We start from the raw sequence: 111730 nt of genomic DNA, 5'->3' as shown, positions 1-111730 counted from the left end.
CGGCCGGGCGACGAGGCGCTGGCCGGGGCCGAGCCGCGGGTGCGGCTGAGTTATGCCGGCCTGCTTTCGTCACCGGGCGTGAACCTCGATGTTGCCGATCTCTCGAATTTCCTGTCGCTTCGGGCGTTTGAGCGCGAGCGCCGGCGCGTCGAGACACTGCAGGCCAACGTGCTTGAGAAGCAACGGCTGCGGCGCGAGGTGCAGCTTTACAAGGCAAAGGCGCAGCAGCGTGAAGTCGAGCGCCTGCGGGCGGTCGCCGAAGAGCGGCGGCGTGCAGCGGCGGCAGTTGAGGCGGAGCGGGTGAAGGCGGATCTGGCGGCCCGCGCAGAGGCGGAACGAAAGGCGGCGGAAGAGGCCGCGCGAAAGGCAGCGGAAGAAGCCGCGCGCATCGAACGCGAACGCCAGCAGCAACAGCAACTGGGCGCCCCGTCGCAGGTGCCGCCGGGAACTGTCGACGGGCCTCAGAAGCCGGGTGGGCAGGGGCTGAATTTCGACGTGCTGCCCGATGTCACGGTGCAATAGGGCGCTATAGCGCTTTGAATTGCCGCATGCTCATCGTTAAGCCAGGTACGATTTAAGGAAACATGCAGAAGGCGGGCCGGGGAAACGCGCGATCGCTTTGTTTTCACGTCTTTCCTGCTGGGCCACGCTTTGCATTTTTCCGGGACTGCGGCAGTGGAGCGGAATGCAGAGGCAGAGATGCTGTGCGTCTCTCCATGTCGCGGCAGCGGCTTGATCGCCGGCGCTTGGCTGACGCGTCCGGGGGCCTTGCGGGTGCCCCGTGTCAGATGTGGCGTGCCAAGGCTGCTGTCGAACGTCGGGCATTCTGCCGTCTCCCCTGGTCGCGTGCGACTTGAGGAGAAAATGAAGCAGAACACCAGCCGTCCCATAGATCGCTCGTCGCCGACCGCCGCAGCGCGTCGGATCAGAAGCGGATGGCGACCCCCAGGATCGGTCCGTGCTGCACCGTATCGTATTCGAAGCCGTCGTTGCTGTAGTTGACGCCGAGCGCGCGATAGCCGGCGACGGCCGAGATCGTGTCGGTAAACTTGTAGCCGAGGCCGAGTGCCGCATCCCAATCGAGATCCGCGCCGCCACCGCCGACCAGCCCCCAACCGGTCAGATAAAACTCGGGCGTGAAGTTATAGGTGCCGCGCAGGCCGGCGACCGCATCGACCCAGGTGGCACCGTCATCCCGGCTGACACCATCCAGCGGGCCGCCGGAGAACGAAAGTGTGGTGTCGACGGACCAGACTCTCAAGCCACCGACGATATCGAGATTGGATGACTGGTCTTCGTAAATGGCATAGCCGACGCCCAGCAGCGCGGCAAAAGACGTCGAGTCCACATCCACGCTATTGGCGAGGATACCGTTCGGCGTGCTGCCGTCGGCGGACAGCTTGGTGTACATGACGTCGCCGAAGATGCTGTAGGGTCCGTTGCGCGCCTCGCCCATCGCCATGAAGGCAAAATCGAGATTGTCCCAGATGTCGCTGAAACTGGAATCGATATGCACCTCGGGCAGCCCGAACTGGGCCGTATCGCCCCTCAGGCCCGCCATCCAGAAGTAGGGTGCGACGGTGAACTGCCAGCCGCTTTCCGTCTCCTGCGGCTGCGCCGTGGGCGCAAGGAGCGGCGCGATGTCGGCGGCGCTGGCGACCGCGGCCGATGACAGGGTCAAACACGTGGCCAGACCGATCCGAGCATAGAGCTGCATGCCTTCCTCCCTCTCATGTTGCATGAGCGCCAGAGGTTGCGGCCACTGGCAGCACCTCGATTGTTCGAAATTAGATGATGCTAAACAAGCATATTCGCGTCAAATTCCGTTTCGGCACGCGGGAATTGTGCGAGGTGTGGCGCAAGGCACACAGAAGGCGAGGGGCGGGTTCCCGTTGCAATCAAAAGTCTATGTTTCGGCGAGCTGGCGCGGCCTGCTTTGCCCGGTGTGCGGCTCTGGTGCAGCGATCGAATGCCAATCTGATTCGGCTGCCGGCGCCTGTCGTGGCAGCAGTGAAGCGCAAAACCCCTAAAATCCTAATGGATTGATTGAGCTGGAGTTAGCATTCTGCCTTCACAGTGTGGCTTGCAACGGGGGGTGGCATGACGTCGCTGGATGAGGGCCTTGATCGCCGCGCGATCATCTGGATCGTGAACTGGACGTTCTCGGGCGCCGTCGGTTGCACGACCGTTGCCGTTCTCGTCACCTATTACTACATCGCCCCCTTCGGAGCTGAGGTGATGGCGACGTCGATGCGCCTTGCCCTGTTCATCCCGCTGCTCTTGGCCATCCCGCTTTTCGCCGTCATCGGCATCAAGCTCCAGCAGCTAGCATGCGCCAACGATCTGCTGACACTGGCGAGCCGCTACGACGGCCTGACCGGCTGTCTCAATCGCGCTGCGTTCACGTCGGATGTCACGGCGTTCGTTGCCGAACAGGATCTCAAGCCATTTCCAGCCACCTCCGCGCTGATGGTGTTGGACGCCGACCACTTCAAGCGCATCAACGATCGCCATGGCCATCTCGCCGGTGACGATGCGTTGGTGGCGATAGCAACCGAGATGCGCTTGGCGGTTGGCGATGTCGGCCTGATCGGCCGTCTCGGCGGTGAGGAGTTCGGCGTGTTCGTTCACCATGCCCACCCCGCAACAATCGGGGCGATGGCCGAGCGCATTCGTCTGGCGGTGGCCGAGCATGGGCAGGCGATTGCTCCGGATGCCGATCCGGTGACGGTCAGCATCGGCGTGGCGCTGTTTACCTATCCGGTACAGTACGAGGACATCTTCAAGATCGCGGACGACCAGCTCTACCTCGCCAAGAACACGGGGCGCAACCGGGTGTGCCTGATCGAGTATTCACGGCTGCCGGGCGGGATCAGGGCGATGGCGACCCAGCTGCGCGAGGGCCTCGCCGGCGCCCTGACCGACGGGTTCGCAAGCCAAGGCGACGAGCCGTCACGTGTCGCCGGCCGCTGAGCGCGGCACGTTCGACTTGATCCAGTCGAGAACGTAGACCCGAAGTGCCGAGGAGAGGTTGCTGTCACTGCCGCGCGCGTCGTCAATCTCGACGATCAGCTGGGCGATCGGCATGGCGCGGGTCGCCGCGATCGTCTTCAGCTCCAGCCAGAACGGGTCCTCGAGCGAAAAACTGGTGCGGTGCCCGTGCAGGGTGGCGGAGTGTTTTCGGATCATCGCCGGAGCTCGCAAATTGATTCAAGTCGTTGGCGGTTTGATTCGGGACGCTGCTGCAAGTCATTGCGGCAGAATCGCTTTTGCCGAGCCGTGCGCCGGCTTTGATGCTCTAGCAACGCATTCACGCGTGAGACGTTCCGCACAATCTGTTTCGATGATGATTTGAAGAAGGTCGCAGCCGCTTACGCGCCCTGTGCTTCAGTCCTCGGCCTCATCGGGTCGATCGGCTGCGGGCTCGCGGCGCCCCTGGTCGAGGGCTTTTGCCGCTTTTGCGTTCAAGGCGTCGGTCAGCGATTTCTCGGCCTTGGTGCGGCCGAACGAGATACGGTTCTGTTCGGCCTGCTTCTCTTTTTCGGCGCGGGCATTGCGCTTGCGGAACTGGCGTAGATTGACGACGTCACCACTCATGCCGCGCCCTTTCAGCTGCCTCAGTTCTTCTTGCGGAAGGAATCGAGCGAAACGACCGAGCCGCCGCCATTCTTGGCATCGCCGGATTTCTCCGCGTCCTTGGGCGGTACTTCGCCGTCGGTTTCAGGCACGGGGTAGGCGGTGATCTCCGCCGATTCGAGTTCTTCCTCTTCAGCCACGGCCACGTCGAACTCGAGTTCGAAGTTGACCGAGGGGTCGTAGAAGCCGCGAATGGCATTGAACGGAATGACGAGCCGCTCCGGCGTATCGGAGAAGGAAAGGCCGATCTCGAAGCCGATATCGGAGACCTTGAGTTCCCAGAACTGGTGCTGGACGACGATGGTCATCTGCTCGGGATACTTGGATTTCAGGTGCTGCGAGATGCGAACACCCGGCGCTCCGGTCAGGAAGGTGATGAAGAAATGGTGTTCGCCGGGCAGGTGGCCGGTGGCGGCAACCTCGGTCAGCACCTTGCGGATGACGCCGCGAAGCGCATCCTGTGCCAGAATGTCGTAGCGAATGTGGTCCTGGCCCATGGGATTCCCGTCTTTCTCGAACTCAATTCTACTGTCGGCTTTCCATTGCCCGTCAGAATATGACGAGTCAATTATCCAAGCATCTATAGACCATTTCGAAGCGGGGGAGAAGGTGAAGGCTTCTGTTGCCAGGTGCCTTCGGACCCCGCCTTACGGTGCTACCCGGAAGGACTTGATTTGAAGTGTCGCACCGCCGTTAGGCAGCGAGACGTGCTTCAGCATAGTTGTCGTTTGCAACTATAAGTTTAGCCCGATAACGGTGGTACAATGCCGAGCAAAAAGTCGATCTTTACGCCCTTGTCGATCCTATTTCGCCCCCATCAAAAGCCGGTCATCGACGTGTCGACCGGTTTTTGGTGGAGGCGCCGGGTACCGCCCCCGGGTCCAATGGGTTTATTTCACCGCCCGTTTATTGCCATAGCCGCCCGAAGACGGCATCTGTCATATAGGTCTTTCCAGCGCCCAAGAAAAGGGGAGCAAGCGGATAAATCGCTGCTTTTCCAAAACGCTTGACATGATTGGCAGCCATGAAAAACTCCGGCTGCTGCAGGCGGGCCGCTGGGGCATGCGGGGTACGGCTGCGGTTTTTCGAGCAATCCCAACGTGGAGGCATCATGACCGACTATCTCGCAGATGTGCAGAAGTATGACAGCGGCGCCGATGAAGCCGTTGTGAACAAGATCGTGCGCCATCTCGGCATTGCGCTTCGCAACAAGGATTCCTCGCTCGTATCGGCCACCGACCCCAAGGAGCTCGATCGCGTCAGGGAAAAATGGTGCGAGAAGAAGCTCGGCGTCGCGGGTGCGGACGCGGACGCAGCCATCTCGGCCACGGCGAAGGCGATGTCTGCGGACCGCTCCAAGTCGCGCGTGACCTTTTATTATCTGGTGGCCAAGAACCTCGGCAAGCTGCAGACGCTGTAGGTCGCGGTGGGCTCGGGTCGGATCGCCCCGGGGTCATCAACCTAACCGATGCCTTGAGGGGGATGCCGGTGGAAAACGCGCAGGCTTTCTCAAGGTCCCGGCTCGAGCGCGGCTAAATTTGCGGGATAAACATCCCCAAGACATTGGTTTGCCGCCGGCTTCACCCTAAATTTGGGACAACACGAATCGGCGGCGCCAGACCATGCAGCAATATCTCGACTTCCTCGACCATGTGATGACCAGCGGAACCGACCGGGGCGACCGGACGGGAACGGGCACGCGCTCGGTCTTCGGCTACCAGATGCGCTTCGATCTGTCGGAAGGCTTCCCGGTCTTGACCACCAAGAAGCTGCACCTGCGCTCGATCATTCACGAACTGCTCTGGTTCCTGAAGGGCGAGACCAACATCGCCTATCTCAAGGAAAACGGCGTCAGCATCTGGGACGAGTGGGCGGACGAAAACGGCGATCTCGGTCCTGTTTACGGCTACCAGTGGCGCTCCTGGCCGGCGCCGGACGGACGGCATATCGACCAGATCGCCGGTCTCGTCGAAAGCCTGAAGACCAATCCAAATTCGCGCCGGCATATCGTTTCGGCCTGGAACCCGGCGCTGGTCGACGAGATGGCGCTGCCGCCGTGCCATTGCCTTTTCCAGTTCTATGTCGCCGACGGCAAGCTTTCCTGCCAACTCTACCAGCGCTCGGCCGACATCTTCCTCGGCGTGCCCTTCAACATCGCCTCCTACGCGTTGCTGACGATGATGGTTGCGCAGGTGACCGGGCTGAAGCCGGGCGATTTCGTCCATACCTTCGGCGACGCGCACATCTACCACAACCATTTCGACCAAGCGCGGCTGCAGCTTGCCCGCACGCCGAAGACATTGCCGACCATGCAGATCAATCCTGATGTCAAGGATCTGTTTGCGTTCCGTTTTGAAGACTTTACCCTTGTCGGTTACGAAGCTGATTCAACGATCAAGGCGCCGATCGCCGTCTGACTGCTCGCCGCTTCGGGCAGTGCGGGCGGCGTGATCGATACGGGCATTCGCGTGATGGCGGCAGACCGGGAGGTCTTCCGCCTCTGACGTAATTCAGGCGTTGCAGCGACCTTGGCGTGTTCTGCTTTACGCCGCGCTGTCGGGAGGTTTCGATGCTGACGCTCATCCACGCACCGCAGTCGCGCTCCTCGCGGATCGTCTGGCTGCTCGAGGAGATCGGCGCGGAATACGAGATCCGCTATGTCTCGATCCGCCGCTGGGATGGAACCGGTGCGCCCGACGAAAACAATCCGCATCCGCACAAGCAGGTGCCGGCGCTGTTGCACAAGGGCGCTCTGATCTGGGAATCGGCGGCCGTGGTGCAATACCTCACCGACCTTCATCCCGAATGCAGCCTCGGGCGGGCGCCCGGCCATCCCGAGCGCGGCGCCTATCTCTCCTGGCTCGCCTATTATGCCGGCGTGATCGAGCCGACGGCGCTGGCGCACGTCACCGGGGCGACGATCAACAATCCGGCGCAGGCGCGGCTCTACAGCGAAATGTGCGGGCATGTGATCGACGTGCTCAGCCGGCAGGCCTATCTGCTCGGCGCGACGATGAGTGCCGCCGATCTGCTTTTGGCCAGTGCGCTGCAATGGATGCGCAAGATCCTGCCCGAGAGCGAGGTCGTCGACCGCTACATAAGGGTGGTGACGGACCGTCCGGCCCTTGTCAGGGCAAGTGAAATCGACAGCAAACCGAATGGGTTCCATGACTGATACCAGCACCAACGAACCGAAAGTCTCCCTCATTGCAGCGGTTGCCGCCAACGGCGTGATCGGCCGCGAGGGTGATCTGCCCTGGCGGCTTCCGACCGACCTCAAGCGCTTCAAGGCGCTGACGATCGGCAAGCCCGTGATCATGGGGCGCAAGACCTGGGCCTCGATCGGGCGTCCGCTGCCGGGCCGGGCGAACATCGTCATCAGCCGCAGCGCTGATTACTCCGCCGAGGGCGCGATCGTCGTGCATTCGCTGGAAGAAGCGCTCGCCGCGGCGCGGCGAGAAGCCGAGGCAACCGGTGCGGACGAGGTCTGCGTCGTCGGCGGCGGCGAGATCTATCGCCAGGCGATCAGTGCGGCGGATATCCTTCATATCACCGAGGTTCCGGCGGAAGTCGAAGGCGATGCGCGCTTTCCCGAAATCGATCCCGCCGTCTTCGACAAGGTGTTTGAAGAGGATCTGCCGCAGAGCGAGAAGGACAGCCATGCCATGCATTTCGTGACATGGCGCCGGCGTCGCGCAGGTTGAACTGGGATCATTGATCGGCGCCGGCCGACGGCGAAAGTGCCGCTGCACGTTCGAGGTGTCACAGCGCTTTGGTGCGGCAGATGCAACGCGCGGCGCTGTAACGGCCTATTCGTCAACTATTTTGAACCATTTACGGTGAACTCTGGCCTATCGCGTTGAAAGCGATGCATGTCATACCTATAACGGGTTCACATCGTGGACGTCCGTGCATTCGCGCGGCAGTTCATCGTGAGCAGTATTCAAAAGAGAGGTTTTGATGCCCTGGAGCAATCAGAATGGCGGCGGCGGCCCTTGGGGCGGCGGCGGCGGCGGCGGAGGCAATCAGGGTCCATGGGGCCAGGGGCCGAACCGCCCGCGCGGTGGTGGTGGCAAAGGCGGCCCGCCGGATCTCGAAGAGATCATTCGCCGTGGCCAGGATCAGCTGAAGAACGTCGTTCCCGGCGGCTTTAACGGCGGCGTCTTCGCCATCGTCGGCCTGTTGATCGTCGGCTTCATCCTGATCAACTCGATCTATACCGTCCAGCCGGATGAACGGGGCGTCGAAATGCGCTTCGGCAAGCCGAAGGACGAGATCTCGATGCCGGGCCTGCACTACCATTTCTGGCCGCTCGAAACCGTCGAGTTCGTCAAGATTACCGAGCAGCAGCAGAACATCGGCGGTCGCAACAGCGGTCAGTCGAATGCCGGCCTGATGCTCACCGGCGACCAGAACATCGTCAACGTGCAGTTCTCGGTGCTGTATTCCGTCACGGACCCGAAGCACTACCTGTTCAACGTCGAAAATCCGTCCGACACGCTGCAGCAGGTTGCCGAAAGCGCCATGCGCGAAGTGGTCGGCCGTCGTCCGGCCCAGGACATTTTCCGTGATAACCGTCAGGCGATCGCCGCCGACGTGAAGAGCACGATCCAGGCGACGATGGACAGCTACGGTGCCGGCATCTCGGTCAACACCGTGGCGATCGAGGATGCGGCTCCGCCGCGCGAAGTCGCCGACGCGTTCGACGAAGTGCAGCGCGCCGAGCAGGACGAAGATCGCTTCGTCGAAGAAGCCAACCAGTATGCCAACCAGATCCTCGGCAAGGCCCGCGGTCAGGGCGCGCAGATCCGCGAAGAGGCAGCCGCCTACAAGGATCGCATCGTCAAGGAAGCGGACGGTGAAGCCCAGCGCTTCATCTCGGTCTATGACGAGTATTCCAAGGCGCCCGACGTGACCCGCAAGCGTCTCTATCTCGAAACGATGCAGGGCGTGCTCGGCAAGTCGAAGAAGGTCATCATCGACGAGAAGAACGGGCAGGGCGTCGTGCCCTATCTGCCGCTGAACGAAATCGGTCGGCCGGCACAGACGGGAGCCGCACAGTGATCAACAATCGTACTTCAATCATCCTGATCCTGCTCGCGGTCGTCTTCGTCGGTCTCTACTCGTCGGTCTTCGTGGTCAACGAGCGCCAGCAGGCGGTCGTCGTCCGCTTCGGTCAGATCCAGGACGTCAAGACCGAGCCGGGCCTCTACTTCAAGCTGCCCTTCGCCTTCATGGATGCCGATCGCGTGCAGTATGTCGAGGACCAGGCCCTGCGCTTCGATCTCGACAACATCCGCGTCCAGGTCTCGGGCGGCAAGTTCTATGAAGTCGACGCCTTCGTCGTCTACAAGATCGCCGACCCCCGCCGCTTCCGCGAAACCGTTTCGGGCGACCGTGACTCGGCCGAGGCCCGGTTGCGCACCCGTCTCGACGCATCGCTGCGTCGCGTCTACGGTCTGCGCGGTTTCGAGGCAGCACTCTCCGACGAGCGTGCATCGATGATGCGCGAAGTTCGTGCCGACCTCCAGGCCGATGCCGAAACGCTCGGCCTCAGGATTGAGGACGTTCGCATCCGTCGCACGGACCTGACACAGGAAGTCTCGCAGCAGACCTTCGACCGCATGAAGGCCGAGCGTCTGGCGGAAGCCGAGTTGATCCGCGCTCGTGGTAACGAAGCGGGCCAGCGTCGCCGCGCCATCGCCGACCGTCAGGTCGTCGAGATCGTCGCCGACGCCCAGCGCGAATCGGAAATCCTGCGTGGTGAAGGCGAAGCCGCACGGACGAAGACCTTTGCCGACGCATTTGCACGCGATCCGAAGTTCTTCGAATTCTACCGTTCGATGACCGCCTATACGGAGTCGATCGGCAGCTCGGACACGACGCTCGTGCTGTCGCCGCATTCGGAGTTCTTCCGTTATTTCAATGACTCGGAAGGCAACCCGCCGGCTGCGACAACGACGCAACCGGCGACCGGGAACTAAGCGGACTATGTCCGACTTTCTGACCGGGATCGCTTTCTTCCTGATCATCGAGGGGCTGGTGTACGCACTGGCCCCTTTGGTTTTAGTGGAATTGGCGAAGCGTTTGCCGTATGTCCCGGAGCATCAGCTTCGACTGGCCGGGGTATTTTCCGTTGCCGCCGGTGTCGGACTTGTCTGGTTGCTTCGAGGATAATGCGAAATGCCACATAAACTGCTGATCCGGCTGGTCGATGCCGAATATGCGATCACCCGTCTCAATGTCGGTTCCCAGATGCCGGAATGGCTGCCGGGGCCGGGTTTCTGGACCGTGTCCAGCTCGCGAGAGGAAATGACCCTCGTCTGCCGCGCCGCGCGCGTGCCTTCCAGCACTCAGAGCTCGCTCGGCTGGCGCTGCTTCCGCATCGAACAGCACTTCAGCGTTGACGTGCCGGGCGTGCTTTCTTCCGTGCTCAGGCCGCTTTCGGCCGCAGGCATCGGCGTCTTTGCCAATTCGACCTTCAGCACCGACTACATCTTCGTGCCCGGTTCCGATCTCGACAAGGCGGTGCAGGCGCTGAAAGAACATGGACACGAGATCACGATCTGATCGTCGGTCCCTATCCGCTCTTTTGGGTGGATCAGAAAATCGTGTCTGGACGCTTCTGAATTCCGCCGTATCTTCAAAGGAGGATCGGGCGGAACGGGATCCCCAGATCGCGTCGCTGTCACCAGCTGCATGACGCCTGCGACCGGCATCGGTCGGAGGATTAGGGTATGCTGAAAATCAAGGTCGCTGCAGCGATCCTTGCGTCTGTTGGGCGCGTGGGGCTGCAGAGCATCGCATGACGCGCTATCCTTTGAGGTATCGCACCGCCGAGACAATGTGAGGAGCTCCGCGAATTGTCCACTCGATCGAAATCCCTCGGCGCCCTGGCGCTGGCCGCCTCGCTGCTTCTGTCCAATGTCGCGATGGCGCAGACGGCCGCCGTTCGCCCGCCGAGCAATGGCCCCGCATCCGTCGCCGACCTTGCCGCCGGCCTGCTTGATGCGGTCGTGAACATTTCGACGTCCCAGCGCGTCAAGAACGACGACGATGCGCCGACGCCGCAGGTGCCCGAGGGCTCGCCCTACCAGGACTTCTTCGACGAATTCTTCAAGGGGCAGGCAGACAAGGGCGGCAACCGCCAGCGCACCGTCAATTCGCTAGGCTCCGGCTTCGTCATCGATCCCGCCGGCGTCATCGTCACCAACAATCACGTGATCGAAGGTGCCGACGATATCGAGGTGATCTTTGCCAACGGCAGCAAGCTGAAGGCCAAGCTCGTCGGCAAGGATACCAAGACCGATCTCGCGGTGCTGAAGGTCGAGCCGAAAGCGCCCCTGAAGGCGGTACCTTTCGGCGATTCCCGCAAGATGCGCATCGGCGACTGGGTCATGGCGATCGGCAACCCGTTCGGCTTCGGCGGCTCGGTGTCCGTCGGCATCATCTCGGCGCGCGGTCGCAACATCAATGCTGGCCCCTACGACAATTTCATCCAGACGGACGCCGCCATCAACCGCGGCAATTCCGGTGGCCCGCTGTTCAACATGCAGGGCGAGGTGATCGGCATCAACACCGCGATCATTTCGCCTTCAGGCGGCTCGATCGGCATCGGTTTCTCCGTTCCGACCGAGCTTGCCGCCAATGTGGTTCTGCAGCTCAAGGACTTCGGTGAGACACGGCGCGGCTGGCTCGGGGTGCGCATCCAGCCGGTGACGGACGATATCGCCGAAAGCCTGAAGCTGGCCTCGCCGCGCGGTGCGCTGGTCTCGGGTATCATCGAGGGCGGGCCGATCACCAAGGGTGAGATCAAGGCTGGAGACGTCATCATCAAGTTCGACGGCAAGGATGTCTCGGAGATGCGCGACCTGCAGCGGGCAGTCGCCGAGAGCGGCGTCGGCAAGGCCGTGGACGTCGCGATTATCCGCGACGGCAAGGAGCAGACCGTCAAGGTCACGCTCGGCCGGCTGGAGGATGGCGAAGACGTCGCCAATGCCTCGGCAACCACAAGCGACGAGGGCAGTGACGACAAGAAAACCGACCAGCCACCAGCCGCCGAGATGCCGGCCTCCGACACGGTGCTTGGCATGAAGCTGACCACGCTCAATGCCGAAAGCCGCAAGAAGTTCGGCATTGCCGACGATGTCGACGGCGTCGTGATCGCCGAGGTGCAGGCAGGCTCGGCCGCAGCCGAGCGTCGGGTCGAGCCGGGTGACGTCATCGTCGAGGTGGGGCAGGAGGCGATGGATACGCCTGACGACGTCTCCGAGCGTGTCGAGGAGCTGAAGTCCGACGGTCGGCGCAATGCGCTGCTGATGCTTTCCAACAAGACGGGCGAGCTGCGCTTCGTCACCGTTCGCATGGAATAGCGCGGCACGGCGCGATGGCATTTTCCTGAATCCTTTCAGGTTCATCGCGCCGCTTTTTCCAAGGCTGATTCCGGCTCTTCAGATTCCGATTCAGGATCACTTCTTCTGCCGAGCGCCGTCGGCTGGATCGATGAAGCCGCGAGCATTGTCGTGGGGTGCCGTTGCAGTGCCGCCCTCTCTGGTCCGTCCGTCGTTTCAACCAGACGCACTTGACGGCAGATCATGCCACCTGTCCATCCGGGCGCGCGTCGGTCGCGGTGGCGATCGCGTCGCTGCATGATGTTGCCCTCGGATCGGTGCGGACCTGAGGCTTCATGCATGAGCGGTGCTTTCTAATTGATCGTAGCAGCTGCGAATTGAAGTCGGCATGGATCAGCGGGCGTCGTGCTCCGGAGTGATCAGTCGCTGCTGCAGCCTCGGCATGCGCCCGATGCCGCGTGTGAACCGCTGCCGTGTTTCTGGCGCCCTGGCGGTTGAAAAGTCATCAGGCGAAGGGCGTCGATCAGGGTCTCGAGGATGGCGTACATGGCCGGATCCTCCTTTCTGTCCGTCATTTCAACGCACTTGCCGCCAGCGCTCAAACGAGTTTACAGTCTGCTTCGGATGACTTGAGGTTATGCATGAAGCGCGGCCGCCTACCCCTGACAGCGTTGCGGAGTTTCGAGGCGGCGGGCCGGCTCGAAAGCTTCACGCTGGCTGCCGGCGAGCTTTTCGTCTCGCAGGCGGCCATCAGCCGGCAGATCCGTGAGCTGGAGGACCTCGTCGGTCGGCCGCTGTTCGAGCGTCGGCATCGCAGCGTCAGCCTGACGGCGGAGGGGCGGTCGCTGCTGTCGGTGCTGACTTCGGCCTTCGACATGGTCGGAGACAGCCTGGAGGCGCTCTCAGGCCGCAAGGCAAGCCAGATATTGAAGGTCAGCGCCGAGCCATCCTTTGCCGGCTGCTGGCTGCTGCCGCATCTGGCTGAGTTCCAGGGCGAGCATCCCGAGATCGACCTGGTGATCGACGCCGATCCCCGGCTGGTGGGGTTTCGCAGCGGTGACGCCGATATCGCCATCCGCCACAGCTTGAACCTCTCGTCCTGGCCGCGCGTCGAGGCGCGGAGACTTGCTCAGGTGGAAATGATCCCGGTGATCGCGCCGGAGCTTTCGCGGTCCGGCCGGCCGTTGTCGCTGCCTGCCGATCTCCTGCAGCATGCTATCCTGCACGAAGACAACCGCGAAGCATGGCAGCAATGGTTCGCCGCTGCCGGGGCAGGGCCGGTTCGCATCGAGCGGGGCGCGATCTTTGCCGATGGCGCCATGGTGCTGCAGGCGGCGCTACGCGGCAACGGCGTCGGGCTGATCGACCGCGACCATGTGCGCGACGAGCTCAAGACTGGACGCCTGCTGCAACCGTTCGACATCTCGGTGCCCTACGGTGCCTTCTTTCTGGTGGCGCGGCGGTTTGATGCGCTGTCGCAGGCAGCGCAGTCGTTCGCTGCTTGGGTCGAGAAGAATTATCCGGGGGCAGGGCGCGAGCGCTGATGCCTCAGCGAGGGTGGTGGGTGAGGCTGCCCCTCATCCGCCTGCCGGCACCTTCTCCCCGCGCGCGGGGAGAAGGGCGATCGTCGTGACCGTCTCGCAGGCGCTATGGACTGGCTATTGTTCACGTCGAGTGGGTGGCAGTTGGAACTCTCCGCCGCCACACACAGTGGCGCACGGTGGTGGCAAGTGGCGCCTCCCCGCTTGCGGGGAGAGATGTCCGGCAGGACAGTGAGGGGCAAGCCCCAAGCGATGAGTGCAGGGCGGCATGCGGATGGAGCGTGTGCGAGAAACCTTACCGACGTTGTAACGCGATCACGTCCCGGCTTTTGCCGGCTGCGCCTGCCAGTCCGCCCGTGTCATCGCATAAAGAACGTGGCGAACGAGCTCAGGTTTGTCTGCGGGGATGCGTGGGTGGTTGAAGTCGCGGGTGGGGTCGCGGTGCATGCCGAGGCGGACCATCACCGCCGTCGAGCGGTTGTTCTCGGGAATGGCGAACGAGACGATCTCACGCAGGCCCTTTTCCTCGAAGCCGAAGCGCAGAAGGTCGAACGCCGCCTCGGTGATATAGCCCTTGCCCCAGAAGGGGACGGCAAGCCGCCAACCGATCTCCACCGTGCCTTTCGGCAGGAAAGGGTCGAGGTCAGTGTAAGCGAGGCCGCAGAAACCGATCGGCCGATCGTCCGCCTTGAGGGCAACTGCGAAGAAGCCGAGGCCGGTCTCGGTGATGCCACGGCCGACGCGGTCGAACAGTGCATCGGATTCCTCGCGGCTGCGGCGATGGGGGAAGAATTCCATCACCCTGGGATCGTTGTTGATCTCGAAGAAGAGATCGCGGTCGGTCTCCCTCCAGGCACGGATGCGCAGCCGCTCGGTTTCCGAGACGATCATCGGACGAAATCGGTCTTGCGATAGCCCTGCAGATAGAGGAGGGCCGTGAGGTCGCCATGGTCGATGCGCGCCTTCGCCTGTTCGGCAACCACGGGCTTGGCGTGCAGGGCAACGCCGGTGCCGGCCAGCTGCAGCATGCCGAGGTCGTTGGCGCCGTCGCCGACGGCAAGCGCCTCGTCGGTGGAGATGCCGAGGCGGCCTGCGATGTCGATGAGCGCGTCGACCTTGGCCTGCTTGCCGAGGATCGGCTCGGCGACTTCGCCGGTCAAGGTGCCGTCCTTCTCGATCAGCGTGTTGGCGCGGTTTTCCTGGAAGCCGAGCATATCGGCGACGGGGCCGGTAAAGACGGTGAAGCCGCCGGAGACGAGCGCGGTGTAGTAGCCCTTCGCCTTCATGGTGGCGATCAGCTCGGGGCCTCCCGGCGTCAGCGTGATGCGCCGGGCGATGACATCGCCGACGACGCTCGAGGGCAGGCCCTTCAGAAGCGCGACGCGCTCGATCAGTGCCGGCTCGAAGGCGATCTCGCCGTTCATGGCGCGGGCGGTGATGGCGGCGACCTTGTCCTTGAGGCCCACTTCGGCGGCAAGCTCGTCGATGCATTCCTGGCCGATCATGGTCGAATCCATGTCGGCGATCAGAAGCTTCTTGCGTCTGGTGTCGGCGTCCTGGACGGCGACGTCGACGGCCACGCCGTTGAGTGCGCCGCGTAGCGCCGCCTCGGCGGCGAAGGGGTCTGTGCCGTCCCTGAGCGCGAGGTCGCAGGCGATGCCGTCGGCGAGCCAATAGAGGCCGGATGCCTTGACGGCGTCAGCGGCGGCTTCTGCGAGCGCTGGCGTCAGAACAGGATTTGACGGATTGGCGATAAGCGTGGCAACGAGAGCCATGGACAACAACCTTGAAACCGATACGGACGCGATCCTGATAACCGGGCCGACCGCCAGCGGCAAGTCCGCGCTTGCGGTCGAATTGGCGCGCCGGCATGGTGGTGTGGTCATCAACGCAGACAGCATGCAGGTCTATGATACCTTGCGGGTGCTGACCGCCCGCCCTGACGAGGCCGACATGGGTGGTGTCGAGCACTGTCTTTACGGCCATGTGCCGGCGGGGAAGCCCTATTCGACCGGGGCCTGGCTGCGCGAGGCCGAAGCGCTGGTAGGCCAACTGCGCAAGGCCGGCCGGCTGCCCGTCTTCGTCGGCGGCACCGGGCTCTATTTCAAGGCGCTGACCGGCGGGCTTGCCGACATGCCGCAAATTCCACCAGCCATCCGCGAGCGGCTGCGGGAGCAGCTGAGGCTGGAGGGGCCGGAAGGGCTGCATGCCGAGCTTGCCGCGCGCGATCCTCAAACGGCAGAGGCGCTGAAGCCCGGCGACGGCCAGCGCATCGTGCGCGCGCTCGAAGTGATGGAGGCGACCGGCCAGTCGATCCGTGTCTACCAGCAGAGAAGCGGCCCTGAGATCATCGATCCAAAGCGCGCGCGAAAGCTGGTGGTTCTGCCGGATCGCCAGGTGCTGCACGAGCGCATCAACCGCCGCTTCGGCTTGATGCTGTCAGGTGGGGCTATCGACGAGGTGCGTGCGCTCATGGCGTTGAACCTCGGTCCGGATATGCCTGTCATGAAGGCGATCGGTGTCAGCCAGATTGCAGCTCTCTTGCGCGGCGAGATGGATGAGGCCGAGGTGATCGAGACCGGCTCTGCCGCGACCCGGCAATATGCGAAGCGCCAGATGACCTGGTTTCGCAACCAGCTCGACGACAGCTGGCAGCGCATCGCGAATGCTGCCGAGTTAATTTGAACTCGGGGCGGGCGATCGCGCCGTCAGATGACGATAAGCGTTTGAATTTGTTGGGAGGAGGTTCAGATTTGCAGCGTAAAGCCGCCGGTCTCGGCGGCTTTGTCGTTCTGTGCGGGGGACGTTTAGTCGTCAGCACAACGCCCCGTTCTCGCTCTTCCTCAGACCTCACCGGGAGGTGCGTTTAGTTGCCTGTCGGCATTGATAAGGTGAACCCTTCTTTAGACAACTGATCGCGCATCCACTGGAATTGCTCATATTTCGAGATTTCGATCGGACCGGCGTAGCTCTGGCTCTGCAGCTTGCGCGGCGGATACTTCACATAGGTTTGCATCAGCTGTTTGATCGCGTCGCTGATGGTTACCATCGTCCAGGTCCGCTCCGTATAATTGTTCATGAAGATATCGTAGCGCTCCTGCGGATCCTGCCAGAGATCGAAAACCTGCGGGACCGTTGCGACATATTTGGATGGACCTTTCCAGCCAAGGTTCGAATCGACCGCCAGTCCCCCTGTCGACTGACCGTCGTCGCCGCGCAGGTTGAAAACGGCCTTGTAGTTGCCGACACGGGCAGCGCCGGGCGAAAGTTCGTTCTCGGTGAAGTAGAACCAGGATGTGCGTTCCGACTTGCCCGTACCGAGCAGGATCGGTGACATGTCATAGCTATCGAAGATGGTCGGCTGACCCTCGCGGTCCTTGTCCGGCAGGGCGACGCCGGCGACGGAGGCGAATGTTGCCATCAGATCAAGGCCGCCGACGATATCGTGGTTCTTGCTGTTGGGCTTGACCTTGCCCGGCCAGACAGCGATGGCGGGAACACGATTGCCGCCTTCACGGACGGTACCCTTGGTGCCACGGAATGGCGTGTAACCGGCGTCAGGGTACACATCCTGCCAGGCGCCGTTATCGGTGGTGTAGAACACGAGGGTATTTCTGTCCAAGCCGGTCTCATGGAGCTTATCCATGATGCGGCCGATACGGGTGTCCAGTTCGACGATGCTGTCGGCATACTTCGATTTCGACATCGACTTATGCTCGAACTCGGGTGCAGGCATGTTCGGCTGATGCACCTTCATGAAGTTGACGCTGATGAAGAACGGCTTGTCGGATTTGGATGCGTCGTCAAGGAAGCCGACTGCGGCCTTCTCGACATAGCTATCGAAGAACGGGATGCCGACAACGCCCGGTGCACCGTTGATTGTCGGCGTATCGACGTACTGGCCGTTGATCTTGAACTCTTCCACGGCCTTTTCACCGGTTCTGCCCGACAATGCACCTTTGGTCACGCGCTGGAACATCGCTCGCAGCTTCGGATCCATGTCGGGGAACCAGGTTGGATCGGCGTAGGTATAGGCGTTCAGGTGATAGAGCCCGCAATACTTCATCACGTCGAAGCCCTGGGCGTTCGGTAGCGCGTAGTCGGCCTCCCCAAGGTGCCACTTGCCGGTGAAGTAGGTATCGTAACCGCCAAGTTTGAGAACGGACGCAAGTGTCCATTCGGCGGCAGGCAGGCCACCGCCTTCGCCTTGAAACGCGACCGTTGTCATGCCGCTGCGATTGGGAATTCGCCCCGTAATCATCGCTGCACGGCCGGGCGTGCAGCTCGGCTGGGCGTAGAAGTCAAAGAACGTCATTCCACTGGCCGCCATCTTGTCGATATTGGGTGTCGGCATGCCGCGCCCTTCTCCGCCGCCATAGGGTCCAAGGTCGCCGAACCCGGTGTCATCGGAGACAATCATGAGAATGTTCGGCTTGGCCGATGGCGCAGTCTGGGCTGTCGCCGATCCACAAGGGACGGCGAACGTCAGCACTGCAGCGGCTGTCGCGAGGAGGGCCCTTCGCGTTCCGGCGCCCAGTTCGAACCTTGGAAATGAGTGTGGTCTATCAGCGTGGTCTATCATGATCTGTGTCCTCATCTGTTGCATGGATGTGACCGTGAATTAGATAGGCGGGAATACGCGCAGCCCGGCTGGATGAGCCAGGCGGCGGGAAGCCCGATTGCTGTTCTGGCATTGTGCGCACCGTTGGTACGCGGCGCACCATCTCCTTTTTTAGAGTTTGCGCAAGTACGTTACGGTAACGAAGAAGATCACTCGTTGGTTAGCCCTCCGATGTGTCCCGTGTGCGGTAGCGCGAGAGCTTCCATGCCGACAACGTGCACCACAAAATCCGGCCGATGACCGATCCTGTCGTAACCGTTACAGAGTTGACATCTCGCCACATTAGATCACCCTGAATTGCAAGGGGACCGGGGCAGCGACGTTGTCGTCGGCATCAGCATCAGTGGAAATGTCTTTCAGGCGATCGTCGCAGGGATAACCGGCGTTCGTTTCTCGGGCGAGGTCCGATGAAGTCCAGACAAACGAGACTCTTCTTCTTCAAAGAGTTCTATCGCCAGCTTGGCGTTGTCTGGCCGATCTTGTCCGGTATTCTTTGTGTGATGGTCGGCTGCGGCGTGGTGATCGGGCGAATAGAAGACTGGCGGATAACCGACGCCCTGTATTTCACCTTCGTTACCGGTCTCACCATCGGATACGGAGATCTGGCACCGAGCCACACGTCTTCGCGCGCTTTGGCTCTCGTGATTGGCCTTGCAGGGATTGTTCTGACGGGTCTCGTTGCCGCCGTCAGCGTCCAGGCGCTGAGGGCCACAGCCGATAAAAACAACGAATGAGGGCCGTTACAACAGAGCCCTGTTTTCTTCATCTGTCTGCAGTCCGGTCGAGACGCCTCGGTGCTTTTTGGGGGGTATCATGAGCCAGCTTTGGCATGAAATTCGGCACACTCCGCTCCTTTGGCTGCTGGTTCTGGCGCCGCTGGTGCTGGTGGCCCATAGCGCAGCGCCCGAGGCGCACACGCTGCTGTTCCTGTTGTCGGTGTTGGCGATCATTCCATTGGCAACCTTGCTCAGCCACGCCACCGAAGCCGTTGCCGCGAGAACGGGCGACACGGTCGGCAGCCTTCTCAACGCGACGCTCGGCAATCTGACCGAACTCATCATCGCGCTCGCCGCATTGCGACTTGGTCAATACACGCTTGTAAAAGCTTCGCTGGCCGGCGCGATCGTCTGCAACACGCTCTTCATGCTGGGGGCGTCATTCCTGCTCGGCGGCCTGAAATACCATGTTCAGGACTACAACCGCGTCAGCGCTCGCCTGCAGACGAGCCTGCTTTTCCTGGCAACGATCGCGCTGATCGTACCCTCGGCAATGGCCGAAGCCGATAGTCTCGCGGCGGCGCCGGACTTCATGCAGGATCTGAGCTTCGGTCTGGCGATCCTGCTGATCATCACCTACGTGTTGGGGCTGTACTTCTCCCTGAAGAGCCATCGCGAATTGTTCGGCAGTGCGGAGCACGCTACCTCGGATGAGCCTCCCTGGCCGTTGAGTGTTGCGCTCGCTACGCTTGCCGTCGTGACGGTCACGGTCGCCCTGGTCAGCGAAGTGTTCGTGGAATCGGTGCAGCATGCGGCAGAGACGTTCGGAATGACGCCCGCATTCGTGGGCTTTATCGTCGTTGCGCTCGTCGGGGCAGCCGCAGAAATGACCTCGGCGTTTTCCGGCGCGCGCAAGAACCGGCTGGACCTGAGCGTCGGCATTGCGCTCGGCAGTGCGGCCCAGATCGCCCTCTTCGTTGCTCCTGTTCTCGTGCTTTTGAGTTACGTCATCGGCCCGGCGCCGATGGACCTGCAGTTCTGGCCGGGTGCAGTAATCATGGTGCTGGTGGCCGCAATGACGGCCATCATCGTCACGAACAGCGGTCGTGCCGCTTGGTTTGTGGGCGTGCTGATGCTGATGGTCTATCTGATCTTCGCCATGACGCTGTATCTGCTGCCGCCCAAACTGCTGTGAGTTCACGCGCAGGCACGCAACCCCGACGACGGCCGCGGCATTGCGGTACGCCCGATCTCGGGCATTACTTCGGAAACAGGAATGTCATCGTCAGGCGGACGCCGAGGCCCTCCGGGCCATTGTCAGGCGCTGCCGCCCAATAGCGCACGCCGGCGCCGAGGCTGATCGGCTGCTTGTCGATGGTGATCAGCTTGGAGATGTTGAAGTTGATCGGGACGCTCCATTCGTCCGCCTTCCAGTCGTAGGTGGATTCGGTGTTGAGCGTGAAAGTCCAGGCGTCCGGCGTGGTGTAGGACAGGAACGGCTGCAGGAAGGTGGAGCTGATGTCGTTGCGCTCGTCGCTGCCGGCAAACGACCAGATATGGTTGGCGAGCGCGCCGTAGGTCCATTCGCCCTCCTGCTTGAGGATAACAACGGTCGGGCCGATGCCCCATTTTTCGCCGCCGAGCAGGTCGTCGGTCGCCGTCGGGATCAGGAAAGCCGGGCCCACGCCCCAGATGATACCGCTTTCGGTGGGCTTGGCGGGCGAAAAAAACAAGCTCTGCAGGGTATCGCCAAGGCCGAACTGCGAGCCGCTCGGGCCGGCGATGTCGTTCTGAGACGTCACCGGCAGAATGGTTCGCGAAATGACGTTCCAGTCCGCGTTCAGCGAAAAGGGGATGACCGGCTGGATGTTGACGGTCGTCTTGTTGCCGTCATCAGGGCCGTAGCCGTGGTCGTAATTGAACTGGAAGGGAACGCTGATCAGCGAGGCAATCGGGTTTGAAAGCTTCTTGGCGAGATCCGCATTCGAATCCTGCGCCTGCGCCGTCGTCGCGAATATGGCGAACAAGGCTGTGGCGTACTTCAACCTGGCATATCGCATGATCGACCCCCTCAATCGACCGACATGCATCGATTCTTGTGCACCCCGGCCATGATTCTCAGATGCGTCCAGTGTGGCTGCGTCATCGTATTTTAGCAACGGCAAGAAAACGCGAGGCAGATCTTAGGTTGCATGACGGTGCCGCGCGCCCGTTTGGCCAGGCGGGATTGGTCCGCTGGCGATGTCAATACGCCCTTGGTCGCGGTGCCATGTCCCAGCCGCCGACGATCCGGCGGACAAGCCCGGAACCACCTTCAGGGCGACACCGGGACGAGGACCTGCCAAGGCACGCTCGGCCTCAGGGTTTGCGGATGATGCTGCCGAGCGGGCGCTTGAGAAGGCTGTCGCGCAGCGAGCCTTCGCGCCGCGGCTCCGCTGCGGGGCGGGCGGCATTGGGATCGGCGGGTGACAGCGGGCGATAACCGGTCGTCGGCTCGGGGGGCTCCGTCAGAAGCTGCTGGCGGATCTGATTGAAGCGTTCAAGCTGCGGATTGCCGGGCTCCGGTGCGCGGGGCAGCATATCGGGGCGGTAGGGCTCGATTTCGTCAGGGCTCTCTGCGAAGTCGGTCTCTGCCGGCTCGTCGCGGGCCTCCGGTCCCAGTTCCGTGGCCCAGAGCCGCTCTTCCTGTTCACCGGGGTCGGTGGCCGCCAGATAGCTTTGCTGGAAACTGGAGATGTTCGGGCCGGTGATCGCCCGCATGCGGTTGACGATCGAGCGAATGTCGACGGTGGGTGGCGCGTCCTCATCCACGCGGTCGGTGATCCCGTGGGCGCGCGGCAGCCGTTCTTCCTTGACGCGGTCGAAGCGCATGCGCATGGGCACCGCCACCGCCTCGCCGAATGCGATGGCTTCGCCGTTGCCGATCGACGAGATGAAGCTGGTGGTCGAGATCGACGAGTTGGGAATGGCCGAGCGGATGATGTCCTGGTCGCGGTCGTTGGCAAGCCGCATGGCAAAGACCGTCGAGCACTGCGACAGGATCGTCGGGTCGAGTTCGCCCGGGCGCTGGGTGATGATGCCGAGCGAGACGCCGTATTTACGGCCTTCCTTGGCGATGCGGGCGATCGCCTGGCGCGTCGGCAGGAAGCCAAGCGAGGGATCGGCGGGCACGTAGCGGTGGGCCTCTTCGCACACGACCAGCATGTGGATGCCGCCATTGCTCCAAAGGCCGATTTCGAACGCCATGCGGCAGAGGACCGAGGCGACGGAGTTGACGACTTCGGAAGGAATGCCGGCAAGCTGGAAGGTGGAGATCGGCCGGCCTTCGCCGGGAATGCGGAAAACCTTGGCGATCGTATCCTGGATCGTGTCGGAGATCGTGTTCGACGAGAACATGAAATGGTAGCGCGGGTCGTTGATCGCCGAGATAATCCGGACTTTGAGCGAGCGCAGATGCGGCTTGTCGTTTCGCCCTTCGAGCCGTCCGATGCGCTCCTCGATCAGCGCCAGCAGATCGGCGATGCGATAGGGCACTGGCGTGTCGGCGGTCACCGAGCTTTTTTCCGACTGGCGCCGCATCAGGCCGGATTCGGCGCTGCCCTTGAAGGCCTTCTTCGCGTCCGGGATGACGTCGCGCAGGATGTCGAGCTCTTCGGGAACGGCCGGTCGGCCACGGAAAATGACTTCGGCGAATTCTTCCAGCCGGAAGAACCAGAAGGGCAGGTCGAGCGTTTCGGGGTCGATGACGACCGAAAGCTCGGGGAAGGCGGCGGCGAACTCGTTGTGCGGATCGAGGATCAGCACGCGCAGCTTCGGATCGGCGGCAATCGCCTTGTTGAGCAGCAGCGTCACGGCGGTCGACTTGCCGACGCCCGTGGTGCCGACGATGGCGAAATGCTTGGCGAGCATCGACGGCACATGGATCGTCGCATCGAGGCTTTCGTCCTGTGTCAGCTTGCCGATGATGCAGCAATCGTCCTGGCCGGAATCGTAGATGCGGGCGAGATCTGCGGCGCGGATGCGGTGGGCAACCGCACCGAGATAGGGGTAAACGCTGATGCCGGCGGAAAACTCCTCGCGGCCGCTTGGGCCCGGATGGACTTCGCCCATCAACTCGACTTCGATGCGGAACGTGTTGTTGGTGTCTTCGCCCCATTCGGAGCCGACAGTCTGCATGGAATAGACGAGCGCGACGACGCGGTTCCTGCCCACGGTGATCGAAATCAGCCGGCCCACCGACCAGAGTTCGGTCAGCGACGTTTCGCCCTGTTCGGCGACGGCGGCGATGGTTGCGCGCGAACCGCTGCACGCAACGACGCGGCCGAGGAAGCGATTGCCGGGCTTCAAGCCGTCGCGGCGATCCTGCTCTCCGGCACGTATCGAGGAATGAAGATCATTGTTCAGCAACGCAAAACCCCGCACAACGGTCCTTCATGTTAGCGCTGGGGATTTAACAACTCGTTTCGACACAGGCTGCGAGCGACGCGGGCCTGATCTGGTGCATTGTTCGGATCGTTGTATGCGAGTAATCTAATGTAGCGAATTCAAAAATCTGCCTGCCACGGGAGATTTACATCATGAAAATTCGTGACAGCGTGCTTTGGGGCGCAGGTTTTCTCGCCATCAGTTGCATCTCGGGATTGGCGCAGGAAGTCAAAGGCGTCCCGGGCTCTCCGCAAGCCACAATCACGATTGACGGCAAACAGCTTCCCCAACCTGATCCAAGCTTCGGCGGCGTGATCAATCAAAAGGCCACGGAATCGCAGCCCTGGTGGGCCCCGCGCATCGTCCCGCCGCAGGGTGCTCCCAACGTGCTGCTCATCATGACCGATGATGTGGGATTTGGTGCGCCCGGCACCTTTGGTGGCGTCGTCCCGACGCCTGCTCTTGATCGCATCGCCCAAGAAGGCCTGCGTTTCACGAACTTTCACTCCACGTCGCTGTGCTCACCGTCACGCGCGGCGCTGATTACCGGCCGCAACCATCACGTCGCCGGCTTTGGTGTAGTTGGCGAGATGGCGACAGGATACCCAGGCTATGACTCGATCATCCGCAAGGAGAACGGCACCATAGGCACCATTCTCAGGGACCATGGCTATGCCACCTCGTGGTTCGGCAAGAACCACAACACGCCCTTCTATCAGTCAAGCCAGGCGGGCCCGTTCGACCAATGGCCAAGCGGGATGGGTTTCGATTATTTCTACGGCTTCGTCGGCGGCGACGCGAGCCAGTGGCAACCGAACCTGTTCCGCAACACCACGGCCATCTACCCGTTTGAAGGCAAGCCCGATTGGAACCTGACCACGGCAATGGCCGACGATGCCATACAATACATGAAGCAGCTGAAGGAGATTGCGCCAGACAAGCCATTCTTCGTCTACTACGTGCCCGGCGGCACCCACGCGCCGCACCATCCCACGCCGGAATGGATCAAGAAGATCGGCGATATGCATCTCTTCGACGAGGGGTGGAACAAGCTTCGCGAGACCATCTTTGCCAACCAGAAGCGGCTGGGCATCATGCCCGAGAATGCCAAACTGACACCTTGGCCAAAGCAACTGCCGGAATGGGATACCCTCAGTCTCGAGCAGAAGAAGCTCTTCATCAAGCAAGCGGACGTTTATGGAGCGTACCTCGCCTATACCGACAACGAGATCGGCAGGGTTATCCAGGCTGTCGAGGATCTGGGCGAACGCGATGACACGCTGATCATCTACATCAGCGGCGACAATGGCGCGAGTGCCGAAGGCACGCTCAACGGCACGCCGAACGAGTTCACCACATTCAACGGCGTTCCGGTGCCGGTGAAGGATCAGTATCTCTGGTACGAATTCTGGGGCTCGGACCGCACATTCCCGCATTTTTCCGCTGGTTGGGCGTGGGCGATGGGCACGCCGTTCAAGTGGGTGAAGCAGGTCCCGTCGCACTTCGGCGGGACGGCTCAAGGCATGGCGATGTCGTGGCCGGGCCACATTGCCGACGCCGGGGGCATCCGCCGGCAGTTCCACCATTTCATCGACATCGTCCCGACGATCCTTCAGGCGACCGGTATCCAGGCGCCGGACACGATCAACGGTGTCCTGCAACGCCCCTTCGATGGCGTGAGCATGACGTACACATGGGACAAGGCCAATGCCGAGGCGCCATCCGCACGCACGACCCAGTATTTCGAGATGCTCGGCAATCGCGCCATTTATCACGATGGCTGGGTGGCGGCGACGACGCCAGCGACCTTGCCGTGGGAGCTGAGCTCCAAGACGCCTCCTGATGTGATCTCAGGATACAAATGGGAGCTCTACAACGTCGAGGACGACCCCACCCAGTTCGACGATCTTTCTGCCAAGATGCCGGACAAGCTCAAGGAAATGCAGGCGCTGTTCTATTCGGAGGCAGCAAAGCATGATGTGCTGCCGCTGGATAACTCCACGCTCGCCCGCTGGAACGCGCCTCGTCCGAGCCTGACGGCGGGACGAGCGGAATTCACCTATTCGGGCGAACTCAGCGGCGTGCCACCCAGTGCCGCTCCGAGAATACTGGACAAGTCCTACACGATCACGGCCGAAGTCGAGATACCAGAAGGCGGGGCGGAAGGCATGATCGTTACCGAGGGTGGGCGGTTCGGCGGTTACGGGCTGTTCCTCAGCAAGGGAGAACTGGGGTTCGGCAGCGGAAAGGTCGTCTTCCTCTACAACCTTCTCGATCTCAAGCGGACCACATGGGAAGGGCCGGCACTGGGTGTCGGCAAGCACACCATCGTCTTCGACTTCAAGGCGGACGGGCCGGCATTGGGACAGGGTGGCACGGGTATCTTGACGGTGGATGGCAAGGAAGTGGCCAGGAATTCGATGGACCACACCACGCCAATTACGTTTCCTGAGGACGAATCGTTCGACGTCGGCCTGGATACGCGCTCCGGCGTCGCCCTGATCGAGTATCGCTACGATCCACCTTTCAGGTTCACTGGCAAGATCGACAGGCTGACGTTCAGATTGAACGAATGACCGACGATGAAGCCTTGGGTCTTCGTGCCGCTCCAACGCCCATGATCGCAATGAAAGGCAGATGCCGGAGAGCGCGATGAAATCGGTTCTGATGTTTTCGGCCGTCGGTGAGGCGGCCACGGGGATTGCGCTGCTCATTGTTCCGTCTGTTGTGGCGGAGCTATTGTTCGGTGAGCCCGTCGTCGGCGCAGGGGCGGCGGCGGCTCGCGTCGCCGGGATCGCCCTGATCGCATTGGGGCTCGCCTGCTGGCAGCGTTCGCCTCTGGTCGGCATGCTCGCCTACAATGTGGCCGTGACGCTGTATCTTGCTTATCTCGCTGTCGCCGGTGGGCTGACCGGTGTCCTCCTGTGGCCGGCCGTCGCGCTGCATGCCATCTTTTCCATCCTCCTGTTGCGCGCCTGGCTCGCTGCTCCGGAGCGTTGAACGCAGATCCTGGTTGATGACGCGGGATCTCGAGGCAACAGCCTAATTGATGACATCGGTGGCTAACCTGTTGTCAGTGCTAAGAAAACGGCAGCTGAAGAGGCGGTGATCGCCGGCCCGGCAGCTAAGCCGTTCGAGAACCATGCGCGCAGTTGCCAATGTAATTCAACCAATTGGTTGACTATTTGTTGGAGTGGGCGTACGTTCAACCAAATGGTTGAATTAAAGGTGCCCGAGATGCTGTTCGTCTTTCACCCCGACCACGAGCCGAATGCCCAGGAACGCTTCTGGATCGCCCGTCTCGACAGGCTCGAGACGGTGCTGCGCCAGCGCGTGCCTGCATCCGCAGAAGGCGATGGCCTTACCGGCCTTGGACAGGTCAACGCCCGTTCAACCAGACCTCACCCGACTGACGCCGGCCTGATCAATCCAGGCCCGGTGGACCCAAGCCAGAAAAACCGAAGCACGACAAACCCAAGAAGGAGACGGCAGATGAATGATCTTGCGACCCTCGACGCCTATGGCGTGCTGAGCCAACCGGACACTTTGAAGTTGGCGCGGCTTTTGCCGGGTCCGATCGAGCGGGTCTGGGCCTATCTGACCGACAGCGACCTGCGCAGGCAGTGGCTGGCGTCGGGTGAGATGGAGATGAAGGTCGGTGCGCCGGTCGAACTTGTCTGGCGCAACGACGAACTCACAAACCCTCCCGGCGAGCGCCCGGCCGGCTTTCCCGACGAGCACCGGATGGCAAGCCAGATCACCGAACTCGATCCGCCGCGAAAGCTCTCGATAAGCTGGACCGGCAGCGGCGACGTTTCCTTCGAGCTGGAGCCGGTGGGCAACAAGGTGCTCTTGACCGTAACCCATCGCAGCATTGCCGACCGCGCCACCATGCTGATGTTCGGTGCCGGCTGGCATATGCATCTCGACATCCTGGCGGCCCGTGCGACAGGGACCGAGCCGATGCCCTTCTGGGACGGCTGGAGCCGGCTGATGAAGGACTATGATCAGCGCCTCCCGGCCTGACCGGGCGCAGCCGGCCTGTGGCGCTGTGAGGGCGCCGCGTGCCGGCTGTCCTACCGAAATCCCTTCAGACAAAAAAATGTGGCAATGTGTCGGATCTCCGGACCCGGCAACGTCCTTGTGCCGAGGGGTGGCGCGTGTTGCGCGGAGATGCCGCCCGGCGGCGCATGTCGGGCCACTCGAAGCACAGGCGCCAAGGTGAGGTACGAGGAGATGCACATGCGTGAATCCCGATATCGCTGGGTGATCGTCGCTGCGGGCGGCCTTTTGGGCTGTGTCGCCATCGGCGCAATGTTCTCTCTACCCGTGTTTCTTCGGCCGATCTCTCAGGACACCGGCTGGTCGGTCACCGGCGTCTCCAGCGCAATGACGCTTGGATTCGTTTCCATGGCGGTAGCAAGCATCGCCTGGGGCAGCCTGTCGGACCGGCTGGGAGCGCGGTCGATCGTGCTGATCGGATCGGTCATTCTTGCCGGAAGTCTGTTTCTGGCGAGCCGGGCGACATCGCTTATCGAGTTTCAGATCGTCTTCGGCCTCCTCGTCGGCGCGGCGACGGCTGCGATCTTCGCGCCGATGATGGCTTGCGTCACAGGCTGGTTCGATACCCATCGCAGCCTGGCGGTATCCCTGGTTTCTGCCGGGATGGGCATGGCGCCGATGACGATGTCGCCGCTGGCGGCATGGCTCGTCTCCATCTACGACTGGAGAACGGCGCTGCAGATCATAGCCGCCATCGTTGCCGTCGTGATGATACCGACGACGCTGCTGGTGCGCCGCCCGCCGGCTCAGGACGATCAGGACACCGATGCGACAATGGATAGCGGACCGCAATCGGCATTATCGGTCGGTCAGGCGGTGCGGTCTCCGCAGTTCATTGTGCTTCTGTTGACGAACTTCTTTTGCTGCGCCACCCATTCGGGTCCGATCTTCCACACGGTGAGCTATGCAGTCACCTGCGGCATCCCGATGATAGCCGCCGTTTCGATCTACAGCGTAGAAGGGCTCGCGGGCATGGGCGGACGCGTCGTCTTCGGCCTGCTCGGGGATCGGTTCGGAGCCAAGCGCATCCTGGTATCGGGACTGCTGATCCAGGCATTCGGAGCGCTTGCCTATGTCTTTGTCAGCGCGCTGGGAGCGTTCTACGCGGTGGCGGCTCTGTTCGGATTCATCTATGCGGGTATCATGCCGCTTTATGCGGTGCTGGCGCGTGAGAATTTTCCGCAGCGGATGATGGGGACGGTGATTGGCGGTACGGCCATGGCAGGGAGCCTTGGGATGGCGACCGGACCCTTGGCCGGTGGTCTGATCTATGACGCTTTCGCCAGCTACGCCTGGCTCTATATCGGTGCCTGGGGCATCGGCATCGGCGCCTTCATGATCGCCTTGACCTTCAGGCCATTCCCCAAAGCCGTGCTGGTACCTGCGCCGGCGCAGTGACAGTGGCGCGACAGCCGGAGCGAGCGGCAGCGAACCATGGCCGAACGGGGCGAGGGTGCGAACGTCGCCAATCTTGTGCTGCCGCCTTCTCCGACCCGGATGCCGTCAGGCCCGTGGTCAGCGGGCAGCCATCTTGCGGGCTGCGCGGCCGTACCGCCCGCGGGTGACGCGATGGGAGATGGAGGCGACGATCAAGAGAGACGAACGGGTGGGCCGGCCTGGGTACATTCGCCCTATTCGTGCGAGTTCATGTCGAAGACGACCCAGCGGAAGAACAGGTAGATCGCGGCCGCGCTGATGACCAGCGGCGAGAGTACGGAAAGATCAAGCATATCATTGCCTTGTTTTTTAGCGCTGCATCATGCAGCAGGGGCATCTTTCCTCAGGCCCCTTAAATTTAAGTGGAACAATATGGTAAACGGAATTGATTGATGGCGGCGGCGCGCAGCGGCGTCACCAGTGCTGGCCGCGGCAGTGCCGGCCCGCTTCAGGACGATCGGATATCCTCCGGAAAAAGCGTTGACGCTTTAGCGCTTTGTGTTTATCAAATCGTCCCATGATAAATTTTGCGATTATTCTTGTGGTGGGACGGCGCATGGGCAGGATGGTGTAACCATCCGGCGGTAGCCACCCATGCGCTAAACGAGGCTCCTGACGGGGCCTTTTTTTATGCCTTCAAACAAGCTAAGCACCCAACTGGGAAAAGGGACGGAAGCAAGTCAATGAGCGGTACAGAAAACCAGATGACAGGCGCGGAGATCGTTCTCCAGGCACTGAAGGACAATGGCGTCGAGCATATCTTCGGCTATCCCGGTGGCGCCGTGCTTCCGATCTACGACGAAATCCACCAGCAGGAGGATATCCAGCACATCCTCGTTCGCCACGAGCAGGGCGCCGGCCACATGGCCGAAGGCTATGCCCGCTCCACCGGCAAGGTCGGCGTCATGCTGGTCACCTCGGGTCCGGGTGCTACCAATGCGGTCACGCCGCTGCAGGACGCGCTGATGGATTCCATCCCGCTCGTCTGCATCTCCGGCCAGGTTCCGACCTCGCTGATCGGTTCGGACGCCTTCCAGGAATGCGACACGATCGGCATCACCCGTCCGTGCACCAAGCACAACTGGCTGGTTCGTGACGTCAACGATCTCGCCCGTGTCATCCATGAGGCCTTCCGCATCGCGCAGTCCGGCCGTCCGGGTCCTGTCGTCGTCGACATCCCGAAGGACGTGCAGTTTGCGACCGGCACCTACACGCCGCCATCTGCCGTCCCGGCCCAGAAGAGCTATCAGCCGAAGACGCAGGGCGACCTGAAGAAGATCGAGGAAGCCGTCGAACTGATGCGGACGGCCCGCCGTCCGATCATCTATTCCGGCGGTGGCGTCGTCAATTCCGGCCCGCAGGCCTCGACGCTCCTGCGCGAACTGGTCGAGCTGACAAACTTCCCGATCACCTCGACGCTGATGGGCCTCGGCGCCTATCCGGCTTCGGGCAAGAACTGGCTCGGCATGCTGGGCATGCACGGCACCTACGAAGCCAACATGGCGATGCATGACTGCGACGTCATGGTCTGCATCGGCGCGCGCTTCGACGACCGCATCACCGGCCGCCTCAACGCGTTTTCGCCCAACTCCAAGAAGATCCATATCGACATCGACCCGTCGTCGATCAACAAGAACGTGCGCGTCGACGTGCCGATCCTCGGCGATGTCGGCTCGGTTCTGGAAGACATGGTTCGCCTGTGGCGCGCGGCCAAGAAGGCCGACGACAAGACGCGGCTCGCCGACTGGTGGGAAGGCATCGTCAAGTGGCGGGCACGCAACTCGCTGGCCTATGCGGCCAACGACGACGTCATCATGCCGCAATACGCGATCCAGCGCCTCTATGAGCTGAGCAAGGGCCGCGACACCTACATCACCACCGAGGTCGGCCAGCACCAGATGTGGGCCGCCCAGTTCTTCGGCTTCGAACAGCCGAACCGCTGGATGACCTCGGGCGGTCTCGGCACCATGGGCTACGGCTTCCCGGCCGCCATCGGCGTCCAGGTCGCGCATCCGAACAGCCTCGTCATCGATATCGCCGGCGATGCCTCGATCCAGATGTGCATCCAGGAAATGTCCTGCGCCGTCCAGTACGGCCTGCCGGTCAAGATCTTCATCCTCAACAACCAGTACATGGGCATGGTGCGCCAGTGGCAGCAGCTGCTGCACGGCAACCGCCTGTCGCACTCCTACACCGAGGCGATGCCTGATTTCGTCAAGCTGGCGGAAGCCTACGGCGGCGTCGGCATCCGCTGCGACAAGCCGGGCGAGCTCGACGCTGCGATCCGCAAGATGATCGACACGCCGGCACCGGTCATCTTCGATTGCCGCGTCGCCAACCTCGCCAACTGCTTCCCGATGATCCCATCGGGCAAGGCGCACAACGAGATGCTGCTGCCGGATGAGGCCACGGACGAAGCGGTCGCCAACGCGATCGACGCCAAGGGCCGCCAGCTGGTTTGAGATAGGGACAGGAAACAACAAAATGAGCGCACACCTTCAACCGACCGGTTCCGCCTATTTCATCGCCAAGGAAACCGAAGTCGCCGAAACGCACACGCTTTCGGTTCTCGTCGACAACGAGCCGGGCGTTCTCGCCCGGGTCATCGGCCTGTTCTCCGGCCGCGGCTACAACATCGAGAGCCTGACCGTTTCGGAAACGGAACACGAAGCGCATCTTTCGCGCATCACCATCGTCACCCGCGGAACGCCGCATGTGCTCGACCAGATCAAGAACCAGCTCGAGCGGCTGGTTCCGGTCCACCGCGTCGTCGATCTGACGGTGCGCGCCGGCACGCTCGGCCACGACCGCCCGGTCGAGCGCGAACTGGCGCTGGTCAAGGTGCATGGCTCGGGCGACCATCGCGTCGAGGCCCTGCGGCTGGCTGACGCCTTCCGCGCCTCGGTCATCGACGCCAACATCGATCACTTCGTGTTCGAGATCACCGGCAAGCCATCGAAGATCGAACAGTTCATCGCCATCATGAAGCCGCTCGGCCTCATCGAAGTCTGCCGCACCGGCATCGCCGCGATGAACCGCGGCCCGCAGGGCATGTGATTTGCGCGCGGTGAGGGTGGCTAGCCTCGCGCTGCGTGCGCGAGGTGCCGCTAGCGGGATCGTCGGCTTACGCTTTAGCGCCCGAGCTGCCCCTCACCCCAGCCCTCTCCCCGCAGGCGGGGAGAGGGGGCGATGGCTCTGAGCCAGCCTCATCTTCTCCCCTCTCGCGAAAAAATCTTCAAAATCTGTGACGCATGGTGCGTTGCGATCCATCGTCACGGCCCACGCGAACTCAGTCGCAAACGGTGCGTTTGCATCGCGGGCTAGCCACGCGTGTCCTTCTCCCCGCAGGCGGGGAGAAGGTGGCCGGCAGGCCGGATGAGGGGCAGGCGAAGCCCACGCACCGACCCGCTGTTGACTTCGCCGGCATTTCTCGCCGACTAATCGTGGACAGAAACCCCGGAGATATCAGGTGATGAGCTCCACGACGATGCAGGCGTTTGTTCTGACGCGATACGGTGGTCCCGAGGCTGCGCAGTTGCGCGCGGTGCCGCGTCCGCGACCTGCACGAGGCGAAGTGCTCGTCCGTGTGCATGCCGCCGGTCTCAATCCCGTCGACTACAAGACCCGCGAAGGCATGCTCAAGGTCGTCCAGCGCTATCCCTTGCCAACTGTCATGGGCAACGAGATTGCGGGCGTCGTCGAGGAGTTGGGAGACGACGTCACGTCCTTCAAGCCGGGAGACCGCGTTTTTGCGCGCATGCCCAAGGGTGCCATGGGGGGCCTTGCCGAATATGCGGTGGTGCCGGCGCAGTTCCTGGCGAAGATGCCGGCGTCGATCGATTTCACCACGGCGGCCGGTGTGCCGCTCGCCGGCCTCACCGCGTTGCAGGCGCTGCGCGACGAGCTTCATGTGGGCCCGGGCAGCAGGATCCTTATACCCGGCGGCGCCGGGGGCGTCGGTACCTTCGCCATCCAACTGGCGAAATGGCTGGGGGCGGAGGTCACGACCACGGCATCGCCGCGTGGCCGTGCGCTTGTCGAAGGGCTCGGCGCGGACGTGGTGATCGACTATACGACTGAAAGCTTCGAGGAGCAGGTGCGCGGCATGGATGGCGTATTCGATCTGCTTGGCGGCGAAACGCTTCTAAAGTCATTCAGCGTCGTCAAACGCGGTGGAAAAGTCGTCTCAATCGCGGGCATGCCCGAACCGGAAACGGCCCGCAAGGATCTCGGTCGCGGCGTGTTCTTGCGAACGCTCTTCTGGCTTGCGTCCTACCGGATACGCGCAGTCGCGAGGAAATACGGCGTCTCCTACCGTTACCTTTTCATGCATCCTGATGGTGTCGAGCTTGCCGAGCTTGCCGGTCTCATCGAGTCAAAATCGATCACGCCGGTCATCGATCGCGTGTTTCCGCTCAAGGACGTTGCCGAAGCCTTTGCCTACCTGGAATCCGGCCGTGCCAAGGGCAAGGTGGTGGTGGAGATAACAAGCGGCTCGCACTCGTAAACGTCTAGTGTATCGGCACCGTTTCGAGGGCCGCGAGCCGCAGGGCATGTGCTTTTCAGCCAGCGGACAGGGGCGGCCCTTGCCTGGTTGATCGGAGCCAGACAGGCGAGTTTGCCCTCACGCCAGCCCTCTCGTCGCAGGCGGGCTGAGGGGGCAGCCTCGAGTTTGTGCCATTCGGCTGCAACTGGGCCGGTCTCCCGATCCTTGTCCGACAGGCTTGCATCTTCGCTCGGTCTTGCTGCGCACGTCAAAAGGGATCAACATCCGCTTTTGATGCCTGTTCATCGGGGGAAATCGGACAGCCAGCGCCGGGAAGCCGGTAACCTTCCACTTGCCCGAGAACACAAATTGCCCGCTCCGTTGCCGGCAAACATCGATGGTGAATGAACTCTCGACAATTTTCAGGAGCGCACAAAATGCCAAGCACCAAGCGGCCTTACGATGAGTCCCTTTTGCGCAAGGCCTTCGATGTGGCGCGGCGTTCGCGCGAAGGCGGGGATCACCCGTTCGGTTCCATTCTCGCCGACAGTGATGGCAATGTCCTGCTGGAGCAGGGCAATGGCTACACTTCGGAAGGGGGCGACCGTACGGCGCACGCCGAGCGACTTTTAGCCACGCGCGCCGGCAAAGCCTATGATCTGTCGTTTCTTGCCGAATGCACGATGTACACATCCGCCGAGCCATGCGCCATGTGCTCGGGCGCGATCTATTGGGCAGGCATCGGGCGCGTCGTGTTTGGCCAGTCCGAGAAGGAGATGAAGCAACAGATTGGCGAGAGCGAGGAAAATCCGACGCTGGATCTCCCCTGCCACATCGTGTTTGCCGCGGGCCAGCGCCCGACGGAAGTCGTTGGCCCGATGCTTGCGGGCGAGGCGGCGCAACTGCACGAAGAATACTGGTCTGGCCGTTAGAGTTCCGTGCGTTCAGACGATCAAGCTGCCGTCCGACACCAGGCCACGCGCCCGCTTGAGGCGCATCGAGCCGGTCGCGGCGATGTTCCTGCCTGTCGATGGCGAAGGCGGGCGGCTATCGACGGATGCGGCCCGCACAGTGAGACCAAAACGCCGTTAGATCATCTCCAGCGACCTTTTGCGCTTCGGCGGCGGGAAGGCGGCGTCTAGGGCGACGAGGTTTTCGCCCGTCAGGTGAATGTCCATGGCGTCGCGGTTTTCGCCGGCGCGTGCCGGTGAGGCAGTCTTGGGGATAGAGATCACGCCGGGCTGTGTCTTGAGGAAGGCGAGTGCGATCTGTGCTGGCGTTGCCTGATGCGCCTTGGCGATGTGGACGAGATCGGCGTTGCGCAGGAGCCGGCCCTCGTCGAGCGGCGAATAGGCCATGACGGCGACACCGCGGCTCTGGCACCAGGGCAGGAGATCGTATTCAATGCCGCGGCGCGAGAGGTTGTAGAGCACCTGGTTGGCGGCGACGTGTCTGCCATCCGGGACTGCAAGCAACTCCTCCATGTCGTCAACATCGAAATTGGACACACCCCAGGCACCGATCTTGCCGGCCCTCTTCAGGGCTTCGAAGGCGGCAACCGTCTCGGCGAGCGGATAGCCGCCGCGCCAGTGTAGCAAGTAGAGATCGATATGGTCGATGCCGAGATGTCTCAGGCTGCGCTCGCAGGCGGCCTCGGTTCCATCACGGCTGGCGTTCGACGGCAGCACCTTGCTGACGATGAAGGCCTCGTCGCGCCGGCCCTTGACCGCTTGGCCAACGATCGCCTCGGAGGCGCCGTTGCCGTACATTTCGGCTGTGTCGATCAACTTCATGCCGAGGTCGAGGCCGGCCTGCAGGCTTCTCACTTCGTCTGCTGCGCGTGAGCGCTCGTCGCCCATGCGCCAGGTGCCCTGGCCGAGAACCGGGACGCTGCGGCCGTTGATGAGCGTGGTGGTCGGGATCGGATCGTGCATGCGGTTTCCTCTTTGGCGGATGTCGCGTCGGGTCTGGCTGCGCGCAGGGACGCGGCGTTTCTCGCGTGGCAATCTAGCGCAATCGGCTGGTCTTTCGAGATGTCATTCGACGGCAGCGGATCGGGCTCACGCAGCCGAGCGGCCGCGCTCCTTTTCCAGCTTCTGTAGGATATCGACAAAGGCGCGCACGCGGGCGGGGCGGTAATGCGACGGCGGGTAGACGACGTGAATGCCGCCTGATGGCAGTGTCCAGTCGGCGAGGATACGGACGAGACGGCCCTCGGCAAGGTCGCTGCGCACCTGATAATCCGGCAGCACGGCAAGGCCGATACCGGCAAGGACGCAGCAATAGGCGGCATCGGTGCTGTCGACGGCAACGACGCCGCTGCCCACGACGGGCGCCTGTTCGCCGCCGACATGGGAGAACGTCCAGTTCAGCGGCGCCTTCAGCGCGCCGTTGGCGATCCAGCTTGCCTGCGACAGCGCCTGCGGGTGCTCGACCGTGCCGAGGCGGGCGGCGTAGGCGGGCGATGCCACCAGATATTGCTCGAAGGTGCCGATGCGCCGCGCCCGTTCGCTGGAATCCACCAGCCAGCCGGCGCGGATGGCGATATCCAGCCGCTTCTCGATCATGTCGAAGACGATGTCGTTGAAGGACAGGTTCACCTGCATGGCCGGGTAACGCCCGACATAGAGGGCGACTGCGTCGACGACGACGCGCATGCCATAGTCGAGCGGTGCGGTCAGCGTCAGCGTGCCGCTTGGAATTTCCGCTTCCTCCGAGACTGCGCCGACCGCCTCATCGGCGTCGCGCAGGATCAGCACGCAGCGCTCGTAAAAACGCAGGCCGCTGTCCGTCGGCCGCAGCCGCCGCGTCGTTCGGATCAGAAGGGTGGTGCCGAGCTCCTTTTCCAGCTGCGCCACCTGATGGCTGACAGCGGCCTTTGCAAGCCCGAGTTTTTCCGCCGCCGCGGTAAACGACCCGGCCTCGACGACAGCAACAAAATGGGAAAGTCGGTTCAGATTGACGGTCATGCGACTTTTCTTGTGATTGTCTGAAATGATCAGACAATCTGTTCAAGCTGCCGGGCTTTTTCAAGAGGGTTTCGCCCGGCATTGTCGCGCCATCGACAATTGGCCTGGTGAAGGAGACCTCATGCACATCCTGATGACGCGGCGCGCCGCATTGAAGACGGCCGTTGCCGCTGGCGCAGTTGCCCTGTTGCAGCCGGCCGGCAGCCTTGTGGCCTTGGCCGCATCGGGGGCTGCATCGAAGCTCGAATGGACATACTTCCAGGCGAACGAAGTCGGCTTCAGCCGTACGCCAGTGCTTCTGACCGGCGAGAAGGAGGCAATCCTTATCGACGGCGGCTTCACGCTATCGGACGGCAAGGCGGTTGCAGACGCCATCAAGGCGGCGGGCAAGAGGCTGACGACAATCTATGTCAGCTGCAGCGACCCGGACTTCTATTTCAGCCTGCGCCCTGTCGTCGAGGCGTTCCCGGATGCCAAGGTCTTGGCGGCGCCGGCGACCGTTGCGGCGATCAACGCCAATGTCCAGACCAAACTCGATACCTGGAGCCCCCAGCTCGGCGACAACGGACCGAAGGTGCTTGCCGATGTCGTCATCCCCGAGGCGTCTGACCTTTCGTCGCTGTCGCTCGAAGGCAATCGGATCGACATCGTCACCATCGATGGCTTGAAAGATCGCCGCTACCTGCATGTGCCTTCGCTCAACGCCATCTTCGGCGGCGTGCTCGTCTATTCCGGTTCGCATGTCTGGGTTGCCGACGAGCCGACGGCGGAAGGCCGGCAGAAATGGATCGAGGCGCTCGAGGCGATGGCGGCGCGCAAGCCCGATATCGTCGTGCCGGCGCACAAGGGCGCGGGCGGGCCTGACGGCATCGAGGCAATCCTGTTTACCCGCGACTATCTCATCGCTTTCAACGCGGCGGAAGCCAAGGCCAAGGACAGCGCCGAACTGATAGCTGCCATGACCAAGCTCTATCCGGACTTTACCGACGTCTCATCGCTCGAGCTTGGCGCCAAGGTCGCCAAGGGCGAGATGAAGTGGGGCTGAACCCATCCGACACCATGGCGACCCGTGCGTCTTTTGAGGCGCGCGGATCGCTGCGGCACCTTGCGTTTCCGCATGTTTTCATCGTGGGGTCGGGCGGATAAGTCCCTGTTCGATCTAAGTCTGGTCCTCGAAGCGGCTGGTCTCGTCACGATCGCGCTCGTATCGCCTCATGAGCGGGAACGGTGGTAGCCAGGATTCGCGACGGATTGTCCAGAGTTCATAGGTCGGCGCCAGCTGGTCCGGTGCATCCAGGGATCCGAGGTTCACTTCGATTTCGTCCGCAGAGCGCGAGAAAACGGGCGAGCCGCAGCGGGGACAGAAAAACCGGCCGGCGTAATCGCGTGTTTCGCCATCGATCGCTACGGCATGCTCCGGAAAAATTGCGGAGGCGTGAAACAGGGCGCCATGATGCTTGCGGCAGTCGAGGCAGTGGCAAAGCCCCACCCGATAAGGGCGACCCGACGCCACGATCCGCACCTTGCCGCACCGGCAACCGCCCGTGAACCGGTCCATGCTGCACCTCCTCCAAAATCAAGCGGGCGGAATGTTTATAGCCAACGGCGCTGCCATTGCAATTTCCGGCCCAGGCAGGCTTGCATCGCAAAAGTTGCCCCTCGATCTTGTCACCGTGACAAATATCCGGCTTCGCGTCGGAATTAGGTCAACTATGTTGACCTAATTCAACTGGAGAAAGACCATGCAGGCCGATACGCTTCTGGCACTGTTTCTGTTCGCATTCACGACGTCGATCACGCCGGGTCCGAACAACATGATGCTGTTTGCCTCGGGCGTGAACTTCGGTTTCGTGCGCACCATCCCGCATATGCTGGGCATCGGCGCCGGGTTCTTCTCGCTGCTGATCGCCGTCGGCCTGGGGCTCGGCGCGCTCCTGCATTCGGTGCCATTGCTTTACACCGTCCTGAAATTTGCCGGCGGCGCCTACCTCGTGTGGATCGCCTGGAAGATCGGCACCTCGCGCTCCCTTGGCGAAGGCAAGGCCGGTGCCGCGCCGATGAGCTTCCTTTCTGCCGCCGCCTTCCAATGGGTCAACCCCAAGGCCTGGGTCATGGCCGTCTCGGCCATGGCGACCTACACGGGCGGCGCGAACTACCTCATGAGCGTGCTTGTCGTCGGCCTCGTCTTTGCACTGGTCAACGTGCCGAGCGTCTCCACCTGGGCCGGCTTCGGCTCAGCGCTGCGCCAGTGGCTGTCGGAACCGTCGCGGCTCAAATGGTTCAACATCACCATGGCGGTGCTGCTCGTCGTCAGCCTTTGGCCGATGCTAAAATAGCTGGAACTGCGGCTTTGCCAGCATCAGCCAGAAGATGCCGATGACGGCAAAGAAGGCAGGGAAGCCGCAGGCAAACCAGATGGCATAGAGGCGATCGAAGGCCGCCGGCAGCGGGGTATTTTCTGCCACGGCCAGCCGCGCCAGATTGCGTAGCCGGATCTGGATCCAGACCACGGGAAGCCAGAACAGGCCGGTGATGACATAGAGGATCAGCGACAGCGCGATCCAGCCTTCGCTGAGCGACCAGCCGACCCCTGTCGCCAGCAGATAGCCGGTGATCGGCTGAAACACCACGGCGGTGGCGGTGAAGACCGTATCAGCAACGACCACCGTGCCTGCAACATGGGCGATCAGCCGCGCATCGCGGGTCCGGCGTGCCATCACCATGAAAAAAGCAATGCCTGCACCGGTGCCGAAGAGCACGGTGGCGCCGACGACATGGGCAAGGCGCAGGAGATCGTCCGGCAGCATCAGCGTTCATCCAGGATGGCGAGAGTGGCGAGCGAAAGCAGGATCGACGGCAGCACCTTGACCAGCGGCCCGAGCGGATCGGCCCAGAGTTGAGGTTCCACGAGGGTTGCGGAGACGAGATAGGCTGCGGTCAGTGCAAGCATACCGACGAGAGCCCGTTTGGCGTAGGGGCGGACGAGCACTGCGATGCCGAGCACGATATCGGCAAGGCAGGTGAGGAGCGTCAGCGCTGTCGCCGGTCCTTCGCCCATGAACCGCAGGAAGTGCTGCCGGGCGGCATCGAGGTCGAGCAGCGGGATCAAGCCTGACAGCAGCCAGAACGCCGAAAGCCCTGTGATCATCAGCGGCTTCAGGAGATAGAGGCGGGCAAACCAGAGATCCTGCACCCCTGCCGGGTTGGCTGAAAGCGTCTGCCTGGCCGAGAGCAACGGGATCGCGGCACGGTTGCCTTGATCCGGTGCCGCACCGACGCCGCCGGCCATGACGGCAACGAAGCCGGCCGGCGCGGCAAAGGCAGCCGGCAGCGCCACGATGCGGGCGGCGGGCAGACCGAGCCAGCCACGATGGAGCGCCACAAGTTCGCCAAGCGTCAGTCGCTCGCTGTTGCCGAGCACGAGGTCGCTTCGATCGGGCAGGAGATCGGCGACCGCGGCGCTGACGGCTTCCGTGACATCGCTCAAGGCAACCGTCTCGACGCGGGCATCCGAATGGACGAGCGGGATCGCCAGGGGCAGGGCGGCAAACGCCCTGATGAGCGCCGAGCCGCCATGGGCGTTGCGGCCGAGCACGAGTGTCGGGCGCAGGATGACATGCGATATGCTGCTTGCGGCAAGTGCGTCATCGGCGCGAAACTTGGTGGCGAGAAAGGCTCGCTCCGCGCCGGCACCGCCGCGAGGGGCTGAAATCTGCACGATGCGCATCGACGGCTTGTTTTTGGCGGCGACATAGAGCGCCAGCATCGCCGCTTCCTGAGTTGCGGCTACATCGTCTGAAAGCCCGTCCTGAAGCGCGCCGGCGCAATTGACCACCACGTCGTGGCCTGCGACGAGGGGCTGCCAATCCTCAGGCGTGCGCATGGTCGCAAGATCGGTCGAAAGCCACTGTGCATCGGGCATCCTCAGACGGGCGCGGCCGACATTGCGGCCAAGGCCGGTCACCGCATGTCGGTCGCTTTTCAATCGATCGAGGATGGCCGAGCCGATGAAGCCGGTGGCGCCGAGAATCAGAATCTTCATGGCATCAGATTAGAGGGCCGCGGGTTACAATTGACAATCGAAGGTAGCCGGAACATTCGAAATGTGCAGCGTAGCTTCATGCGTTGAATGGGTTCCGTCTTGCTGAAGGACGCAAGGGAAGGCGTTCGCCGCGCCGAGCTGGCGCCATTCCATGGCCCATGCGGACATGGCTAGGTCTTCAGTCGCCGAAAACGTCGAGCCAGGGCGATATGATAAGGAGCAGAATCGCGACCGCAGCGGCCCCGCTAATGGCAAGCCGGTATGCCCATTTTGGCGACAATCGCGGTCCATCGAGGGGCTTGCGTCTCAACAAAGGCCGGATGAGCCTCTCCCGCACCGAAGCAGGGGTTACGATGTCTCCGTCGGACTGCCCGATGGTTTCGTCGATGGCCGCTCGAATGCGCTTGCGCTCCGGCTCGCTCAGATCGAGCCGGGTGAGCTTGTCGTCAAGCAGGATCGGCAGCGACACGCCTTCGGCAACAACGGCAAGGGCGGGGTAGTCGTGACCGGCAAAGGCGGTTGCCGGCAACGTTCCGCTGTCGCCGGTCGGCCGGAGGTACAGCGGGTGCTCGCCCGGTTTCATCCGGGTATAGGCTGTCTTGATCGCACCGCGCGCCAAGGGAAGGCTCGTCGTGTAGCGCAGCACCTGGCTGCCGCTGAGATCGACGATGACCGGTTTCAGCAGATACTGCCGGCCGGCCACGCGGCGAGCAAGGAAAATGGGCATAGCCTTGAGCAACATGACGAGACTGAACAGCGCAAGGCCGGCGCCGAGGATAAGTCGCTGCGCAGTCGACCGCATGATGGTGCGATAATCATGGGCGAGGCTGATATGCTCGGGATTGTCGCCGGCGATGGTAACGTTGCCCTGCCGGCAAGCGCCGGGTTGGCCGACCGAACGGGTGCTCAAGACATGCTCTTCGGGCCTGCCATCGTGCTGAAAGCGAACCTGCGTTTTGCAGAGCGGCGGCTCGCCGCTGCCACGCACGCAATCGACCGTGCAGATCTCCGCGCCGCTGACGAGAACGGGGTTCTGGCTGATGGCGTAATCGCGCCTGATCTCGTCGATCGGCAGCCGCAGCAGCCCGACTGCGAACGGCAACGGGAAAAGTGCCAGTAGCAAGAAAAAGAAGCCAAGGGAAAACGACGGCGCAACGATCCTGATCGCACGGGATGGGAAAGCACTTTCGATTGGTGTCGTCATCCGCTGTCCGTTCCCTCATGCCTCGTCCCGAATCCGCCGCCACTGGAGGGTCGTCGCGTCGAATCACCGGGCGTGCGAAGACCTTAACGCAACCTTGGACTTGTGACGGTCGCGGATTGCAATCATCTCGTCGTCGCTTGCTTGATGATGACTTGCGGTCGAGGTCGTCGGGTTGGCCTGGGTGGCAGGACCATGTCGAACCGGACTTGTTACGGTGACAATTCTGGCCCACGGCCGCTGGTAAAATCGATTTCGAAATCGGCGTTTATTCGCTACGACTGTTGCCTCAGGGAGGCAGCGGCGCCATCGGCGTGGCCGCGGGGCGCCGTGCTGCGAGGAGCCAGGCAATGTCCGAACACCATCATGGCCACGATCACCATGATCACGACCATCACCACGACAACCATTTCACCGACATGGAAGCGCGGGTAAAGGCGCTGGAAACGGTGCTGACGGAGAAGGGGCTGATCGACCCGGCGGCGATCGATGCCATCGTCGAGACCTACGAGACCAAGATCGGCCCGCGCAATGGCGCCCGTGTCGTCGCCAAGGCCTGGAGCGATGCCGAATTTGCCGACTGGCTGAAGCGTGACGCAACGGCGGCAATCGCCAGCCTCGGCTATACCGGCCGGCAGGGCGAGCACATGCGTGCCGTGTTCAACACTGCAGACACCCACAATCTTGTCGTCTGCACGCTCTGCTCCTGTTACCCTTGGTCGGTTCTCGGCCTGCCGCCGGTCTGGTACAAGGCGCCGCCCTATCGCTCGCGTGCGGTCATCGACCCGCGCGGGGTGCTGGCGGAATTCGGGCTGACGCTGTCAGACGAAACCCGCATCCGCGTCTGGGATTCGACGGCGGAGCTGCGTTATCTCGTGGTGCCGGTGCGGCCTGCAGGGACCGACGGCCTTGGCGAGGAGCAGCTTGCCGACCTCGTGACCCGTGACGCGATGATCGGCACCGGGCTTGCCCTTTCCCCGGAGGTGCTGCGATGAACGGGCCGCACGATCTGGGCGGGCAGCATGGCATGGGGCCGGTCGCGCCCGAGCCGAACGAACCCTATTTTCACGCCGAATGGGAAAAGCGGGCGCTTGGCGTGACGCTTTCCTGCGGCGCATTCGGCGCCTGGACGATCGACGAGAGCCGGCATGCGCGCGAAAACTTGGCCCCGGCGACCTATCTCTCGGCAAGCTATTACGAGATCTGGACTCGGGCGCTGGAAACGCTTTTGAAGCGCCACGGCTTCGTCACCCAGGCCGAGCTCGACGGCGGCCACATGCTCGAAAAAGGTGCGGCACCCAAGCGGGTGCTGAAGGCCGAGATGGTGCCGGGCGTGCTTGCCAAGGGCGGCCCCTGCGACCGCCCGGTCGATCAGCGCCCGGGCTTCGTCGTCGGCGAACGGGTGCGCACGAAGAATTTCAATCCGACGACCCATACGCGGCTGCCGCGCTATGCGCGTGCCAAGATCGGCACGATCGAGGCGGTGCAGGGCTCCTTCGTCTTTCCTGACGACAATGCCCATGGCCGCGGCGAGAGCGCGCAGTGGCTCTATACCGTGGTGTTCGACGGGGGTGAGATCTGGGGCGAGGGCGCCGACCCGACGCTGACGGTCTCGATCGATGCCTGGGAGAGCTATCTTGAACATGTGTAAGGTGGCGTCGCCACTGGTTGCTTCCGCAGAGCTGCCGAAATCGCCGGAGGGCGATCCTGTTTTCGCCGAGCCATGGCAGGCCTCTGCCTTCGCCATGACCGTGCGGCTGCACGAAAAGGGCGTGTTCTCCTGGCCGGAATGGGCCGAGGCGCTTTCGGCCGAACTCTACAAGCCCGGCCGCAAGGCGGATGCCAGCGACTATTTCGATTGTTGGGTGGCGGCGCTATCGCGGCTTGTCACCGAGCTTTCGATCGTATCCGGCGGCGAGTTGGAGCATCTGACGCAGCGCTGGCAGCGCGCGGCCGAAGCGACGCCGCACGGGCATCCGATCCTCATTGAGAACGATCCGCTGCGGTAGCGGCCGGGGTGCGCCCATGCTGGCGCAGCGTCCGACCCAAGCAGGCAGGCATAGCCGATGCAGGTCCAGTCAGCGCGGCCAGGCGTGGGCTGATCGGCGGGCTCACTCCGTGTGCCGGGCCGTTTTGGGAGCCGGATGGGTTGCCGAGGGCTCGACGCCGATAGCGCAACAGCAGTGCATTCATCGATGACCGTAACGCCAAGGGAGACTGCGCAGCCCTGGGCGTACGCCCGATAACCCGTGCCGATGGAAAAAAGAAACCAATGCAATCCGGCGCTTGAACGATGGCGCGGAAAAGATGTTGGCGAACGCGATTTTGTCAACGATGATCACTCGCGGGGATGAGGTTGCAGACTGTTCACATCCCATCGAATTGCGCGATCAGACGCCGGCCGTCCTGACATCGCTCCCGACCGGCAAGCTGCTCAAGACCATCCATGCAAAGTCCCAGCGATTGAGTCCATTCAGGCCGTTTCAATGGTGGAGGAAACCATGAGAGCCGAAAGTCGACTAGCAACAGGAATACTCGTCTTGGCACTGTTCGTGCCTGCTGCGCATGCGGAGGATAATGCCCGCGCCATTCTGAAATCCATGTCGGATTACCTGGCGAAACAGCAGGCCTTTACCGCAACCTTCAACTCCGACATCGAGGTTGTGACGCCCGAAATGCAGAAGGTTCAGTTCGCAAGTTCGGGTGAGGTGTCCGTCAGCCGCCCGGACAAGGTTTATGCTGCCCGCACAGGCGGTTTCGCCGATGTCGAGATGTTTTTCGACGGCAAGCAGATGACCGTTCACGCGAAGAACGCCAAAGTGTTCATGCAGGCCGACATGCCCGGTACGCTCGACGAGCTTGTTTCGAAGCTTGAAGCAGATGGCCAGGCGTTGCCTGGAGCCGACCTGCTTCTGTCCAACGTCTACGATGCGCTCAATGCCGGCATCATCGATGCCAAGCATATAGGCACCGGTGTGGTTGGCGGAATCGAGTGCGAGCACCTCGCCTTCCGTAACGCCGATACGGATTGGCAGTTGTGGGTGCGCACCGGGCCGGAACCAATCCCTTGCAAGTATGTCATCACCTCCAAGGCTGTGGGGCAGGCGCCGCAGTACACGCTCGTCATCAATTCCTGGAGTGGAGAGGCGAAGAATGACTTCAAGTTCGCACCGCCGGCCGACAGCAAACGGGTGGATGCGAAGGCGATGCCCCATATAGATGAAGTTCCCGAAGGAGGCAGCCAATGACCCGCTATGCAAGACTAGCCGCCCTGGCAATCGGTATTGCCGCGATGCTCCTGGGCGATATTCCGACGGATGGAACCGGCTCCTTCATCTCCGAAGCCCAGGCCATTGTCGGACGCCCGCTGACGCCGGTCAGCTACGCCGGAGTGGCGCGCCGCACGACACGCCGGACAATTGCAGCGGGAGCTGCGGTGGGCGCGACGGTCTACGCGCCCGGCTGCGTGCAGGTTGTCGATGCCTACGGGCGGATCTATACCCGGTGCCGCTGAAGGCTCAAGCCATTGACCGAACACGGCGTGCAGCGAACCTTAGTTCCGGGCGCTGCCGCCAATTGTGCGATCCTCCGGGACACCGGCGAACGAACTGCGTTCAGGACGCAGCCGGCTTCTCGAACTGGCGGTAGCATTCGTCGGCGACCTTCTGCAGAAGCGCGCGCGGCACTTCGCCGGTGACGGCGTAGCCGATCGGGCCATCGATCCAGTAGAAGGTCTCGACGCCACCGCTGCTGTCGATGCGGAAGCTCGTCTCGCGGTTGTCGGGATTGCGGCCGAGCAGAACCGTCAGCCGCTGGCCGCTTGCATCCTCATACATGAACAGCGCGCCCGCCTTGCCATTGACCGGCAGCAGCCGGCCGCCGACGAGTGAAAAGCCGAGGCTCGACAGATCGGGGATGTTGAGCGGATGATCGAGGCGCTTGCCGAGCCAGTTGGCAAGGTGGGTCTGCTGGTCCGGCCCGACCTCGACGGCGTGGCGTACTTCGCTCGCATAGATGAGAAATGCCGATTGCGCCTGGCGCGGCAGGCTTTCCGTTACCTGGGCAACTTGCTCTGACCGCTGGGGCGTAAGGATATGCGGAGCATAGAGCCCGGTGAGGGCGCCGGCGGCAAAAAGCAGGAGACCGGCGGCAATACGGCTGCCAAGGCGTTCGGTCCAGCGATCGCCCGAAGTGGCAACCTCGCTGACATTTGTGGCTGACAGCAACGCGCGGTCGCGCTCGTCGCTGCGGGCATAGGGGGAGAACATGGCACGAAGCTCGGCTGCCTGGGCCTGCCATTGGCGAACGTCTTCGGCGCGCGCCGGATTGCGCTCGAGCCATTGCTCGACCCGCGCCCGGTCCGCCTCGCTCAGGAAGCCGTCGACATAGGCGTTGAGGTCGTCTTCGGAGACGGTGTTCAATTCGTCCGTCATTTCGGTCTCCGCATGCTGATCACGTTGTCGTCCTTCATCGCTTCGGCAAGCTGGTGGCGCGCGCGCGACAGCCGCGACATCACCGTGCCGATCGGTATGGCCAGCATGTCGGCCACATCCTGGTATCGGTATCCCTCGATCACCACGAGCATCAGCACCGAGCGGTTTTCCGCCGAAAGCCCGTTGAGCGCGCGCTCCAGCCGCGAGCGCTCTAGCGGATCGCTCTCATAGGTTTCGGCCTGCAGTCCGAGGTCGTCGTCGAGTTCGACCTGCGGGTGGAGCGCCGTGTGGCGGTGCCGGTTGCGGCTGAGATTGGTCATGATGGTGAAGGCCCAGGCGCGCAGGTTGACCCCGCGCCACTGGGCGCGGCGCGCCAGAACCTTCTCTACACAATCCTGCAGCAGGTCTTCACCATCCGGATCCGAACGCACGAGGCTGCGCGAATAGCGCCGAAGCGCCGGCATTAGCGCCAGCACGTCCTCCTCGAACCGGTCGGGCGCGGCGGCATTCGCCTCCGCACCCTCGCTCATGCGGTCACGGCTTGACGACATCCCAGACGCCCTTTACGCCATCGCCGGTCGCGTCACCCATCTTTTTGTCCTTGATCCAGAAGTACAGCGGCATGCCGTCCTTCGCCCATTGCTTGGCTCCGTCCTTGCGCTCGACGATCGTAAAGGCGCCCTCGGCCTTGGCATCGCCTTCGACCATGAACGGCGGCCAGTTGGTGGCGCAGGAATCGTAGCAGCTGGACTCGCCCTTCTTGTCGTTCTTGAACGTATAAAGCGTCATGCCGTTGGCGGCGGCGAGCACATTGCCCTTCGCCGTTTCGACCGTCTTGACCGGCGGTGCCGCAAAGGCGACGCCGGCGACAAGAGAAATAGCAATCGCTATGGGTAACGGTCTCATGGGAGCTTTCCTTCCTCAAGTTGTTTCTGATGGAGTGCGCGGGGTGCGTTTCCGAACATGAGACACGAGGAGGGTGGCGATTATTCCCGGATGTGTTGCATCGTCGCGATTTTCTTGAAGGCGACGATGCTGGCCGCGCTCAGGCGCGATCCGCGACGAAGCGGGCGAGCGCCGGGCCGATCATGGTGATGATCATCAGGCGGGCGGACTGCAGCGCCATGACGAAGGAGAGGTCGACATTGCTGGAGGCCGCGATCACCGCGATGGAATCGAGGCCACCCGGGCTGGTGGCGAGATAGGCCGTCAGCGGATCGATGCCGGCCACCTTGATCAAGATGAGGGCGAGCAGACCGGAAAACGAGATCAGCACGACGATCGAGATCACCGTCGGCACCAGGGCGCGGCGGGCATGGGCAAGGATCGAGCGGGTGAAACCGAGGCCGATGTTCCAGCCGAGCAGGCCATAACAGAGCGCCAGCAGCCATTGCGGCAGCTCGGTGGTCATGACGCCGCTGACATTGAGCACCGCGCCGACGAGAAACGGCATCAGGAATGCGCCGGCCGGCACGCGCAGCATCCGGCCGGCAAAGGCGGCGCCAAGCCCGACGGCAAGCGTTGTCAGGAAGGGAAGCACAGAGACCGGCTCGAACCAGACGATCGTGGTTTCGGCCTCGGTGCCGGTGACCCAGAGATGGGCGACCATGGTCGCGGTGCTGGCCACGAAGATGACGCGCAGATACTGCATGAAGGCGACGAGGCGCGCATCGGCGCCGTAGGCATCCGCCATCATCAGCATGGTGGAGGCAGCTCCCGCCGACGAGCCCCAGATCGCGGTCGTGCCCGGCAGGATGCGCATGCGGGTGATCACCCAGCCGCACAGCGTGCTGACGGCGATGACGGAAAGAATGACGCTGAGGAACAGCGGCCAGTTGCCGGAAAAAGTGCCAAGCATGCCCGGCGTCATCGCGCCGGCGATCATCATTGCCAGAATGAACTGCACGCAGAAATACACCTGCTTGGGCAAGCGGATGGTGCTGCCGTTCATGCCGAAGAGGACGGCCGCGAACATCGGCCCCATCAGCAAGCCGGCGGGGATGCCGATCAATTCGAGGATCACCGTAAAGACCAGCGAGACCAGCGTGAGAAGCAGCCACTGCAGCGCCGGTGCGAGCCGGCCGATGCCGACGGGTGCCGAAGGGGTGGGCATGGCGGGCTGGTCGGGCTTCAAGGGCATTCTCCGGCATTGCTTCAGGAGCTTTGCGCGTTCGCGCGTGCCTGATCAGTTTGGCGCGGACAGCCCCGTCGATGGGGCGATATGCTGCGCAACCGCTCGTTAGCAGCATTGCGCGCGGGCATTCAAGCGGCAGGCAGCCCACAGGGCAAGAAATGGCCACAGCCGAGACGGCGGGAGATCGAGATCTCGGGTCGAACTGTACTGGGGCGTTGCCCTTGCGTTGGGCAGTCGTGATGTGTCGCCGTGCACCCGGACGTCAGATAGACCCGCGATATCCGGGCGATCCGGTGCAGGATTTGGTGATCGGGGCCCGCTCAGAGCGCAGCCGCCGGCTGCGGGCCGGAAATCCGGGCTTGCTTGTGCACCCCGAATCCTGACACTTCGCGTCATGCAATTTGCTCCGCAACAGGACGAGGCCCTCAAGGCCGTTTCGCAATGGTTGAAGGAAGGCCGCTCGCCGCTCTTCCGGCTGTTCGGTTATGCCGGCACCGGCAAGACGACGCTTGCGCGCCATTTTGCCGAACATGTCGACGGCGACGTGCTGTTTGCCGCGTTTACCGGCAAGGCCGCCCAGGTTCTGCGCTCCAAGGGGGCGAGCAACGCCAAGACCATCCACTCGCTGATCTACCGGCCGCGCGGCGAGGAAGAGGTTTCCGACGAGGAAACCGGCAAGACCTCGATCGCGCCGATGTTTTCGATCAACCGCCAGAGCCCGGTCGCCAAGGCGGCGCTGATCATCGTCGACGAATGCTCGATGGTCGACGAGGCGCTCGGCAAGGACCTGATGAGTTTTGGCACGCCGATCCTGGTTCTGGGCGATCCCGGCCAGCTGCCGCCGGTCACTGGCGGCGGCTATTTCACCAACCAGGAGCCGGACTACCTGCTCACCGATATCCACCGCCAGGCGCGCGACAACCCGATCATCCGGTTGGCGATGCAGGTGCGCGAGGGCAACGAGATCGCGCATGGCGACTACGGCACCACGCAGGTCATCGGCCGCGGGCAGGTCAACCAGGAACTGGTGCTGGAGGCCGACCAGGTGCTGGTTGGCACCAACAAGACCCGGCGGCGCTACAACCAGCGGCTTCGCGAGCTCAAGGGCTTTACCAGCGAGTATCCGCAATCTGGCGACAAGCTGGTGTGCCTCAGGAACGACCCGGCCAAGGGCCTGCTCAACGGCTCGCTCTGGCAGGTCATGAGTTCGTCGAAGGAAACGGTCAAGCCGGGCATCAACCTGATGATCCGCCCTGAGGACGACGACATGGATCGCGGTGCGGCCAAAATCAAGCTGTTGAAGGCGGCCTTCGAGGACGTCGAGGGCGAAATTCCCTGGACGACCCGCAAGCGCTACGACGAATTCGACTTCGGCTATGCCCTGACGGTGCACAAGGCGCAGGGCTCGCAGTGGAACAACGTCGTTTTGTTCGACGAGAGCTGGGCCTTCCGCGATACCCGCGAGCGCTGGCTCTATACCGCGATTACCCGCGCGGCCGAACGCCTGACGATCGTTCGCTGACTTCGGGCGGTCGCCGAGGCTTCGAGCGGAGGAGACCCCGTGCCGATCAACCGGATCATCCTTTACGCCCATGATGTGGAGGCGACCGTTCGCTTCTACGAGATGCACTTCGGTTTCGAGGCTTCACGCGAAGCGGGCGACCGGATCGTCGAGCTGATCTGCGGCCAGGGCGGCGCCAACCTGATGGTCCACCCGGCGGCCAAGGGGCAGCGGCGCGGCCAGTCGCTGGTCAAGCTGGTGTTCGATGTCAGGGATGTCGAGGCGTTCTGCGCCCGCTGCGCTGCCGAAGGGCTGGTGTTTGGCTCGATCCATCAGGCTGACGGCTATCAGTTCGCCAACGCGAAGGACCCAAGCGACAACCCGATCTCGGTGTCGAGCCGGGCCTTCCGCAAGGTGTGACGACCTAGATTTATTCCGCCGACATCGCCGTCGTAGGGCCCGATTGGCAATGGACGGCTGGCAGCAACCTGGCGGTTATCGCTTGGTCGCCATCCAGAGCACATGGCGTGCGCCGCCGCGTTTGCCATTTGCGCGCACATTCACCTCGTCGGTGGCAAAGCCGACTTCGCGCAATCGGCGGGTAAAAGCGCTATCCGGCGCCGAAGACCAGACGGCAAGCACGCCGTTGGCGCGCAACGCAGCCTTGGCGGCACGCAGGCCGGTGTGGTTGTAGAGGCTGTCGTTGGAAGGGCGCGTCAACCCGTCGGGGCCATTGTCGACATCGAGCAGGATGGCATCGTAAGCGGCCGATTTCGAACGGATCAGCCCACCGACATCGCCGACATGGATCTCGACCCTGGGATCGTCGAGCGTGCCCTTGTGCAGATCCGCCATCGGGCCGCGCGCCCAGTCGACCACGGCAGGCACGAGCTCGGCGACGACCACTCTGGCATCGTCCGGGAGGACGCCGAGGGCGGCGCGCAAGGTAAACCCCATGCCGAGCCCGCCGATCAGCATGCTGGCATTCTTGCGGCCGGCGATCCGCTCATAGCTCAGCGTGGCCAACGCTTCTTCCGAGCCGCTCAACCGGCTGTTCATCAATTCGGTCGAGCCGAGCATGATGGAAAACTCGCTGCCGCGCTGCTTCAGGCGCAACTCGTCGCCATCGCCGGGAATGGTTGCGCGGTCTAGCTGGATCCAGGGAAGCATCGGGGTGTCTCGTTCATGTTGTTTCGGCGCCTCGTACCATGCAGGTGGCGCCGAGAACATCATATTATCCCTGACCGCCAGAGAATTGCAGCCGAATGGTCCCGCGAAAACGGCCGACAATCGTCTGCCTTCGGCACGCGGTGGGCAACGCTTCTCGCCATCCCCTTGGCGAGTTGGGGGCGCCGGCGCGGGGCCTTTACCCCATTTATTCCGCGGCGATCATGCCCGAAAGCACCGCCTTGGCGATGGCCTGGAAGCGGTTATGGGCATTGAATTTGCGGATGATTCCGGCTTCGAGCGTCAAGGCTGCCGCCAGATCCATCTCCATCAAACGGGCGATGCGAGAGGCGGGATAGCCTTCGGCCATGAAGGTCAGGCACTCGCTTTCGATCGGTGAGAGGTGCACGTGTGCGGCGTCATCGGGTGAGGGCTCGCCATTCTCTGTTTCGCTTTCCAGGAGTTCGGATATGCGTTGCATCTGTCGGCGCAGGTTGGATTGCTGGGCGGCCAGTTCCCGCCGCCGCGACAGCAGCGCCTCCTTGAACAGCCGGTCGGCTTCGGTCTGGTCGTCGGCTCCAGCGAGGCTCGAGAGCAGCTCCTGGATGGCGGCGATCGGCATGTCGATTTCGCGGCAGGCGTTGATGACGGCCATGCGCCGGATATGGTCCGCTCCATAGACCCGCATCGGCCCCATGCGGGCGGCGATAAGCAGGCCCTTCTCCTCGTAGAAATGCAGGGTGCGGTGGGTGACGCCGAAGGCATCGGCCATATCGGCGATTGCAAGCGGGCTTGAGGGGTCGTGGTGGGGCAGCGGCAGTTTTGGCAGGTAGCCGACACGTTCGGGCGCCGCCAGCACGCCCTCGTATTTCCAGTGGTCTCGCGGCATATCGATTGTCCCCGGTTGACGGCGCCGCGCGCCCGATCAAGGGAGGGCAGGTCGTCGTAACGCTTCGATTTGCTGCATAATTGGTCCCGATATCGCTGCCGATTTACGGAATTATGCCGCAGGCATCAGGACGCCGCCACGACCGTCCGTGACCGGGAGCGGAACGGATCCGCACTCCGAAGCCACCGTCTGGAGTCGACGATGGCGCCTGCTGCTCGGCTGGGGCACACCGCGCCAAGGGCGCGATTACTGCTGACAATTGTGCTTGCCTGACGAGCAACCAGGCACCAATTCCCAACGCATGACTACACCGTATACGCGAATCGCATATATGAATAGTCCTTAATATTGCAGGGGATATGCTGGTTTGAGCGGCGTCGGCCGAGCGCCTCCCGGCGCTCGGAACCATGGTTTTCGTCAGTGTCCGACGACCTTTAGCGGGCTCTTGGCGCTGAGGATGAAGAGAGGCTCATCGCCGCGCAGGGGCGCCAGCTGCTGCTGGCAGGACCAGGCCTTTTCGAAGCTGTCGCGCGTCAGCAGCTTGCGGTATTGCGCGGTCGCGGTCATGCAATCCATCAGCGGGCTCTGGATCTGTTCCTCGCTCGCGTGGGTGTAGATCTCGCCATCCAGAGAGAACAGTTCCGATGCCAGTGACATGCTTTCGAACAAAAGGTCCGGCTCGCTCTTCAACCGCTCGATGGTGATGAAATCCTGCCGCAGCGGCACGCCTTCACCGTCATGCTTCAAGGTCACGCGTACACCGGCTGCGGGCGCATCGTACCAGGTCAGGTCGAGCGAAAACGACAGCGCGGCATTGCGCGACACCGGCCGTCCCGTGTCGCCATCGGTGGCGCGCGCCAGCGTCTTGTGGCGCTGGGCGGCGGTGCGAAGGGCAGTGGCGAAGGCCTTGATATCGCCGTTCTGGTCGCCCGAAACAATGACGTTGACCGACGGCAGCACACGCTCGGTCGCATAGCGGCCGTTGAACAGCTTCGCCTGCGCATCGATATCCAGCGTCATTTCCGGCGAGGGCAGGGGCGCAAACAGGAGCAGCGGCAACACGGACAAAACGGCGAGCGGCGAAGACAATGGTGCCGGCGGCCAAGCTGTCTTCTGGCCGGGAAGGCGCTTCCTCGTCAGCTTCGGCTGACGGGCTTGCGGCTCGGCAGCACCAACCGCATCGATCCGTCCACGGCTGTATTCGGGTACATAGGTGCCCTTGGGAATGACCAGATGCCATTCGTCTCTAGCGCCGTCGGTCTCGTAGTAGGCCTTGAGCAATTTGCGCAACTTGCCCGCATGCACCCGCACCAGGGGGTCGCTGTCGGCATTGAACGCCTGGGGGCGATCGAAGACGTCGATGGCGATCGAGTAGCCCTTCAACTGCGGACCTTCACCGATCATCTCCTTGTCGACGACATAGGCGAGAAAAGCGCGCAGGCGTTCGGAACGTGCAAAAGCCTTGCTCTCGAGGATGCGGCGCAGAATCTGCCGGATCGTCTCGTTGCAGGGTCTTTCGACCGTCGTCATCGGTTGTTGCTCCAGGTTCATTCGCCGCGAAACTTTATGAAGGTGATCGAAGGGCAGACTATGGCCATTCGATGTGATTCGGAAATTTAGGCTCAAAAAAAGCTGTTGTCAGGAGTGCTTTGCGCCAAACTTGAGTTTTATCTGAAATAAAAGCAGGAATTGCGACCATCTCCCTGTGGCAGAACGTAGCGGTACCATGTTTGCGGGTCTTGCGCCGCCTGAATCCATACCGGTCGAGTGCTCTGGGTCGAGCCAACCCCATGGGTCTGATTGCATGTTAGGTCCCACTAATGTCAAGGTTTCGTCAAGAGATGGCCGGCAATCAGGCGACGCCGGGTCCGACTTTCGCCGGCGGACGTACTCTTTGGAATTGCTGCATAATCTTGGCCTCAAACCGTTTTCGGTTTTTGCAATTATGCAGTAGAAGATTGCATTGACATTGCCCGCCTCTGGAAAGTTCCGACATGCCCGCAAAACTGTCCGTGAATCTGAATGCCGTTGCCATGCTGCGCAACCGGCGCGATCTTCCCTGGCCTTCCGTCACTGCGCTCGGCCGTATTGCTCTCGAGGCCGGCGCAAGCGGGCTGACGGTGCATCCACGCCCCGATCAGCGGCATGTGCGCTTTTCCGACCTGCAGCCGATCCGCGATCTCATCGACGACGAGTTTTCCGAGACCGAATTCAACATGGAAGGCTACCCGAACGAGGAGTTTCTGCGCCTCGTCGAAACCCATGAGCCGGAGCAGGTGACGCTGGTGCCCGATGATCCGGCGCAGGCGACCTCCGACCATGGCTGGGACTTCCGCAAGAACCACAACCTTCTCGGCAGTGTTGTCGGCAGGCTGAAGAAGAAGGGATTCCGCGTTTCGCTGTTTGCCGACGGCGACGAGGACGCGGAGGCGCTGCGCATTGCCCGGGAAACCGGTGCCGACCGCATCGAGCTTTACACGGGCCCCTATGGCGGCTGCTATGACGACCCGGAAAAGGCGGAGAAGATTGCCGCCGAACTGGCGCGCACCGCCGCGATCGCCGCCAGCCTCGGCCTCGAAGTGAATGCCGGCCACGACCTGACGGTCGCCAACCTGCCGCTGCTCGTCAAGCACGTCCCTAATATCGCCGAAGTGTCGATCGGCCACGGCCTGACGGCCGACGCGCTGGAATACGGCATGGCTGAGACCGTGCGCCGCTTCCGCCGCGCCTGCGGGCAGGCGGTGTGATGCAATGCAAGCGGTCGCGGATCGCGAATATGCCTATTTCTGTGCCGTAGGCGCCTTCGACCCGACAGATATCACTAATGCAATCGGCCTTGATCCCAGCGAAAGTTGGGCAACGGGGGAAGGGTTTTTCGCACGGGGGCATGCCTTCAGGCGGGCGCAGTCACGCTGGAAGCTGAATAGCGGGCTGGACGATACGCATCCGCTGAACCAGCATGTCAGATCTCTGTTGGATGCCCTCTCGCCCTATCGTGAGGGGCTGCTGCACGCCGCGACCATGGCCAGGCTTCAGATCGCCTGCGTCGGCTACTATCAGCAGAGTTTCGGCTGGGAGTTGGACTTTGAGCTTCAGAAGCTTGCCACCGCCTTGAGCATTGGCTTCTGTTTCGACATGTACAGCTTTGGCGATCATCACGAAGAGATCGTCGCGTTGCGGGAACAGGTGTGCGTTCGCAGCCAAAGGCCGTAGGGCCGCGGTCAGCGGCGGCGATTTGAGCCGGATGATTGCGGTTCGCACGATACGAGAAGCAACTGCAGGACGTCCGGCCCTTCGCTCCCAGAACAGTCTCGGCATCTCTGTTTTTCAGAGCGTCCTGCAAGACGCGAATTTGATGAGACGACCGATATGAAAGACATTTTCGTCGTTACCCACACGCAGTCCATCCATCACGAAGAGGATAGGGTGGGAGGCTGGTACGACACCGACCTGACGGCGCTGGGCCAAGAGGATGCGGCGGCGACGGCCGAACGGCTGCTGGCGTTGATTGGTGACAGAGACGTGGAGATCCACAGCTCGGATCTTCGTCGGGCTTCGCAGACGGCGGCAGCCATTGCCAGGCGCTTCCAACGGCCGGTGGCCGAGACCGCGGATCTCCGGGAAATCAGCTACGGCGTGGCCGGCGGGAAACCCCAGGCGTGGCTCGACGCGCGCTATAGCCCGGCGCCCGACGACAACCGGCTCGATTATCCCTGCGGGATCGATGGCGCGGAAACGCGCCGCGACGTGGCCGCCCGCGTCTATCCCCGCGTGAACGCGATCGTCGAGCGGCCGTGCGAGACGCAGATCATCGTCACCCATGGCTTCACGTTGACGCTGGTTCTCGCGGCCTGGATGAAGGTGCCGATCGATGCCTGCGGCTTCCTGAGCTTCCCGGCAAAATCGGGGAGCATCACGCATCTACGCCAGGATAACTTCTTCCGAAACCGGGCGGTCGTCAGCCTGGCGGATGCTTCACACCTGACGTGCTGAGCGCCGATCGCCCTTGCAAAGGGTGCTCAATTTCCACCACAGATATCAACGGCAAGACTGCTATAGGTTGAGCCAATGTTTTCCCATATATGCGGCCAATGACATCTCAGACCAGTTTTCGTGAGCGCATCGCGCTCTATGCCCTCCTGACCTCACTCACCTCCGTCAGCGTCGATGCGCTGTTGCCGGGTCTGCGCCAGATTGGCGCCGATGTCGGCGTCGCGCCACCGCTTTCCACCCAGCACATCATTTCGCTCTTCATCCTCGGCATGGCGTTCGGGGAATTGCTGCTAGGCCCGCTCTCCGACGCTATGGGGCGAAAGAAGGCGCTTGTTCTCGGCCTTGGTGTCTATGCGCTCGGAACGGTCATCGCCATGGTCGCGGGTTCGCTAGAGATGGTCATTCTGGGCCGGCTGCTGCAGGGGGTCGGCGTGTCCGGGCCGAAGATCGCCACGCGCGCCATGATCCGCGACCAGTTCGAGGGCGACGCAATGGCCCGCGTCATGTCGTTCATGTTCACGCTCTTCATTCTCGTGCCGATGCTAGCTCCGGCTATGGCGCAGGGCATCATCGCCATCGGCGGCTGGCGCAGTGTCTTTGCCGTCTACCTCGCGGTGGCGGGCCTTCTCGGGGTGTGGCTGGTGCTGCGGCAGCCGGAAACGCTGCCGCCAGCCAAGCGCATTCCCTTTCGCTCAAAGCTTCTCCTGCTGAACGGGCGGCGCATCCTGTCGAACCGGCGCGTGACGCTCTTGATCGTGGCGACCGGAATGGTTTTCGGGGCGCAGCTCCTCTATCTCAGCACGGCGGCGGATCTGTTCTTCGATGCCTACGGGATCGGCCAGACCTTTCCCTTGTATTTCGCGATGCTGGCGACAGGCATCGGGCTTGCCTCATTCCTCAACGCGAAGTTCGTGCAGCGCTTCGGGGCGGAGACGATGGCGCGATATGGCTTTCTCGGTCTGGCCGCAGCCGGATTGGTGATGCTCACGGTATCGGCTTCCTGGGGCGGACGGCCGCCCCTGGTTGTGCTGATGGCGCTCGGCTTTGCCGCGTTCTTTGCGATCGGGGTGCTGTTCGGCAACCTGAACGCCATGGCCATGCGCTCGCTTGGCCAGGTCGCGGGGCTGGGCGCATCGTTGATCGCTTCCGGATCCAGCCTGGTGGCGACCCTGTTTGCGATTGCAATGGGTGCCTTCTACGACGGTACGACGCTGAACCTGTCGGCCGGCTTCTTCCTTGCTGGCATCAGCGCGCTTGCCCTGGCCGAGATCGCGGTGCGAGGAGACGTGGCGCCGGTAGAGGCCGCTCGATAGACGGCGACGCAAGCCGCGCAGCGCCGATGGAGCCGCTGTCGCCGTTTCGCAGGGTCTGCCTCGAACGCGCAGCATCTCGGCTTTCGGATGTTTCACAAACCGGGTGAAACGCTAATCGTTATGGACGACGGAAATCTTGTTTCCCGAGGGGTCGCGCATATATGCGGCGTACCAGGTGGGCCCGTAATGTGGGCGCGCGGCGGGCGCGCCTTCATCTGCTCCGCCATGGGCCATGGCCGCTTCGTAAAAGGCATCCACTTCCGCACGGGATTTGACCATGAAGCCGACCATGGCGCCATTTCCGGCGCTTGCCGGTTCGCCGTTGAAGGGTTTGCAGACCCACAGGACAGGTCCTGCGCCTGCTCCACCTTCGGAATAGGCGCGCCAGCCCGGAAAATCCGTGTGCTTGCTCCAGCCGATGGTCGCCAAGGCTGCGTCATAGAAGGCATTGGACGTGTCGGAATCCAGTGCGCCCACAGTCATGTAAACGGTCATGATCTCCCCCATTTCTCGGTTGCGGAACCGACGGGATCTATATCGTGATGTCGGGAACATAACAAGAACAAAAACGCGAAGGCGCTATTCCTGGTTCAAGACCCTGACCGGTCGTCGGCAGAGCAGGCAGATCTGGAACAACCGTTCCCGGACTTCGCCGCAAACGATGAGCCCGGCGCAAACGGCCGGGCCCACCTCGCTTCTATGAGCGCCGGTCAGCCGGCAAGTCTTGCCCTGCTGGCGTCGAGGAAAGCGGTGAGCGGCAGTGGCGTGGCGCCGGTCAGGGCACTCACGTCGCTCGTCACCATATCGATATGGCCTTCGCGGGTGTTGGCGTCGAAAGAGACGACGATCGGGATCAGGAAGTCGGGCAGGCCCGCGCCCTTCAAGCCGCCCGCCAGCGCGTCGTCGGAGATGTGTACGACGTCGAGCGGCTTGCCGGCGGCCTTGGAGACGAGGGCCGCGATCTCGTCGGTCGAGCGCAGCTCGGGTCCGGTCAGCGTGTAGGTGCGGCTTTCGCTACCTGCGGAAAGCAGGGCGGCTGCGGCGGCCTTTGCCGCGTCGGCGCGGGCGAGATGGGCGAGGCGACCCTGGCCGGAGGACGAGTACCACTGTCCGGTTTCAAGCGCATGCGGCAGCGCCATGAACAGGTTTTCCATGTACCAGCCATTGCGCAGGATGGTGTAGGGGATGCCGGTCGCCTTGATGGCGTTTTCCGTGCCGAGGTGGTCCGGCGCAAACGGGATGACCGAGGTTTCCGGATTTGGCATCGAGGTGTAGAGAATGTGCTTCGCGCCGGCCTTCTCAGCGGCGGTGACGGCGGCCAGGTGCTGGCGCAGGCGCTTGCCCGGCTGGTCGAGTGCGTCGGTGGAGATGATCAGGATGCGGTCGGCGCCGGCAAAAGCCTCGTCGAGGGAGGCCGGATCGTCGAAGTCGGCAACGCGTGCCTGTACGCCCTTGCCGACATAGTCGGACAGCTTTGCCGTGTCGCGGCTGGTGGCGATGATTTTGGCGGGCTCGACCTTGCCGGATGCCAGGAGCGCATCGAGCACGAGCTTGCCGAGCTGGCCGGTGGCGCCGGTCACGAGCAGTGTATCGGACATGAACTTTTCCTTTTCTCTGTGGTGCCAGCCGATCGGCTTCGGGAGGGAAAGCGGGTCTGCCGGTATTGGTCTCTTTTTGAGAGTTGCTCTAATCTAGTAATCTGGTAAGAGCTGTAAAGGGGGCAGTTTTTTCTGCTGTGGTTACAAAAAGGGTACCGTCCCCCGCGTCGAACAGGCCGAGAAAGGCAGATACCGATGAACAAGCTGACCGGTGATGTGAAGGGCAAGCGCGTGGCGATGGTCTGCGGCGTGCCGATGGATGTCGAAAACTGCCCGGTGCGCGATGTCATGGACAATATCGGCGGCAAGTGGAATTCGCTGATGATCCTGTCGCTCGCCGACGGCGCCTTGCGGTTTTCGGAGTTGCGAAGGCTGATCCCCGATATTTCCCAGCGCATGCTGACGCAGACGCTGCGCGACCTGCAGCGCGACGGCTATATCAGCCGCACGGTGTTCCCGACGCAGCCGCCGAGCGTGGAATATGCGCTGACCGATCTCGGGCGCTCGCTGTTGGATCTGCTGAAGCATTTTGTCGACTGGTCGCTTGCCAACCACGGGGCCATCCGTTCGGCCCGCGAGGTGTATGACGCGGCATCATGAGGGGGCGATTGTCCGGTCTGCCGGAGAGGCTCGTTCAGCCGCCTCACCTTTGGGTGCGCTCTGCCCCTCACCCTAACCCTCTCCCCGCGTGCGGGGAGAGGGGACGAGCGATGCGGCCGCATTGTCGCTGGCGTCAATTGTCAACGAGTGGTGTCACTGAGATACGCTGTCCTGGGGCAAAAGGGGCGCCGCCATGTCCCTTCTCCCCGCCAAGCGGGGAGAAGGTGCCGGCAGGCGGATGAGGGGCGGTTGCGTCCCGCGCGCCATGCGCGACGCCATGTCCCGGCAAGGCAAGCTTGCCGTAGCGCCTTGATTTTCCGTATAGTTTGCCGAGGAAACAAACGCAGCGCTTCGATCTCGCGCCATTCCGAGGGACTATGAAGACACTGACTATCGGCATTGCCGGTGCCGGCCCGGCGGGGCTCGCGGCAGCCCTGCTGCTCGGCCGGCAGGGCCATCGGGTTGAGCTGCTCGAACGTTTCCAGGAGCCGTCACCTGTCGGTTCCGGGCTGATGCTGCAGCCGACTGGCCTGACGGTTTTGGGCGCGCTTGACCTGTTGCAGCCGATGCTGTCGCTCGGCAGCCGGATCGACCGGCTTTATGGTGCCGACGCGAAGTCCGGCCGGACCGTGCTCGATGTGCGTTACGATGCGCTAGCTGGTGGTCGTTTCGGGCTGGCCGTGCAGCGGGCGGCCCTGTTCGGCGTGTTGCACGATACCGTCGTCGCGGCGGGCATTCCGATACGCACGGGGGTGACGCTGGCCGCGGCCAGCACGGTGGGTGAAAAAGCGCTGCTGCTCGACGCCTCGGGCCAGGAAGTTGGACGCTACGATCTCGTGATCGATGCGACCGGTGCACGCTCGGCGATCGCAGCCGGGGCAGCGACGGCGCCCGGCGTGCGCGAACTTGCCTATGGCGACTTCTGGGCGACGCTCGACAGCGACGGCCTTGCCCATGACCCGCACGCGCTGACGCAGCGCTATGACCGAGCCAAGGTGATGATCGGCATCCTGCCGGCGGGCCGGGCGCAAGCCGGGGCTCGCAACCGCGTCGCCTTCTTCTGGAGCGTCAAGGCCGGCGATGCCGATGTTGTGAAGCGCGCGGGTCTCGACAAATGGAAGGCGGGCATTCGTGGGTATTGGCCTGAATGTGCGCCCTTGCTCGACCAGATCAACGATTGGGAGCAGCTGACACTGGCGCGCTATGCCCACCGCACCATGCGCCCGCCGGCGTCGGGCCGCGTCGCCTTCGTCGGCGACAGCGCGCATTCGACAAGCCCGCAGCTGGGGCAGGGCGCCAACATGGCGCTGATCGATGCGGCGACGCTGGCCCACACGCTTTCCGTGACTGATGATCTCGACGCCGCACTCGCCGCCTACGGTCGGGCGAGGCGCAACCATATGGCGCTGTTCCAGATGCTGTCGTTGGCCTTCACCCCCTTCTACCAGTCGGATTCGGTGGCCCTTGCCTGGCTGCGCGACCGGTTGGTGGCGACGATCGCCCGAATTCCGCCTTCGCCGGCGCTGCTCGCCTCGATCGTCTCGGGCACGCTGATCGATCCCTTCGCGGCCGCGGGGCTGAAGGAGTGCGACTGGGCGCGTGTTAAGGACGAAGGTCATCGGTCGAGCGTGGCAGCGGCGGTGCCGGTGCGGGCCTGAAGCGTCCTGCCTCAGAGCACATTTACGGCGCGCGCCTGTCAGGCGCGTCTGCTTGCCTCCCTTGTCCTTCGCCTTACCCATGTCCTTGCCCGGAGAGGTTGGGCAGTGTCGGGTGAAACGCGTTGGGGGCGGCGCATCCAGGCTGTATAAGGCCGCCTCTTTCGACGAGGCCGTACGGCTCGATTCGCCCCATGACGAGGATGCCCATGACTGTATTCGTGTCTGCCGTTCTGGTGCATGTCGCCGATGTGGAGGCGGGGCTTTCCTGGTACCAGCGTGCCTTCCCGAGCGCCGAACGGCGTCGGCTGGAGGCTTTCGATTTCGAATATCTGAAGATTGGCTCGACCCATCTGGAAATCGTGCCGGCGGATGAGAAGGTGGCAAGCGGCGCGGGCGGTACGGTCGTCTATTGGCAGGTCGATGATTTCGACCGGGCGCTTGCCCATTTCAACGATCTGGGCGCGCCACTCTATCGCGGTCCGCTGGCGATCGAGGACGGGTTGTGGATGTGTCAGGTCCGCGACCCCTGGGGCAATTGCATCGGCCTTCGCGGGCCTCGCAGCGGGGCGAAAGGCCTTTAAGGGGTAAGGTCCGCCGTTCGCAAGGTGAATCGCGAACGCGTCGTAGCGCTTTGTTTTTGCATATGTTCGTGGAGTTAGGCGGCCTTGGCTTCCAGGCCCTGCAGAGCGCGCGTCAAGGCGTCGTAACAGGCGGGGTCGAGGCCGGCCCCGACATCGGCTGCCATGATCGCCAGCGCCTTCGAGGCCGGCATGGCAGCGCGGTAGGGTCGGTCGGCCGTCAGCGCGTCGAAGATATCGGCGACCGTGACGATGCGCGTTTCGAGGTCGAGTTCGCTGCCCGACAGGCCGTTGGGATAGCCGCTGCCGTCGAGTTTCTCATGATGATTGCGGGCGATTGTAGCGAGCCTGCGAAAAGCGTCGATCCGCTCCAGGATGGCGGCGCCGAGGTCGGGGTGGCCCTTCATCGCCTTCCATTCCTGCGGGTCGAGCTTGGCAGGCTTGTCCAGGACCTCGTTGGAAACGCCGAGCTTGCCGATGTCGTGCAGCAGTGCGCCGCGCACCAGCCAGCGTTTGCGGGCGCGGCTGAAGCCGAGCTCCGTCGCGATCAGGTCGGCAAAGAGCGCCACGCGCTTGCTGTGGCCGCTGGTAAACGGGCTCTTGGCGTCGATGACCTGGGCAAAGCCGTCGGCGATGTCGTCGAGCAGGTCCTCGTCCACGGGCTGTGAAAACCCGGCGGGCTCAAGGGCAAAGACGCGGTTGTCGAGCTGTGGGTTCTCCAGTGCCGACCAGAAATCGGGGTCAGCCGCGACGTCTTCGAAGACCGAAGCCAGATGCGGGTCGAACCACTTGCCGGCTCGACGACGCACTTCGCGACAGGCGGCCTTGCGGCCGGAGGTGATGTAGAAGACGTCGACGACCTGCGCGAGGAGTGCGATGCGCGCCAGCAGAGAGATCTCCGCACCCTTGCGCCCGAGCGGCTGGCCGCGACCGTCCCAATGCTCGTCGAGATCGAGGATGGCCTGCGCGACCGGCTCGGAAAAGCGCATGCGTCGCGCGATCTCGGCGCCGCGTTCGCAGCGGGTTTCGATCAGCTCCCGGTCGATCTTGCCGCCGCTCATGGCCAGGTTCAGCACCGTGCGCAGCTTGACGGCGAGGCCGGAGCGCACGGCGGTGTTGGCCGCGATGAAGCCGAGAACCTGGGTGAAGCTGTTGTCGATCAGCTTGACGTTGCGCTTGAAATCATGGTCGCTGGTGGCAAACAGCTTGCAGATGCGGGCCGCGTTGCTGCTGCAGCCGAGGTCCTTCAACAGCAGGGTGTAGTAGAGATCATGTTTCTCGGCGTCTGAAAGGCCGAGCCTTTCGCCAAGATGCATGCCGATCCAGCAGCAGCGCACGCTATGGCCCGCCGGCTGGCCGTCCGTCAGGTCGAGCGCGTAGCTGAGCGCGCTGACGATTTCCGCAAGCCGCAATTTCTGCGGCTGACGCTCCGGCCCCGATATGCCCGCCATGCTCACGCAATCCCCAATCCCTGCAATCTTTCCTTAGCCGCCAAGGGGTTAAGGCGGGCTTAGGGCAGGCAGGGTAAATCGCATCGGCAGGTGGCGAGGATCGTTCGATGCTTGCCTTACGCCGCCCGACGGAGATCCTCTTCGCCGAGGGCAAATTCTACGGCGGCGTCTGCGTGGATCGCGGCCGAATCGAAGCCCGGCAGCGGCAGAGCCTTCGGGTCGAGGATCAGGCAGATCTCGGTGCAGCCGAGGATGACGGCATCTGCACCTTCGGCCTCGGCCTTGTCGATCAGCTCGACCAGCGCCCTGCGCGAGGTGCCAAGCACCTTGCCGGCGCAAAGCTCGTCGAAGATGACGTTGTGCGTCAGCGTGCGACCGTCCGCGTCGGGCACCATCACCTCGATGCCGTGGCTCTTCATGCGCTCGGCGTAGAAGCCGTGTTCCATGGTGTAGCGGGTGGCAAGCAGCAGCGGCTTGCGGATGCCGGCGGCCTTGAGGCGGGCGGCAGTCTCGTCGATGATGTTGATCAGCGGGATGTCGACGGCCGCCTGAACGGCATCGGCAATCAGGTGCATGGTGTTGGTACAGATCAGCACGCAGTCGGCGCCGGCGGCCTTCAGCCCGCGGGCAACCTCGGCGAGCCTTCCTGCGGCGTCATCCCAGCGGCCGGCCTTTTGCAGGTCGACGATCGACTGGAAATCGACGGAGTGCAGCAGCACCTCTGCCGAATGCAATGCACCCAGCCGCTCGCGAACGGCCTCGTTGACCATGCGGTAATAGACCACCGAGCTTTCGAAGCTCATGCCGCCGATAAGGCCGATCTTGCGCATTTCCATCATCGCTTTCCCTGTGCCTGTCGCCACTCGCTTTGGTGCTTTGCGGCTGTCGTTCGATTGAGGGAAATATGCCGGATCTTCTTCCGAAATGGTTTGCTTATATAGCGCGAGAATGGCATTTTGGCGCGAACGATTTGCGTCATGTCAGTGGATTGTGCAAACATGCCGCGTGCATGCGAATTGAAATGGGAGTGATCAGCGTGATTGACGAGAGAGACCGGAAGCTCCTGGCGCTGTTGCAGCAGGATGGCAGCATGCCGGTCGGCGAACTTGCCGACCGGGTGAACCTTTCGCTTTCCGCCTGTTCACGCCGGATCCAGCGGCTGGAGGAGGCGGGCTACATTGCCAGGCGCATTGTCGTTCTTGACCGCGAGCGCATGGGCGTGCCGACCACCGTGTTTGCGATGATCAAGACCGCGCATCACTCCGACGAATGGATCGAGACCTTCCGCAGGGCGATCAGCGACATTCCCGAGATCGTCGAGGCACATCGATTGACCGGAAACTACGACTATATCGTCAAGGTGGTGCTGCCGCGGGTCGAGCATTACGACGTGGTCTACAAGCAGATCGTGCGCAAGGTCGAGCTGTTCGACGTTTCGGCGTCGATCTCGATGGAAATCCTGAAAAGCGGCACGGCGGTGCCGGTCGATTATGCGGAGTGACGGCGCGGACGCGACAGCCTCTGCCGTTACGATTGGACCAGGAATACCAGCGTTTCCGGCAGCACGCCGTCATGCGCCATCGCATCGGCCGCCGGTTTGGTCTGCATGAAGGCGTCCAGCTTTGCCATGTCGGCAACATCCATGACCAGGCCGACGCGGTTGGACGCCTTGATGTCGACGAATGTGCGGATATTGGTCACGCCGATCGGTTCGAATATCTGCTTGCGCAGAGGGGATGCCAGCCAGTGTTTGGTGTCCTTGACATCGTGATAAACCATGATTGTGGGCATGGTGGCCTCCCTTCGGGGTTGGACGCAAATCCAGGTGCACTTCTGCGATGTGCCGCCTTCCCTTAAACGACAAGACGAGTGTGGCTGTTTTCGGCCAGTCATCCCAAAGATATGTCGGACATCCGTTCGGATTAGCTCGGACATAATGCGACCGCGGGCGCGGCGACTATCCGACCGGCCGCGATGACGGTCCATTCGACGCTGCCAAAAAAATGACGGACCCGAACCATGATCACTGGTTCCAAGGGTCCGTCACGAAGAATGGGTGAATTTGGTGTGCCCCCCGACCCTTGGTGGGGTCTCGGGCGACCCCGGTCGGGGCCGCCTGTGCTGGCATGCAGGCTGTCGTGTGGTTTAAAGCGACAGGCCTGGTGCGTTGTCCTTCGAGTGTTCCGGCGCATTCACATGTCGGTGCCGGCAGTGTCGGCCTTCAGGGCGGGCTGTTTGTTTCAGATAAGGTTGGTCTCGACGTCGATGTTGCCGTGCGTTGCCTTGGAATAGGGGCAGATGGCGTGGGCCGCATGGATCAGCTCGTGGGCGACGTCGCGGTCCAGTTCCGGCAGGCTGACATTGAGCCGTGCACGCAGGAAGTAGGAGCCGTCATTGACGTTCAGATCGATCTCGGTGTCGACAGCGAGACCTGCCGGGAGCTTGATCTTTCTCTGCAAGGCGGCGACCTCGATCGCGCCGATGTAACAGGCGGACCATGCAGCACCGAAGAGGTTTTCGGCAGCCGGGTGCGGCTGTGCCAGCTTGAGTTCGAGCATGCCGTCGCTGCTCTTGGTGCCGCCGTTGCGGCCGCCGGTGTTGTGGGTCTTGCCGGTGAAAAGAAGCTTCTCGGTCATGGTGGTATCCTTTCTGGTTAAGTTTTATCGCATCCGCTTCAATCGGATGCGAGATAAATATGCCAACTGAAGCGGGATGTCAATACCGTTGCGATTTAATCGGATACGATTTATATAGAGGCGACACAGAGGACAATGGAACAGGATATACCGATGCCTACATCCCCGACAGCAAAAGGTGCGCAAACCGCTCAGTCTTCCGCAGCGCAGGCCGAGACCGGCGGCAGGAAGCTTTCGAACTTCCTGTGCTTTGCCGTCTACTCCGCCAATCTCGCCTTCGGCCGCGCCTACAAGCCGATCCTCGACAAGCTCGGCCTGACCTATACCCAGTACGTGACGATGGTGGCGCTTTCGGAAGAAGACGAGCAGACCGTCGGTGCGCTCGGCGAAAAGCTCTTCCTGGAGTCGAACACGCTGACGCCCATCCTCAAGAAGCTCGAGGCCGAGGGCTATCTGCAGCGCCGGCGCGATCCGGCCGACGAACGGCAGGTGCGCGTGACGCTGACGCAGGCCGGCCACAGGGTGGTTGAAATGGACCCGGGTGCAGCGCTGACGGATGCGACCGGCCTTGGGGACGATTTTCCGGTCGTGCAGCAGACAGTGGCGACGCTACGCGACAATCTCCTGCGCGCAACGCAGGGCGGTTCCGGAAAAGTATAGCGGACGGTGGCGCGGGCGGGCAAATCTACCACAGCCCCGCCCGTGCGAGATGCTGAGGGGTGGTCAGGGCCGCTCCAGAGCCACACGCGGGGCTGGGTGAGCGTCGCATAGCGTCGATGAAGAGAGCGGGTTTGCGTCCTTGCGCCGACCTTGAAGGCGGGGCTCAATAGATGCGTTCTTAGCCAGGCCGGGAGAAAAGGCCTGGCGAGGAGATCAGCTGGGGCTGGGTAAGCAGCAGAGGGGCTTCTCCCGTCCTCCCAGCACCAAGCCGGCTCCATTGGGCATGGCCGATGACTTGGGAAACGCTTGGACCGATCTGCCCTGCCGACGTCGAGCGGCATGCAAACACACGACCATTGTTCGACACAGGGCAAGGCATACCGCGCCTGCCTCGATGTGTCGGTGGCTGCGAATTCATGCGTTCTCTTCTTGGCATCATCACGCCGCAGCAAGCCCGGCTGGCGCCAGCATCTCGGCGGCCTTGGAGTAGCCGCCGTCCATTCCATCCAGGAAATGCAGATGCGAATCCGGCTTGGCCGAGGGAACCAGGCAGGTCATCAGCGCGTGAGACTGGCGATGCAGCCCGAAATTGACCTCGCCACGGTGCCTGGCCGCGACAAGAAGGGTTTCGACCCGGTCGATCTGTTCGCGCGTACAGTCGAGCGTCAGGCGCAAGCCATCGTCGTACTTGCGGAAATCCGAACCGGCCGCGACCGTCGACCAGCGTTTTGGATCGACTTGCGTGTGCTCGTCCTTGGGTACGCCGATGGCATCCGGTACCGGATTGGATTGTCGCGGCCCGGCCTCGAGTATGGAGAGAACGCGTCTCGCCAATGAGACGAAACCTTGAGCGCCTGACCGTGCCGTCGGCTCGACCAGCAAGGATAAGATTTCGCCGCGCTGGCTCGCAAACGGCTTCCACTCGCATCTGAGGCCGGTCAGGTTCGGCTGCGCCGTGTCCATGTGCGGCTTTACCAGATAGCGCCCGCGCTTGATCTCGTTCTCGGCCCACTTCAATCCGCCGCCGGCAAACATGGTGTAGGTGGCGTCCTGCGAGGCCGCGTAGCGCGCGATCGTCACATCGCGCCCGTTGGCGCGAACGTCGCGCACGGACAGCAACCCCGTTCGAAGGGCCAGGCCAAGGCTGCGCTTTGCAAAGGCGGCGACCTGCCGCAACGCCGATGTGGCGGTTGCGGCAGCCTCAGGCGGCAACGCGAATGCTGCCCCATCACCGCGAAAGACGAAGGGAAAATCGAACGTGCCCCAGGCATTGCCGAAAGCGGCAATCGCCGAGGCGCCGGCGAAGTTGACGTCCTCGTAGCGACCCGACCGGGTTGCCGAGGTCGAGTCGACGACATCGGTGATGGCAATCAGCCAATCATCGGGCAATGGCTCATAGATGGCCGGGTCGAGCACATCGGAGAATTTGCTGTGGGCTTGCTGTGGCTGAACTTGGTCACTGTGCATCATGTTCTCCAGGTCGACATGAAGGCGGTCAGGTCTGCCGGGCAGCCGGCGGACCTGACCGGATCGCGTTCAGACCAGATTGGTCGCGACATCGATGTTGCCGTTCGTCGCCTTGGAGTAGGGACAGATCTTGTGGGCGGCATGGATCAGTTGATGGGCGATATCCCGGTCGAGGCCGGGAAGGCTGACATTCAGCCTGGCGCGCAGGAAGTAATTGCCGTCATCGACGTTGAGATCGATCTCGGCGTCGACCTCGGCTCCCGCGGGAAGCGTGATGTTTCTTTCAGACGCGGCGACCTGAACCGCGCCGATGTAACAGGCCGACCAGGCGGCGCCGAACAGGCGTTCTGCGGCCGGATGCGGCGCGGACAGCCGGATGTCCAACTGGCCGTCGCTGCTGCGGGTGCCGCCGTTGCGGCCGCCGGTGTTGTAGGTCTTGCCGGTGAAAAGAAGCTTCTCGGTCATAGCTGTATCCCGTTTCTGGATTAATTCATGTCCGATTAGTTCGGATGCGATGTAAATACAGAAACGAAATTCGGATGTCAATCAAAATCCGATTTAATCGGATGCGAGGTATTATGGGGAGAGTTGCCTGGCCACACCAACGGGCAGCCAGCTCTCCATGGAATTGGCCGAGCAGACGGTCCTGCGCCTCACGCCACCCGTGTCCTTTCCGGGCCGCGACCGCCTGGCGGCGGCAACCGTCTCATCCCGGCGAGGGGTGCCTTGCGTGACCTTCGTGGCGTCCAGCCGATGGCGGACGTTGCGGGCTCACGGGCCGCTAGGGGGCGGAGGGGAGGAGCGATTGTCCGGGCTGCGGCATGCGGCTGTTTTCCGGCGGTTCAAGCCGTCAGCTCGGCAAAGACCAGCCGGAAGCATGCCCCGCCACTTGGCGAGGTGAGAATGCGGATTTGCGCGCCGTGGCGCTGAACGATCTGCAGAACAAGGTTCAGGCCGAGACCGGCGCCCCGATCGCGCGGCTTCAACCGATGAAACGGCTCGAAGACACGCTCCCGCTCCGCTTCCGGAATTCCAGGCCCATCGTCACTGATCTCGATCACCCGGTCGCATGCCACTCGCACGATGATCGAGCCCTGGTTTCCCGCATGCTCGATCGCATTCTGGATCAGATTGGCGATGGCGCGCGCAAGCGACGCCGGATCGCCCTGGATCGGCGACCGCTCCACCTCGGGCTCGAAGGAAAGGTCATAGCCCTGGTCGATCGCGAGCGGGGCGAGGTCGGCAGCGACGTCGCGGCACAATTCGACCAGATCGACCGGCGTCAGCGGCTTGGCATTGGCTTCAAGCCGCTGCAGGTCGAGCAATTGTTCAGCAAGCGCCGAGATCCTCTCGCAATCGGCGACCAACCGATCGCGATCGGGGCCAGCCGCCAGAGAATCGAGCCGCGCCTGCAGGATAGCCACCGGCGTGCGGATCTCGTGCGCCGCATCGAGGATGAAGCGCTGGTGTCGATCATAGGCGAGGTCGAGCCGATGGAGCGCGCCGTTGATGCCCTGGACGAGGGGCCGGACTTCGCTCGGAATGGCCGTTTCCGTCAGCCGGTAACTCCGCCGGGCAATATCGATGCCGTCGGTTTCGCGCGCCAGCTGCGAGATACCCTTGATGGCACGATTGACGATCAAGGGGACGCCGATCACCGTGACGAGCGCCAGCAGAACCAGCATCGGGGCGAGCGACACCTTGGAAAAGGTGAGAATGAGGGATTGCTCGTTCATGAGTTCACCCTGTCCGAAGACGGTGAAATCGCCGGCCGGGCTCGATCGGCGCCTGAGGACTGCAAGATAGGGCGAGGGATCGCCGACATCGCGGATATCCGAATAGGTCATCCGGTCGAGTGTCTGGCTGATGCCCTTGTAGATCTCCGGGATCTCGCCGATCTGCAGGATCTCGCCCCGGTCGCTGCGGGCGATGAACCAGAATTTGGGATGTCTGACGAGCACATCCGCCAGCTTGTCGGTCTTGGCGAAGGCAAGCTTGCCGTCCGGCCCTCTCTCTATCGCAGCAAACGCCGTCTCGACCGGTGCCGGGCCGATGAGCACGCCGCCTTCGTCGGCGACCACAAGCAGGGTGACGAAGGAGAGGCCGAAAACAAGAAGGATCGCCAATTGCAGCACCAGAAGCTGCGCGATCAGGCGCTGCTTGAGGGACCGTGGCCAGAGCTTTCTCACCATCTGCACCCCATTGTTAGACTGGCAACGCGGTGCATCGAGCGCTTGCGGCCAATGCAGTTTTTATCGCATCGCGACGTTTGCAAACACTGGATTGCACGGACATTGCACGGATATCTTTGACCGCATTTCGCGGCTGCTGAGGCGTGTCGGCGATATCAGGAGATGGTGGGATTGGCGCAAGGCGCGCCATGCGCAGGCGCACTGCACGGTAGCCCATCAGCCTATTGCAGGCCCGCGCCAAGCGCCATATCCGATTTTGCAAGGGTGACATCCAAAGCGGGCGGTTGTGCTGGTGCGCACGCGCTCCACATTTGAGAAAAGTCAAATCGGGATCAGGACCATGCAGGACAGGCATCATGTCGTCGTCGTCGGTGGAGGATTTGGCGGGCTGCAGCTCGTCAACGGGCTTGCGGGTGCACCGGTACGCATCACGCTGATCGACCGGCGAAATCATCACCTGTTCCAGCCGCTGCTCTATCAGGTCGCCACCACGCTGATTGCCACCTCCGAAATCGCCTGGCCGATCCGCAACCTCTATCGCGACCGACCGGAGGTGACGACGCTGCTCGGCGAAGTCACCGGTGTCGACGCCGGCGCCAGGACCGTGACGCTCAAGGGCGGGCAGGCGATCGGCTACGATACGCTGGTGCTCGCGACCGGCGCGACCCACGCGTATTTCGGCCATGACGAATGGGAGCCGGTGGCGCCGGGGCTGAAGACGCTCGAGGATGCAACCACGATCCGCCGCCGCGTGCTGCTTGCCTTCGAGCAAGCGGAACTTGAAGAAGACCCTGTCATCCGCCAGGCGCTTTTGACCTTCACCGTGATCGGTGCCGGGCCGACGGGCGTCGAGCTTGCCGGCATCATCGCCGAGATGGCGCACCGCACGCTGCCCTCCGAATTTCGCCGCATCGATACGCGGCAGGCCCGCGTGATCCTGGTTGAGGCGGGACCTCGCATCCTGGCTGCCTTCAGCGAGGACCTGGCCGAGTACGCCCGGCGCGAACTGGAGCGGCTGGGCGTGGAGGTTCGCACCGGTACGCCGGTGACGGCCTGCACGGCGCAAGGCGTGACGATCGGCGAGACCTTCGTGGCCAGCCGCACGCTCGTTTGGGCCGCCGGTGTCCAGGCATCACCCGCCGCCCGCTGGCTCGGCATTGCCGAGGACCGGGCGGGAAGGGCAATCCTCGGTGCCGACCTCAAGGCGCCCGGCCATGACGATATCTTCGTCATCGGCGACACGGCCAGTGTCACCTATGACGGCGGCAAGCCGGTGCCGGGCATCGCACCCGCCGCCAAGCAACAGGGCGCCTATGTCGCCAAGGTCATCCGTGCCCGCCTTTCAGGGGCCAAGCAGCCCGGCGACTTTCGCTATCGCCACCAGGGGAGCCTGGCGACGATCGGCCGGCGGGCGGCGATCATCGATTTCGGTCGCTTCAAGATGAAGGGCGCGCTTGCCTGGTGGATCTGGGGCATTGCCCATATCTACTTCCTGATCGGCACGCGCAGCCGCTTTGCCGTCGCCTGGAGCTGGTTCTGGACCTATCTCAGCGGCCAGCACAGCGCCCGGCTGATTACCCAGAAGGAGACGGTGCGGGAAAAGGACTGACATCGCCCGTCGGTTGCAAGGGGTCCCTTGCGGGATTGTATTGTGACATGTACCTGGCGGCGCAGGCGTTTGCGCCAGGCGAGGAGATTCGTTGATGACAAGCCGGCCCTTAGGCTGCATCTGCGCAATTGTGCTTGCGCTCTTTTCCTCGAGTGCGACGGCGGCGCTTGCCGCTGGCGCTTGCCCGAAAGTCAACTACGCTACTGAGTACGCCAAACTGCAGAAGGTGATGTCAAAGAGCGCTTTTCCCCGAGATGAACAAGCATTTCTCCTCGGTGGCGTGGAGCGACAGCTGAGCGACCTGTCGCAACGGCAATTGAACGTCCGCGGCCAAGAATGCGGTACAAAGGCGGTGCGCGCGCACGTCATCGGCTGCGTGAATGCAACCTTGCTGCCCGCGCTGGGGTCGATCCGCTCACCCGGCAGCAAGTCGGGAAAGGCATTGTGGGGCAAAGCGAATGTTTCCCGTCGGGAAGCCATCACGATCGGCATGTTTGATGCCTGCCGCCTTGCGGCGATGGATACCTTTGTTTCAGGGCCATGAAAGCCGGTCGAGCGGGCTGCGATCACCGATTTCGGCCGCTTCAAGCTCAAGGGGGGCAGCCGCTTTGCCGTCGCCTGGAGCTGGTTCTGGACCTATCTCAGCGGCCAGCACAGCGCCCGGCTGATTACCCAGAAAGAGACCCTGCGCGACGGGCAATAGCGCCAAGGCAGGGCTGCGGTTCGAGCGATGCTGGCGGCGGAAGTAGCGCGCCCAACACGCTCGCGGCCACCGTCCGATGGGCCGATGACGGATGCCGACGGGCGTCAAGGCGCGCCCAGGTGATGCCAACGATGGTCGCATGCGACGTCGGAAAGTCTTTGCTTTACAAGCATCAATTGTATGCTAACTCTCTGATGTAGGATCGATAATCTGATCTGCGTTGGGGAGACGGAGATGGACGCAACAGTGCATCCGAAAGCGATCGAACATCTGCCGATGTTCATCACAGCGCCTGGGCAGACCGATGTTCTGTTCAATGTTGTCCTGGTTTTCCTGCTGCTCGCGATCTTCTTGCTCGGCACCTTCTACCTGCGCCTGCATGCTCTGCCCGAGCAGATGGCGCATGGGGCGAGCAAGGCGAAGTTCGAGGTCGTGGCGGTGCTGGCGCTCATCGCGCTGTTTACCCACAACCATCTCTTCTGGATCGCGGGGCTGCTGCTGGCGCTGGTCGATCTGCCAGACTTCTGGTCACCCCTCAGATCGATCGCGCGCTCGCTGGAGAAAATGTCGGGCCGCGAGCCTGAGCCGGAGCTGGACGCCCATGGGCATGTCCCTGCCGCCCACACAGCCGTTGGCGAACCGGCGCTGCCTGTCGCCGAAACCACGGTCGTTTCGACCTCGACCGACGGGAGGGCATGAGCCATGTTCGAGTTCCTGCTCTGCTCCATGCTGACCATCCTTCCCGACTACCTTTATCGCCGCTATGTCCAGGGCAGGCGGTTCGGCCGCGAGATCACGCTCTATTCCGTCTGGTACGAGCTTCGGTACGGCATTACCGCCTGCGTGATGCTAACGCTGACATTGATTACGCTGGTGTTCTATTTCCATCCGTCGACGAAGAACGTCACCTCGGCTTTCCGTACGGTTGCGATCCTGCCGGAGACGGGCGGGCGTGTGGCCGAAATCTTTGTCGGCCTCAACCAGACGGTCGAGGCAGGCACGCCGCTCTTCCGGCTCGACAGTACTGAGCAGGAGGCGGCCGTAGAGCTGGCGCGCCGTCAGATCGCCGAAGTGGAAGCCGAGACGACAGTGGCGCAGACCGAGCTTGCCGCAGCCGACGGCGTGATCGTGCAGGCCGAAGCCGCCGTGAGGCAGGCTCAGGACGAGTACGATACGCAGGTCGAATTGAACCGGCTCAATGCCAACGTGGTCGCACGGCGTGAGATCGAACGCCGGCAGGTCGCGCTCGAAGGACGCAAGGGCGCGCTTACGGCTGCCCTTTCCAGCAGGCAGACGCTGGAGACGAAGATTGCGTCGCTGCTGCCCTCGCAAAAGGCGAGCGCCGAGGCGGCATTGAAGCAGGCCTCTGCAGAACTCGACAAGACGACCGTGCGCGCCGGTGTCACGGGCACGCTGCATCAGTTCACGCTGCGCGTCGGCGAAGTCGTCAATCCAATGCTGCGCCCGGCCGGCGTCCTGGTGCCGGCGGAGGCGGGTCGCGTGGCGCTGATCGCCGGTTTCGGCCAGATCGAGGCGCAGGTGCTGAAGGTCGGCATGATTGCCGAGGCGACCTGCGTCGGCAAGCCCTTCACCATCATTCCGATGGTGGTGACGGAGGTACAGGACGTGATTGCCGGTGGGCAGATCAGGGCGAGCGACCAGCTGGTCGATGTCACGCAACTGGCGAGACCCGGAACGCTGACGGTCTTCCTCGAACCGCTCTTTGCAGGCGCGCTAGACGGCATTCCGCCAGGCAGCAGCTGTATTGCCAACGCCTACACCAACAGCCACGACGAGCTGGAGTCGCCCGATATCAGTTCGCTGCGCTGGGTCTATCTGCATGTGGTCGATACGGTTGGCCTGGTGCACGCGATGATCCTGCGCATGCAGGCGGTGATGCTGCCGGTGCAGACGCTGGTGCTGGGCGGGCATTGATGGCGCTGCCCTGTCTGGAACGGCAGGCGGTGCAGCCTTCACTGTCGAACAAGGGGTGTTGCTTGACGTGAGGCGCACGCCGCGGGGCGTTCCGTACCGTTAGGGTACCTGGACCGATGGTTGCCGCACCTGCCAAAAAATGGGCTGCTCGACAACCAGCGTCGCCTGCTTCAGTCCCTGCGCAAGGTGAATCGCTATGCGTTCGCCCGCAAACAGATGCGTTCAATCCGGCGGCTCTCGCCGATCATGCCGGGCAGGCGGTAAGATAGCCACGGCCTGAAGCACGCGCAGGGACCGGACAGCGGGTCACGCGTCCTTGCTTTTTGCCGCTTTTGCTCGCGTTCCCGAAGACGTCTTCTTCTTCGCCTTGGCCTGGTTGAAGTCGATGGCAGCGCGGATGAGGTTTTGGAATGCGCGCTCGTCGATTTCGTCGCCCTCGAAGAGATCGATCGCCCGCCAGACCTTGCCGTTCAGGCCGTTGTTGAACAGGTTTTCAGGGTCCGGCAGGCTGGCGCCGTGGGAGAAGGTCAGCTTCACCTTATCCTTGTGGGCGTTGCCGACGGCGATGATGCCGTCACGAGACCACACCGGGCTCCCCATCCACTTCCATTCCTCAACGATGTCCTTGTCGGTCCCAAGGATGAGCTTACGCACATTGGCGAGTGTCTTGCCGCGCCAGTCGTCGGTGTTGGCGATCAACTGGTCGATATGCTCAGATGCATTCATTGGGTCTTCATCCTCCAACTTCCGGCGCGGCTTCATCTGACTGCAACAACAACGCCTGGTTTGGCTGGGCGCGAGACGTTGTCTTCGCTTTTTGACGTGTGGACTGAGAAAATACTGCCGCACAATGCCTCAAATCGGAATCGATTCAAGGCATTGTGCGTGCGGATTAATGCGTTTCTGCGCCGTAAAGCCCAACACGGCACCGTCATCCAACCAAGCCGAAAGCGGTGCGCTGCCCGGGCCCCCGGAAAAGGCTTGGGCTCGTCTCGAGGATTGATCGGGTTGGCGTGCGTTCTTTACATCAGCCAATGGGTTCGGGTGCTGCGTCGCGCTCAAGCAGCCGTTGCGCCATCGGCGGCAAAGCGCCTTCAGCTTTCATCGCCGGATGATGTCGCCATCGTCCACGGTTCCCATATCTCGTCGGGGCTGCCACCCTGGCGACGGTAGAAGCGTTTCGCAGGCTCGTTGCCGGCAAGCACGGTCCAGTTGATGCGCGGCGCGCCGATAGCGGCGGCGTGGCGTTTCAGGGCGGCGATGAGGGCAGCGCCAGCGCCTGATGAGCGTGCGCCGTCCTCGACGAACAGTTCCTTCAACACGATCGTCGGTTTCAGGTCGTAGGTCCAGGGAATGGCATAGTGCACGGCGATGCCGATCACGCGACCGTCGAGTTCGGCGACGAGGACGCCGAAGCGCGGGGTGTCGCATAGGCCATGGTCGATCAGGTCCTGTTCGGTGACGGCGAACCTGTCGATGTAGCCCTCGAACACGGCGAGGCCGCGCATCAGCTCCAGCACCTTGGGCACATCGCGATGGTCGAACGGGCGGACGGAAAGGCAATTGGTCATCGGGTTCCTTAAAGGGGCAGGGTCGGCGTCGATGTTCCTGCGATCTACCTTGGCGTGTTTGCGTTGATCCGCCAAGGCCGCCTGATGGCGGCCCTTCCGTCTCGTATCCGCCGCCGTCAGGCGGCCAGCAGCAACTGCGGCTCGCCGGGGGCTGTACCCGAAGCGAAGGCGAAGCCCTCGTCTTCCCAGCCGGTGATGCCGCCGATCATGATCTTTACCGGTCGCCCGAGCCGGGCGATCTTCAGCGCCGCCTGGTCGGCACCGTTGCAGTGCGGCCCCGCACAATAGGCGACAAACAGGGTGTCATCAGGCCATTCGGCCATGCGCTCGGCGGTGATTTCGCGATGCGGCAGATGGATCGCGCCCGGCACATGGCGGCGGGCGTAGGCAGCCTCGGTGCCGACGGCGTGCAGCAGCACGAAATCCTGATCGCCGCTCTTCAGGGCATGGGCGACATCGGCGCAATCGGTCTCGACGCTGAGGCGCCCGGCGAAATGGGCCATGGCGATCTCGGGCGCTGCGGCTGGGGTTTCGGTGACGTAGCTCATCTGGCTCTCCTGTGGCTCTGGTCTTCAGCGGTTGACGAGGATGGTTGTAACAACGTCGGAGAGGGGCTGGCAGATGGCAGGTTTGCCATATATGCTCAAGATCATGCCAAAACCATCCACCTCACCCCCGTCGCCCGCCAACCCGCTTGTCGTCGCTCTTGCCTATGATGGTCTCTGCACCTTCGAGTTCGGCGTGGCCGTCGAAATGTTCGGGCTGCCGCGTCCTGAAATGGGCGAGGGCTGGTATCGCTTCGCCGTCGCGGCGGTCGAGCCGGGGGAGCTGAGGGCGACCGGCGGCATCCGGATGATGGCCGATGGCGGGCTCGATCTTCTGGGTGAGGCGGGCACCATCATCGTGCCCGGCTGGCGCGGGGCCGATACGCCGGTGCCCGAGGCGCTCTGCCAGGCGCTGCGCGCCGCGCATGCCCGCGGCGCACGTGTGCTTTCCATCTGCTCCGGCGTCTTCGTGCTGGCGGCAGCCGGCCTGCTCTTTGGCCTGAGGGCAACGACCCATTGGCGCTATACGGACAAGCTGAAGGCGGCCTATCCCGACATCGAGGTGGTGCCCGATGTGCTCTATGTCGACAGTGGCACGGTGCTGACGTCTGCCGGCAGTGCCGCTGGCATCGATCTCTGCCTGCACCTCATCCGTCGCGATTTTGGCAGCGAGGCGGCAAACCGGGTGGCCCGCCGCCTCGTCGTGCCGCCGCACCGCGATGGCGGGCAGGCGCAATATATCGAAAGGGCGGTGCCTGAGGTGCACGAGAGCGCACGCCTCGGCCCGCTGATCGACCGGATGCGCGCTGAGCTCGGCGAGGATTCTTCGACGGCCGTGCTCGCCAGATCCGTGGGCATGAGCGAGCGCACCTTCCTGCGCCGCTTCGAGGCGGCGACCGGCACCACGCCGGCACGCTGGCTGCTCGGCGAACGGCTGGCGCGGGCCCGGCAACTGCTGGAGGAAAGTGCGCTCGGCATCGAGCAGGTGGCCGAAGTTTCCGGCTTCGGCTCGACCCAGACGCTGCGCCACCATTTTCGCCAGCAGCTTTCGACGACGCCCGCCGCCTATCGCGCCATGTTCGGGCGGATGGGGACGCCGGCAAGCGGGCTTGCCGAAGCCAGCGTGGAGTGATCCGTCAGCGACCACGCTTCTGGAGCGCTTCCCTTGCAAGCGGAGCCGTCGAAACCCTCTATCTTTTTGTTTCTCCGTAAATCCTGGCGAAAAATCGCTGCGCGCTTCTGCCGGAATTGCTCGAGGAATGCATAGCCTTGCTCTCGCCGGAACAGGCGACGTGCACGTGCACTTTGCTTCCTCAGCGTGACGATCCCGGTGGCAGACCGTTTTGCAACGCTCCCATCAAGACCTGTCGATTGATCACCGGATACGGCGATCAATCTATCCTCCCTGCTGCCACTTTTGCGATTGCAGCCTTGATGGTCGCCCGGACATCGAAGGTGTGGCCGCCTTGGGTGGGCGGGTTGATCTTCTGTTTCTTCGCAGGCCCCGCGGGACCACATCATATGTTGGGCTCCGGGTGCACGCTCCCGGAGCCCCTCGTTGGATTTACGGCTGCAGATTGACGGTCAGCCTTGCGATTTCGCCATTGAAAGCGAAGGGCACCTGATAATCCGTTTCTTCTACGCCTGTGCGGGTATCGACGCCGACATCGAAAGTCTCATCCCAAGGCATGAGCGCTGGGATCGTGTGCGGTATTTTCGCATTCGCAACCTCCTTGCCGTCGACCTTCAGGACGCCAGTGCCGCCCTTGCCCATGCCGGGTCCGTCAGATTTGAAATCGAAGACCAGTGTGTGCTTGCCCGATGAAAGGGTGTCCTGACCTTGCCAACGGAAGCGCTCCATATTGACGAAGTTATACAGAAACACGGGCTTGCCCTTGAGCAGATAGAACCCGTATCCACCGAAGCGGCCCCCTGTGGTGACGAGCATACCTTCGCCGCCGTCTTCAGGAACGGTTATCTCTGCGGTGATCGTATAGGACTTGTTGATGACGTTTGGCGCATTGCTCGTCGGGATACCTGACATCACGCCGCCGTAACTGAACTCCGTCCGCCCGGCAGTGGCGCTCGGTCGTGGCGTCGTAAGGCGCTCCAGGATTGAGTTGTCCAATGGGAAGACGTCGTATTTTGCTGCCTCCATCAGAAACAGTTCCTGCATGGCATGCAACTTTTCCGGCATTTTTGCTGCAAGGTCGTTGTTCTGCGAATAATCCTCCGTGAGGTTGTACAGTTCCCATTTGTAGCCATCGACGACGTCGGGCATCGCGGTCGTGCCCATCAACCAGGGTGCTGCAGGCGGCGTCGTGCAAGCATACCAGCCATCGCTGTAGATGCCGCGATTGCCGAACATTTCAAAGTATTGGGTTTTGCGGGCAGATGGCGCCTGGGCATTGTCCCAGCTATAGGCCATGCTGACGCCTTCGATCGGTTTTTGCGCAACGCCATCGACCATCACCGGCGCAGGAATGCCCGTCGCTTCGAGGATGGTCGGAACGATATCGATCATGTGGTGGAACTGAGTGCGAACGCCACCGGCCTGCTTGATCCGTGCCGGCCAGGACATCGCCATGCCCTGACGCGTGCCGCCGAAGTGCGAGGCAACCTGCTTTGTCCACTTGAACGGCGTGTCAAAGGCCCATGACCACGCCACCGACATATGCGGATAGGTCTGGTTCGAGCCCCAGCTATCAAAGAACTTCATCTGAGCCGCAACCGGCATCTGCATGCCTTCGATTGTGATAAGCTCGTTTGGCGTTCCGAGCACGCTTCCCTCGGCGCTGGTTCCGTTGTCACCCTCGATATAGATGACCAGGGTATTGTCGAGTTTTCCAAGGTCATCGACGGCCTGGATCACCCGTCCGATCTCGTGGTCCGAGTAGGCCACGTAGGCAGCATACACCTCGGCCTGGTGGGCAAACAGCTTCTTGCTTTCTGCGTCGAGAGAATCCCATGTCGGCAGGCTATCTGGCCATTCGGTTAGCTGCGTGTTGGCGGGAATGACGCCAAGTTTCTTCTGATTGGCGAAGATCTGCTCGCGCAACTCGTTCCAACCCATGTCAAATTTGCCCTTGAACTTGTCGATCCATTCCTTCGTGGGATGATGGGGGGCATGGGTGGCGCCGGGCACGTAGTAGACGAAGAACGGCTTGTCAGGTGCTGTCGCATTTAGTTGCTTGATATGATCAATCGCGTTGTCGGCTGTGTCCGTTACGAGATTGTACCCGGGCTTGCCGGTCCAGGGAAAAATCTGGGTCGTGTTCTGAAACAGGTACGGCTCCCACTGATTGGTATCTCCTCCCATGAAGCCGTAGAAATAGTCGAAGCCCATTCCCGTCGGCCATTGATCGAACGGACCAGCGGTGCTGTATTGAAAAGCGGGGGTGTTGTGGTTCTTTCCGAACCAGGACGTGGCGTAGCCGTTCTGCTTCAGGATCTTGCCGATCGTCGCGTTCTCGATACCGATGATCGAGTCATATCCGGGATAACCGGTCGCCTGCTCAGAGATGACGCCGAAGCCCGCCGAATGATGATTACGGCCAGTGATCAGCGCGGCGCGCGATGGGGAACAGAGCGCGGTGGAGTGGAACTGGGTAAAGCGCAAGCCGGCGTTTGCAACACGGTCCAACGCTGGCGTCGGTATGACGCCTCCGAAGGTGCCTGCAACACCGTAGCCGGCGTCGTCCGTCATGATCAGCAGGATATTTGGAGCGCCCTTTGGGGGCACGATCTGTGCTGGCCAATAGGGCTTGGAGGTCTTCGCGTCGAGACCGATTTCTCCACCGAAGGCCGCTGGCGGGTTCGGCAAGTATCGGCCGTCGATCGTCGTTGTTGCACTGGGCGAGCCAGGCACGCCAGTGGTTTCCTGCGCATTGGCGTTGAAATTCGGAGTTGCCGTCAAACTCAAGGTAGCAAGAAACAGCGTTCCAAGTCTTAACATTGTCGCTTCTCCTCTGCTGAAACAGAGAGAATTACAGAATGCTAAAATTAGACAAGGATGTAACCGTTACGATGCGGCTTCGAAGGCGGGAAGGGCAGCGCCGTGCTGTTGCGCGTGGCCTTGTTTCGCTCGGATACCGCACGATCTCCATCAATGCGCCTGCGCGGCTCCGCCGGTTCGTCGGATGAGATAAGGCTTCAGGGCGGCGCGAACCGCGCCGCCGAGCCGTGCGCCAAGAGTCAGGCTTCCGACGGCGCGAGTGTCACACGCTCCTTTCGGAAGCACCGTGTGAAGAACACCCTGTCGGGTGCCGAACCGATGGCTTTGGCGATCACGGCCGTCGCAACGATCGCAAAGACCAGCCGGCCGAAGAAGACACTCGCAAAATCGGCGCCGAGTGCGACAACAAGCAAAGTGTCCTCTATCAGACTGTGGGTAAAGCCCATGAAGACGCAGGCGAGGAAGACCTGTCGCGGCGCGACGCTCGCCGCGCGTGCCTCGCGGATCAAAAGCGCGCCGCCATAGGAAATGCCGAGGAGTACGCCGACGGCGGCGAAGGGCACCGTCTGCTGCTGGATGCCGGCTAGCCGAAACAGTGGCGCCATGCCCCGGTTCAGCCAGCCGAGGATGCCGACCATCTTGAGGATCTCGATCAGCCAGCTGAGCGCCAGCAGCACGACGAGCATGGTGCCGAGCGTCTTCAGCGTGCTCACGACGAAACCGATCCAGTCGGCGCTCTGGCTTACCGGGATCCATGTTGGCTGCAGCGGGGTGGAGAGCCAGCCGGTCGCGGCGAAGAGTTGATGGAGCAGTGCCGCGAAGATCAGGCCGCCGCCTACGCGAAGCGCTGCGGTGACCACGAAGCTCGGGCCGGCCTTCTGGATGATCCGCTGCTCGATCGGAATGGCGTGCGCCACCAGCAGCAGCGCCGAAAGCACGGTCATGTCGGCGGTGGTCAGCTCTGACACCGGCACGAGAGTGAAGACGACCACCACCGCGCCCCAGATCCCCACCAAAAGTCCCGTCAGCCAGGCAAAGGCAAGCTCGGGCGGCAGGCCGACGAGCGTCATCAGCGGCTCGAAGGCCGGCGCAACGGCGCGGATCACGCCAAGCTCCTGCAGGATATGCGTGGCGACGGTAACGGGCACGATGATGCGCACGAGGTCCCAATAGACTTCAAGCGTATCCAGCGTCTTTCGATAGAGGATGATGTGAAAGGTCATGGCGATGTCTCCCTGGTTGTCCTCCAAGGACTAACGCGAGGTCGTTCGCAGTTGTGGTCAAAATATGCGAGTTTGTGCAATAAAATTGCATGCGACGACAAAGGGGAATGAAATGGACCGGATCGACAAGAAGCTGCTCACACTGCTGCAGCAGGACGCGTCGCGAACCAATGCCGATCTTGCGGCTGAGGTCGGGCTCTCGCCATCGAGCTGCCTGCGCCGCATCCGGCGGTTGAACGCGGCTGGCGTCATCGAACGCGTCGTCGCGGTCCTCAATCCGGCCAAGGCCGGGAGGTCGGTGAAGGCGATCATCACGGTCGAGCTCGAGCGCCACGGTGAACAATATGTGCGCCGGTTCCTCGACATGGTCGCCAAGGAACCGGCCGTCACCCAGGCCTACAGCGTCAGCGGCGCGACCGACGCGCTGCTGATGCTGCGGCTGAAGGACATGGAGGAGCTCGATGCCCTGACCGAGCGCCTCTTTCGCGAGGAGAGCAACGTTGCCCGGTACTACACGACATTCGTCATTCGCACGGGCAAGGACACGACAGAGATACCGCTCTGATGCGTTACGGCCGGGCGGCTTCGCTGACTGTGCCCCCGATGCAAAGGGGACGCGCAGGAAGCGCCGGGGCGATCTACCCCGGCGCACAAGGACGGCGTTGCCGTCGGCGTCATTTGACCGCGGCATTGCCCCCATCGGCATAGAGCGCGGAGCCGGCGACGAAGCTTGCCATCGGGCTTGCCAGAAACAGCGCCGCCCGTGCGATCTCGTCGGGCTGGGCGATACGCTTCATGGCATGCAGGCCGGCAGCCCATTCCTTCTGTTCCTTGCTGCCGCCGGCCGGGGTATCGACGCCGCCGGGAAGCAGGGCGTTGGCGCGGATGCCGCTTGCACCATAGTCGGCGGTGATGCCCTTCACCAGACCCATCAGCCCGGCCTTCGAGGCACCATAGGCGGACATGCCGGGAATACCGGCGCTGGTGCCGACGAAGGTGGAGGTGAAGACCAGCGATCCGCCACCGCGCTTCAGCATCGCCGGGATCTGGTGGCGGGCGCCGAGGAAGGCGCTGGTGAGGTTGGTGCCAAGCGTCTCTTGCCATTCGGCCGCGGTGATCTCGGCGAGCGGCCGCATCGCGCCGACTGCGCCGGCATTGTTGATGGCGATGTCGAGGCCGCCAAACCGGTTGACGGCGGCGTCGACCAGCCGGGCGTGCGTGTCTTCATCGGCAACGTCGCCGCTGACGGCGATCGCTTCACCGCCTTCGGCACGGATCGCCTCGACCACGGCTGTGAGCGGCGCTTCGGCGCGGGCATTCAGAATCAGCTTCGCGCCCTCGGCGGCGAAAAGCTCCGCGACCGCACGGCCGATACCCGACGAGGCGCCGGTGACGATAACGATCTTGTTCAGCAACATGGACATGGACTTGCTCCTCTTGGTTGAGGGCCCTTGCGTATCGGCGGCAAGGAGCAGCGCCCACCCGATTTCCGATCGTTGCAAAGGAAAGACTGATGTCGTCGAGGATTTGAGCAGCCGGGAGGTACTGAACACCGCGCGGCGCGGAAAGCCGCGTCGGAGCCCGGCCGCTGCCACGATCCCATGTTGCCGTGCGCGCACGAAAGCTCGGCGTGGCGATGAATCGGCTCAAGCGCCTTCGTGCCAGGGCCGACGGTTGATGACCTTCAGCGGAAGACGAAAAACCAGACAGCGAAGGCCAGTATCCAAATCAGGACATAGTAGAACGCTTGCCCCTCGACCATGGCGAGATCCCCGTTCGGCTCCATTTTAGCATTGATGCAAGCAAAGGGTAGCTTTAGCGCCCGTCCAGGAGCGCACTGAAGGTTTTGAGATCGATATTGCCGCCGCTGAGCAGAATGCCGACCCGCTTTCCGCTACAGGCGATTGCGCCATGCAAGACGGCCGCGGCCGCCAGGCAACCGGTCGGCTCCACGATCATCTTCATGCGCTCGGCAAAGAACCGCATCGTCTCGACCAGTTGGGCATCGGTGACCGTGACGATATCATCGACCGTATTTTTCAGGATGGCGAAGTTGTGGTCGCCGACATGCGTGACGAGCGCGCCATCGGCGATGGACTTCGGCACCGGGATCTTGACCACTTCGCCCTTTTGCAAGGATTGCTGGCCGTCATTGCCTGCCTCGGGCTCGACACCGACAATGGTGCAAGTGGGCGAAAGCGCCCGGGCGCTGAGAGCGCTGCCGGCAAGCAGACCACCGCCGCCCAGGGGAACGACGAGCAAGTCGATCTCCCCGACCTCCTCGATCAGCTCCAGCGCCGCGGTGCCTTGTCCGGCGATAACGTCCGGATGGTCATAGGGAGGGATCAGGGCCGCACCCTGTTCGCGTGCAAGGCGCTCGCTTATTTCCACGCGATCTTCCGTGTACCGATCATAAAAGACGATCCGGGCCCCGTAGCCCCTCGTCGCCGACACTTTTATCTCTGGTGCGTCGCGCGGCATCACCACCGTTGCCGCAACCCCCTGGAGCCCGGCGGCATAGGCAAGTGCCTGGGCGTGGTTGCCGGAGGAGAAGGCGACCACGCCATTCTTCCGCGAGAGCGTGTCCAGCGCCGCGATGGCATTGTAAGCGCCGCGGAACTTGAAAGCGCCCGCACGCTGCAGAGGCTCCGCCTTGAAAAAAAGCGCTGCTCCGGTTCGGGCGTTGGCAGTCCGCGATGTCAAGACGGGCGTGCGGTGCGCTACGCCAGAGATGCGTTCTCGTGCGGTCTGGACATCGTGGAAGGTCGGGATATGCAACAAGGCGGATGCCGGTGCAGGATTGATCAAGGGAGCCTCCGTTGCGCGCTCGGTGGACCCGGGCGAGGAAGATTTGTTCAAGGCACGACAATGCACTATCGCGCCCGTGTTTGCACGAGCAAGGTCGAGCGGTCATCGGTGACGGTCGCTGCGTGATCGCCGGCCCCAGGCTGCGTGTGGCTCAGGCTCTCCGGCTCCGCGATTTTCAATCGGTGGGAGTGGTGGCATAGTCGCGCTTGCGGGGCAGCATCGAGCCGGCCGCGTCGGGCGCGCCCAGATCCTGGGTTCCAGGTGCATTCAGGCGAGGGAGGGGAACGAGATGCTGAAAACCTACACTGGCAGTTGCCACTGCGGCGCCGTTCGCATCGAGGCGGACATCGACATCAGTGCTGGAACGGGCAAGTGCAACTGCACGCTCTGTACCAAGATGCGGCTCTGGTCGGTGGAGGTGAGGCCGGAGGCCTTTCGCCTTGTTGCCGGCGAGGAGGCGCTGACGGATTATCGCGGCCGTAATCCGGTCGCCCACCACTTCTTTTGCCACCATTGCGGCGTGCGTCCGTTCGAGCGCATCGAGATGCCGAACATGACGGGGCACATCTACTACAACATCAACGTGGCGTGCCTCGATGGCGTCGATATCGACGAACTGGTCGCGGCACCCGTCACCTACTTCGACGGCCTGAACGACGATTGGGGCTCGACACCATCAGAGGTGCGGCATTTGTAGGGCTTCCTTCTGAAAGTCATAACCCTTTTGTATTTATGCAGTTCTTGATGCGGACCTCTTCAAGCCTTCGCCGAGATGGTGCCTCGGTAACGTTTTCGCCACGTATCTCCGTGGAAGCGGTTTTTCTGGAATTGATTGATAGTGGAAACGACATTTCCTGAAGCCTTCCCGAGCGCACTGCGCTCCCAGTCGGCGATTGCTGTTTCAGCACTGAAGCTGAGTTCCGACTACGTCTCCGATCAATTCTCGGTCAATGTTCTCGGCGAGATCTTGCGTATACCTTGTCGGGTTCTTCCCTCGACAAGGCCAGAGTTTGTCGGTGTGAACGTGCAACAGCGCCAAATCGCACTGTGCATGCTGACACGCAGTGCCGATGGCTTCGCACGTCAGGCCGCTCTGCGAGAAGTCCTTCACATCAATGAGCCCTGGTCCATTCCATTCGTCATCGCGCTGATCGGCGAATACGTCGTCGAGATCATTGATGACGTCTATGCGGCTCTGCCCGATTTGGAGAAGGCAAACCCGGCTTTTTATAAGCTCACCTGTGACAGGGTGGTGAGCTATTGGGACCTCTATTACCGCCGGCAGTTCCCGCGGAGCGACTATGTGGGCTTCAAACTTTTGCGGCAGCTGGACGCGTACGCATGATTTGAAAGGGCGGGATGGCGCGGCGGTCCCGGGGTCGCAATCTTTCGGCCTATCGGCTGAGCTGCGGTTCCAGCGCCAGCAACGTCTTCAGCGCCGCCAGTGTTTCCCGAAGCGCCCGATCAAGGCGTTTGTCGCGGCGAAGCACGAGGGCGAAGCGGCGCAAGAGTGGCGGTGACAGCGGGCGTACGACCAGCCGCTCCCGATCGGTGGCGCGGAGCGCGATTTCCGGAACGAGTGCCGCGCCGAGGCCAACGGCGACCATTTCCTTGATCGCATCGACACTGCCGAGCGCCATGACCGGTTTGACCGTTGTGCCGCCGGAAGCAAGCCATTCATCGGTGATCCGGCGCGTATTGGCACCTGGCTCGTAAAGGATCAGCGGTCGCTGCGCCAGGGTCTCGGGTGTAACGGTGTCGGGCAGGGCGGTTTCCGCCGGGGCGATGGCGACGAAGCGTTCGTCGAACAGCGGCGTGATCTCGAAGATGCGGCCGGCGACCGGCAGGCTGACCAGCCCGATGTCGAGCAGGTTGTCATCGACGGCCCTGACGATGTCGGCGCTGTTGCCCGTCGTCACGGTGATATCGAGGTCGGGAAAGCGGCGCTTGAGATCGGCGAGAAGGGGCGGCAGCAGGAAGGCGCAAGGGGTGGCGCCGGTGCCGAGCCGCACGCGGCCGAGAACGCCCTTGGCATGGCGCGCCACCGCTTCGACGGCCTGGCTCGTCGCCGCTTCGATGCGACCGGCATGCGCCAGCAATTCCTCGCCCGCCGCACTTGGTCTCGCCGTGCGGCCGACGCGCTCGACCAGGCGCACGCCGAGTTGTCTTTCCAGCGCCCGTACCTGCAGGCTGATCGCCGGCTGGGTCAGCCCCAGGCGCTCTGCGGCGGCAGAAAAACTGCCGAGCTCGGCGACCAGCGCGAAGGTTTTGAGATAGTCGAGGTTGAGGGCGCTCATATCAAAGTTTCTCTTATGAGTTGGATATGAATGCTAATCTTCTTTTATGGAATGTCGAGGCGCAGACTGCGGTCATGATTGGCAACAGAACACGGGTGTTCGACATGATCCGGGAACTTGGGCTCTACCTCGCCGCTTCGCCGCGCTCGCGGTACTGGCAGTTGCAGCAGTTGCGTGAACTGGACGCGGAACGTCTTGATGACCTTGGCATCACGCCTGCCGAGGCGCGGCACGGAAGGCGCTCAGAGCGCGCGCCGGTCTCCTCGCGGCCGGTTGCGGTTACGGTACGGCATGCGGAGGCGGCACGGGCGGGGGCGATGTAGGCGGCAAAGCATCGGAGATCACCTCGTCGACCGGTCGGCGACGCAAACGCTGCGCCCTCAGAGACCGTGCGCTACCGACAAGCCGTCGAGCTCGATCTCGCCGGCGGCAAGCACGGCGCCGCCGTAGATCCACAGCGGATTTCCCACGCATTCCACGCGCCCGCCCGTCACGACGATGCCGTCGCTGTCGTTACAGGCGACGATCGGCCGTGCCGTATGCATGCTGTAGCGCAGGAGTGCGGGCAGGTAGGCGGCGTCGTCGCTCAGATGCGGGAAGAACTCGAACTGCACGAGATCAAGCGCGTCGCCATCGGTGATGTCCTCCGGTTTTCGTCCGACAAACAGGGCGTCCGTTGCGATCGTCGGGGCCATGAGAATGGCGCCGGCGCTGACGCCGACCAGGATGCCGCCGGCGAGGGCCCAATTGCGGAGCCGCTCGAGCATGCCGCCTCGCTTCAGCCGCTCGAGAAATTCGCCGGTATGTCCACCCGCAAGATGAATGGCGTCACAGGCGAAGAGTGCGGCGATCTCCTCCTCGGCGTGCGGTTCGTCGAGATCGAAGAACAGCGGCAGATCAAGGTCGGACCGGTCATAATACGACTGAGCGTTCGTGAAGAAGTAGCGATCCGGCTCCGGGCCGGATGCCACATAGGCAAGCCGATTTCCGGTTCCTTGCGCCTTCAGCAATTCGACAAGTCTGCGATCGATTGCAGAGCAGTCGGGGAAAATCTGATCGCTGTAGAGGATGAGGTTGAGCAACTTGGCCTCTTGCGTCGCTGTGCCGTCCGATTTGCGCCAATTCACCGTCGCGCTGTGCAGTGAGCTTTGTCGATCAAGAGGGGAGCCGTGGTCAAGTTCGGTCCGCGATGGGCGAGATGGTGTGAGCAGGATTGTAGGTTCGTGCGCTTGTGCCGGTAAAGTTGCCATGCAGTCCGGCGTCATGTAGCGGACACCACAAGAAAGCCATTGACGGTCTTGAACAATCGCAGCGTGTTCAAGCTGCCGCGGTGTTGCGCAATTCCGATGACGACCTCGATGTCCTGTGAGTGCCTATGATTTTTACAGTTATCATGTTGGTGGCGCTCGCCATTCCCTTTTTGCTGGCCATAACCGTCATTGTCCTTGTCTTTCGCGGGTTGCGCTACCTCTGGCGGCGGACGCGGCCTGACCAGATCATTCGGCGCGGTCTCATTGTCGCGGTTGGACTGGCGGCGATCGCATTGCCGTTTGTTGCCAACAAGGTTGGGGAGCGAAACCATTTGCTCGGGCGCGTCCCTGAGCCACTCGAAGTCGCGGAGATCGAATATCGCCTGGAGGAATTGTTCGGTGTGGGTTTCATGCCCGGCGACAATGAAACCGGTTTCGTTGTCTATCGGCTGACGGACAAGAGCGCATCCTGGGCACGAGGACAGGGAAGCCGGCTCGGCGAGGTGCTCTCGGGTGCAGAAGGAACGTGGCGTGCGACACCCGTCGACGACGGCAGCAACGATAAAGCTGTAAGCCTCTGGCATCGTTATGACGACAGGCCGGAGATGATGGAAGTGGAGCTTCCTGCGCGCCATCCGCCGAACCTGGAGGAATACCTGGAAAAATACGGCTTTTCGATCCCGATTGAAAAAGGGCGGACAGACGAGGCCAACAAGGCGATCCAGTCCGGTGGATCGTTTTATTCCTACGGAGGGGGCGGCAGCGTCACGATCGTCGATCCCGCTCGCGGCAAAGTCTACTTCGCCTACGCGGGGTAGCGGTGCACGACCATATTAGGCGGCCGCCGACACACGGCGGCCATAGCGCCAGACGCCGAGCCAGCTGAAGCCATGGATGGCAAGAGCAAGGCACAGCCAGAGAACATTGGTAATGAGATCGTTGCCGGATGAACCCGCGGCCACGGACAGGAACTTCGTAAAGCTGGTGTAGGACGCAAAGAGCGCCCAGACCCCGGCAAGCCAGCTGAAGGGCCGCCAGAGTGCGAGTGGAGGGACGTTCAGGTTGAAGGCGTAGGCAACGAGGCCAGTTGCCGTGCCGAGCGCCATGACCATGCTCGTGGAAATCACGATCCAGCCGAGGGACGTCAGGCCGACCAAAGCGCCGATCGCCATCAGATAGCCGATAAAGACCAGGCCGAAAGCAAAGGCCAGGCTATAGAGAACTGCAAAGATCTTCCACATCGCGAATCACACCCACAGGCTGCAAAACGCCACTTTCGGTGGCGTCGTGCGCTTTGTCCACTGGCTGGCGTAAGCAAGTCCCTCAATCGGCACTGAGCGCCACCGCCGGCTGCAGGCGCGAGGCGTTGCGGGCGGGAAGGAAGCCGAAGACGAGGCCGGTCAGGAAGGCGCAGGCAAAGGCGAGCGCCACCGGGCCGAGCGTGAAGGCGACGGGCATGCCGAACTGGCCTGCGAGCGCGCCGACGCCGAGGCCGAGCAGGACGCCGAGCGTGCCGCCGATCGCCGAGACCACCAGCGCCTCGATGATGAACTGCAAGAGGATGTCGCGCTGGCGCGCGCCGGTTGCCATGCGCACGCCGATCTCGCGGGTGCGCTCGCTGACCGAAACGAGCATGATGTTCATCACGCCGATGCCGCCGACCAAGAGCGAGATGGCGGCGACCGAGCCGAGGAACAGTTTCATCGTGTTGGAGGTTTCGGTGAAGGCCTCTCGCACCGACGACATGTTGGTGATCTGGGTGTCCTGACGCTTATGGCGCTGGTCGAGCAGGGCCTGGATGGTCTGCTGCGTGATGTCGATCGCGGCGGCGTCTTTCACCTGTACGGTGATTGTGCGCACGTTGCGCTGGCCGAAGAGGCGCATGCTGCCGGTCGTCAGCGGCACGAGCACGACGTCGTCCTGGTCGTTGCCGAAGGAGGTGGCACCCATTTCCGCCATCACGCCGATGACCTGGAAGGGGATCTTGTTGACCAGCACATATTGCCCGAGCGGGCTGTCTCCATCAGGAAACAGTGTCTTGACCACCGTCTGGCCAAGGACCGCGACCGGCGCATAACTGTCCATGTCGTCCTGGGTGAGGAATTCGCCCTGCTGCATCTTCCAGGATTTGGCGGTGGTGAACTGCGGCACCGTGCCGTTGGCGCTGGTTTGGTAGTCGACATTGCCACGCCGCACGGTGACGTTGCTGGTCAGCTCGGGCACGGCGAAGGCGACGTTCGGCACTTCGAGAATGGCGTCGGCATCGGCCGGCACAAGGGTGACGTTGCTTCCCCCCGCGCTGCCGCGGAAATTCGCCATGCTCGGCCTGACCACAAGCAGGTCCGAGCCCATGGAGGAAATGCGGTTGAGCACGGAATCCTGCGCCCCGGTGCCGATCGCCAGCATGGCGACCACCGAGCCGACGCCGATAACGATGCCGAGCAACGTCAGGACGGTGCGGAAGAGATTGGCGCGCAGCGCCCGAAACGCCATCTTGACGGCCTCGGTGACATCGGCGATCGCCGCCGAGCCTTCGCTCGCCGTCTGGCTCAGCGCCCGCGCGGCCTCGGGGTTGGCGCGGCCCTTCTTGGTGCGGTCGGCGACGATGCGGCCGTCATGGATCTCGATGAGGCGATCTGCCTGTTCGGCGACCTCGCGCGAGTGCGTGATGACGATGACCGTGTGGCCCTTGTCGTTCATGTCGCGCAGCAGCGCCATGACGTCGGAGCCGCTCTGGCTGTCGAGCGCGCCGGTCGGCTCGTCGGCCAGCACCACGCGGCCGCCGTTCATCAGGGCGCGAGCGATCGACACGCGCTGCTGCTGGCCGCCTGAAAGCTGGTTGGGGCGATGGTCGAGCCGTTCGCCGAGCTTCAGCTGGTGCAGAAGCGCTTCGGCGCGGTCGTGGCGGTCGCGCGCCGACATGCCGGCATAGACGGCGGGCACCTCGACGTTTTCCTGGGCACTCGCGGTCGGAATGAGATTGTAGCTCTGGAAGACGAAGCCGAAGGTGCGGCGCCTAAGCGCCGCCAGCTCGTCGGTGTCGAAGCCCGACACCCGTTCGCCGTCGATGAGATAATCGCCCTCCGTCGGCTGGTCGAGGCAGCCGAGGATGTTCATCAGCGTCGACTTGCCCGAGCCGGACTGGCCGATGATCGCGACGAATTCGCCGGCCTCGATGTCGAGCGAGACGCCATGCAGCACCTCGACGGCGAGATCGCCGTTGAAATAGGTCTTGCTGACGTGCCGGAGCGAGAGGAGCGGGGTCATGGCGAACTCTTGAATTGGCCTTTAGAACATCGGCGGCATGCGCATGCCGCGCTGGCCGCCGCGGTTGCCTGCAGCCGGGGTGTCGGAGCCGGTAGCGACGACGACGGTATCGCCTTCGTTCAAGCCGCTTTTGATCTCGGCATTGACGCGGTTGCGGATGCCGACCTCGACGGCGCGGGTTTCGAGCGCGCCGGAGGCGGTGACGACAGTCACCTCGGCGCTACCGCCGGAAGCGCCGGCCTTGCCGCCGGCAGCGCCTGCGTTGCCGCCACGTTTTCCGCCAGCTTGGCCCGTGCCTTTTTCACCGCTCATCCGCAATGCCGCACTCGGCACCACCAGCACGTCCTTGGCCGCGGACTGGACGAAGAACACCTGGGCGCTCATCGACATCATCAGCTCGCCTTCAGGATTGGGCACGTCGAAGAGGGCGTAATAGAGCACGACGTTGTTTGCCGTGTCCGGCATCGGCTGGATCTGGCGCAGCTTGCCCTCGAAGCGCTTGCCCGGTTGGCCAAGCAGGGTGAAGTAGGCGTCCATGCCGACCTTGAGCTTGCCGACGTCGGCCTCCGATACCTGGGCCTTGACGGTCATGGTGGAGAGATCGGCGATGGTGACGATGGTCGGCGTCGTCTGGTTGGCGTTGAGCGTCTGGCCTTCCTTGGCCGGGTTGGCGACGATGGTGCCGCCCATGGGGGCAAAGATCTTGGTGTAGCCGAGATCGACCTTGTCGCCGGCAAGCGTCGCCTGCTGCTTGCGGATCTGCGCTTCGATGGCGTTGACGTCGGCTTCGGCCGCGGCAAGATCGGCGATCGCCTGGTCGAGCGTCGACTGGGCGATGCTTTTAGCAACCACCAGGTTGCGCTGGCGGTCGATATTGGCCTGCTTCAAGACGAGCTGAGCCTTCTTCGAGATCAGCTGCGCCTGCAGATTGGCAAGCTCGGCCTGGTCGATCTCGATGCGGTTTTCGATGGTGGCGGGGTCGATTTCGGCGACGAGCTTGTTCGGCTCGACCTTGTCGCCGATGTCGACATGCAGGGCCTTCAACTGCCCGGAGACCTGGGCGCCGGCATCGACCGACTTGATCGCATCGAGCGTGCCGACGGCTGTCACGCTGTTTTCGATATCGCCGCGCGCGACGACCTCTGTGACCATGGCAGTGGTGGTCGGGGTCGTCGCATAGCGCGTCCAGCCGTAATAGCCGGCACCGACGACCGCGAGCACAACGGGAACCCAGAACCAGGTGCGCGAGCGGCGCTTGCGCCTGATGGGGGCGGCGCCCGGAATGAAGGTGACGTTGGGCGTCACGTCCTCGCGTAGGGTCGTTTCCGTGCGTGCCGTCTTGCCTGTCTTGTTCATTCCCGTACCCGGCCTTGCCAGCGCCAAAGTTACAGGCGCGCTTCATCCTAGCAGCAAATAGGCACAAACAGCCGGGCAGGGAAGCATTGAGATCATTATATTATTGTAATGTTTTTGGCTGCGGAGGGGCGGAGGCTTCCCCGCAGTCGGGAGCTCTTCGGTGTTACCCCTTCAGCCCCGTGACCGTCATTAAGGTGCCGATCAGGGTCAATCCCAGCCAACGGCGCGCCGACGCCTGAGGCGGATCGTGCTATCGGAAAGCCTTGCGAGATTTGCCCCTCACCCTAGCCCTCTCCCCGCATGCGGGGAGAGGGGACGTGGCCATCGGCTCGCCCAGTTCGCCGCGAGCTGAAGAAGAGCCTGCCGCAGTCGTTGCGCTCCTTGTTTGCGGAGAGCAGATGGGGGCAGGCGGATGAGGAGTCAAACGCTGGGCCCTGGGTTCCATGAATGCCGCATTGGGTAGAAAATGCCGTCAGTGGTGCTGACGACGCAAGGCCGATCTGTGTGCAGTCCACCACCTTGCGGTGTGGCTCCATTTGCGGCACGTTCCCGTATATGTAACAGCTAGGCTGACCCGGCCCAACGAGACCCGCAAAAATGGCACCAATCAACGACACGCTCCCACGACCAAACTGCAACATGATAGAGAAGCGAGTGATGTCCCCGGCGTTGAAAAGGGCCGCATTGTCTGTCCTCCTTTCGCTCGTTGCTTGTTTGCGCCCAGCCGCGGGAATGCAGCCATGCCCTAGCGAGAAAGAGCTTCTCGCTCGAGCGCAGATTGTGGTCGAGGCTCGCGCGAAATCGTTTTCAATCAGCGAGTCCGGTTTGTTGGTGAGCGACGGAATGCCGACGAGAATGACCAGGACAGTTTTGGATATCAAGAAGGTCATCAAAGGTGAGTTCTCTGCCAAGGAGGCGACGTTGTATGGGGGAGTGTTTCTACCCGGGCCAGTAAGGGAACTGGCCGTCATGGCGGTCCTCTACGGATCGGGGGATGAAGATACGTTCGAGATTGAGTTATCCCGCCAAGAGATAGGCGATTCAGGTATCGCCTATCTCGCTTTAGGTGATTGTCTTTATTATAAATTTCCGAGCTTCATGGCTGATCTGCCATGAAGCTCGGCCATGATGCGTGGTGTGCCTGGTAGCGTCGTTCCGGTCCAAAGGCGCACCAGCGCCCGAGGCGGTGTCTGCACACGGTGAGCCTCACGAGATTGCCACTCAGGCAGTGAGATCCGGCGCGGCTGTCATCTCCACTCAAGGGCAGATGATTGCGAAAAGCCTGCCCTCGTCGTTCTTCCGGCCGAGAGCATGCCGGCTCTCAGCCGCGCGAGGTCATCCAAACGCCAACCAGCGTCACTGCGAGCCCCGCGAACATCGCGCCTGTCAGCGGTTCTGAAAACAGCATCCAGGCCCACAGCATCGTCACGGGTGGACTGAGGTAGATCGCGGCACTGACCTTGGCCACGGGGAACAGCCGCAGGCTGGTGTAGTAGACGGCATAGGCCAGGAACGTTGCGATCAGCACCAGCCAGATCATCCCGATTGCGAAATCACGGGTCATCGGTGGCGCTAGGCTGCCCTGCGTCAATGCGCACAGGCCGAAGAGAACCGAACCCGTCAGTGTATGGATGCACAGGCTCTGGTGGACAGGCATGGCTTGCGTCTTGCGTCGCCTGTGCAGGACCGAGGCGACGGCGAAGATCAGCATCGAACCGACCGTCAGCCCGTAGGCCCAGACCGGGGCCGTGCCGAAACTGAGGCTGTCGAAGGACACGATCAAGACGCCGACGACGGCAATCGCGGTGCCCAGCCATTGCCGTCGGGTCAGGCGCTCGCCGAGGACGGGCTGCGAAAGGGCAGCGATCGCCAGCGGCAAGAGGTCGGCGATGAGCGCGACCAGGCCTGTCGGCACTTTCTGTTCGATGGCCAGCGCGAAGCCCCCGAGATAGAGGAACACGGCCATGATGCCGAACAGGGCCTGATCCCTGATCGCGCGCATGGACAGGCGCGGCCCGATGGCCAACGCGAAAGGCAGAAGGATCAGTCCCGACAGCAGCGTGCGCCAGAAGAGGAGGAGCATGACACCAGCCTCCTGGTTTGCATAGCGGATGCCGACAAAGCCTGAACTCCACCCGATGATCAGGAGGGTGGCGAGCAAAGGCCAGAGCAGCGGATGGCGGCTCGCGTTGGCGGAAGGAAGCGCAATGTCGGTCATCGAGGTCTCTGGCTGTGGGAATATGAGCAACCAATAGGCGGATAGTGCCAAGCGCGCACATGACAAATTTCGATGGATGCATGACATCGCGCAAATCTGTGTCATGACGGGCGTCGTTCGTGATAAGTCCATTTCGGAAGAGATTGGAACGGAGATGGCCATGACCGAACTCAACAGTCGCCGCCTCGAGATCGACGCATTGCGGGCGCTCTGCGCAATCCGCCACCATGGTGGCATTACCCGCGCGGCCACTGCGCTGGGCCTCTCGCAGTCTGCCGTAAGCCACAAGATCAGGAGGCTGGAAGTCAGCCTTGACTGCGATCTGCTGAGCCGGAAGCCGGAGGCTCCGATGTTCACCGCTGCGGGGGAAGACCTGCTCGACTATGCCAGCCGTATCCTCGGGTTGCACGACGAGGCTCTACTCAGCCTCTCGAAGACCCCGCTGGCGGGCAGGCTTGCCCTCGGTCTTACCGAAGATACGGCGTGTACCGACCTTGCCCGCATCCTGGGGCGGTTTCGGCGCCTGCATCCCAATGTCTCGGTTCGCACCAAGGTGCGCATGAGCCTCGTCCTGCGCGCCATGCTCGAACGCGGCGAACTCGATGCCGCCATCGTCCAGGTCTTCAGCCATGAGGTGCGTCCCGCCGACGTCGTGCTGTACCGTGAGGAGCTTCATTGGGTGAAGCATCCGGATCTGGCGCTCCCGCAGGACGGCCCGATCCCGTTTCTGTCGTTCGACGATGAGTGCTTCTACCGCCAGTGGGCACTCGACATCGGCCAGGACGATGCGGTTCTCGAAACCGTCTTCGAGTGCTCGAGTGCCGCCGGGATCGTCTCGGCCGTCAATGCAGCCATGGGCGTGGCGTTGGTGAGTGACCGGCATATCCGTGGCGAGATGCACGTCGTCACTGACCGGCTGCCTCGGCCGCCATCGCTCGCCTATGTCGTCCGCCGTGTAAGGAAATCGAGAAACCCGGCGCTGGACAGCCTGGTCGGCGAGATCGAGAAGGAAACCGGCCGATACGGAGGTTTGGCCATCGCCGGCTGATGGCGATGCGCTACAGCTACCGCATCCCTTTCGTTCCGGAAGGAGCGTCTTTGGAGCAGAGAACGGCGGAGACGCGCATAATGGATGGGCGGGATGCTTTCCGATGCCGACGGGTGCATTGACCCCGTCCGGCTTGCAGCCGCGGCCCAGGACCGGCTTCCGCCGCCGCCACCGAAATTTCACGCCGCCGACAAAATCGTCTTGACGCCTTCCGCGCGCTTCACTAGAAGAATGCGAACCGTACCGTACGGTACTGAATTGGGTGGAGCCAGGTGCAAAGCGTTGCTGCGACAAGAGAGGCGAATGCCGGGAACGGCCTGACCGAGCGTCAGGGCGTTGTTCTTGAAGAGGCGTTGCGTCTGCTGGTCGACGGCGGCGAGAAGGCGCTGACGACAGCAGGCGTCGCCCGGGCGGCCAACTGTTCGAAGGAAAGCCTCTACAAGTGGTTCGGCGATCGCGACGGGCTCTTGTCGGCGATGATCGGCTTCCAGGCGAGCAAGGTTCGCACGCAGGACGTTGCCGCAAGTGCGCTCGACGCGGAGAGTCTCAGCCGGCACCTGGTGGTGTTTGCCAAGGATCTGCTGGAAGTTCTCTCCGGCGACGTGTCGCTGGCCTTGAACCGGCTGGCGATCGGCCAGGCAAGCCGCGAAGGCTCCAAGCTCGGCCACATGCTGCAGGAGAGGGGCCGCCGGCAGATCGGACGGCGGGCAGCCGCTCTGCTTGAGGCCGGCCGCAAGGCGGGGCTTCTGGCCTTCGACGATGCCGACGAGGCCTATGGCGCGCTTTACGGGCTGGTCGTTTCCGACTGGCACCTGAAGATGCTGCTGGGCGAAGAGGCCGGCGAGATGAAAAAAGGTTTCAGCCGCAAGGCGGAGCAGGCGGTCAGCGCCTTCCTCACGCTTTACGGCAAGAAGGTCTAACGGCGGGGGAGATCTCTGCCAGCAGCGCCGGGTGTCGAAGAGACGCAAAGGCCGCTGCAGAACTGGAATTGCAAGACTGTGCGCTGGCAAGCGCTACAGTTTCTGCAGAACACGGAATTGCTGGGTGATGTCTGGATCGATCGGTTCAGATGTTACGCAGCGGAAACAACAGACAACTAACGGGAAGGACCACCAAAATGCGCGTCTATTACGATCGTGATGCCGACATCAACCTCATCAAGTCCAAGAAGGTCGCCATCGTCGGCTACGGCAGCCAGGGCCGCGCGCACGCGCTGAACCTGAAGGATTCCGGCGCCAAGGAAATCCGCGTCGCTCTGAAGCCGGGTTCGGCAACCGCTGCCAAGGTCGAGGCAGATGGCCTCCAGGTTCTCACGGTCGCTGAAGCTGCCAAGTGGGCAGACCTGATCATGATGGCGACGCCTGACGAACTGCAGGCCGAAATCTACAAGGCCGACATCGCCGGCAACATCCGCGACGGCGCTGCCATCGCATTCGCCCACGGCCTCAACGTTCACTTCGGCCTGATCGAGCCGAAGGCGACGCTCGACGTCGTCATGATCGCGCCGAAGGGCCCGGGCCACACGGTTCGCGGCGAATACCAGAAGGGCGGCGGCGTTCCCTGCCTCGTTGCCGTTCACCAGGACGCTTCGGGCAACGCCCTTGACCTCGCGCTCTCCTACGCCTGCGGCGTCGGCGGCGGCCGTTCGGGCATCATCGAAACCAACTTCAAGGAAGAGTGCGAAACCGACCTCTTCGGCGAACAGGCAGTTCTGTGCGGCGGTCTCGTCGAGCTCATCCGCGCCGGCTTCGAAACGCTGGTCGAAGGCGGCTACGCGCCTGAAATGGCCTACTTCGAGTGCCTGCACGAAGTGAAGCTGATCGTCGACCTGATCTATGAAGGCGGCATCGCCAACATGAACTACTCGATCTCCAACACGGCAGAGTGGGGCGAATACGTCACCGGCCCGCGCATCATCACGGCTGAAACCAAGGCTGAAATGAAGCGCGTCCTCACCGACATCCAGACCGGCAAGTTCACCTCGGAATGGATGCAGGAATACAAGTCGGGTGCAGCCCGCTTCAAGGGCATCCGCCGCGTCAACGACAACCACCAGATCGAAGAAGTCGGTGCGAAGCTGCGCGGCATGATGCCGTGGATCGGCAAGAACAAGCTGGTCGACAAGGCGAAGAACTAAGCCTTAGCCAACAGTTGAATGAGGAAAGCCGGGGTGGAAACCCCGGCTTTTCTGTTTTTGGTAGGGAGTTATGCGGCGAGAGGCGTTTTGTCGGCCCATCGCGGAAACATCCGCCGGCAGCCGCCAGCGCCTCATGGGCGTCACTCTTTCCGGTATTCAACTGAGGCTTGCGCGCCGAGGGAGAGCCTGGCTGAGATCGTATCTGACGGAATTGCGCGGCCTGATCGGAGACCGCCTGCTCCTGCTGCCCTCCGTCGCGGCCGTCGTCCACGACGATGCGGGCAAGCTGCTTCTGCAGGAGAAAGCGTCGGGCGAGGGATGGAGCCTGCCGGCCGGCGCGATCGAGCCGGGGGAGACGCCGCAGGAGGCCATCATTCGGGAGGTGATGGAGGAAACCGGCCTTGCGGTCACCCCTGCCGCCATTCTCGGCGTCTTCGGCGGGCGGGACTTTCGCTATACCTACCCGAATGGCGATCGGGTCGAGTATGTCGTCACGTTGTTCGCATGCCGGGTCGTCGAATACGGAGGAGCGTGGACGGACGAAGAGACGCGGTCGCTGCGATTTTTTGCGCGCGACGAGATGCCGCCGCTTGCATTGCCGTACCCCGCTTCGGCTTTGTTTTCCTAAGCGAGCGCTGAAGAAGGCGCTGGTCGACGTCACCGTCGAGGCGGTCCTGTATAGGGCGGCGAAGATCAGGGTATATCTATCGCGGCGGGCGGAGCGGTCGCGCCCTGTGAAAACGAAGGAAGCCGGGGCAAAACCCCGGCTTTCCCTTTTGAGCCAATGGCCGTGACGGCCAGATTTCAGTTCAGATTCTCGGCTTGAAGCAGCGGCATTTCCGCCTTGCTGCAAGAGAATGGAACGTCCAGTCCGCAATCGGGGTGGGCAATGCGCCCGGCTTGGGCATGATGCCCGGCACCGCCGCTATCGCATGGCGGTGAAGGTGGTAGGCGGTACTTGCAAGGCAGCGGCGATGCGCTGCAGCTTGACGGGATCGGTATCTGCGCCGAGTTCGACCTTGGAAATTTCGGTTTCCGTCAGGCCTGTGGTGACCGACATTTCATCGACAGTGTAGCCGTGGGATTCACGCGAACGCTTTACGGCGGCTCCGATGCTGACGCGGGATACGGTGGCGTCGGTAGCTTTATTCAGATTTTTCTTAAAGGACATGAAGTGTCTCCTTCGTTCGTCCACCGACAAGGAGTTTTGTCGGGTGAAGGGGGCCCGAAAATATCGTGCGACTCGAATAATGAGTGGCGTTCAGGCATCGCTAATATAGCCAGGGCGACCGTCAAGGCAACCTGGCCAAGGCATTTTTGAGTGGATAGAGCGGTATCACCGGCCGGCGGGACCGCGGTCGCTCGTGAAAAAATCGTTTGGAAACCTTACGATACAGGGCCTTGGGCGAGGCAGCCGCCCCTCCGAAAAAAGTGCGCCGAGCGCGTGCTGTGGATGGGAAATGGCACTGTTTTCGATGCGAATACTGGCCGCAGGCGGGCCTTTGATCAAAGATTTTCCGAGGTCACGGTCAGGAAGCGCACGGGTTCGGTGCTGACCTCGACCTCCATGAGACCGAGACTTTTCAAGGTGAGGTCGATCGAGCGCCGGGCCTGGATCTCCGGCGCCTGGTCGAGCACGATTGCCATCAGCCCTTGTCGCAGGTAGCGCCGCGTCGGGTCGGTCAGTTCATGACCGACCCAGAAGATTGCGTCCCTGGCCCTGCCGTTCAATATCCGGGCGACGCCCTTGTTGTCGCCGCCGGCGCTGTAGACGCCGACGATATCGGGGTCGCGGGCAATCGCCTTGCCCAGAAGCTCCATCGCATCATGTTCGTCGTCGCGGTCGAACATCACTTCGGCGAAACGGTGCGCGGGGCTGCCCCGTTCGGCGAGATAGGTGGAAAAGCCGCGAATGCGCTCCTTGTGGTTCTCGTAGGCACCGCTGTGGCAAAGCGCTACGAGGGTGCCGGCGCGTGCCGACAGCATCTGCGACATGTAATGGGCGGCGGTGCGGCCGGCGGCATAGTTGTCGATGCCGACATAGGGCAGTTCCGGGGCGGGACGGGTCATGATCTGGACGACGGGAATGCCGCGGCTTGCGGCCTTCCTGACGCTCTCCACCACGTCGGGGTGATCCGGCGCCACGACGATCAGCGCCGAGCGCCGCAGCTTCGGATTGGCAATGATGCGGGCAAAATCGACCGGGTCGTTTTCGCGGGCAAAGGTGCGGTGGACGGCGATATCGTGGTCGAGTGATGCCGCGATGCGCTCGAAGGCCTCGTTCATGCGCGAATAGAAGCTGGTTTCCGGGCGAACGAGAATGACCTCGATGCGAACGACGCCGCGATGGGCCTCCGGCAGGGCGCGGCCATAGCCGAGCCTTCTGGCGGCAACGAGGACCTTCTCCACCGTTTCCGGCCGCACGCCGCCGCGGCCGTTGAGCACGCGCTCGACCGTGGCCGTGCCGACGCCGGCTTCGCTGGCCACATCCTTCAACGTCTTCTTCGCCACCGTCACCTCCGGATCCGCAAATTGAGATCAGCATTCGCGGCCCGTGCGGTCAATGATCAAATTTGATCATCGAAGCATTGGAACCGGGCCGTGGGGCAGGGCTATCCTATTGGCAGTTCGGGAGGACACACCGAAGTTCGAAACGATCCCGCGAAGGAGCATCCCGCTGCGCTCATGGCCAAGGGATGACGGAGGAGCACCATGAAAATCGCACTCGACCCGCATATGCATCGCCACCTGCCGCTGGATCAGCTTTGCCGCAAGGCGGCCGACCTCGGCTACGACCATATCGAGCTGTCGCCGCGCGACGACTTCCTGCCCTGGTGGGTGCGGCCGCGGGCGCACAAGGCGCGCATCGCCGAGTTCAAGAAGGCGCTGGCCGACCATGGCGTCAAGCTCGCATCGCTCCTGCCGATGTATCGCTGGGCAAGCCCGCACGAGGACGAGCGCCAGGCGGCGGTGCGCTACTGGAAGGAAGCAATCCGCATTGCCGTCGAGATGGATTGCGACACGATGAATTCGGAGTTCGGGCGCGGGCCATCGCCCGATCGCGGCCACCGCTCCAGCTGCTGCGGCGGCATGCACAGCCACGAGCACAGCGAGGCCGCATGGTGGCGGTCGATCGAGGAACTGGTGCCGGTATTCGAAAAGGAGGGCGTGACGCTCAACATGGAGCCGCATCCGGAAGACTGGTGCGAGACGCTGCATCCGGCGATCGACATGCTGAAGACCATCGGCTCCGACAACGTCAAATTCCTCTATTGCGCGCCACATACCTTCTATTTCGGCGATGACATGGCGAGGATGATCCGCGACGCCGGGCCTTTGATCAACCACGTCCATGTCGCCGATACCTACAATCACAAGGCCTCCTCGGGCCTGCGCTACATCGTCAATCCGCCGGGCGCCAAGGTGACGATCCACCAGCACATGGACATGTACCAGGGCGAGATCGACTGGGACGTGTTCTTCTCCTCGCTCGCCGCGGTCGGCTTCGACGGAATCGTCACGGCCTGCGTCTTCGGTTGGGAGGAGAGGGCCGACCAGTCCGGCCGCTTCATGCGTGCCGAGATCCAGAAATACGTCGACAAATACTGGCCGCGCGGCTGAGCCGCGGCCTGCCGACACCCTTTCGATCAAGGAATGAAGCCGTGAGCATCACGATCACGACCGCCCCCTGCTGCTGGGGCGTGGACGACGTCAACAATCCCGACCTGCCGGCCTGGCGCCGCGTGTTCGACGAGGCGGCCGCTGCCGGCTATGGCGGGCTGGAACTCGGACCTTACGGTTATGTGCCGCTCGACGACCGGCTGGTTGCGGCAGCCCTTGCCGAGCGTAACCTCTTCATCGTCGCCGGCACGATCTTCGACGATCTGGTTTCGCCCGACAACCGCGACAGCCTGCTGCGTCAGACGGACGAGATCTGCGCCGTCATCACAAGGCTGCCTCAGCCGCCGCAGGTGGCCGGCCAGCGGTTTGCGACGCCCTATCTAACCGTCATGGACTGGGGGCACGACGAGCGGGACTATGCGGCTGGGCATTTCGAGCGGGCGCCACGACTTTCGGACGAGGCCTGGGCTGGGATGGTCGCCAATATCAAGGCGATCGCCGAGCGAGCCGACGCCTATGGCGTGCGGGCGGTGATCCATCCCCATGCCGGCGGCTATATCGAATTTTCCGACGAGATCGAGCGCATCGCCCGCGACGTGCCGCAGGAGACCGCCGGCCTCTGCCTCGACACCGGCCACACTTTCTACGCCGGCATGGACCCGGTGGAGACGCTGAGGCGTTATGCCGACCGGCTCGACTACGTCCACTTCAAGGATATCGACCAGGCGGTGTTCGACCGGGTGATGGGGGAAAGGATCCGCTTCTTCGAGGCCTGCGGTCAAGGTGTCATGTGCCCGATCGGTCGCGGGGTGATCGACTATCCCGCCATCAGGCAGACGCTTGCCGACATCGGCTACCACGGCTTCATCACGGTCGAGCAGGAGCGCGACCCGAGAAGCGTCGCGGGCAGCCTGGCGGATGTCCGGGAGAGCCGCGACTACCTCGCTTCAGTCGGCTTCTGATTTGTAGTCAGTACGCACAGAGCCGTTCAAACTTTTGATTTCATGCATGTCGGTGCCATCAGGCACGCCATGCGTCATAGACAGGATACTTGACCATGACGGAAGCGAAGAACAGGCCGATCCGCTGGGCGATGGTGGGTGGCGGGCGCGGCAGCCAGATCGGCTCGATCCACCGCTCCGCGGCGCTTAGGGACAACACCTTCGAGCTGGTCGCTGGCGCCTTCGATATCGATGCGGCGCGCGGTCGCGCCTTCGGCGTCGATCTCGGGCTCGATCCGGTGCGCAGCTATCCGGATTACGTGTCGATGTTTGCCGCCGAGGCCGAGAGGCCCGACGGTATCGAGGCGGTGTCGATCGCCACGCCCAACAACACCCATTTTGCCATCTGCAAGGCGGCGCTGGAGCATGACCTGCATGTGATCTGCGAAAAACCGCTCTGCTTTACGGTGGCCGAGGCCGAGGAGTTGAAGGCGTTGTCGCAGGCGCGCGGCCGTATCGTCGGCGTCACCTACGGCTATGCCGGCCACCAGATGATCGAGCAGGCCCGCGCCATGGTGAGAAATGGCGATCTCGGCGAGATCCGCATCGTCAACCTGCAGTTCGCGCATGGCTTCCATAGCGCCGCTGTCGAGGAGCAGAATCCATCGACCCGCTGGCGCGTCGACCCGAAATTTGCCGGGCCGAGCTATGTGCTCGGCGATGTCGGTACGCACCCGCTCTACCTTTCCGAGGTGATCCTGCCGCACCTGACGATCAAGCGGCTGATGTGCGCGCGCCAGAGTTTCGTCAAGAGCCGGGCGCCGCTCGAAGACAACGCCGTGACCCTGATGGAATATGACAACGGTGCCATCGCCAATATCTGGTCAAGCGCCGTCAATGCCGGCTCGATGCACGGCCAGAAGGTGCGCATCGTCGGTTCGAAGGCCAGCATCGAATGGTGGGACGAGCGGCCGAACCAGCTCTCCTTTGAGATCCAGGGCGAGCCCGTGCGCATCCTCGAGCGCGGCATGGACTATCTCTACCCGCAAGCCCGGATTGACGACCGCATCGGCGGTGGCCATCCGGAAGGCCTGTTCGAGGCCTGGGCCAATCTCTATCGCCGCTTCGGGCTGGCGATCAGCGGCACACGAGGCCTTGCGCCCGAGGGCCTGGAAGATCTCGTCTTCCCCGGCGTCGACGCCGGGCTCGAAGGTGTGCGCTGGGTGGAAAACTGCGTGCGCTCGGCCGATGCCGGCGGCATCTGGGTGGACTATCGCTAAGGTGCGGGCGACCGATCGCGAGGGCAGGCCTGCGGCTAAACCAAGGTGCAGGCCTGCCTGTGCAGATCAGCGAAGGGGCGTGCAGCCCTTGACGTGAGGGGCCTTGACGCGGCCGGCCTGAAGGTCGCTCCAGAGCGGCAGGGACGGATCGGGCCCACCCAACGTCGCTTCGTAGGTGGCGCGGTTCATCTTAACCAGGCGCCCGCCCGCAGTGATGCCCACCAGTTCCTTCTTGCTTACAACGGCTATGCTGACATTCATGCGGCAGAAAAACCGCTTGTCGCCGTTCGACGCGATCCAGCCCTGCGAACCAGCCTTGTTCTTTGTGAGCTTGCTGACCTTGTAGCCCTGCTTTTCGAGCTGGGCCAAGGCTTCGGCGTTGGCGAGGCCCGGCACAAGAAAGAAGCCGACGATCGCGGCGGCGAGCAATGTCTTGACTGAAATCGACATAAAATTTCAACCCCTGATTATACTATGGCAATGTGCTCTACGTTCAGACGACGTCGCGTGCAACCTGGATTTGTCGCGTTGCTTAACGCAGAAAACGGCATGGTGATTGGCGCTTGTTCTTCGTTCACGCGGCAACGAAGCGGGCGGGCAGGCGGTCGTGGCAACGCCGATTGTGACAATGCCGGTACATGTCCCGCAACGCAGACGCCTGCGCGCAAACGCTTGCCGCGCCTGTTCTTGCCGCGCCTGTCTTGCCGATCCTGTCGCCCGCCAATCCGGTGGTTCTTCCGGGCCGGCGTTTCCTTGAGGAAATGGCATTTCGTGCCGTCTTTCGCTCCGGCCTTGCCATTCCCGCGAATCCGGCTAAACCGAAATTCCGGCCACCTCAAAGGAAGATGTCATGCCGGATTTTTCCACACTTGCACTTTTTGCCGCCGCCTCGCTGGTGCTGACCGCCACGCCGGGTCCCGATATGCTGCTGATCGCTTCGCGCAGCATCAGCCAGGGGCCGGGGTCGGGGTTTCTCACCTATGCCGGCATTGCGCTTGGCACCTACTGCCACGCGCTTGCCGCGGCGCTGGGGCTGTCACAGCTGATCGCCACCGTGCCGATCGCCTATGAGATCGTGCGCTGGGCCGGCTGCGCCTATCTTCTCTATCTCGCCTTCAAGACCCTTCGTTCTCACGCGATCGACTTTTCGCCGTCCTCGTCGCTGAAACGCCTGTCGCTTCGGCGGATCCTGGGTGAGGGGCTTTTGACCAACCTGCTCAATCCGAAGATGGCGCTGTTCGTGCTGGCGTTGTTTCCGCAATTCATCCGGCCGGAAAACGGCGCGATCATCGTGCAGACGCTGGTGCTGGCAACGGTGCTGAACGGCATCGGCTTTCTCGTCAACGGCACGGTGATCCTGCTCAGCGGCCAGATCCGCAGCCGGCTTTCGGCACCCGCCCGGTTCAGGAGGCTGCCGCAATATCTGCTCGCCAGCGTCTTTGCCGGGCTCGCCTGCCGGCTGGCGCTCGGTGCCAGGAACTGACGCGACCTCCTCGTCTGTTCGGGGACTGACGCCCTCGCAAGCTCTGGGCGAGCTGTGCCTGGTTCATTCCGATGTTGACTCAATCAACAAAACGTTGTTGATTGAGTCAACTTAAGGCTGGATCACCCCGATGACACTCCCCAACGACCACCCCGACGTGACGGCACTGCGCGCTTTCAACCGCTTCTATACCAACCGTCTGGGCCTGCTGAACGCCCATCTCGACCAGAGCCCGTTCACGCTCACCGAAGCCCGCATCCTCTACGAGCTTGCTCATCGCGACGAGCCGACCGCGGCCGACCTCATGCGGACGCTTCAAGTGGACCGCGCCCAGCTGAGCCGCACGCTGAAGCGGTTTGCCGATCGTGGGCTGGTGGAGAAGGCGGAGCGTCCGGAAGGCGGCCGCCGGCAGCCGATCGCGCTCACGCCTGTGGGCCGCACCACCTTCGCCGCGTTGGAGCAGAACACCTGCACGGCCATCGGCGCGTTGCTCGATACCCTTGCCCCGACCGAGCGCAAGCGGCTGATCGCGGCCACCGGCATCGTCAGTGAAGTCCTGGGGGAAAAGGCAGGAGGGGCGCTGCAGTTGCGCGACCTGAAGCCGGGCGATCTCGGCTGGATCATCCACCGCCAGACGGTTCTCTATGTCGAGGAATATGGCTGGAATCAGGAGTATGAGGCGCTGGCTGCGGGCATCCTGGCCGACTTCGTCAGATCCTTCGATCCGGCCCGCGAGGCCGCCTGGATTGCCGAGATTGACGGGCGGATCGTCGGCTCGATCTTTCTGGTGGCGAGCGACAAGCCCGGTGTCGCCAAGCTCAGGTTGCTCTATGTGGAGCCGGATACGCGCGGACGCGGTGTCGGCGCAGCGCTGGTTTCCGCCTGTATCGAGCGCGCCCGCGCCGTCGGCTACGACACGCTGGTGCTGTGGACCAACAGCGTTCTTACTTCGGCCCGCCGCATTTACGAGCGCGCCGGCTTCACGCTTGTCGAGGAAGCGCCGCACCATTCCTTCGGCAAGGATCTGGTGGGCCAGACCTGGTCGCTCGATCTCGGCCAAGGGTGACGCGCGCGGTGGCCGGCGGATGGAGCCACGGACCAAGAGCGTAGGCCACCTGTGCCGGAAAAACCCTGGGATGGGTTGAGATGGCGCCATTCAAAGGCTATCTGGTGCCAACCACAAATGCCGCTGCGGCGGACACCCATCAGAAAACCACAAGGCGCATCCCGGCATGACCCCAGATTTCCTCGTCACCCATTCCGGTGGCTTCCATGCCGACGAGCTGATGTCGAGCGTCATCCTGACCCGGCTGTTTCCAGAAGCGAAGATCGTGCGCAGCCGCGCGCCGGAGTGGATCACGCCCGGCTCCAACAGGATCATCTACGATGTCGGCGGCGCTTATGATGCAGAAACGCAGATCTTCGATCACCACCAGCGCGGCGCGCCGCTGCGCGAGGACGGCCAGCCTTTGAGCTCGTTCGGCCTGATCTGGAAGCATTATGGCCGCGATTACCTCGTCGCCTCCGGGGTCCCGGAAGCGCATGTCGAGGCGGTGCACGCCTCCTTCGACCGGAGCTTCGTGCTGCCGGTCGATCTGGTCGACAACGGCGCGCTCAGCCCCTCCATCGCCGGGCCGCTTGCCAGCCTGACGCTGCCGGCGCTGCTTGAAACCCTGAAGCCTGTTTTCGACGAGACCGATCCGGATGCCGACGAGCGCGCCTTCCACGCAGCGCTTGCGATCGCCCGCAGCTTCGTCGAGGCGAGCGTCGGACGGAGTGCTGCAAAACTGCGCGCCGAAGCCGTCGTGCACCAGGCGATCGTTGCGACCGGCGAGGGCCGCGTGCTGGAGCTGCCGATGGGCATGCCCTTCCGCCCGGCCATCGTAAAAGCCGGCGCCGACCACCTGCTGTTCGTCGTCCACCCGCGCGACAAGGACTGGACCCTGACCGGCATCCGCCGCGCCGACGAGGGTTTTGAGCTGCGCGCCGACCTGCCGGCCGCCTGGGCCGGCCTGACCAACGAGGCGCTCGAAGCCGCCTGCGGCGTTGAGGGCGCCACCTTCTGCCACAACGGCCGCTTCATCGCCGCCGCCAGGACCCGCGAGGCGGCATTGGCCATGGCGGAGCTGGCGGTCGCTGAGGCTGTGGCCGTCGAGCCCGCTTGACGAAGACGACATTGCTTCCCCGGATGAGGCCGAGAAGCGCAAAGGCGAGTTAGCCCAGCTTTTTCACGTCACACGGAGCGTGTCAGGCCACCATCGACCTTGAGGTTCTGCCCGGTGATGTAGCCTGCGCCCTCGGAAGCAAGAAAGGCAACGGTCGCAGCGATTTCGGCGCTTGTGCCGTAGCGCTTCATCGGTACGGCCTCGCGCCTGTCTTCCGTGGCCGGAAGACTGTCGATCCAGCCGGGCAGAACGTTGTTCATGCGGACGTTGTCGCCAGCGTAGGTGTCGGCAAAAATCTTCGTAAAGGCGGCCAGGCCGGAGCGGAACACGGCCGATGTCGGAAACATTGCCGACGGCTCAAACGCCCAGGCGGTGGAGATATTGATGATCGCGCCGGACTTCTGCGCCTGCATGACCGGCGTGACGAGCCGCGCCGGGCGAATGACATTCATCAGATAGACGTCCATTCCCGCATGCCACTGCTCGTCGGTGATATCGAGGATGGAGGCTCGCGGGCCGTGTCCAGCGCTGTTGACCAGGACGTCGATCCGACCCCATTTCTCCACGGTCGCGTCGACCAGGCGCTTGAGATCGTCGTTGGATTGATTCGAGCCGGTGATGCCGAGGCCACCGAGCTCGGCCGCAAGCGCCTCACCTTTGCCCGACGAAGAAAGTACGGCCACTTTGAAACCATCGGCAGCCAGTCGCCTGGCGCATTCGGCACCCATGCCACTGCCGCCAGCTGTAACGATAGCCACTTTTTCTACTGACATCTTTTGCTCCTCTCACGCGGAAATATCATACGAATTGCCTATTCCTATGCATTGCCATACCATTTCCGCCGCGGGTTTACGAAGCAGTTCAACTTTTATCTGGCAGTAGAAAAACTATTGAATGATCGACGCTCCAGGAAAGCTTCCGTCACTGAACGCTCTCAAAGCATTCGAGGCTGCCGCACGGCATCTGAATTTCAGGCTTGCTGCCGAAGAGCTCGGCGTCACCCAGGGAGCGGTCGCGCAGCAGGTTCGCGGACTTGAAGGCGAGCTCGGCGTGAAGCTGTTCGAGCGGCTGCCGCGGACATTGGCGCTGACGGGCGAGGGGCGTGCCTATATCGCCGATATCCGACGGGCCTTCGAGATTATCGCAAGAGCGACGGGTGCGCTGAAACCGCAGCCAGTTCGTCTTACGATCAGTACCACCCCGACATTCGCGTCCAAATGGTTGATCCCCCGTCTGCCCGACTTCACGGCCCGACATCCGGAGCTTGACCTGCATATTCTCGCCACGGAACGCATGTCCAGCTTCCAGGCTGATGGTGTCGATCTTGCTGTGCGCTACGGACGACCGCCATTCGGGCCGGGGTTGGCAACCGAGTTGCTGTTCGGCCAAGAGATTGTTGCCGTTGGCAGTCCGATGCTGCTATCCGGGCGACCGCCGCCAAAGACGTCAGCGGAGTTTTCCGGCTACACGCTCCTGCACGATGCCCACAATTTCTGGCCGGAGTTCATCGAAAAACACCTCGGAAAACTGGAGCGGACGTCGTTCAAGGGGATCAGCTTCAGCCAGACGTCCCATGCGATCGAGGCTGCGATCGCGGGACAAGGCATCGTTCTCGCGAACCGGGATTTCGTCCAACGGGACCTGGAGGAAGGTCGCCTCATTCGAGCCCTGGAGGGATCGCTCTTCGGACCGTCGGATTTCTATCTGGTGTGGCCGCGCTATCGCAATTCCGGTGCCATCGACATGGTGGTTGCGTGGATGATCGCGGAGGCGCACCGGAGGTGAACGACGACCGCTCCTGACGCACGCGCACTGTTCGGCCCCATCGCGCCATCGCATCCGCCACAGACGCAAGCACGACCGTTTCGATCGCCAGATCTTCCTCGGCCGCGGCCATGACTCTCACTGTTGGCGATTTCACACTGCCCTCCTGACGTAGATGGTCCGACGGCGCGCCCGCGCCCATTCTCAGCTACGCGTCGTAACCCGGATGGCGTGGGAGCGACGTCGGTTGCTCCTGGCTCAGCGGTTCCGGATTCGCTGGCCGTAGCCGACAAGTGAAGTGTTTGAATCTGCTTTCGGGAGCCGTGAGAAGTTATTCGACTGTCTGTTCAAGGTCGATACGGAACAACCGCTTCTCACTGACCGCTCGCACATGTTGTCAGTTCGAACTTCCTAGCCTGCTACCGCCAGCACATTGGAGCGCAGCGCGGAAAATATCGTTCCACATTCGCATGGCGGCAGTTCTCACTTCGCGTTGACACGCCAACGGTGCTTCCGTCTCATCCTGTCGAAACGGAGTTGCGCTCCTCAGAACTGCTTTGCAGTCCGCACGCGTCCACCAGCGGATGTCTCGCCGCCGTCGGCGATGTTGAGCAACAGGCTCAGGTCCAGCATCCACAGGTCCGCGGTCTGCCACGACACCCCGGCCGTCAGCGAGCCGAAGGCGCCCGACCCATCGAGGCCCGAGTAGCCGCCCGTCACGCCCAGCTTCGGTGTCATTTGCGTGCCGTTTTCCAGCGTGAACGATCGTGCGATCTCCGCTCCCAGGCTGACACGGAACTGCTCCTCGTCGTACCCCCCGATATCCACCGTTTCCCCGGCATCGTTTCGAACCATGTAGTCGTCAACGCTTTCGGAGAAATACAGGATACGCAGTTTCGGCGTGAAGGTTGTCGCTTCGTCGATATCCCATTGCCCCTCGAGTGCGGTGTCGGCCAGCCAGCGTGTCGTGTTGAACGTGCCGTCCCAGAACGCCGTGTCGATATCGTTGGATGAGCCGCCGTAACGCAGGCTGGCGTTCCAGAAGATGTTGCGGGCTATCTCGAACGAGGCATAGGGACCCGCAAGCCAGCCGTTGCCGGTCAGTTCTGCATCCTCATCGCTCGGGTCGCTCATCCGGTCATAGTGGAAGGACAGACCCACAAGCGCCTTTTCCGTCAGGAGATAGTCGGCGCCGGTGTTGATCATCGCAAAGCTGCCCCAGCGACCATCATTGTTATCCCGGTTGTGCACCAGGAAGGTGCCGTCGATCCAGATGTTGAACGGCGAGGACGCGGCCGCACTAACGCCGTCGGCATTGTCGCGCGCCGCCTCGATCTGCCGCAGGCTGGTGGAAACGCTCCCCTCCATGCCGTCCTGCGACGGCATCATGCGCGCGGTGACCGGATCGGTCGCCGCCTCCATCTGGCGGCGCTCCAGAAGCCCCGGAACCTTGATGGCCGAGGAGATCATGTTCTGCCGCGTCTCGACGAAGCCACGTACCAATGCATCGATGTCCTCGGCAACCCTGTCCGCATCAAGCGCCAGCCGGTAGGTGACGACCCCGGTATTGGACGTACCGAGCGCGCTGATCAGCCTGTAGCCGACCTGCACCTCGCCGGAATAGGCGGGATCGGGCTTGAATTGCAAATACCAACCGGCAGGAGCTGTGGCAGCGCCAACCGCTGCCACCTCGCCGCGAATGATCGTCGCCGTGCCGGCATTCGCCGGCTCGACAAAGGCAAGCTCAGCCCCCATGAACGGACCGCCCGTCGCACCGCGGTTGAGGTACACATTCGCAGGCGTCCCACCGGCCGGGACATCCACGATGAGGTTGCCAACCGTGGCTGTCCGCCGCTTCACCGGCAAGGTGAACGTCGCCTTGCCGGTAGCACCGGTGCCATCGCGCACCTGAATGGCAAAGCTATGCGTGCCGGCAGCGTCGACGGAAAGCGGGCCGGTGAGTTCGCCGGTCGAGATGTTCAGCACCAGGCCTTTCGGCAAGCTGCCCGAAACGATACTGTAGATCAGCGCCCCCGTTCCGCCCTTTGCGGTGATCGATTGGCTGTAGTCTTCGCCTGCCATCGCTTCATCCAACGCTCCGCCTGGCGGGGTGAAGACGAATGTCACCTCGGGCGGCTTGATCTTCAGCGAATAGCCCGCCGAACCGCTCGTGCCGACAGTATCCGTCGCCGTAATCGTGACGGAAAAATCACCGCTCGTCGTTGGCGTGCCACTGATCGCACCTGTCGAAGTATTGAGGTTCAGGCCGCCGGGAAGTGCCCCGGCCGTCACCGCATAGCCAATGGTCCCCACGCCGCCACTCGCCGAAATCGAGGTGTCCGAATAGACGGCACCGACCGTACCGGCTGAAAGCGCTGAACCGCTGGCCGGCGTCAGCACCACGGCAGTAGCCCCTATGGCAATCGTGTAGCTCGCCGCCGCGGAACCCGATGTCGCTGCCGTGGCCGTCACGGTGAAAGTCGCCGTGCCAAAGCCTCCGGCGGTCGGTGTGCCCGTGATCGCAGCGGTCGATGCGTTGAGGCTTAGCCCTGCGGGAAGCGCACCGCTCGTCACGGCGTAGCCGATCGTTCCCACGCCGCCACTCGCCGAAATCGAGGTGTCCGAGTAGACGGCACCGACCGCACCGGTTGAAAGCGCTGAACCGGTGGCCGGCGTCAGCACCACGGCAGTAGCCCCCACGGCAATCGTGTAGCTCGCGGCCGCGGAACCCGATGTCGCTGCCGTGGCCGTCACGGTGAAAGTCGCCGTGCCAAAGCCTCCGGCGGTCGGTGTGCCC

General features: G+C 62.7%; 112 protein-coding genes, 1 other RNA gene and 1 pseudogene (1 of these 114 running past the window's edge). 64 read left to right on the top strand and 50 right to left on the bottom strand.

Features of this window, described 5'->3' with window-relative positions; all coding sequences use genetic code 11:
- Positions 1 to 522 carry the 3' end of an AsmA family protein gene (locus tag AC07UR_RS12300; protein WP_327795854.1) on the top strand. 3234 nt of this gene lie to the left of the window's left edge, so the window shows 522 of its 3756 coding nt (coding positions 3235–3756); its start codon lies beyond the left edge, outside the window; the stop codon is at positions 520 to 522.
- 403 nt (positions 523 to 925) lie between these two features.
- On the opposite strand, the gene AC07UR_RS12295 is transcribed toward AC07UR_RS12300, so the two are convergent.
- The gene (locus AC07UR_RS12295; protein ID WP_173420565.1) at positions 926 to 1717 is read right to left on the bottom strand and encodes a hypothetical protein; all 792 of its coding nucleotides are present in this window, start codon (positions 1715 to 1717) and stop codon (positions 926 to 928) included.
- Between the two features lie 383 nt (positions 1718 to 2100).
- Here AC07UR_RS12295 and AC07UR_RS12290 point away from each other — a divergent pair, with 383 nt between their 5' ends.
- The gene (locus AC07UR_RS12290) at positions 2101 to 2973 is read left to right on the top strand and encodes a GGDEF domain-containing protein (RefSeq protein WP_209790739.1); all 873 of its coding nucleotides are present in this window, start codon (positions 2101 to 2103) and stop codon (positions 2971 to 2973) included.
- Here the strand turns inward: AC07UR_RS12290 and AC07UR_RS12285 are convergent.
- The 4 genes from AC07UR_RS12285 to ssrA all read right to left on the bottom strand — a co-directional run bounded on the left by AC07UR_RS12285 (position 2953) and on the right by ssrA (position 4608).
- Entirely contained in the window at positions 2953 to 3189 is a 237-nt protein-coding gene (locus tag AC07UR_RS12285) for a ribbon-helix-helix domain-containing protein (RefSeq protein ID WP_173420563.1), read from the bottom strand. The two genes, AC07UR_RS12290 and AC07UR_RS12285, sit on opposite strands and share 21 nt — an antisense overlap.
- Before the next feature lie 198 nt (positions 3190 to 3387).
- The gene (locus AC07UR_RS12280) at positions 3388 to 3597 is read right to left on the bottom strand and encodes a DUF4169 family protein (protein WP_077500099.1); all 210 of its coding nucleotides are present in this window, start codon (positions 3595 to 3597) and stop codon (positions 3388 to 3390) included.
- Positions 3598 to 3617: 20 nt separating this feature from the next.
- Complete coding sequence (locus AC07UR_RS12275; protein WP_209790740.1) at positions 3618 to 4133, bottom strand: SspB family protein; 516 nt, start codon at positions 4131 to 4133, stop codon at positions 3618 to 3620.
- Positions 4134 to 4244: 111 nt separating this feature from the next.
- Positions 4245 to 4608: a transfer-messenger RNA gene (gene ssrA, locus AC07UR_RS12270) on the bottom strand.
- 139 nt (positions 4609 to 4747) lie between these two features.
- On the opposite strand from ssrA, the gene AC07UR_RS12265 reads away from it, so the two are divergent.
- From AC07UR_RS12265 to AC07UR_RS12220, 10 genes are all read left to right on the top strand, one after another.
- Positions 4748 to 5056, top strand: a complete 309-nt coding sequence (locus AC07UR_RS12265; protein WP_077500214.1) for a DUF2853 family protein — start codon at positions 4748 to 4750, stop codon at positions 5054 to 5056.
- A gap of 202 nt (positions 5057 to 5258) precedes the next feature.
- Positions 5259 to 6053: a thymidylate synthase gene (locus AC07UR_RS12260; RefSeq protein ID WP_209790741.1), complete on the top strand. Its 795-nt coding sequence runs from the start codon at positions 5259 to 5261 to the stop codon at positions 6051 to 6053.
- A 152-nt stretch (positions 6054 to 6205) separates the two neighbouring features.
- The gene (locus AC07UR_RS12255; RefSeq protein ID WP_209790742.1) at positions 6206 to 6811 is read left to right on the top strand and encodes a glutathione S-transferase; all 606 of its coding nucleotides are present in this window, start codon (positions 6206 to 6208) and stop codon (positions 6809 to 6811) included.
- Positions 6804 to 7340 carry a dihydrofolate reductase gene (locus AC07UR_RS12250; RefSeq protein WP_209790743.1) on the top strand — a complete coding sequence of 179 codons (537 nt, stop codon included), beginning with the start codon at positions 6804 to 6806 and terminating at the stop codon, positions 7338 to 7340. The genes AC07UR_RS12255 and AC07UR_RS12250 overlap by 8 nt, the downstream gene beginning before the upstream one ends.
- Positions 7341 to 7596: 256 nt before the next feature.
- Positions 7597 to 8700 (top strand): FtsH protease activity modulator HflK, encoded by a 1104-nt coding sequence (hflK, locus tag AC07UR_RS12245; protein ID WP_173420557.1) that lies wholly within the window; start codon positions 7597 to 7599, stop codon positions 8698 to 8700.
- Positions 8697 to 9620: a protease modulator HflC gene (gene hflC, locus AC07UR_RS12240; protein WP_173420556.1), complete on the top strand. Its 924-nt coding sequence runs from the start codon at positions 8697 to 8699 to the stop codon at positions 9618 to 9620. Before hflK ends, hflC begins: the two co-directional genes overlap by 4 nt.
- A gap of 7 nt (positions 9621 to 9627) precedes the next feature.
- Positions 9628 to 9813, top strand: a complete 186-nt coding sequence (locus AC07UR_RS12235) for a DUF2065 domain-containing protein (RefSeq protein ID WP_025427670.1) — start codon at positions 9628 to 9630, stop codon at positions 9811 to 9813.
- 6 nt (positions 9814 to 9819) lie between these two features.
- A complete protein-coding gene (locus AC07UR_RS12230) occupies positions 9820 to 10206 on the top strand; it encodes an ACT domain-containing protein (RefSeq protein ID WP_025427669.1) in 387 nt (128 codons plus the stop codon).
- A gap of 362 nt (positions 10207 to 10568) precedes the next feature.
- A complete protein-coding gene (locus AC07UR_RS12225; protein WP_209790884.1) occupies positions 10569 to 12008 on the top strand; it encodes a DegQ family serine endoprotease in 1440 nt (479 codons plus the stop codon).
- A 620-nt stretch (positions 12009 to 12628) separates the two neighbouring features.
- Positions 12629 to 13531, top strand: coding sequence for a LysR substrate-binding domain-containing protein (locus AC07UR_RS12220; RefSeq protein ID WP_209790744.1), 903 nt, complete (start codon positions 12629 to 12631; stop codon positions 13529 to 13531).
- Positions 13532 to 13843: 312 nt separating this feature from the next.
- Here AC07UR_RS12220 and AC07UR_RS12215 read toward each other — a convergent pair whose 3' ends face one another.
- Together AC07UR_RS12215 and serB are read right to left on the bottom strand one after the other, a co-directional pair.
- A complete protein-coding gene (locus AC07UR_RS12215; protein WP_173420554.1) occupies positions 13844 to 14419 on the bottom strand; it encodes a GNAT family N-acetyltransferase in 576 nt (191 codons plus the stop codon).
- Positions 14416 to 15303, bottom strand: coding sequence for a phosphoserine phosphatase SerB (gene serB, locus AC07UR_RS12210; protein ID WP_209790745.1), 888 nt, complete (start codon positions 15301 to 15303; stop codon positions 14416 to 14418). Before serB ends, AC07UR_RS12215 begins: the two co-directional genes overlap by 4 nt.
- On the opposite strand from serB, the gene miaA reads away from it, so the two are divergent.
- Positions 15302 to 16213, top strand: a complete 912-nt coding sequence (gene miaA, locus AC07UR_RS12205) for a tRNA (adenosine(37)-N6)-dimethylallyltransferase MiaA (protein ID WP_209790746.1) — start codon at positions 15302 to 15304, stop codon at positions 16211 to 16213. The genes serB and miaA overlap by 2 nt on opposite strands.
- 181 nt (positions 16214 to 16394) lie before the next feature.
- Here miaA and AC07UR_RS12200 read toward each other — a convergent pair whose 3' ends face one another.
- A complete protein-coding gene (locus AC07UR_RS12200; RefSeq protein WP_234902905.1) occupies positions 16395 to 17948 on the bottom strand; it encodes an arylsulfatase in 1554 nt (517 codons plus the stop codon).
- Between the two features lie 608 nt (positions 17949 to 18556).
- Between AC07UR_RS12200 and AC07UR_RS12195 the strand changes: the two genes are divergently transcribed.
- A complete protein-coding gene (locus tag AC07UR_RS12195; RefSeq protein WP_173420550.1) occupies positions 18557 to 18883 on the top strand; it encodes a potassium channel family protein in 327 nt (108 codons plus the stop codon).
- A gap of 79 nt (positions 18884 to 18962) precedes the next feature.
- Entirely contained in the window at positions 18963 to 20060 is a 1098-nt protein-coding gene (cax, locus tag AC07UR_RS12190) for a calcium/proton exchanger (protein WP_209790748.1), read from the top strand.
- Positions 20061 to 20124: 64 nt separating this feature from the next.
- Here cax and AC07UR_RS12185 read toward each other — a convergent pair whose 3' ends face one another.
- On the bottom strand, positions 20125 to 20925 hold the full coding sequence (locus AC07UR_RS12185; protein ID WP_209790749.1) for a transporter: 801 nt from the start codon (positions 20923 to 20925) through the stop codon (positions 20125 to 20127).
- A 298-nt stretch (positions 20926 to 21223) separates the two neighbouring features.
- Positions 21224 to 23272 (bottom strand): ATP-binding protein, encoded by a 2049-nt coding sequence (locus AC07UR_RS12180; RefSeq protein ID WP_173420547.1) that lies wholly within the window; start codon positions 23270 to 23272, stop codon positions 21224 to 21226.
- A 170-nt stretch (positions 23273 to 23442) separates the two neighbouring features.
- Between AC07UR_RS12180 and AC07UR_RS12175 the strand changes: the two genes are divergently transcribed.
- From AC07UR_RS12175 to AC07UR_RS12140, 8 genes are all read left to right on the top strand, one after another.
- Entirely contained in the window at positions 23443 to 25866 is a 2424-nt protein-coding gene (locus AC07UR_RS12175) for an arylsulfatase (protein ID WP_209790750.1), read from the top strand.
- A 76-nt stretch (positions 25867 to 25942) separates the two neighbouring features.
- Positions 25943 to 26290 (top strand): hypothetical protein, encoded by a 348-nt coding sequence (locus tag AC07UR_RS12170; protein WP_173420545.1) that lies wholly within the window; start codon positions 25943 to 25945, stop codon positions 26288 to 26290.
- A 492-nt stretch (positions 26291 to 26782) separates the two neighbouring features.
- Positions 26783 to 27316 carry an SRPBCC family protein gene (locus tag AC07UR_RS12165; protein WP_209790885.1) on the top strand — a complete coding sequence of 178 codons (534 nt, stop codon included), beginning with the start codon at positions 26783 to 26785 and terminating at the stop codon, positions 27314 to 27316.
- A 216-nt stretch (positions 27317 to 27532) separates the two neighbouring features.
- Positions 27533 to 28750 (top strand): MFS transporter, encoded by a 1218-nt coding sequence (locus tag AC07UR_RS12160; RefSeq protein WP_209790751.1) that lies wholly within the window; start codon positions 27533 to 27535, stop codon positions 28748 to 28750.
- A gap of 722 nt (positions 28751 to 29472) precedes the next feature.
- Positions 29473 to 31251: an acetolactate synthase 3 large subunit gene (locus AC07UR_RS12155; RefSeq protein ID WP_209790752.1), complete on the top strand. Its 1779-nt coding sequence runs from the start codon at positions 29473 to 29475 to the stop codon at positions 31249 to 31251.
- Between the two features lie 22 nt (positions 31252 to 31273).
- Entirely contained in the window at positions 31274 to 31846 is a 573-nt protein-coding gene (ilvN, locus tag AC07UR_RS12150) for an acetolactate synthase small subunit (protein ID WP_065786853.1), read from the top strand.
- Positions 31847 to 32261: 415 nt separating this feature from the next.
- On the top strand, positions 32262 to 33296 hold the full coding sequence (locus AC07UR_RS12145; protein WP_234941864.1) for an NADP-dependent oxidoreductase: 1035 nt from the start codon (positions 32262 to 32264) through the stop codon (positions 33294 to 33296).
- 416 nt (positions 33297 to 33712) lie between these two features.
- Positions 33713 to 34207: a nucleoside deaminase gene (locus AC07UR_RS12140; RefSeq protein WP_173420542.1), complete on the top strand. Its 495-nt coding sequence runs from the start codon at positions 33713 to 33715 to the stop codon at positions 34205 to 34207.
- Between the two features lie 156 nt (positions 34208 to 34363).
- On the opposite strand, the gene AC07UR_RS12135 is transcribed toward AC07UR_RS12140, so the two are convergent.
- Both AC07UR_RS12135 and AC07UR_RS12130 read right to left on the bottom strand, forming a co-directional pair.
- Entirely contained in the window at positions 34364 to 35209 is an 846-nt protein-coding gene (locus AC07UR_RS12135) for an aldo/keto reductase (RefSeq protein ID WP_209790753.1), read from the bottom strand.
- A gap of 126 nt (positions 35210 to 35335) precedes the next feature.
- Positions 35336 to 36244 carry a LysR family transcriptional regulator gene (locus AC07UR_RS12130; RefSeq protein ID WP_209790754.1) on the bottom strand — a complete coding sequence of 303 codons (909 nt, stop codon included), beginning with the start codon at positions 36242 to 36244 and terminating at the stop codon, positions 35336 to 35338.
- A gap of 130 nt (positions 36245 to 36374) precedes the next feature.
- Here AC07UR_RS12130 and AC07UR_RS12125 point away from each other — a divergent pair, with 130 nt between their 5' ends.
- On the top strand, positions 36375 to 37289 hold the full coding sequence (locus AC07UR_RS12125) for an MBL fold metallo-hydrolase (protein ID WP_209790887.1): 915 nt from the start codon (positions 36375 to 36377) through the stop codon (positions 37287 to 37289).
- A gap of 114 nt (positions 37290 to 37403) precedes the next feature.
- Here AC07UR_RS12125 and AC07UR_RS12120 read toward each other — a convergent pair whose 3' ends face one another.
- On the bottom strand, positions 37404 to 37802 hold the full coding sequence (locus AC07UR_RS12120; RefSeq protein ID WP_209790755.1) for a GFA family protein: 399 nt from the start codon (positions 37800 to 37802) through the stop codon (positions 37404 to 37406).
- 184 nt (positions 37803 to 37986) lie between these two features.
- Between AC07UR_RS12120 and AC07UR_RS12115 the strand changes: the two genes are divergently transcribed.
- Positions 37987 to 38580, top strand: a complete 594-nt coding sequence (locus AC07UR_RS12115; protein ID WP_209790756.1) for a LysE family translocator — start codon at positions 37987 to 37989, stop codon at positions 38578 to 38580.
- On the opposite strand, the gene AC07UR_RS12110 is transcribed toward AC07UR_RS12115, so the two are convergent.
- From AC07UR_RS12110 to AC07UR_RS12100, 3 genes are all read right to left on the bottom strand, one after another.
- Positions 38572 to 39051: a DUF2269 family protein gene (locus AC07UR_RS12110; RefSeq protein ID WP_412728385.1), complete on the bottom strand. Its 480-nt coding sequence runs from the start codon at positions 39049 to 39051 to the stop codon at positions 38572 to 38574. The genes AC07UR_RS12115 and AC07UR_RS12110 overlap by 9 nt on opposite strands.
- Positions 39051 to 40286, bottom strand: a complete 1236-nt coding sequence (locus tag AC07UR_RS12105) for an SDR family oxidoreductase (RefSeq protein ID WP_209790757.1) — start codon at positions 40284 to 40286, stop codon at positions 39051 to 39053. The genes AC07UR_RS12110 and AC07UR_RS12105 overlap by 1 nt, the downstream gene beginning before the upstream one ends.
- Before the next feature lie 178 nt (positions 40287 to 40464).
- Positions 40465 to 41490, bottom strand: coding sequence for a hypothetical protein (locus tag AC07UR_RS12100; RefSeq protein ID WP_209790758.1), 1026 nt, complete (start codon positions 41488 to 41490; stop codon positions 40465 to 40467).
- 347 nt (positions 41491 to 41837) lie between these two features.
- Here AC07UR_RS12100 and nthA point away from each other — a divergent pair, with 347 nt between their 5' ends.
- From nthA to AC07UR_RS12075, 5 genes are all read left to right on the top strand, one after another.
- Positions 41838 to 42482 (top strand): nitrile hydratase subunit alpha, encoded by a 645-nt coding sequence (gene nthA / locus AC07UR_RS12095; RefSeq protein ID WP_209790759.1) that lies wholly within the window; start codon positions 41838 to 41840, stop codon positions 42480 to 42482.
- The gene (nthB, locus tag AC07UR_RS12090) at positions 42479 to 43138 is read left to right on the top strand and encodes a nitrile hydratase subunit beta (protein ID WP_209790760.1); all 660 of its coding nucleotides are present in this window, start codon (positions 42479 to 42481) and stop codon (positions 43136 to 43138) included. Before nthA ends, nthB begins: the two co-directional genes overlap by 4 nt.
- Entirely contained in the window at positions 43131 to 43496 is a 366-nt protein-coding gene (locus AC07UR_RS12085) for a nitrile hydratase accessory protein (protein WP_173421048.1), read from the top strand. Before nthB ends, AC07UR_RS12085 begins: the two co-directional genes overlap by 8 nt.
- Before the next feature lie 531 nt (positions 43497 to 44027).
- Positions 44028 to 44735 carry a DUF2092 domain-containing protein gene (locus AC07UR_RS12080; RefSeq protein WP_234902816.1) on the top strand — a complete coding sequence of 236 codons (708 nt, stop codon included), beginning with the start codon at positions 44028 to 44030 and terminating at the stop codon, positions 44733 to 44735.
- Entirely contained in the window at positions 44732 to 45001 is a 270-nt protein-coding gene (locus AC07UR_RS12075) for a hypothetical protein (RefSeq protein WP_173420533.1), read from the top strand. Before AC07UR_RS12080 ends, AC07UR_RS12075 begins: the two co-directional genes overlap by 4 nt.
- Positions 45002 to 45101: 100 nt before the next feature.
- On the opposite strand, the gene AC07UR_RS12070 is transcribed toward AC07UR_RS12075, so the two are convergent.
- The 4 genes from AC07UR_RS12070 to AC07UR_RS12055 all read right to left on the bottom strand — a co-directional run bounded on the left by AC07UR_RS12070 (position 45102) and on the right by AC07UR_RS12055 (position 48054).
- Complete coding sequence (locus AC07UR_RS12070) at positions 45102 to 45920, bottom strand: anti-sigma factor family protein (RefSeq protein WP_209790761.1); 819 nt, start codon at positions 45918 to 45920, stop codon at positions 45102 to 45104.
- Positions 45917 to 46471 carry an RNA polymerase sigma factor gene (locus AC07UR_RS12065; RefSeq protein WP_173420531.1) on the bottom strand — a complete coding sequence of 185 codons (555 nt, stop codon included), beginning with the start codon at positions 46469 to 46471 and terminating at the stop codon, positions 45917 to 45919. The genes AC07UR_RS12070 and AC07UR_RS12065 overlap by 4 nt, the downstream gene beginning before the upstream one ends.
- On the bottom strand, positions 46455 to 46826 hold the full coding sequence (locus AC07UR_RS12060) for a COG4315 family predicted lipoprotein (protein ID WP_209790762.1): 372 nt from the start codon (positions 46824 to 46826) through the stop codon (positions 46455 to 46457). The genes AC07UR_RS12065 and AC07UR_RS12060 overlap by 17 nt, the downstream gene beginning before the upstream one ends.
- A gap of 139 nt (positions 46827 to 46965) precedes the next feature.
- The gene (locus AC07UR_RS12055; protein WP_209790763.1) at positions 46966 to 48054 is read right to left on the bottom strand and encodes an AbrB family transcriptional regulator; all 1089 of its coding nucleotides are present in this window, start codon (positions 48052 to 48054) and stop codon (positions 46966 to 46968) included.
- A 394-nt stretch (positions 48055 to 48448) separates the two neighbouring features.
- Here AC07UR_RS12055 and AC07UR_RS12050 point away from each other — a divergent pair, with 394 nt between their 5' ends.
- Together AC07UR_RS12050 and AC07UR_RS12045 are read left to right on the top strand one after the other, a co-directional pair.
- A complete protein-coding gene (locus AC07UR_RS12050; protein ID WP_209790764.1) occupies positions 48449 to 49576 on the top strand; it encodes an ATP-dependent DNA helicase in 1128 nt (375 codons plus the stop codon).
- A 39-nt stretch (positions 49577 to 49615) separates the two neighbouring features.
- Entirely contained in the window at positions 49616 to 49975 is a 360-nt protein-coding gene (locus AC07UR_RS12045; RefSeq protein ID WP_209790765.1) for a VOC family protein, read from the top strand.
- Between the two features lie 75 nt (positions 49976 to 50050).
- Here AC07UR_RS12045 and AC07UR_RS12040 read toward each other — a convergent pair whose 3' ends face one another.
- From AC07UR_RS12040 to AC07UR_RS12030, 3 genes are all read right to left on the bottom strand, one after another.
- Positions 50051 to 50725 carry a spermine/spermidine synthase domain-containing protein gene (locus AC07UR_RS12040; protein WP_173420526.1) on the bottom strand — a complete coding sequence of 225 codons (675 nt, stop codon included), beginning with the start codon at positions 50723 to 50725 and terminating at the stop codon, positions 50051 to 50053.
- Between the two features lie 205 nt (positions 50726 to 50930).
- The gene (locus AC07UR_RS12035) at positions 50931 to 51611 is read right to left on the bottom strand and encodes a MerR family transcriptional regulator (protein WP_173420525.1); all 681 of its coding nucleotides are present in this window, start codon (positions 51609 to 51611) and stop codon (positions 50931 to 50933) included.
- Between the two features lie 417 nt (positions 51612 to 52028).
- Positions 52029 to 53141: a hypothetical protein gene (locus AC07UR_RS12030; RefSeq protein ID WP_209790766.1), complete on the bottom strand. Its 1113-nt coding sequence runs from the start codon at positions 53139 to 53141 to the stop codon at positions 52029 to 52031.
- A gap of 464 nt (positions 53142 to 53605) precedes the next feature.
- Between AC07UR_RS12030 and AC07UR_RS12025 the strand changes: the two genes are divergently transcribed.
- The 4 genes from AC07UR_RS12025 to AC07UR_RS12010 all read left to right on the top strand — a co-directional run bounded on the left by AC07UR_RS12025 (position 53606) and on the right by AC07UR_RS12010 (position 56917).
- On the top strand, positions 53606 to 54358 hold the full coding sequence (locus AC07UR_RS12025) for a pyridoxine 5'-phosphate synthase (protein ID WP_209790767.1): 753 nt from the start codon (positions 53606 to 53608) through the stop codon (positions 54356 to 54358).
- 4 nt (positions 54359 to 54362) lie between these two features.
- Positions 54363 to 54824, top strand: a complete 462-nt coding sequence (locus AC07UR_RS12020) for a DUF4279 domain-containing protein (RefSeq protein ID WP_173420522.1) — start codon at positions 54363 to 54365, stop codon at positions 54822 to 54824.
- 156 nt (positions 54825 to 54980) lie between these two features.
- Positions 54981 to 55604, top strand: coding sequence for a histidine phosphatase family protein (locus AC07UR_RS12015; RefSeq protein WP_209790768.1), 624 nt, complete (start codon positions 54981 to 54983; stop codon positions 55602 to 55604).
- 98 nt (positions 55605 to 55702) lie between these two features.
- A complete protein-coding gene (locus AC07UR_RS12010; protein WP_209790769.1) occupies positions 55703 to 56917 on the top strand; it encodes a multidrug effflux MFS transporter in 1215 nt (404 codons plus the stop codon).
- A 111-nt stretch (positions 56918 to 57028) separates the two neighbouring features.
- On the opposite strand, the gene AC07UR_RS12005 is transcribed toward AC07UR_RS12010, so the two are convergent.
- The gene (locus AC07UR_RS12005; RefSeq protein WP_209790770.1) at positions 57029 to 57412 is read right to left on the bottom strand and encodes a VOC family protein; all 384 of its coding nucleotides are present in this window, start codon (positions 57410 to 57412) and stop codon (positions 57029 to 57031) included.
- Between the two features lie 215 nt (positions 57413 to 57627).
- Positions 57628 to 58515, bottom strand: coding sequence for an SDR family oxidoreductase (locus AC07UR_RS12000; RefSeq protein ID WP_209790771.1), 888 nt, complete (start codon positions 58513 to 58515; stop codon positions 57628 to 57630).
- 195 nt (positions 58516 to 58710) lie between these two features.
- Between AC07UR_RS12000 and AC07UR_RS11995 the strand changes: the two genes are divergently transcribed.
- From AC07UR_RS11995 to AC07UR_RS11985, 3 genes are all read left to right on the top strand, one after another.
- Positions 58711 to 59115, top strand: coding sequence for a winged helix-turn-helix transcriptional regulator (locus AC07UR_RS11995; protein WP_209790772.1), 405 nt, complete (start codon positions 58711 to 58713; stop codon positions 59113 to 59115).
- Positions 59116 to 59492: 377 nt separating this feature from the next.
- On the top strand, positions 59493 to 60773 hold the full coding sequence (locus AC07UR_RS11990) for an FAD-dependent oxidoreductase (RefSeq protein WP_209790773.1): 1281 nt from the start codon (positions 59493 to 59495) through the stop codon (positions 60771 to 60773).
- A gap of 206 nt (positions 60774 to 60979) precedes the next feature.
- Positions 60980 to 61354 (top strand): VOC family protein, encoded by a 375-nt coding sequence (locus AC07UR_RS11985; protein ID WP_209790774.1) that lies wholly within the window; start codon positions 60980 to 60982, stop codon positions 61352 to 61354.
- 74 nt (positions 61355 to 61428) lie between these two features.
- Here the strand turns inward: AC07UR_RS11985 and AC07UR_RS11980 are convergent, their stop codons facing one another.
- Positions 61429 to 62802: an HD-GYP domain-containing protein gene (locus AC07UR_RS11980; RefSeq protein WP_209790775.1), complete on the bottom strand. Its 1374-nt coding sequence runs from the start codon at positions 62800 to 62802 to the stop codon at positions 61429 to 61431.
- A 116-nt stretch (positions 62803 to 62918) separates the two neighbouring features.
- On the bottom strand, positions 62919 to 63638 hold the full coding sequence (locus AC07UR_RS11975) for an aspartate/glutamate racemase family protein (RefSeq protein WP_209790776.1): 720 nt from the start codon (positions 63636 to 63638) through the stop codon (positions 62919 to 62921).
- 200 nt (positions 63639 to 63838) lie between these two features.
- On the opposite strand from AC07UR_RS11975, the gene AC07UR_RS11970 reads away from it, so the two are divergent.
- Entirely contained in the window at positions 63839 to 64303 is a 465-nt protein-coding gene (locus tag AC07UR_RS11970) for an Lrp/AsnC family transcriptional regulator (protein WP_173420510.1), read from the top strand.
- Positions 64304 to 64329: 26 nt separating this feature from the next.
- Here AC07UR_RS11970 and AC07UR_RS11965 read toward each other — a convergent pair whose 3' ends face one another.
- Positions 64330 to 64593: a hypothetical protein gene (locus AC07UR_RS11965; protein WP_173420509.1), complete on the bottom strand. Its 264-nt coding sequence runs from the start codon at positions 64591 to 64593 to the stop codon at positions 64330 to 64332.
- A 449-nt stretch (positions 64594 to 65042) separates the two neighbouring features.
- Positions 65043 to 65438, bottom strand: coding sequence for an Ohr family peroxiredoxin (locus AC07UR_RS11960; protein ID WP_173420508.1), 396 nt, complete (start codon positions 65436 to 65438; stop codon positions 65043 to 65045).
- Positions 65439 to 65591: 153 nt separating this feature from the next.
- On the opposite strand from AC07UR_RS11960, the gene AC07UR_RS11955 reads away from it, so the two are divergent.
- Positions 65592 to 66098, top strand: coding sequence for a MarR family winged helix-turn-helix transcriptional regulator (locus AC07UR_RS11955; RefSeq protein ID WP_209790777.1), 507 nt, complete (start codon positions 65592 to 65594; stop codon positions 66096 to 66098).
- Positions 66099 to 66536: 438 nt separating this feature from the next.
- Here the strand turns inward: AC07UR_RS11955 and AC07UR_RS11950 are convergent, their stop codons facing one another.
- The 3 genes from AC07UR_RS11950 to AC07UR_RS11940 form a co-directional block, all read right to left on the bottom strand.
- On the bottom strand, positions 66537 to 67565 hold the full coding sequence (locus AC07UR_RS11950) for a DUF3095 family protein (RefSeq protein WP_209790778.1): 1029 nt from the start codon (positions 67563 to 67565) through the stop codon (positions 66537 to 66539).
- Positions 67566 to 67634: 69 nt separating this feature from the next.
- The gene (locus tag AC07UR_RS11945) at positions 67635 to 68030 is read right to left on the bottom strand and encodes an Ohr family peroxiredoxin (protein ID WP_173420505.1); all 396 of its coding nucleotides are present in this window, start codon (positions 68028 to 68030) and stop codon (positions 67635 to 67637) included.
- 377 nt (positions 68031 to 68407) lie between these two features.
- Complete coding sequence (locus AC07UR_RS11940; protein WP_209790779.1) at positions 68408 to 69757, bottom strand: sensor histidine kinase; 1350 nt, start codon at positions 69755 to 69757, stop codon at positions 68408 to 68410.
- 340 nt (positions 69758 to 70097) lie between these two features.
- Here AC07UR_RS11940 and AC07UR_RS11935 point away from each other — a divergent pair, with 340 nt between their 5' ends.
- The 5 genes and pseudogenes from AC07UR_RS11935 to AC07UR_RS11915 all read left to right on the top strand — a co-directional run bounded on the left by AC07UR_RS11935 (position 70098) and on the right by AC07UR_RS11915 (position 74004).
- Positions 70098 to 71366 carry an NAD(P)/FAD-dependent oxidoreductase gene (locus AC07UR_RS11935; protein ID WP_209790780.1) on the top strand — a complete coding sequence of 423 codons (1269 nt, stop codon included), beginning with the start codon at positions 70098 to 70100 and terminating at the stop codon, positions 71364 to 71366.
- A 94-nt stretch (positions 71367 to 71460) separates the two neighbouring features.
- Positions 71461 to 71910 carry a hypothetical protein gene (locus AC07UR_RS11930; RefSeq protein ID WP_209790781.1) on the top strand — a complete coding sequence of 150 codons (450 nt, stop codon included), beginning with the start codon at positions 71461 to 71463 and terminating at the stop codon, positions 71908 to 71910.
- Positions 71911 to 71919: 9 nt separating this feature from the next.
- Positions 71920 to 72069, top strand: a pseudogene (locus AC07UR_RS11925) (NAD(P)/FAD-dependent oxidoreductase); the annotation flags it as partial.
- Between the two features lie 234 nt (positions 72070 to 72303).
- On the top strand, positions 72304 to 72768 hold the full coding sequence (locus tag AC07UR_RS11920; protein ID WP_173420501.1) for a hypothetical protein: 465 nt from the start codon (positions 72304 to 72306) through the stop codon (positions 72766 to 72768).
- 3 nt (positions 72769 to 72771) lie between these two features.
- A complete protein-coding gene (locus AC07UR_RS11915; protein WP_209790782.1) occupies positions 72772 to 74004 on the top strand; it encodes an HlyD family secretion protein in 1233 nt (410 codons plus the stop codon).
- A gap of 306 nt (positions 74005 to 74310) precedes the next feature.
- Here the strand turns inward: AC07UR_RS11915 and AC07UR_RS11910 are convergent, their stop codons facing one another.
- The 3 genes from AC07UR_RS11910 to AC07UR_RS11900 form a co-directional block, all read right to left on the bottom strand.
- Positions 74311 to 74730, bottom strand: a complete 420-nt coding sequence (locus tag AC07UR_RS11910; protein ID WP_209790783.1) for a DUF1801 domain-containing protein — start codon at positions 74728 to 74730, stop codon at positions 74311 to 74313.
- 368 nt (positions 74731 to 75098) lie between these two features.
- Positions 75099 to 75575, bottom strand: a complete 477-nt coding sequence (locus AC07UR_RS11905) for a GNAT family N-acetyltransferase (protein ID WP_209790784.1) — start codon at positions 75573 to 75575, stop codon at positions 75099 to 75101.
- A gap of 116 nt (positions 75576 to 75691) precedes the next feature.
- The gene (locus AC07UR_RS11900; RefSeq protein ID WP_209790785.1) at positions 75692 to 76123 is read right to left on the bottom strand and encodes a rhodanese-like domain-containing protein; all 432 of its coding nucleotides are present in this window, start codon (positions 76121 to 76123) and stop codon (positions 75692 to 75694) included.
- A gap of 73 nt (positions 76124 to 76196) precedes the next feature.
- Here AC07UR_RS11900 and ftrA point away from each other — a divergent pair, with 73 nt between their 5' ends.
- Positions 76197 to 77252: a transcriptional regulator FtrA gene (gene ftrA / locus AC07UR_RS11895; protein WP_209790786.1), complete on the top strand. Its 1056-nt coding sequence runs from the start codon at positions 76197 to 76199 to the stop codon at positions 77250 to 77252.
- Between the two features lie 432 nt (positions 77253 to 77684).
- Here the strand turns inward: ftrA and AC07UR_RS11890 are convergent, their stop codons facing one another.
- Both AC07UR_RS11890 and AC07UR_RS11885 read right to left on the bottom strand, forming a co-directional pair.
- Positions 77685 to 80075 (bottom strand): arylsulfatase, encoded by a 2391-nt coding sequence (locus AC07UR_RS11890; protein ID WP_209790787.1) that lies wholly within the window; start codon positions 80073 to 80075, stop codon positions 77685 to 77687.
- 239 nt (positions 80076 to 80314) lie between these two features.
- Positions 80315 to 81298, bottom strand: a complete 984-nt coding sequence (locus tag AC07UR_RS11885; RefSeq protein ID WP_209790788.1) for a nucleoside recognition domain-containing protein — start codon at positions 81296 to 81298, stop codon at positions 80315 to 80317.
- A gap of 112 nt (positions 81299 to 81410) precedes the next feature.
- Here AC07UR_RS11885 and AC07UR_RS11880 point away from each other — a divergent pair, with 112 nt between their 5' ends.
- Positions 81411 to 81863: an Lrp/AsnC family transcriptional regulator gene (locus tag AC07UR_RS11880; protein ID WP_209790789.1), complete on the top strand. Its 453-nt coding sequence runs from the start codon at positions 81411 to 81413 to the stop codon at positions 81861 to 81863.
- A 109-nt stretch (positions 81864 to 81972) separates the two neighbouring features.
- Here AC07UR_RS11880 and AC07UR_RS11875 read toward each other — a convergent pair whose 3' ends face one another.
- Positions 81973 to 82722, bottom strand: coding sequence for an SDR family oxidoreductase (locus AC07UR_RS11875; RefSeq protein ID WP_209790790.1), 750 nt, complete (start codon positions 82720 to 82722; stop codon positions 81973 to 81975).
- Between the two features lie 391 nt (positions 82723 to 83113).
- Positions 83114 to 84106, bottom strand: a complete 993-nt coding sequence (locus tag AC07UR_RS11870) for a threo-3-hydroxy-L-aspartate ammonia-lyase (protein WP_412728386.1) — start codon at positions 84104 to 84106, stop codon at positions 83114 to 83116.
- Between the two features lie 289 nt (positions 84107 to 84395).
- Here AC07UR_RS11870 and AC07UR_RS11865 point away from each other — a divergent pair, with 289 nt between their 5' ends.
- The gene (locus tag AC07UR_RS11865) at positions 84396 to 84803 is read left to right on the top strand and encodes a GFA family protein (protein WP_209790791.1); all 408 of its coding nucleotides are present in this window, start codon (positions 84396 to 84398) and stop codon (positions 84801 to 84803) included.
- Between the two features lie 141 nt (positions 84804 to 84944).
- A complete protein-coding gene (locus AC07UR_RS11860) occupies positions 84945 to 85451 on the top strand; it encodes a hypothetical protein (RefSeq protein WP_209790792.1) in 507 nt (168 codons plus the stop codon).
- 49 nt (positions 85452 to 85500) lie between these two features.
- Here AC07UR_RS11860 and AC07UR_RS11855 read toward each other — a convergent pair whose 3' ends face one another.
- Complete coding sequence (locus AC07UR_RS11855; protein ID WP_209790793.1) at positions 85501 to 86403, bottom strand: LysR family transcriptional regulator; 903 nt, start codon at positions 86401 to 86403, stop codon at positions 85501 to 85503.
- Between the two features lie 26 nt (positions 86404 to 86429).
- On the opposite strand from AC07UR_RS11855, the gene AC07UR_RS11850 reads away from it, so the two are divergent.
- The gene (locus AC07UR_RS11850; protein ID WP_209790794.1) at positions 86430 to 86726 is read left to right on the top strand and encodes a hypothetical protein; all 297 of its coding nucleotides are present in this window, start codon (positions 86430 to 86432) and stop codon (positions 86724 to 86726) included.
- Positions 86727 to 86783: 57 nt separating this feature from the next.
- Here AC07UR_RS11850 and AC07UR_RS11845 read toward each other — a convergent pair whose 3' ends face one another.
- On the bottom strand, positions 86784 to 87485 hold the full coding sequence (locus tag AC07UR_RS11845; RefSeq protein WP_234941865.1) for a Type 1 glutamine amidotransferase-like domain-containing protein: 702 nt from the start codon (positions 87483 to 87485) through the stop codon (positions 86784 to 86786).
- Positions 87486 to 87796: 311 nt separating this feature from the next.
- Between AC07UR_RS11845 and AC07UR_RS11840 the strand changes: the two genes are divergently transcribed.
- The gene (locus tag AC07UR_RS11840; RefSeq protein ID WP_234941866.1) at positions 87797 to 88471 is read left to right on the top strand and encodes a hypothetical protein; all 675 of its coding nucleotides are present in this window, start codon (positions 87797 to 87799) and stop codon (positions 88469 to 88471) included.
- A 15-nt stretch (positions 88472 to 88486) separates the two neighbouring features.
- Here the strand turns inward: AC07UR_RS11840 and AC07UR_RS11835 are convergent, their stop codons facing one another.
- The 3 genes from AC07UR_RS11835 to AC07UR_RS11825 form a co-directional block, all read right to left on the bottom strand.
- Positions 88487 to 88894, bottom strand: coding sequence for a hypothetical protein (locus tag AC07UR_RS11835; RefSeq protein WP_209790796.1), 408 nt, complete (start codon positions 88892 to 88894; stop codon positions 88487 to 88489).
- Positions 88895 to 88976: 82 nt separating this feature from the next.
- On the bottom strand, positions 88977 to 90920 hold the full coding sequence (locus AC07UR_RS11830; protein ID WP_209790797.1) for a MacB family efflux pump subunit: 1944 nt from the start codon (positions 90918 to 90920) through the stop codon (positions 88977 to 88979).
- A gap of 21 nt (positions 90921 to 90941) precedes the next feature.
- Positions 90942 to 92276: an efflux RND transporter periplasmic adaptor subunit gene (locus tag AC07UR_RS11825; protein WP_209790798.1), complete on the bottom strand. Its 1335-nt coding sequence runs from the start codon at positions 92274 to 92276 to the stop codon at positions 90942 to 90944.
- Positions 92277 to 92873: 597 nt separating this feature from the next.
- Between AC07UR_RS11825 and AC07UR_RS11820 the strand changes: the two genes are divergently transcribed.
- Positions 92874 to 93392, top strand: coding sequence for a hypothetical protein (locus tag AC07UR_RS11820; RefSeq protein WP_234941867.1), 519 nt, complete (start codon positions 92874 to 92876; stop codon positions 93390 to 93392).
- A 205-nt stretch (positions 93393 to 93597) separates the two neighbouring features.
- Here the strand turns inward: AC07UR_RS11820 and AC07UR_RS11815 are convergent, their stop codons facing one another.
- Positions 93598 to 94494 carry a DMT family transporter gene (locus tag AC07UR_RS11815; RefSeq protein ID WP_173420482.1) on the bottom strand — a complete coding sequence of 299 codons (897 nt, stop codon included), beginning with the start codon at positions 94492 to 94494 and terminating at the stop codon, positions 93598 to 93600.
- 160 nt (positions 94495 to 94654) lie between these two features.
- Between AC07UR_RS11815 and AC07UR_RS11810 the strand changes: the two genes are divergently transcribed.
- From AC07UR_RS11810 to AC07UR_RS11795, 4 genes are all read left to right on the top strand, one after another.
- Positions 94655 to 95542, top strand: a complete 888-nt coding sequence (locus AC07UR_RS11810; protein WP_209790799.1) for a LysR family transcriptional regulator — start codon at positions 94655 to 94657, stop codon at positions 95540 to 95542.
- A 272-nt stretch (positions 95543 to 95814) separates the two neighbouring features.
- Complete coding sequence (locus tag AC07UR_RS11805) at positions 95815 to 96462, top strand: TetR/AcrR family transcriptional regulator C-terminal domain-containing protein (RefSeq protein WP_173420480.1); 648 nt, start codon at positions 95815 to 95817, stop codon at positions 96460 to 96462.
- A 197-nt stretch (positions 96463 to 96659) separates the two neighbouring features.
- Entirely contained in the window at positions 96660 to 97679 is a 1020-nt protein-coding gene (gene ilvC, locus AC07UR_RS11800) for a ketol-acid reductoisomerase (RefSeq protein ID WP_209790800.1), read from the top strand.
- Between the two features lie 133 nt (positions 97680 to 97812).
- Positions 97813 to 98307: an NUDIX domain-containing protein gene (locus AC07UR_RS11795; RefSeq protein ID WP_234941868.1), complete on the top strand. Its 495-nt coding sequence runs from the start codon at positions 97813 to 97815 to the stop codon at positions 98305 to 98307.
- A gap of 297 nt (positions 98308 to 98604) precedes the next feature.
- Here AC07UR_RS11795 and AC07UR_RS11790 read toward each other — a convergent pair whose 3' ends face one another.
- On the bottom strand, positions 98605 to 98850 hold the full coding sequence (locus tag AC07UR_RS11790; RefSeq protein WP_077505834.1) for a helix-turn-helix domain-containing protein: 246 nt from the start codon (positions 98848 to 98850) through the stop codon (positions 98605 to 98607).
- A 335-nt stretch (positions 98851 to 99185) separates the two neighbouring features.
- Positions 99186 to 100190, bottom strand: coding sequence for a LacI family DNA-binding transcriptional regulator (locus AC07UR_RS11785; protein WP_209790801.1), 1005 nt, complete (start codon positions 100188 to 100190; stop codon positions 99186 to 99188).
- A gap of 201 nt (positions 100191 to 100391) precedes the next feature.
- Between AC07UR_RS11785 and AC07UR_RS11780 the strand changes: the two genes are divergently transcribed.
- The 3 genes from AC07UR_RS11780 to AC07UR_RS11770 all read left to right on the top strand — a co-directional run bounded on the left by AC07UR_RS11780 (position 100392) and on the right by AC07UR_RS11770 (position 103521).
- A complete protein-coding gene (locus AC07UR_RS11780; RefSeq protein WP_173420477.1) occupies positions 100392 to 101300 on the top strand; it encodes a sugar phosphate isomerase/epimerase family protein in 909 nt (302 codons plus the stop codon).
- Between the two features lie 41 nt (positions 101301 to 101341).
- Positions 101342 to 102262, top strand: coding sequence for a sugar phosphate isomerase/epimerase family protein (locus tag AC07UR_RS11775; protein ID WP_209790802.1), 921 nt, complete (start codon positions 101342 to 101344; stop codon positions 102260 to 102262).
- A 95-nt stretch (positions 102263 to 102357) separates the two neighbouring features.
- On the top strand, positions 102358 to 103521 hold the full coding sequence (locus AC07UR_RS11770) for a Gfo/Idh/MocA family protein (RefSeq protein WP_209790803.1): 1164 nt from the start codon (positions 102358 to 102360) through the stop codon (positions 103519 to 103521).
- Between the two features lie 66 nt (positions 103522 to 103587).
- On the opposite strand, the gene AC07UR_RS11765 is transcribed toward AC07UR_RS11770, so the two are convergent.
- Positions 103588 to 103971, bottom strand: a complete 384-nt coding sequence (locus AC07UR_RS11765; protein WP_209790804.1) for a hypothetical protein — start codon at positions 103969 to 103971, stop codon at positions 103588 to 103590.
- Positions 103972 to 104371: 400 nt separating this feature from the next.
- On the opposite strand from AC07UR_RS11765, the gene AC07UR_RS11760 reads away from it, so the two are divergent.
- The 3 genes from AC07UR_RS11760 (at position 104372) to AC07UR_RS11750 (ending at position 107169) form a co-directional block, all read left to right on the top strand.
- Entirely contained in the window at positions 104372 to 105004 is a 633-nt protein-coding gene (locus AC07UR_RS11760; protein ID WP_209790805.1) for a LysE family translocator, read from the top strand.
- A 130-nt stretch (positions 105005 to 105134) separates the two neighbouring features.
- Entirely contained in the window at positions 105135 to 106070 is a 936-nt protein-coding gene (locus AC07UR_RS11755; RefSeq protein ID WP_209790806.1) for a bifunctional helix-turn-helix transcriptional regulator/GNAT family N-acetyltransferase, read from the top strand.
- A 166-nt stretch (positions 106071 to 106236) separates the two neighbouring features.
- Complete coding sequence (locus tag AC07UR_RS11750; RefSeq protein WP_209790807.1) at positions 106237 to 107169, top strand: MYG1 family protein; 933 nt, start codon at positions 106237 to 106239, stop codon at positions 107167 to 107169.
- A 68-nt stretch (positions 107170 to 107237) separates the two neighbouring features.
- Here the strand turns inward: AC07UR_RS11750 and AC07UR_RS11745 are convergent, their stop codons facing one another.
- Positions 107238 to 107942, bottom strand: coding sequence for an SDR family oxidoreductase (locus tag AC07UR_RS11745; protein WP_209790808.1), 705 nt, complete (start codon positions 107940 to 107942; stop codon positions 107238 to 107240).
- Positions 107943 to 108063: 121 nt separating this feature from the next.
- On the opposite strand from AC07UR_RS11745, the gene gcvA reads away from it, so the two are divergent.
- A complete protein-coding gene (gcvA, locus tag AC07UR_RS11740) occupies positions 108064 to 108954 on the top strand; it encodes a transcriptional regulator GcvA (RefSeq protein WP_209790809.1) in 891 nt (296 codons plus the stop codon).
- Between the two features lie 525 nt (positions 108955 to 109479).
- On the opposite strand, the gene AC07UR_RS11735 is transcribed toward gcvA, so the two are convergent.
- Positions 109480 to 111730 (bottom strand): putative Ig domain-containing protein (locus tag AC07UR_RS11735; RefSeq protein WP_494700197.1); only part of this gene is annotated, 2251 nt, incomplete at its 5' end.

The organism is Ensifer sp. GW821-FHT05G01 (assembly GCF_059419585.1).
The sequence above is the reverse complement of the archived record's forward strand: the minus strand, read 5'-3'. Positions and strand labels throughout refer to the sequence as shown.

Coding starts and splice junctions, on each gene's coding strand:
- AC07UR_RS12285 (WP_173420563.1), bottom strand. CDS start 3,189: ATGATCCGAAAACACTCCGCCACCCTGCACGGGCACCGCACCAGTTTT.
- AC07UR_RS12220 (WP_209790744.1), top strand. CDS start 12,629: ATGAAGCGCGGCCGCCTACCCCTGACAGCGTTGCGGAGTTTCGAGGCG.
- AC07UR_RS11920 (WP_173420501.1), top strand. CDS start 72,304: ATGGACGCAACAGTGCATCCGAAAGCGATCGAACATCTGCCGATGTTC.
- AC07UR_RS11930 (WP_209790781.1), top strand. CDS start 71,461: ATGACAAGCCGGCCCTTAGGCTGCATCTGCGCAATTGTGCTTGCGCTC.
- AC07UR_RS12000 (WP_209790771.1), bottom strand. CDS start 58,515: ATGTCCGATACACTGCTCGTGACCGGCGCCACCGGCCAGCTCGGCAAG.
- AC07UR_RS11790 (WP_077505834.1), bottom strand. CDS start 98,850: ATGTCCTTTAAGAAAAATCTGAATAAAGCTACCGACGCCACCGTATCC.
- AC07UR_RS12040 (WP_173420526.1), bottom strand. CDS start 50,725: ATGCTTCCCTGGATCCAGCTAGACCGCGCAACCATTCCCGGCGATGGC.
- AC07UR_RS12255 (WP_209790742.1), top strand. CDS start 6,206: ATGCTGACGCTCATCCACGCACCGCAGTCGCGCTCCTCGCGGATCGTC.
- AC07UR_RS12280 (WP_077500099.1), bottom strand. CDS start 3,597: ATGAGTGGTGACGTCGTCAATCTACGCCAGTTCCGCAAGCGCAATGCC.
- AC07UR_RS11745 (WP_209790808.1), bottom strand. CDS start 107,942: ATGTCAGTAGAAAAAGTGGCTATCGTTACAGCTGGCGGCAGTGGCATG.
- AC07UR_RS12075 (WP_173420533.1), top strand. CDS start 44,732: ATGACCCGCTATGCAAGACTAGCCGCCCTGGCAATCGGTATTGCCGCG.
- AC07UR_RS12060 (WP_209790762.1), bottom strand. CDS start 46,826: ATGAGACCGTTACCCATAGCGATTGCTATTTCTCTTGTCGCCGGCGTC.
- AC07UR_RS11940 (WP_209790779.1), bottom strand. CDS start 69,757: ATGGTGAGAAAGCTCTGGCCACGGTCCCTCAAGCAGCGCCTGATCGCG.
- AC07UR_RS11750 (WP_209790807.1), top strand. CDS start 106,237: ATGACCCCAGATTTCCTCGTCACCCATTCCGGTGGCTTCCATGCCGAC.
- AC07UR_RS11965 (WP_173420509.1), bottom strand. CDS start 64,593: ATGCCCACAATCATGGTTTATCACGATGTCAAGGACACCAAACACTGG.
- AC07UR_RS12115 (WP_209790756.1), top strand. CDS start 37,987: ATGCAGGCCGATACGCTTCTGGCACTGTTTCTGTTCGCATTCACGACG.
- AC07UR_RS11770 (WP_209790803.1), top strand. CDS start 102,358: ATGACGGAAGCGAAGAACAGGCCGATCCGCTGGGCGATGGTGGGTGGC.
- nthB (WP_209790760.1), top strand. CDS start 42,479: ATGAACGGGCCGCACGATCTGGGCGGGCAGCATGGCATGGGGCCGGTC.
- cax (WP_209790748.1), top strand. CDS start 18,963: ATGAGCCAGCTTTGGCATGAAATTCGGCACACTCCGCTCCTTTGGCTG.
- AC07UR_RS12175 (WP_209790750.1), top strand. CDS start 23,443: ATGAAAATTCGTGACAGCGTGCTTTGGGGCGCAGGTTTTCTCGCCATC.
- AC07UR_RS12085 (WP_173421048.1), top strand. CDS start 43,131: ATGTGTAAGGTGGCGTCGCCACTGGTTGCTTCCGCAGAGCTGCCGAAA.
- AC07UR_RS11915 (WP_209790782.1), top strand. CDS start 72,772: ATGTTCGAGTTCCTGCTCTGCTCCATGCTGACCATCCTTCCCGACTAC.
- AC07UR_RS11865 (WP_209790791.1), top strand. CDS start 84,396: ATGCTGAAAACCTACACTGGCAGTTGCCACTGCGGCGCCGTTCGCATC.
- AC07UR_RS12130 (WP_209790754.1), bottom strand. CDS start 36,244: ATGACCGTCAATCTGAACCGACTTTCCCATTTTGTTGCTGTCGTCGAG.
- ftrA (WP_209790786.1), top strand. CDS start 76,197: ATGGCAGGTTTGCCATATATGCTCAAGATCATGCCAAAACCATCCACC.
- AC07UR_RS12230 (WP_025427669.1), top strand. CDS start 9,820: ATGCCACATAAACTGCTGATCCGGCTGGTCGATGCCGAATATGCGATC.
- AC07UR_RS12165 (WP_209790885.1), top strand. CDS start 26,783: ATGAATGATCTTGCGACCCTCGACGCCTATGGCGTGCTGAGCCAACCG.
- ilvN (WP_065786853.1), top strand. CDS start 31,274: ATGAGCGCACACCTTCAACCGACCGGTTCCGCCTATTTCATCGCCAAG.
- hflK (WP_173420557.1), top strand. CDS start 7,597: ATGCCCTGGAGCAATCAGAATGGCGGCGGCGGCCCTTGGGGCGGCGGC.
- AC07UR_RS11840 (WP_234941866.1), top strand. CDS start 87,797: ATGTTGGTGGCGCTCGCCATTCCCTTTTTGCTGGCCATAACCGTCATT.
- AC07UR_RS11815 (WP_173420482.1), bottom strand. CDS start 94,494: ATGACCGACATTGCGCTTCCTTCCGCCAACGCGAGCCGCCATCCGCTG.
- AC07UR_RS11875 (WP_209790790.1), bottom strand. CDS start 82,722: ATGTCCATGTTGCTGAACAAGATCGTTATCGTCACCGGCGCCTCGTCG.
- AC07UR_RS11850 (WP_209790794.1), top strand. CDS start 86,430: ATGAATGCTAATCTTCTTTTATGGAATGTCGAGGCGCAGACTGCGGTC.
- AC07UR_RS11765 (WP_209790804.1), bottom strand. CDS start 103,971: ATGTCGATTTCAGTCAAGACATTGCTCGCCGCCGCGATCGTCGGCTTC.
- AC07UR_RS12265 (WP_077500214.1), top strand. CDS start 4,748: ATGACCGACTATCTCGCAGATGTGCAGAAGTATGACAGCGGCGCCGAT.
- AC07UR_RS11880 (WP_209790789.1), top strand. CDS start 81,411: ATGGACCGGATCGACAAGAAGCTGCTCACACTGCTGCAGCAGGACGCG.
- AC07UR_RS12235 (WP_025427670.1), top strand. CDS start 9,628: ATGTCCGACTTTCTGACCGGGATCGCTTTCTTCCTGATCATCGAGGGG.
- AC07UR_RS11755 (WP_209790806.1), top strand. CDS start 105,135: ATGACACTCCCCAACGACCACCCCGACGTGACGGCACTGCGCGCTTTC.
- AC07UR_RS11760 (WP_209790805.1), top strand. CDS start 104,372: ATGCCGGATTTTTCCACACTTGCACTTTTTGCCGCCGCCTCGCTGGTG.
- AC07UR_RS11960 (WP_173420508.1), bottom strand. CDS start 65,438: ATGACCGAGAAGCTTCTTTTCACCGGCAAGACCCACAACACCGGCGGC.
- AC07UR_RS11945 (WP_173420505.1), bottom strand. CDS start 68,030: ATGACCGAGAAGCTTCTTTTCACCGGCAAGACCTACAACACCGGCGGC.
- AC07UR_RS11905 (WP_209790784.1), bottom strand. CDS start 75,575: ATGACCAATTGCCTTTCCGTCCGCCCGTTCGACCATCGCGATGTGCCC.
- AC07UR_RS12250 (WP_209790743.1), top strand. CDS start 6,804: ATGACTGATACCAGCACCAACGAACCGAAAGTCTCCCTCATTGCAGCG.
- AC07UR_RS11955 (WP_209790777.1), top strand. CDS start 65,592: ATGCCTACATCCCCGACAGCAAAAGGTGCGCAAACCGCTCAGTCTTCC.
- AC07UR_RS12170 (WP_173420545.1), top strand. CDS start 25,943: ATGAAATCGGTTCTGATGTTTTCGGCCGTCGGTGAGGCGGCCACGGGG.
- AC07UR_RS11975 (WP_209790776.1), bottom strand. CDS start 63,638: ATGGAAATGCGCAAGATCGGCCTTATCGGCGGCATGAGCTTCGAAAGC.
- AC07UR_RS11835 (WP_209790796.1), bottom strand. CDS start 88,894: ATGTGGAAGATCTTTGCAGTTCTCTATAGCCTGGCCTTTGCTTTCGGC.
- AC07UR_RS11890 (WP_209790787.1), bottom strand. CDS start 80,075: ATGTTAAGACTTGGAACGCTGTTTCTTGCTACCTTGAGTTTGACGGCA.
- AC07UR_RS12010 (WP_209790769.1), top strand. CDS start 55,703: ATGACATCTCAGACCAGTTTTCGTGAGCGCATCGCGCTCTATGCCCTC.
- AC07UR_RS12050 (WP_209790764.1), top strand. CDS start 48,449: ATGCAATTTGCTCCGCAACAGGACGAGGCCCTCAAGGCCGTTTCGCAA.
- ilvC (WP_209790800.1), top strand. CDS start 96,660: ATGCGCGTCTATTACGATCGTGATGCCGACATCAACCTCATCAAGTCC.
- nthA (WP_209790759.1), top strand. CDS start 41,838: ATGTCCGAACACCATCATGGCCACGATCACCATGATCACGACCATCAC.
- AC07UR_RS12025 (WP_209790767.1), top strand. CDS start 53,606: ATGCCCGCAAAACTGTCCGTGAATCTGAATGCCGTTGCCATGCTGCGC.
- AC07UR_RS11825 (WP_209790798.1), bottom strand. CDS start 92,276: ATGAACAAGACAGGCAAGACGGCACGCACGGAAACGACCCTACGCGAG.
- AC07UR_RS12295 (WP_173420565.1), bottom strand. CDS start 1,717: ATGCAGCTCTATGCTCGGATCGGTCTGGCCACGTGTTTGACCCTGTCA.
- AC07UR_RS11910 (WP_209790783.1), bottom strand. CDS start 74,730: ATGAATGCATCTGAGCATATCGACCAGTTGATCGCCAACACCGACGAC.
- AC07UR_RS12290 (WP_209790739.1), top strand. CDS start 2,101: ATGACGTCGCTGGATGAGGGCCTTGATCGCCGCGCGATCATCTGGATC.
- AC07UR_RS12020 (WP_173420522.1), top strand. CDS start 54,363: ATGCAAGCGGTCGCGGATCGCGAATATGCCTATTTCTGTGCCGTAGGC.
- AC07UR_RS12140 (WP_173420542.1), top strand. CDS start 33,713: ATGCCAAGCACCAAGCGGCCTTACGATGAGTCCCTTTTGCGCAAGGCC.
- AC07UR_RS12105 (WP_209790757.1), bottom strand. CDS start 40,286: ATGAAGATTCTGATTCTCGGCGCCACCGGCTTCATCGGCTCGGCCATC.
- AC07UR_RS12030 (WP_209790766.1), bottom strand. CDS start 53,141: ATGACGACGGTCGAAAGACCCTGCAACGAGACGATCCGGCAGATTCTG.
- AC07UR_RS12195 (WP_173420550.1), top strand. CDS start 18,557: ATGAAGTCCAGACAAACGAGACTCTTCTTCTTCAAAGAGTTCTATCGC.
- AC07UR_RS12145 (WP_234941864.1), top strand. CDS start 32,262: ATGAGCTCCACGACGATGCAGGCGTTTGTTCTGACGCGATACGGTGGT.
- AC07UR_RS11980 (WP_209790775.1), bottom strand. CDS start 62,802: ATGGCGGGCATATCGGGGCCGGAGCGTCAGCCGCAGAAATTGCGGCTT.
- AC07UR_RS11830 (WP_209790797.1), bottom strand. CDS start 90,920: ATGACCCCGCTCCTCTCGCTCCGGCACGTCAGCAAGACCTATTTCAAC.
- AC07UR_RS12120 (WP_209790755.1), bottom strand. CDS start 37,802: ATGGACCGGTTCACGGGCGGTTGCCGGTGCGGCAAGGTGCGGATCGTG.
- AC07UR_RS12155 (WP_209790752.1), top strand. CDS start 29,473: ATGAGCGGTACAGAAAACCAGATGACAGGCGCGGAGATCGTTCTCCAG.
- AC07UR_RS11885 (WP_209790788.1), bottom strand. CDS start 81,298: ATGACCTTTCACATCATCCTCTATCGAAAGACGCTGGATACGCTTGAA.
- AC07UR_RS11935 (WP_209790780.1), top strand. CDS start 70,098: ATGCAGGACAGGCATCATGTCGTCGTCGTCGGTGGAGGATTTGGCGGG.
- serB (WP_209790745.1), bottom strand. CDS start 15,303: ATGGCTCTCGTTGCCACGCTTATCGCCAATCCGTCAAATCCTGTTCTG.
- AC07UR_RS12185 (WP_209790749.1), bottom strand. CDS start 20,925: ATGCGATATGCCAGGTTGAAGTACGCCACAGCCTTGTTCGCCATATTC.
- AC07UR_RS11855 (WP_209790793.1), bottom strand. CDS start 86,403: ATGAGCGCCCTCAACCTCGACTATCTCAAAACCTTCGCGCTGGTCGCC.
- AC07UR_RS12225 (WP_209790884.1), top strand. CDS start 10,569: ATGGCGCAGACGGCCGCCGTTCGCCCGCCGAGCAATGGCCCCGCATCC.
- AC07UR_RS12275 (WP_209790740.1), bottom strand. CDS start 4,133: ATGGGCCAGGACCACATTCGCTACGACATTCTGGCACAGGATGCGCTT.
- AC07UR_RS11780 (WP_173420477.1), top strand. CDS start 100,392: ATGAAAATCGCACTCGACCCGCATATGCATCGCCACCTGCCGCTGGAT.
- AC07UR_RS12200 (WP_234902905.1), bottom strand. CDS start 17,948: ATGATTGTCTCCGATGACACCGGGTTCGGCGACCTTGGACCCTATGGC.
- AC07UR_RS12100 (WP_209790758.1), bottom strand. CDS start 41,490: ATGACGACACCAATCGAAAGTGCTTTCCCATCCCGTGCGATCAGGATC.
- AC07UR_RS11995 (WP_209790772.1), top strand. CDS start 58,711: ATGAACAAGCTGACCGGTGATGTGAAGGGCAAGCGCGTGGCGATGGTC.
- AC07UR_RS12065 (WP_173420531.1), bottom strand. CDS start 46,471: ATGTCGTCAAGCCGTGACCGCATGAGCGAGGGTGCGGAGGCGAATGCC.
- AC07UR_RS12005 (WP_209790770.1), bottom strand. CDS start 57,412: ATGACCGTTTACATGACTGTGGGCGCACTGGATTCCGACACGTCCAAT.
- AC07UR_RS12110 (WP_412728385.1), bottom strand. CDS start 39,051: ATGCTGCCGGACGATCTCCTGCGCCTTGCCCATGTCGTCGGCGCCACC.
- AC07UR_RS12160 (WP_209790751.1), top strand. CDS start 27,533: ATGCGTGAATCCCGATATCGCTGGGTGATCGTCGCTGCGGGCGGCCTT.
- AC07UR_RS12135 (WP_209790753.1), bottom strand. CDS start 35,209: ATGCACGATCCGATCCCGACCACCACGCTCATCAACGGCCGCAGCGTC.
- AC07UR_RS12035 (WP_173420525.1), bottom strand. CDS start 51,611: ATGCCGCGAGACCACTGGAAATACGAGGGCGTGCTGGCGGCGCCCGAA.
- AC07UR_RS12015 (WP_209790768.1), top strand. CDS start 54,981: ATGAAAGACATTTTCGTCGTTACCCACACGCAGTCCATCCATCACGAA.
- AC07UR_RS11820 (WP_234941867.1), top strand. CDS start 92,874: ATGGCACCAATCAACGACACGCTCCCACGACCAAACTGCAACATGATA.
- AC07UR_RS12070 (WP_209790761.1), bottom strand. CDS start 45,920: ATGACGGACGAATTGAACACCGTCTCCGAAGACGACCTCAACGCCTAT.
- AC07UR_RS11900 (WP_209790785.1), bottom strand. CDS start 76,123: ATGAGCTACGTCACCGAAACCCCAGCCGCAGCGCCCGAGATCGCCATG.
- AC07UR_RS11950 (WP_209790778.1), bottom strand. CDS start 67,565: ATGCACAGTGACCAAGTTCAGCCACAGCAAGCCCACAGCAAATTCTCC.
- AC07UR_RS12260 (WP_209790741.1), top strand. CDS start 5,259: ATGCAGCAATATCTCGACTTCCTCGACCATGTGATGACCAGCGGAACC.
- AC07UR_RS12215 (WP_173420554.1), bottom strand. CDS start 14,419: ATGATCGTCTCGGAAACCGAGCGGCTGCGCATCCGTGCCTGGAGGGAG.
- gcvA (WP_209790809.1), top strand. CDS start 108,064: ATGATCGACGCTCCAGGAAAGCTTCCGTCACTGAACGCTCTCAAAGCA.
- miaA (WP_209790746.1), top strand. CDS start 15,302: ATGGACAACAACCTTGAAACCGATACGGACGCGATCCTGATAACCGGG.
- AC07UR_RS11810 (WP_209790799.1), top strand. CDS start 94,655: ATGACCGAACTCAACAGTCGCCGCCTCGAGATCGACGCATTGCGGGCG.
- AC07UR_RS11985 (WP_209790774.1), top strand. CDS start 60,980: ATGACTGTATTCGTGTCTGCCGTTCTGGTGCATGTCGCCGATGTGGAG.
- AC07UR_RS11990 (WP_209790773.1), top strand. CDS start 59,493: ATGAAGACACTGACTATCGGCATTGCCGGTGCCGGCCCGGCGGGGCTC.
- AC07UR_RS11795 (WP_234941868.1), top strand. CDS start 97,813: ATGGGCGTCACTCTTTCCGGTATTCAACTGAGGCTTGCGCGCCGAGGG.